This window comes from Dyadobacter endophyticus (assembly GCF_014641595.1).
In the GTDB taxonomy this organism is placed as follows: Bacteria; Bacteroidota; Bacteroidia; order Cytophagales; family Spirosomataceae; genus Dyadobacter; species Dyadobacter endophyticus.
Map to the genome: position 1 here is coordinate 1,268,774 of NZ_BMIA01000001.1, position 115,343 is coordinate 1,384,116.

Annotated in this window: 87 protein-coding genes and 2 pseudogenes (2 of these 89 running past the window's edge); 52 read left to right on the forward strand and 37 right to left on the reverse strand. The window is 50.0% G+C overall.

What is annotated here, in order from left to right:
- Together IEY24_RS05215 and IEY24_RS05220 are read right to left on the reverse strand one after the other, a co-directional pair.
- Positions 1 to 311, reverse strand: the start of a protein-coding gene (locus tag IEY24_RS05215; RefSeq protein WP_188929346.1) for a methyltransferase. The gene continues 730 nt to the left of window position 1, outside the view; only the first 311 of its 1,041 coding nucleotides appear in the window; it begins with the start codon at positions 309 to 311; the stop codon falls past the left edge of the window.
- Positions 312 to 556: 245 nt separating this feature from the next.
- A complete protein-coding gene (locus IEY24_RS05220) occupies positions 557 to 1,342 on the reverse strand; it encodes a hypothetical protein (RefSeq protein WP_188929348.1) in 786 nt (261 codons plus the stop codon).
- 210 nt (positions 1,343 to 1,552) lie between these two features.
- Between IEY24_RS05220 and IEY24_RS05225 the strand changes: the two genes are divergently transcribed.
- Positions 1,553 to 5,398 (forward strand): caspase family protein, encoded by a 3,846-nt coding sequence (locus IEY24_RS05225; protein ID WP_188929356.1) that lies wholly within the window; start codon positions 1,553 to 1,555, stop codon positions 5,396 to 5,398.
- On the opposite strand, the gene IEY24_RS05230 is transcribed toward IEY24_RS05225, so the two are convergent.
- Positions 5,399 to 9,451 carry a caspase family protein gene (locus IEY24_RS05230; protein ID WP_188929358.1) on the reverse strand — a complete coding sequence of 1,351 codons (4,053 nt, stop codon included), beginning with the start codon at positions 9,449 to 9,451 and terminating at the stop codon, positions 5,399 to 5,401.
- A 258-nt stretch (positions 9,452 to 9,709) separates the two neighbouring features.
- On the opposite strand from IEY24_RS05230, the gene IEY24_RS05235 reads away from it, so the two are divergent.
- Entirely contained in the window at positions 9,710 to 12,889 is a 3,180-nt protein-coding gene (locus IEY24_RS05235) for a DUF7379 domain-containing protein (protein WP_188929360.1), read from the forward strand.
- Here the strand turns inward: IEY24_RS05235 and IEY24_RS05240 are convergent.
- Positions 12,841 to 15,801: an nSTAND1 domain-containing NTPase gene (locus IEY24_RS05240; protein ID WP_188929362.1), complete on the reverse strand. Its 2,961-nt coding sequence runs from the start codon at positions 15,799 to 15,801 to the stop codon at positions 12,841 to 12,843. The two genes, IEY24_RS05235 and IEY24_RS05240, sit on opposite strands and share 49 nt — an antisense overlap.
- Positions 15,802 to 15,807: 6 nt before the next feature.
- Positions 15,808 to 17,640: a CHAT domain-containing protein gene (locus tag IEY24_RS05245; RefSeq protein ID WP_188929363.1), complete on the reverse strand. Its 1,833-nt coding sequence runs from the start codon at positions 17,638 to 17,640 to the stop codon at positions 15,808 to 15,810.
- Between the two features lie 159 nt (positions 17,641 to 17,799).
- Between IEY24_RS05245 and IEY24_RS05250 the strand changes: the two genes are divergently transcribed.
- Positions 17,800 to 18,492 carry a DUF1345 domain-containing protein gene (locus IEY24_RS05250; protein WP_188929365.1) on the forward strand — a complete coding sequence of 231 codons (693 nt, stop codon included), beginning with the start codon at positions 17,800 to 17,802 and terminating at the stop codon, positions 18,490 to 18,492.
- 77 nt (positions 18,493 to 18,569) lie between these two features.
- Here IEY24_RS05250 and IEY24_RS05255 read toward each other — a convergent pair whose 3' ends face one another.
- Positions 18,570 to 19,208, reverse strand: coding sequence for an NAD(P)H-binding protein (locus IEY24_RS05255; RefSeq protein WP_188929367.1), 639 nt, complete (start codon positions 19,206 to 19,208; stop codon positions 18,570 to 18,572).
- A gap of 250 nt (positions 19,209 to 19,458) precedes the next feature.
- Between IEY24_RS05255 and IEY24_RS05260 the strand changes: the two genes are divergently transcribed.
- The 13 genes from IEY24_RS05260 to IEY24_RS05320 all read left to right on the forward strand — a co-directional run bounded on the left by IEY24_RS05260 (position 19,459) and on the right by IEY24_RS05320 (position 40,784).
- The gene (locus IEY24_RS05260) at positions 19,459 to 20,055 is read left to right on the forward strand and encodes an RNA polymerase sigma factor (protein WP_188929369.1); all 597 of its coding nucleotides are present in this window, start codon (positions 19,459 to 19,461) and stop codon (positions 20,053 to 20,055) included.
- 146 nt (positions 20,056 to 20,201) lie between these two features.
- On the forward strand, positions 20,202 to 21,392 hold the full coding sequence (locus tag IEY24_RS05265) for a FecR domain-containing protein (protein WP_188929371.1): 1,191 nt from the start codon (positions 20,202 to 20,204) through the stop codon (positions 21,390 to 21,392).
- A gap of 155 nt (positions 21,393 to 21,547) precedes the next feature.
- Entirely contained in the window at positions 21,548 to 24,901 is a 3,354-nt protein-coding gene (locus IEY24_RS05270; RefSeq protein WP_229221409.1) for a TonB-dependent receptor, read from the forward strand.
- 18 nt (positions 24,902 to 24,919) lie between these two features.
- On the forward strand, positions 24,920 to 26,530 hold the full coding sequence (locus IEY24_RS05275) for a RagB/SusD family nutrient uptake outer membrane protein (RefSeq protein ID WP_188929373.1): 1,611 nt from the start codon (positions 24,920 to 24,922) through the stop codon (positions 26,528 to 26,530).
- A 49-nt stretch (positions 26,531 to 26,579) separates the two neighbouring features.
- Entirely contained in the window at positions 26,580 to 28,835 is a 2,256-nt protein-coding gene (locus IEY24_RS05280; protein ID WP_188929375.1) for an alpha-N-acetylglucosaminidase, read from the forward strand.
- A gap of 121 nt (positions 28,836 to 28,956) precedes the next feature.
- A complete protein-coding gene (locus IEY24_RS05285; protein WP_188929377.1) occupies positions 28,957 to 32,007 on the forward strand; it encodes a glycosyl hydrolase family 95 catalytic domain-containing protein in 3,051 nt (1,016 codons plus the stop codon).
- A gap of 262 nt (positions 32,008 to 32,269) precedes the next feature.
- Positions 32,270 to 32,872, forward strand: coding sequence for an RNA polymerase sigma factor (locus tag IEY24_RS05290; protein WP_188929379.1), 603 nt, complete (start codon positions 32,270 to 32,272; stop codon positions 32,870 to 32,872).
- A gap of 150 nt (positions 32,873 to 33,022) precedes the next feature.
- Positions 33,023 to 34,063 (forward strand): FecR family protein, encoded by a 1,041-nt coding sequence (locus IEY24_RS05295; RefSeq protein ID WP_188929381.1) that lies wholly within the window; start codon positions 33,023 to 33,025, stop codon positions 34,061 to 34,063.
- Between the two features lie 189 nt (positions 34,064 to 34,252).
- On the forward strand, positions 34,253 to 37,582 hold the full coding sequence (locus IEY24_RS05300; protein WP_188929383.1) for a TonB-dependent receptor: 3,330 nt from the start codon (positions 34,253 to 34,255) through the stop codon (positions 37,580 to 37,582).
- A 35-nt stretch (positions 37,583 to 37,617) separates the two neighbouring features.
- A complete protein-coding gene (locus IEY24_RS05305; RefSeq protein ID WP_188929385.1) occupies positions 37,618 to 39,108 on the forward strand; it encodes a RagB/SusD family nutrient uptake outer membrane protein in 1,491 nt (496 codons plus the stop codon).
- Between the two features lie 105 nt (positions 39,109 to 39,213).
- Positions 39,214 to 39,366 carry a hypothetical protein gene (locus tag IEY24_RS05310; protein ID WP_188929387.1) on the forward strand — a complete coding sequence of 51 codons (153 nt, stop codon included), beginning with the start codon at positions 39,214 to 39,216 and terminating at the stop codon, positions 39,364 to 39,366.
- A 100-nt stretch (positions 39,367 to 39,466) separates the two neighbouring features.
- Complete coding sequence (locus IEY24_RS05315; protein WP_188929389.1) at positions 39,467 to 40,159, forward strand: hypothetical protein; 693 nt, start codon at positions 39,467 to 39,469, stop codon at positions 40,157 to 40,159.
- A 34-nt stretch (positions 40,160 to 40,193) separates the two neighbouring features.
- Complete coding sequence (locus IEY24_RS05320; protein WP_188929391.1) at positions 40,194 to 40,784, forward strand: DUF4136 domain-containing protein; 591 nt, start codon at positions 40,194 to 40,196, stop codon at positions 40,782 to 40,784.
- Positions 40,785 to 40,873: 89 nt separating this feature from the next.
- Here the strand turns inward: IEY24_RS05320 and IEY24_RS05325 are convergent, their stop codons facing one another.
- The gene (locus IEY24_RS05325; RefSeq protein WP_229221411.1) at positions 40,874 to 42,019 is read right to left on the reverse strand and encodes a dipeptidase; all 1,146 of its coding nucleotides are present in this window, start codon (positions 42,017 to 42,019) and stop codon (positions 40,874 to 40,876) included.
- A gap of 234 nt (positions 42,020 to 42,253) precedes the next feature.
- Complete coding sequence (locus tag IEY24_RS05330; protein WP_229221413.1) at positions 42,254 to 43,597, reverse strand: hypothetical protein; 1,344 nt, start codon at positions 43,595 to 43,597, stop codon at positions 42,254 to 42,256.
- Positions 43,598 to 43,746: 149 nt separating this feature from the next.
- On the opposite strand from IEY24_RS05330, the gene IEY24_RS05335 reads away from it, so the two are divergent.
- The 21 genes from IEY24_RS05335 (at position 43,747) to IEY24_RS05435 (ending at position 69,467) form a co-directional block, all read left to right on the forward strand.
- On the forward strand, positions 43,747 to 43,968 hold the full coding sequence (locus IEY24_RS05335; RefSeq protein WP_188929395.1) for a VOC family protein: 222 nt from the start codon (positions 43,747 to 43,749) through the stop codon (positions 43,966 to 43,968).
- A 160-nt stretch (positions 43,969 to 44,128) separates the two neighbouring features.
- Positions 44,129 to 44,515 carry a CBS domain-containing protein gene (locus IEY24_RS05340; RefSeq protein ID WP_308420563.1) on the forward strand — a complete coding sequence of 129 codons (387 nt, stop codon included), beginning with the start codon at positions 44,129 to 44,131 and terminating at the stop codon, positions 44,513 to 44,515.
- Between the two features lie 95 nt (positions 44,516 to 44,610).
- Positions 44,611 to 45,060 carry an NADH-quinone oxidoreductase subunit A gene (locus IEY24_RS05345; RefSeq protein ID WP_188929401.1) on the forward strand — a complete coding sequence of 150 codons (450 nt, stop codon included), beginning with the start codon at positions 44,611 to 44,613 and terminating at the stop codon, positions 45,058 to 45,060.
- Entirely contained in the window at positions 45,041 to 45,679 is a 639-nt protein-coding gene (gene nuoB / locus IEY24_RS05350; protein ID WP_188929403.1) for an NADH-quinone oxidoreductase subunit NuoB, read from the forward strand. The genes IEY24_RS05345 and nuoB overlap by 20 nt, the downstream gene beginning before the upstream one ends.
- A gap of 1 nt (position 45,680) precedes the next feature.
- Positions 45,681 to 47,438 (forward strand): NADH-quinone oxidoreductase subunit C/D, encoded by a 1,758-nt coding sequence (gene nuoC, locus IEY24_RS05355; protein ID WP_188929405.1) that lies wholly within the window; start codon positions 45,681 to 45,683, stop codon positions 47,436 to 47,438.
- Positions 47,439 to 47,456: 18 nt separating this feature from the next.
- On the forward strand, positions 47,457 to 47,936 hold the full coding sequence (nuoE, locus tag IEY24_RS05360) for an NADH-quinone oxidoreductase subunit NuoE (RefSeq protein ID WP_188929407.1): 480 nt from the start codon (positions 47,457 to 47,459) through the stop codon (positions 47,934 to 47,936).
- 4 nt (positions 47,937 to 47,940) lie between these two features.
- On the forward strand, positions 47,941 to 49,209 hold the full coding sequence (gene nuoF, locus IEY24_RS05365; RefSeq protein WP_188929409.1) for an NADH-quinone oxidoreductase subunit NuoF: 1,269 nt from the start codon (positions 47,941 to 47,943) through the stop codon (positions 49,207 to 49,209).
- Between the two features lie 6 nt (positions 49,210 to 49,215).
- A complete protein-coding gene (gene nuoG / locus IEY24_RS05370) occupies positions 49,216 to 51,912 on the forward strand; it encodes an NADH-quinone oxidoreductase subunit NuoG (RefSeq protein ID WP_188929411.1) in 2,697 nt (898 codons plus the stop codon).
- Positions 51,909 to 52,862, forward strand: a complete 954-nt coding sequence (gene nuoH / locus IEY24_RS05375) for an NADH-quinone oxidoreductase subunit NuoH (RefSeq protein ID WP_188929413.1) — start codon at positions 51,909 to 51,911, stop codon at positions 52,860 to 52,862. Before nuoG ends, nuoH begins: the two co-directional genes overlap by 4 nt.
- A gap of 19 nt (positions 52,863 to 52,881) precedes the next feature.
- Complete coding sequence (gene nuoI, locus IEY24_RS05380) at positions 52,882 to 53,397, forward strand: NADH-quinone oxidoreductase subunit NuoI (protein ID WP_188929415.1); 516 nt, start codon at positions 52,882 to 52,884, stop codon at positions 53,395 to 53,397.
- Between the two features lie 3 nt (positions 53,398 to 53,400).
- A complete protein-coding gene (gene nuoJ, locus IEY24_RS05385) occupies positions 53,401 to 53,961 on the forward strand; it encodes an NADH-quinone oxidoreductase subunit J (protein ID WP_188929417.1) in 561 nt (186 codons plus the stop codon).
- Complete coding sequence (nuoK, locus tag IEY24_RS05390; RefSeq protein ID WP_188929419.1) at positions 53,958 to 54,269, forward strand: NADH-quinone oxidoreductase subunit NuoK; 312 nt, start codon at positions 53,958 to 53,960, stop codon at positions 54,267 to 54,269. Before nuoJ ends, nuoK begins: the two co-directional genes overlap by 4 nt.
- A 21-nt stretch (positions 54,270 to 54,290) precedes the next feature.
- On the forward strand, positions 54,291 to 56,180 hold the full coding sequence (gene nuoL / locus IEY24_RS05395; RefSeq protein ID WP_188929421.1) for an NADH-quinone oxidoreductase subunit L: 1,890 nt from the start codon (positions 54,291 to 54,293) through the stop codon (positions 56,178 to 56,180).
- Positions 56,177 to 57,685: an NADH-quinone oxidoreductase subunit M gene (gene nuoM, locus IEY24_RS05400; protein WP_188929423.1), complete on the forward strand. Its 1,509-nt coding sequence runs from the start codon at positions 56,177 to 56,179 to the stop codon at positions 57,683 to 57,685. Before nuoL ends, nuoM begins: the two co-directional genes overlap by 4 nt.
- Positions 57,675 to 59,111 carry an NADH-quinone oxidoreductase subunit N gene (locus IEY24_RS05405; RefSeq protein WP_188929425.1) on the forward strand — a complete coding sequence of 479 codons (1,437 nt, stop codon included), beginning with the start codon at positions 57,675 to 57,677 and terminating at the stop codon, positions 59,109 to 59,111. Before nuoM ends, IEY24_RS05405 begins: the two co-directional genes overlap by 11 nt.
- Positions 59,112 to 59,350: 239 nt before the next feature.
- Positions 59,351 to 59,914, forward strand: coding sequence for an RNA polymerase sigma factor (locus tag IEY24_RS05410; protein ID WP_188929426.1), 564 nt, complete (start codon positions 59,351 to 59,353; stop codon positions 59,912 to 59,914).
- 106 nt (positions 59,915 to 60,020) lie between these two features.
- Positions 60,021 to 61,190 (forward strand): FecR family protein, encoded by a 1,170-nt coding sequence (locus IEY24_RS05415; RefSeq protein ID WP_188929428.1) that lies wholly within the window; start codon positions 60,021 to 60,023, stop codon positions 61,188 to 61,190.
- A 124-nt stretch (positions 61,191 to 61,314) separates the two neighbouring features.
- Positions 61,315 to 64,845, forward strand: a complete 3,531-nt coding sequence (locus IEY24_RS05420) for a TonB-dependent receptor (protein ID WP_188929430.1) — start codon at positions 61,315 to 61,317, stop codon at positions 64,843 to 64,845.
- A 21-nt stretch (positions 64,846 to 64,866) separates the two neighbouring features.
- The gene (locus IEY24_RS05425; RefSeq protein WP_188929432.1) at positions 64,867 to 66,570 is read left to right on the forward strand and encodes a RagB/SusD family nutrient uptake outer membrane protein; all 1,704 of its coding nucleotides are present in this window, start codon (positions 64,867 to 64,869) and stop codon (positions 66,568 to 66,570) included.
- A 123-nt stretch (positions 66,571 to 66,693) separates the two neighbouring features.
- Complete coding sequence (locus IEY24_RS05430; RefSeq protein ID WP_188929434.1) at positions 66,694 to 67,152, forward strand: (2Fe-2S)-binding protein; 459 nt, start codon at positions 66,694 to 66,696, stop codon at positions 67,150 to 67,152.
- Positions 67,153 to 67,175: 23 nt separating this feature from the next.
- A complete protein-coding gene (locus tag IEY24_RS05435) occupies positions 67,176 to 69,467 on the forward strand; it encodes a xanthine dehydrogenase family protein molybdopterin-binding subunit (protein ID WP_188929436.1) in 2,292 nt (763 codons plus the stop codon).
- Between the two features lie 85 nt (positions 69,468 to 69,552).
- Here IEY24_RS05435 and IEY24_RS05440 read toward each other — a convergent pair whose 3' ends face one another.
- The 10 genes from IEY24_RS05440 to IEY24_RS05485 form a co-directional block, all read right to left on the reverse strand.
- The gene (locus IEY24_RS05440) at positions 69,553 to 70,212 is read right to left on the reverse strand and encodes a hypothetical protein (protein ID WP_188929438.1); all 660 of its coding nucleotides are present in this window, start codon (positions 70,210 to 70,212) and stop codon (positions 69,553 to 69,555) included.
- A 95-nt stretch (positions 70,213 to 70,307) separates the two neighbouring features.
- Positions 70,308 to 71,081, reverse strand: a complete 774-nt coding sequence (locus IEY24_RS05445) for an NYN domain-containing protein (protein ID WP_188929440.1) — start codon at positions 71,079 to 71,081, stop codon at positions 70,308 to 70,310.
- Between the two features lie 77 nt (positions 71,082 to 71,158).
- On the reverse strand, positions 71,159 to 72,115 hold the full coding sequence (locus IEY24_RS05450; protein ID WP_188929442.1) for a hypothetical protein: 957 nt from the start codon (positions 72,113 to 72,115) through the stop codon (positions 71,159 to 71,161).
- A gap of 25 nt (positions 72,116 to 72,140) precedes the next feature.
- Entirely contained in the window at positions 72,141 to 73,565 is a 1,425-nt protein-coding gene (locus tag IEY24_RS05455) for an MBOAT family O-acyltransferase (RefSeq protein ID WP_188929444.1), read from the reverse strand.
- A gap of 5 nt (positions 73,566 to 73,570) precedes the next feature.
- Positions 73,571 to 74,764 (reverse strand): cytochrome P450, encoded by a 1,194-nt coding sequence (locus IEY24_RS05460; protein WP_229221416.1) that lies wholly within the window; start codon positions 74,762 to 74,764, stop codon positions 73,571 to 73,573.
- 36 nt (positions 74,765 to 74,800) lie between these two features.
- Positions 74,801 to 75,049 carry an acyl carrier protein gene (locus tag IEY24_RS05465; RefSeq protein WP_188929448.1) on the reverse strand — a complete coding sequence of 83 codons (249 nt, stop codon included), beginning with the start codon at positions 75,047 to 75,049 and terminating at the stop codon, positions 74,801 to 74,803.
- Between the two features lie 163 nt (positions 75,050 to 75,212).
- Complete coding sequence (locus IEY24_RS05470; RefSeq protein ID WP_188929450.1) at positions 75,213 to 75,584, reverse strand: hypothetical protein; 372 nt, start codon at positions 75,582 to 75,584, stop codon at positions 75,213 to 75,215.
- A 129-nt stretch (positions 75,585 to 75,713) separates the two neighbouring features.
- Complete coding sequence (locus IEY24_RS05475) at positions 75,714 to 77,099, reverse strand: RNA polymerase sigma factor (RefSeq protein ID WP_188929452.1); 1,386 nt, start codon at positions 77,097 to 77,099, stop codon at positions 75,714 to 75,716.
- Between the two features lie 150 nt (positions 77,100 to 77,249).
- Complete coding sequence (locus IEY24_RS05480; RefSeq protein ID WP_188929454.1) at positions 77,250 to 77,825, reverse strand: hypothetical protein; 576 nt, start codon at positions 77,823 to 77,825, stop codon at positions 77,250 to 77,252.
- 176 nt (positions 77,826 to 78,001) lie between these two features.
- Entirely contained in the window at positions 78,002 to 78,193 is a 192-nt protein-coding gene (locus tag IEY24_RS05485) for a hypothetical protein (RefSeq protein WP_229221419.1), read from the reverse strand.
- Between the two features lie 138 nt (positions 78,194 to 78,331).
- On the opposite strand from IEY24_RS05485, the gene IEY24_RS05490 reads away from it, so the two are divergent.
- Positions 78,332 to 79,585, forward strand: coding sequence for a M14 family zinc carboxypeptidase (locus IEY24_RS05490; protein ID WP_229221429.1), 1,254 nt, complete (start codon positions 78,332 to 78,334; stop codon positions 79,583 to 79,585).
- An 86-nt stretch (positions 79,586 to 79,671) separates the two neighbouring features.
- On the opposite strand, the gene IEY24_RS05495 is transcribed toward IEY24_RS05490, so the two are convergent.
- The 4 genes from IEY24_RS05495 to IEY24_RS05510 all read right to left on the reverse strand — a co-directional run bounded on the left by IEY24_RS05495 (position 79,672) and on the right by IEY24_RS05510 (position 85,024).
- The gene (locus tag IEY24_RS05495) at positions 79,672 to 80,499 is read right to left on the reverse strand and encodes an SDR family NAD(P)-dependent oxidoreductase (protein WP_188929458.1); all 828 of its coding nucleotides are present in this window, start codon (positions 80,497 to 80,499) and stop codon (positions 79,672 to 79,674) included.
- A 254-nt stretch (positions 80,500 to 80,753) separates the two neighbouring features.
- Complete coding sequence (locus tag IEY24_RS05500) at positions 80,754 to 81,344, reverse strand: glycosyltransferase family protein (protein ID WP_188929461.1); 591 nt, start codon at positions 81,342 to 81,344, stop codon at positions 80,754 to 80,756.
- 389 nt (positions 81,345 to 81,733) lie between these two features.
- Positions 81,734 to 83,176 (reverse strand): purple acid phosphatase family protein, encoded by a 1,443-nt coding sequence (locus IEY24_RS05505; protein WP_229221431.1) that lies wholly within the window; start codon positions 83,174 to 83,176, stop codon positions 81,734 to 81,736.
- A gap of 6 nt (positions 83,177 to 83,182) precedes the next feature.
- Positions 83,183 to 85,024, reverse strand: coding sequence for a cytochrome-c peroxidase (locus IEY24_RS05510; protein WP_188929463.1), 1,842 nt, complete (start codon positions 85,022 to 85,024; stop codon positions 83,183 to 83,185).
- Positions 85,025 to 85,333: 309 nt separating this feature from the next.
- Between IEY24_RS05510 and IEY24_RS05515 the strand changes: the two genes are divergently transcribed.
- Positions 85,334 to 85,888, forward strand: coding sequence for a dihydrofolate reductase family protein (locus IEY24_RS05515; RefSeq protein ID WP_188929465.1), 555 nt, complete (start codon positions 85,334 to 85,336; stop codon positions 85,886 to 85,888).
- A gap of 246 nt (positions 85,889 to 86,134) precedes the next feature.
- On the opposite strand, the gene IEY24_RS05520 is transcribed toward IEY24_RS05515, so the two are convergent.
- From IEY24_RS05520 to IEY24_RS05545, 6 genes and pseudogenes are all read right to left on the reverse strand, one after another.
- Positions 86,135 to 87,049 carry a metallophosphoesterase family protein gene (locus IEY24_RS05520; protein ID WP_229221446.1) on the reverse strand — a complete coding sequence of 305 codons (915 nt, stop codon included), beginning with the start codon at positions 87,047 to 87,049 and terminating at the stop codon, positions 86,135 to 86,137.
- Complete coding sequence (locus tag IEY24_RS05525) at positions 87,040 to 88,830, reverse strand: RagB/SusD family nutrient uptake outer membrane protein (RefSeq protein WP_188929469.1); 1,791 nt, start codon at positions 88,828 to 88,830, stop codon at positions 87,040 to 87,042. Before IEY24_RS05525 ends, IEY24_RS05520 begins: the two co-directional genes overlap by 10 nt.
- A gap of 20 nt (positions 88,831 to 88,850) precedes the next feature.
- Complete coding sequence (locus IEY24_RS05530; protein ID WP_229221448.1) at positions 88,851 to 92,225, reverse strand: TonB-dependent receptor; 3,375 nt, start codon at positions 92,223 to 92,225, stop codon at positions 88,851 to 88,853.
- A gap of 228 nt (positions 92,226 to 92,453) precedes the next feature.
- Positions 92,454 to 93,593 (reverse strand): FecR family protein, encoded by a 1,140-nt coding sequence (locus IEY24_RS05535; protein ID WP_188929471.1) that lies wholly within the window; start codon positions 93,591 to 93,593, stop codon positions 92,454 to 92,456.
- 83 nt (positions 93,594 to 93,676) lie between these two features.
- Positions 93,677 to 94,234, reverse strand: coding sequence for an RNA polymerase sigma-70 factor (locus IEY24_RS05540; protein WP_188929473.1), 558 nt, complete (start codon positions 94,232 to 94,234; stop codon positions 93,677 to 93,679).
- Positions 94,235 to 94,488: 254 nt separating this feature from the next.
- Positions 94,489 to 96,235 (reverse strand): annotated as a pseudogene (locus tag IEY24_RS05545) (xanthine dehydrogenase family protein molybdopterin-binding subunit); the annotation flags it as partial.
- A 295-nt stretch (positions 96,236 to 96,530) separates the two neighbouring features.
- Between IEY24_RS05545 and IEY24_RS05550 the strand changes: the two are divergent.
- Positions 96,531 to 97,820, forward strand: a complete 1,290-nt coding sequence (locus IEY24_RS05550) for an epoxide hydrolase family protein (protein ID WP_188929475.1) — start codon at positions 96,531 to 96,533, stop codon at positions 97,818 to 97,820.
- 167 nt (positions 97,821 to 97,987) lie between these two features.
- Positions 97,988 to 99,037, forward strand: a complete 1,050-nt coding sequence (locus tag IEY24_RS05555) for an alpha/beta fold hydrolase (RefSeq protein WP_188929477.1) — start codon at positions 97,988 to 97,990, stop codon at positions 99,035 to 99,037.
- Positions 99,038 to 99,075: 38 nt separating this feature from the next.
- Here the strand turns inward: IEY24_RS05555 and IEY24_RS05560 are convergent, their stop codons facing one another.
- From IEY24_RS05560 to IEY24_RS05570, 3 genes are all read right to left on the reverse strand, one after another.
- Positions 99,076 to 100,041 carry a nucleotide-diphospho-sugar transferase gene (locus IEY24_RS05560; RefSeq protein ID WP_229221450.1) on the reverse strand — a complete coding sequence of 322 codons (966 nt, stop codon included), beginning with the start codon at positions 100,039 to 100,041 and terminating at the stop codon, positions 99,076 to 99,078.
- A gap of 44 nt (positions 100,042 to 100,085) precedes the next feature.
- Positions 100,086 to 100,745, reverse strand: a complete 660-nt coding sequence (locus IEY24_RS05565) for an FkbM family methyltransferase (protein WP_188929479.1) — start codon at positions 100,743 to 100,745, stop codon at positions 100,086 to 100,088.
- A 302-nt stretch (positions 100,746 to 101,047) separates the two neighbouring features.
- Positions 101,048 to 102,328: a flippase gene (locus IEY24_RS05570; protein WP_229221452.1), complete on the reverse strand. Its 1,281-nt coding sequence runs from the start codon at positions 102,326 to 102,328 to the stop codon at positions 101,048 to 101,050.
- Between the two features lie 357 nt (positions 102,329 to 102,685).
- Here IEY24_RS05570 and IEY24_RS05575 point away from each other — a divergent pair, with 357 nt between their 5' ends.
- Complete coding sequence (locus tag IEY24_RS05575; RefSeq protein WP_188929483.1) at positions 102,686 to 103,729, forward strand: methyltransferase; 1,044 nt, start codon at positions 102,686 to 102,688, stop codon at positions 103,727 to 103,729.
- A 46-nt stretch (positions 103,730 to 103,775) separates the two neighbouring features.
- A complete protein-coding gene (locus tag IEY24_RS05580) occupies positions 103,776 to 104,783 on the forward strand; it encodes a PI-PLC domain-containing protein (protein WP_188929485.1) in 1,008 nt (335 codons plus the stop codon).
- A 41-nt stretch (positions 104,784 to 104,824) separates the two neighbouring features.
- On the opposite strand, the gene IEY24_RS05585 is transcribed toward IEY24_RS05580, so the two are convergent.
- From IEY24_RS05585 to IEY24_RS33005, 3 genes are all read right to left on the reverse strand, one after another.
- Positions 104,825 to 105,886, reverse strand: coding sequence for a carboxymuconolactone decarboxylase family protein (locus tag IEY24_RS05585; RefSeq protein ID WP_188929490.1), 1,062 nt, complete (start codon positions 105,884 to 105,886; stop codon positions 104,825 to 104,827).
- A gap of 220 nt (positions 105,887 to 106,106) precedes the next feature.
- Complete coding sequence (locus IEY24_RS05590; protein ID WP_188929491.1) at positions 106,107 to 106,649, reverse strand: dihydrofolate reductase family protein; 543 nt, start codon at positions 106,647 to 106,649, stop codon at positions 106,107 to 106,109.
- A gap of 63 nt (positions 106,650 to 106,712) precedes the next feature.
- Positions 106,713 to 107,495 (reverse strand): helix-turn-helix domain-containing protein, encoded by a 783-nt coding sequence (locus IEY24_RS33005; RefSeq protein WP_188929492.1) that lies wholly within the window; start codon positions 107,493 to 107,495, stop codon positions 106,713 to 106,715.
- 202 nt (positions 107,496 to 107,697) lie between these two features.
- On the opposite strand from IEY24_RS33005, the gene IEY24_RS05600 reads away from it, so the two are divergent.
- On the forward strand, positions 107,698 to 108,249 hold the full coding sequence (locus IEY24_RS05600) for an alpha/beta fold hydrolase (RefSeq protein WP_188929493.1): 552 nt from the start codon (positions 107,698 to 107,700) through the stop codon (positions 108,247 to 108,249).
- Between the two features lie 21 nt (positions 108,250 to 108,270).
- Here the strand turns inward: IEY24_RS05600 and IEY24_RS05605 are convergent.
- A pseudogene (locus IEY24_RS05605) lies at positions 108,271 to 108,639 on the reverse strand (helix-turn-helix domain-containing protein); the annotation flags it as partial.
- A 162-nt stretch (positions 108,640 to 108,801) separates the two neighbouring features.
- Positions 108,802 to 109,206 (reverse strand): winged helix-turn-helix transcriptional regulator, encoded by a 405-nt coding sequence (locus IEY24_RS05610; RefSeq protein WP_188929494.1) that lies wholly within the window; start codon positions 109,204 to 109,206, stop codon positions 108,802 to 108,804.
- A gap of 59 nt (positions 109,207 to 109,265) precedes the next feature.
- Between IEY24_RS05610 and IEY24_RS05615 the strand changes: the two genes are divergently transcribed.
- Both IEY24_RS05615 and IEY24_RS05620 read left to right on the forward strand, forming a co-directional pair.
- Positions 109,266 to 109,427 (forward strand): hypothetical protein, encoded by a 162-nt coding sequence (locus IEY24_RS05615; protein WP_188929496.1) that lies wholly within the window; start codon positions 109,266 to 109,268, stop codon positions 109,425 to 109,427.
- On the forward strand, positions 109,424 to 109,861 hold the full coding sequence (locus IEY24_RS05620; protein WP_188929498.1) for a nuclear transport factor 2 family protein: 438 nt from the start codon (positions 109,424 to 109,426) through the stop codon (positions 109,859 to 109,861). Before IEY24_RS05615 ends, IEY24_RS05620 begins: the two co-directional genes overlap by 4 nt.
- A 60-nt stretch (positions 109,862 to 109,921) precedes the next feature.
- Here IEY24_RS05620 and IEY24_RS05625 read toward each other — a convergent pair whose 3' ends face one another.
- The gene (locus IEY24_RS05625; RefSeq protein WP_188929500.1) at positions 109,922 to 111,505 is read right to left on the reverse strand and encodes a Na+/H+ antiporter; all 1,584 of its coding nucleotides are present in this window, start codon (positions 111,503 to 111,505) and stop codon (positions 109,922 to 109,924) included.
- 179 nt (positions 111,506 to 111,684) lie between these two features.
- Between IEY24_RS05625 and IEY24_RS05630 the strand changes: the two genes are divergently transcribed.
- From IEY24_RS05630 to IEY24_RS05655, 6 genes are all read left to right on the forward strand, one after another.
- Positions 111,685 to 112,395 (forward strand): ATP-binding protein, encoded by a 711-nt coding sequence (locus IEY24_RS05630; protein ID WP_188929501.1) that lies wholly within the window; start codon positions 111,685 to 111,687, stop codon positions 112,393 to 112,395.
- A gap of 77 nt (positions 112,396 to 112,472) precedes the next feature.
- Positions 112,473 to 113,033 (forward strand): helix-turn-helix domain-containing protein, encoded by a 561-nt coding sequence (locus tag IEY24_RS05635; protein WP_188929503.1) that lies wholly within the window; start codon positions 112,473 to 112,475, stop codon positions 113,031 to 113,033.
- A gap of 156 nt (positions 113,034 to 113,189) precedes the next feature.
- A complete protein-coding gene (locus tag IEY24_RS05640; RefSeq protein ID WP_188929505.1) occupies positions 113,190 to 113,765 on the forward strand; it encodes a porin family protein in 576 nt (191 codons plus the stop codon).
- Between the two features lie 73 nt (positions 113,766 to 113,838).
- Positions 113,839 to 114,183 carry a cupin domain-containing protein gene (locus IEY24_RS05645; protein ID WP_188929507.1) on the forward strand — a complete coding sequence of 115 codons (345 nt, stop codon included), beginning with the start codon at positions 113,839 to 113,841 and terminating at the stop codon, positions 114,181 to 114,183.
- 226 nt (positions 114,184 to 114,409) lie between these two features.
- Positions 114,410 to 115,087 (forward strand): BON domain-containing protein, encoded by a 678-nt coding sequence (locus IEY24_RS05650; RefSeq protein ID WP_188929509.1) that lies wholly within the window; start codon positions 114,410 to 114,412, stop codon positions 115,085 to 115,087.
- A gap of 47 nt (positions 115,088 to 115,134) precedes the next feature.
- A protein-coding gene (locus IEY24_RS05655; protein WP_188929511.1) for a hypothetical protein crosses the window boundary here: on the forward strand, positions 115,135 to 115,343 show its 5' end (the start). The gene runs 259 nt beyond the window's last position; the window shows 209 of its 468 coding nt (coding positions 1-209); its start codon is at positions 115,135 to 115,137; the stop codon falls past the right edge of the window.

Here is a 115,343-nt window from a genome sequence, read left to right on the forward strand (position 1 = left end):
CCCATGTAGGAAGGCTTGTGTTTGTCGAGGAATATTCCGGTTTCGGGCGTATTGGAATACCTGGCTGTTTCGAGGAAACCTTCACGATTGAGAAAACCCAGGGCTACCAACGCATCCAGAAAATCATAAACACCCCGGTCGTGCAATTTTAATGCGGCCTGGATCTCCTTGCCCGACAGGGACTTGCCGGAAAGTACGGTGAAAACGTTCAGTTTGACGGCGCTCAGAAGCGTTTTTGAAGCAAAAAAAGCCAGCGCGGTCTCCATAATGCGCGATGGGGTAATCTGATGCGTTTCAGGTGCTGTGTTCATGATAGAGCAGGGTTTGATTTATTTAATAAAAATATGAAATAAATCAAGAATTCGCCTATTGCAACGCATCTGAATTTTCAGCCGCCCGGATTGGCCTTTTCGTAACTCGTCCTGGCCTTTTGATAAGCATCATCCGGGACTTTTTTGCACTAAATTGCAATCCCATGCAGCCATTAGTGCAACACACAGATTTCGCAGGTGTTGCACTAATGCGGGGCATACAGTCCGCGCGGTTATATTAGCATTTAACTAAGATCGATACCTGCGATAAAATCAGTCGCCTTCAATCCAAGTTTCGCCTGGACCGCGTCGCGGATGGTAGCGTACACGGCTTCGTCCAGCGTCCCGACCCGTGAGCAGAATTCCAGGGTGGTTTTGGATTTGGATGATTTGAAGAAAAGGATCTGCTTGATCGTATCCGAGGATGTGATCAGAAAGGTGCCCAGTTGGAGCGCAACCGTGTTGTTCACTTCCTTAGCGATACCGATCTGGAATGCCCCTTTTGTCGCAGTATGGGTATTTTTCTCGAAAGCGATGAATTTCCCGCTGGTATCGCTCAGGCCTTTTATGGCGTCCAAAGTCTTGGTCACGAGCGGTACGAGCGCCGAGCCGCCGACAGCGGCTGCAACCAGATCGATAATGGCTTTGTCGACCTCGATGGTGGTGCCCTCCGACGTAAACGGTGTGAAACTCGCCGATTGCATCGCCCAGCCAATGTTACTGAGCACATTGATGAATTCCCCATACCACTCTTTGATCTGGTCTTCGTCCGGGAATTTCTTGTTGGCTGCCAGCTGGGCCAGTAATACGGAGTGCAGGACATCCTGCCGGCGCTGGTCCGATACCTCCGATACAAACGACACCAGACTCTTGTCGTTCATGAACGATTGTTCTACATCGGTTTGCGTCTCGATTTCGGTAGTCGTGAGATCTCTTGAGAGTATTTCGCGCTCACTTTCACTAATGAACGATTCTCTGGAGTTTTGCAGGGTCAGTCCTTTGATGTACTTCTTTGGGTCGATGTCTTCCATTTTTTGTGATAGTGTTTAGAGTTTTGTAGTATTTACGGCGCTGAGGAACAGTTGGAAAGATAGGATTATTTCTACGAAACCATTGAATAAATCATGAGGAAATTGTTTCGTAATGCCTCTTGTTTTTGGTAAATCGTCTTCATCTTGAAGCGCGCTCCGGCTGTGCTCGCAGATCGTCCCTGCTTTTCTCAACCTTATTCCTCTTTTCCCATGCGTTACGATACACTCGCTGCCGATGAGGCGGCCTTTAAAAGCCGAACTGATTATACGTTTACGCCATTTACGGTTCCCGTGGCGGGAGAAGACCTTTCGTTACGCGGCGTGTTTTGCAAGCCTAAGAACCGTTCGGGGTATTTCAATACGCCGGAGCCGCCGCATGGCAAGCAACGGATCGTGCTCCATTTTACAGCCGGCAATCTCAGCGGCGGTATCAACACGCTCACTACGCAAAACTTCCGGGTTTCAGTACCGTTTGTCATCGCCCGCGATGGTACTGTCTATCAATTGTTTCCCTCGAAGGACTGGTCGGGGCACATTGGTGCGGGTATCGGCAATGCAGGTACGGGCAATGCGCAGGACAAAGTCACCATTGCGATCGAGATCATCAACTATGGTTACCTGATCGAGCGTGGAGCGAATCTTGAAACCATTTATTCCCGGCCAAAAGAGAATCCCGGCCGTGTTGACCTGTACTGCCCGCTTACCCAGACCGAGGCATATCAGAAGTTGAGCCAGCCATTTCGCGAGCAGAAATACTACGCTTCCTACACGCAGCAACAATATGAGAGTCTGATCATATTACTGCGTTTTTTAACCAAAAAATATAACATTCCGCGTCAGTTTCTCAATGAGTCGGTGCGGTACCAGGGCACGCAGGATGTACTGTCGTTCAAAGGCATTGTTTCCCATGTCAATTACCGTACGGGTGGCAAGTGGGACCTCGGGCCTGCTTTTGACTGGCAGCAGGTCATCGCGGGTGTACAAGCGCAGGCATACCAGCCCGCGAGCGCGACGCGTGATGCAATTGTCGCGGAGGAAGAGGGGCTGATTACCAATGAAACCGCGCTTGACACGCAATGGGCTGAGCCGCGGGGTGTAGAAGTGGCCCCGCCGGAGGATTTCGAATCCCATTTCAACGATGACGAAGGCGCCGCGATCAAGCCGAATTTATTTGCATTGGTGGTTGGGATTGACGCCTACGAGGATCAGGTTGTACTGAACCAGAAAGTGGCCTTCCCAAAGCTCCGGGGCTGTGTGGCCGACGCGACGAAAGTCCGGCGCTACCTAGAAAACGACGGAACGTTCGACCGGAAGCATATTCAGTTTTTAACCAACCAGCGAGCAACCAAAACGGCCATCGTCCAGGCATTTCAGGAGTTGGGAAAAGCTGGGAAAGACGACGTGATCGTCTTTTATTACTCCGGGCATGGTACCCAGGAACTGGCCGATGCGGCGGTCTGGACATCCGAACAGGACGGGAAACTCGAATGCCTTGTGAGCTATTACGACGAAGACCATGATAACGAATACCTGATATCTGACAAAGAACTGCGGTATCTGATCAGGGAGGTTTCTAAAAACGGCGCGCATATTACCGTGATTTCGGATTGCTGCCATTCGGGGGATAATACCCGCAATGCCGGGCTGATCAAATCGACTTACGGGGAGGTTATCGAGCGTCGGATACCTTATGTTTTCCCGCAGCGGACGTGGGAAAAATTCATTTTCAGCACCACACTTTCTCCGGGTGATTTTGCAGGAAAGCACATCGATGCGGTACTTCCGCCAGCCAGGCACGTTAGTCTGTCGGCGTGCGAATCCGACGAATCGGCGGTGGAAGTAAGCGGGGAGGGTGTTTTTACCAAATACCTGCTCAAATCGCTTGAAGCATCAGGAGGGCAGCTTTCGTATGCGGCATTGCATGGCCGCGTGAAGCAAATGCTCAACAATGCCTTCGAGCAGACGCCCGTCATGTATATTCCGCCCGCATTCCACCAGCAGCTTGCATTGACCAATGTATTCAACAAGCCTGGCGGAGCCGGAAACGCCACTTATGCCGACGTGATACGCGACGGCGCGGGTAACTGGGTGCTGCAACGCGGCGCCGTTCACGGGATCGGACGGGAGACCAACGGCATTACCGTGCGGGACGACGAGAAAACATTTGAAGCAAAAGTGCGGTCGGTAGGGGCCGATACGACTATTCTGGCATTCGATAATGCGGTAGAGTCGGAGCTTGATACTTCCAAGGTTTACCAGGGGTATGTAGAGGGGCTGATGAGCCAGCAACTTAAAATTCACCTCAATAATGTTGATAATATTTTGACAGATAGTCTTTTGCTTGCAGAAAAACTTATGTCGGAAATCCCGTCGCAAGCCCGGCTGGAAGCCAAAGAAGCGGAGGCGGATTACACGTTGTCGTTCCGGAACGGACGCGCCGTACTGACCAAACCTTTTGATACTTTTCGCCCGGTCGTAGAACAGATAGAGCTGGATTCGGAGGCATTTGCTTCTGAATTGGTGAAAGATCTCAAACATATTTCGAACTGGCATTTCCTGAAAAACCTGCGCAACGATGCGGCAGTGGGCACGCCGCTACGAATAGAGGTGAGCGATGCCGATGGCCAGCCGATCCAGGCTGACAATGGCGAGGTAAAACTGCATTATCAGCAGATTGATGGCGAATGGAAGGGAAGTATCCGGATCAAAATCACCAATACCAGCACCCGCAAGCTGTATTGCTGCTGCGTATTTCTGGATGCCGGCTTCGGTGCGTCGCTGGGCTTGTTGGATCCCATCGTTACCCCGTTGGACCCGGGCGCTTCCAAGGAGCTTAGCTACAATGGCCAGACCACCATTCCGATTTCGCTGGATACTTATGTTCAATTGTATAATTGGCCTAAAAATGCTGAATACCTGCAATTTATCATCAGTGCCGAAGACCTGTCGAACATCGAGGAACTAGCGCTTGAAAGCCTGCCTGCCCCTTTCACGGTAAGCAAAAAAGGCTCGACCCGCGGTATCGGCCCCAGTAACAAGGAGACTGATAAAAGTGTGGCGGTGAGTTGGTCGACGCAGCTGCTGACGTTGGAATACATAAACCCTGAATACAATATTGTCGCCGAAAGCGACCTCGCTGCTATGCTGGAAGATGAAAATCTGGCCGAGTATGCATTGGGTAATTATTTCGAAGTAAAAACAAGACTGGATTTGCAGCCGGAATATCAGCTGAAACCCGATGTGCAGCTGCGCAAACGCGATGCCCACCTGGATGAAAAAGGGTTTATCCGCGACGGGCTGCTGGATGTGGCCAATAAAACGGCGCGCCTGATACGCAATTCGAAATACCGCATTATGCGTCTGCGCTTTCCGAGGGCACCTAAAATTGTATCCGAAGGAGATTCATGGTTTCAGCATCCACTGGTGGTCGATACGATCGATCACTTGTCGAAAGTGTATCCGATCTTCTGTGTGGCGGCAGCTGGCGATACGCTGGCTAACTACGACCGCGAAGGGGAATGGCTGGAAGCGGTCGAAGACAAAAGCCCCCGTTTTTTCCTTCTGAGCGGAGGTGGAAACGATGTGCTGGGTGAACAGTTCCGCAGCCATATCAAGGCCGGGCCGCACAATACGGGCCTTCCGCCACAGGATTATCTCGAACCGTCGCTGAGCGCGGAGCTGGACAATCTGCAAGTCATATATCGGAAGATGTTCAACGAGTTGTTTGCATTACGTCCTGATATTCACGCGCTTTGCCACGGCTACGATTACATTACCCCGCTGGACAAGACCGACAAGGGCTGGCTGGGCCGGTATATGATCGAAAAAGGAATGACAAGCCAAACGGACCGCAAAGCAGTGATTAGCTACATTCTGAATGAATTCAACGACCGCCTGCGAGCAGTGGCAGCCGAGTTCCCGAATGTACATTATATTAACGCACGGGGACTCGTGGCCGACGACCAGTGGTACGACGAAATTCATCCTAACAAGCATGGTTTTCAGGCTGTGGCGGGGAGCTTTCTGAATGTGATTAATGGTTTGGTAGAAAACTAATCAACCGTTTTTGGCACTTTTCCAGGCCGCCTCATCCTCGTCGCTGAAAATGGCCCCGTAACTTCTCAGGTTTTTCCTGACGGCTTCGGAGAAATTCGAGGCCGGGTCTGCGTTCCGGAAATCGCAGCCTTGTACGAGCAGGCCCGAGACGTTGACAAACGAAAGAACGGGCTTGGCGGCAGCGTCTTTCACAGTAATCTCGGCATACCTGCATTTGATATTGAAAGGCTTGGCCGCCGACGTTATAAGCAGTTGCATATCCAAATGCAGCTGCTTTTTTTTCGCTTCGTCGTCTACGATTTCCAGGCAATCGCCCGTTGCTACCGACCAAATGCGGAAGTGATGCCCGAAATCTCGGGAGAAAATCTGAGTGCCGTCAGCGTTGTAAACGGCATCCTCGACACCATAGCCGTGGCCCCTGTAAATGCGGATGCATTCGCCGGTTTCAGCGAGCCACTCGCGGATCGTCAGATCGTCGGATGTAGAGATTATTTTGGAGCCATCAGGGCTATACCGTGCCCGGTGCAGCCATTTTTCGTGCCCTCGGAATGCCTGCAACGCAATGCCCGATTCAATGTGTATTTCGCTGAAAGTGCGGTCATAGTTTACCGTGAGTAATTTTTTAGAGTCCGGGCTGATCACGCATTTATTTACCACCCAGTCGGATTGCCCGCTGATCGCGTAGAGCTGGGTACCGGTTTCGAGACTCCATTCGCGGATCGACTTGTCGTCGGACGCCGAAACGGCCCTGGGTTTGTCGGGCGAGTAGCTGGCAAAGTTGACTTTATCGGTATGTCCCGAGTAGGTACGGCTTTCAAGGCCTGTTTTGACCGACCATTCCCGCATGGTTTTGTCTTTCGAGGTCGAGAGAATTCTTTCGCCGTCGGCGCTGTAAACGGCGCTATAAACCTGATCGGAATGGCCGTTGAAAGTCCTGAACGGCAGTTCGCTATCCTCCGACCACTCGATCATCGTGCCGTCGTCGGAAGCAGACAGGACGGTTGCTTGATCGGGACTGTAACAAACACTGTTCATTTTTTGGGTATGGGCGCTCAATATCCTGAGGCATTCTCCTGTTTTTACAGACCATTCCCGCACGGTCGTGTCGGCGGAGGCGGAGAGGAACTTATCCCCTTTTGAATTGTAATAAACCGACGACACGTTTTTGGTGTGGCCGGTGTAGATCTTCATGCATTCTTGGGTTGCAGTGCTCCATTCGCGGATCATTTTGTCGTCCGCGCAGGTGAGAATACGGGTGCCGTCGGGCGCGTATACCGCGTCGTTTACCTTGGCATGCGCGTGTTCGTAGCTGGCGAGTTCCATGCCCGTGGATACTGACCATTCCCTGACGAAGGTGTCGTTCGATGCCGACACAACCTTCTGGCCATCGTGGCTGTACCGCGCGGAAAGAACCTTATCGGTATGGCCCGAGAATGTCTGCAAAAGTTTTCCTGTGGCGGTGAGCCATTCTTTAATGGTACAATCGTCCGAGGCTGTCAGGAGCTTTTTTCCGTCGGCGCTGTAATGCACCTGGTTAATCTGCCCATAATGTCCTTTGAAGATGAACCCGTCGCCATCCAGCAAACTGCCTTCGAACCGCGCCGGAAGGTAGGCGCTGCCTTTGTGACGCGTCAACGGGAGCCCGTTGAACTGGATTTGGCGTAAGTCGAGATTAGTGAGATCGGCACCGGCCAGCGTCTGGCGTATATCCAGCCAGATTGTTATTACATTCCGAATAACAAACGCGCGTTCGGTCTCCGCTGCTTTGATTCCGGAATTGTTCCGGCACAAATCCATCAAACGCGATAGCAGGTTCTCTCTTTCCACCAGTTCGAGCCGGCTTTTGGCTGCATTCCAGGTCGGTACCGCCCGATGTTCCCCTTCGATTTCTCCCAGCAGGCGCCGCAGGTAAACCGGGATATAATTCCTGAAAAACACATCCGGTAGCGTACGCTGCACCATCGCGATCGCCGTCATGTTACGTATATGGCATACCGCAAAAAAATCCCTGAAATTCTGGTGTAAAAACCGGAGATCGTCCCCTTCCATGACCAGCACGCGGAGGCGCTCGACCAGAAACTGTTTTACTTTCCCCGCACGCTGCTCTTTATCATCGAGCTCGGTGAGTATGCCCAGGCCCAGTTCTTTCCGTTTTCCGTCGAAGTCGGGATATATTTCGGTAAGCTCTTCTTCATCCAGTTCATCGAATGCCTCGTCGAGCAATGTTTTGAAGTTAAACACGGGGTCGGCGAGTTTGCGGATCGTAATGGCATATTTGCCCTTATCCTCCATTTTGTAAGCAATGTAAGGGACGAGTACGCGAAGCAGGAAAGTCTGGTAGCGGATCTCGTTTTCATCGTTGGCATCGGTAAGCTGGGCGAGCTGGGCTTCGTTGAAATTCCAGAGGAGCTCACCGTATGTAGTCACTTTTTTGAAATGGAAGCGATCGTCGTCCTTGAACCGCAATGCGATGTTATTCGCCCCTGAATACAGCGTCAGCATCATCGGATTGGCAAAGAGCCCCAGCAAATCCTTGTTCGACGGTATTTCCTGGCCTTTTTCTTTGAGATAAGCCATGACGGTTTCCTGTGTAAGCGGCAGGATTTGCATTAATGCTGCGCTCTCGCTGGAAAGGTCCAGTTTTTCGATCTGCTTGTTCCGGGATGAGATCACCATTTGCGTACCGTCAGCCCTGGCCGCAAGGTCATTCAGGGTGGCCATCAGACGTCCTTTCGGAACGGTTACTTCGTTGAGGCCATCCAACAGCAGGATGAGTGAGGGCTTACCCTCACGGGGCGTTGCGAGAACTTTCCAGAGCGCATTGACAGTCTCCGCTGGCGGCTCGGGTATATTCAGCAGGCTTTTACAAATGAACCTGACAACAAAGTCGTTACGCTCGGCTTCGGACGACGAGTTGTATTCATTTAGTGGAATAAAAACGGGAACGGGACCATTTTCTTCAAAAAGCAGATCCCGCCACAGCAAAAGCAGCGACACCGTTTTACCCATGCCGCCGTCCCCCACAAGCAGTGCCTGCGATTTTTTATTTTTCCACAATGCCTCGACTGCCAGTTCGAGCGAGGCAACCTGGGTATCGGTTTTGACCTGCACATCGAGGTAGTTCCCCATATTAATCTCCGAAACCAGGATGCTTTCGATATTCAGGTATTTATAACGGCCTTTTTGAAGTCGCTCAAATTGAGCTTTGGAACCCGCGCGCAGCGTTTCTTGCAGGTTCGCGGGGTCGAAAGGAGCGGACGGCTGCGATATGCTGGTGGTGCGATGGAAGAAAAATTCTCCCAGCTTGTATTTCTGGCTGACGAGGCTTTTGCAAAGTGGTTCAATGCTAAATCCTTTATCGCGTACCTGCTTGGTAACCTGCGCACCCAGCCAGTTGATGGAAACGCTGGCATCCGCATTTGCGTGAAGAATGTCGATCAGTGCGTCGGCAAACGGGCTCTTGTCCGGTACCGCGCCGTTGCGCCCGGCCGTGAGCACCCATCGGGAGGGCACTTCCTCCGCCTCGGCCGACTGGCTTTGCTGCGTAACGTCGATTTCCATCGTAGCAAAAGCTTCCGAGAAGCACGCGTCGACGATCAGGACAATGTGATGAGCTCTGATATTGGAAAGGATTCTGATGACTTCACTGACGGAAATGAGCTTTTTCAAATCGCTGGGCCTTTCCGAAAGTACCGGCGCATCGGAAGGTACCCAATAGCCTTCCTTGTTTTTATCGAAATGGCCGTGTCCCGAGAAGTAGATGATCAGGTTTTCGTCGGGCCTGACGCGAAGCTCACCGTTCTCGTCCTTGTCGGCCAGGTAGCAAATTTCATCGAAAACGATATCGGTTTTAGCATTTTCGTCGAAAAGCGGCTGGATAATGAAGTTTTCATCCGAAAAACCATAGGAATCTTTGAGTACCGCAAAAAATCGCTGGCAGTCGGATACCGGATATTGGAGCGGCGTCCAGTTGTCGTACTTATCGATCGCGACGAAAAACAGCCGGTTCCGTCTTGTTTTATTCTGTCGAGGGGTAACTGTCCCGATGCCCATGATGTGATTTCGCTGACTAAACTTTCAATTTCGGTATTTTTCCCGGGTGTTCGGGGTGGGTATCAAAGAAATTATTAACCGGACTTATGCAAGCCGGGCGGTCTTTGATGTGCCGTTTTTCCGTTCAATAACAAAGCATTTCGGGTGTTGATTTTAATGCATTGAGCAGGTAATTTCAGGCGATATGTGCCTTATGTTGCCCAGCTGCAGCGCATTCGTCCAGGGCGGCCGTTCTCTCAAACCCAACCTTTTTACCATATGAAAATCTTCGCATTGCTGATTGGCATCAATGAGTATAGTCCGTCCTCGGTTCCGGCAATCAGGGCGCTGAACGGTTGTTTGAATGACGTCTCCGATTTCGGGGATTTTTTAAAGGAGAATTATGGTGATCTGATCCCCGAAGAGCAGCAAATACTTGTACTCGCTAACGCAAAAGCGACGCGGACAAATGTGATCGATGGGTTCCGAAAGCACCTTGCCCAGGCCGGGCCTGATGACATTGCGTTAGTATATTATTCGGGACACGGATCGACCGGCATCACCGCCCGCGAGTTCCAGGCCGCCACTTCCGATCGCCAGGAACAGACCTGGGTTTTGCATGATAGCCGGGAGCCTGGTAAATATGATCTGGCAGACAAGGAAATAGCACTTCTGCTGGAAGAAGTGAGTGCTGGCGGCTCGCGGATCGTGGTCATTGCCGATTCCTGCCACTCCGGGTCGGTCACAAGAGAGCTTGAACAGTTTCTGCAAATGCAGCCCCGTTTCGAGAAGGGTACCTCTGATATCCGCCCGCTTGAAAGCTACCTGGATGGGGCATATCTGCAACGGCCCAACCTCCATATTCCCTCGTCCGACCACCTGCTGCTCGCTGCTTGCGACCGCGTGGAGCGTGCATGGGAGAATAACGGGCACGGGCAGTTTACGCAGTCGCTGATCTCTGTGCTTGGCAAAAGCGGCGGGCAGATCACCTATGCTGACCTTTTCGTTCAGGTGAGGGCTTTCATTCGGAATGCATTGAAAAACCAGACACCGCAAATGGAATCGATCGGTGTTTTCAATATTAGCCAGGGCTTTCTTGGGAGAAAAGTAGAAACCGGGCGGCTCACCCGGTACCGCGTATATATGAAAGCGGGCAAGTGGACGATCGACCTCGGGGCGGGGATGGGCATCGAGCAGCGGGTAGGAGAGCCCTTCAAAATTAAAATATACGACTCGGTAGCGGATGGGCAACCCATCGGGACTGCCGTGCTCGATGTGATGAATGTGACGGAAAGCACTTTGCAGACGGGGGTATTATCCCTCGATGCAAACAATGTGTATTGGGGTGAGCCGGAATCCCTGCGCCTTCAGCCATTCTTCGTACATGGCGATAGCGTGGCGGCGCAGGTAATGCAGGAAACACTGGCGAACGCCTCCGAATCGGGTATTGTGCTGACCGATGTTGATGCTGCCGCCTTATTTGAACTAAAAATAGAAAGTGGCAATATTGTGGTTTACCACACGGGAAGCGATTTGAGGATACAGACGGTGGAGGGAGCCGGCAAATTTTCGGCAGCGCACGTCCTGAATGTGCTGCAAACGCTCGCCCGCTGGCAACGCCTGCTCGAATTGCAAAACGCGCGATCTGCCATTCTACCTCAGCAGATTACATTCAATGTGGAGGTTGCCCACGGCTCATCCACCAGTATATTTTCAGACAAAATGATCACGCTCGACCACGACGGCGAGGACATTCCGTTTAAAGTCAATTTCACTAACGGTACTGCCCGCACGTTGTACGTTTGCCTCTTATACCTTTCGCCGGACTACGGCGTAACAGTCATTTTCAACGATTCGCAGCCGGTGAACTCCAATACTTCCGTTGTGCTCACAAGCGACGTTTTTACCCTGAATAGCGAAGAGGAAATAGACACCCTGAAACTGATTGTTTCGACAGAAGCCATTGATAGTAGTTTGTTTGTCCAGGAACCGCTGCAAATAGGTGCTACCGTTACGCCATCGGGCAGCCGTGGGCTGGGGCAGTCGAAGGGGATCGGCGGTGGAAAATCCGATTGGATCACAAAGGCCATCAGCATCAGGCTCGTTAAAAAAGCGGAAGAGCAACTGGGGGCCCAGCCGGTGGCCATCGGTAGGGGCATTACGGTTCAGCCGCACCCGTCGTTTCGCGGGAAGCTCGGCTGGGCGCCGCTCATTTCCAGAACAAGGAGTGTCGACAAGCCAGTTATCAATGAGGCTTATGCAGTGGGCAACCCGTGGTTCCAGATCGTCAACTTCGATGAAGGCACGAGGGGAGAGGACCGCAGCATTGCAGAGGTGGTTGAGATCAGCGATGTCGCAGCCCTGAAAGAAAATCCGCTGATTATCGATATCAGGCCTGAAAATGAGGGCGAACTGGTATTACCGTTCTTTTTCGACGGTGAAGATTTTTTGCCGATGGGCAACGTGGCGATTACGGAACCCGGATTAATGCAGATCAGCATCGATACCATCCCTGAGGAAGCTGGGGAGAAAACGAGAAGCCTCGGCGGGGCCTTCCGGATGGTATTCCTGAAATTTGCGGGTAAACTGGGCATTAAAACGGATCCTAACCAGTTGCGCTGGGTGGACTATACCAACGGCGCGTCCCGCGAAAGCTCGGGACTCGAAGGAAAAGTGATTCAGGCAAAATCGATATTACTGCTTGTGCACGGCATTATTGGGGATACGGAAGACATGGCTAAGACGTTCAAAATAGCGATCGATGGCGGTTACGACCTCGTAATGACCTACGACTATGAAAACCTGAACACGCCGATTGAAGAAATCGCAGCGATCCTGAAAGGCAAGCTGGCCGGCCTTGGGTTTCAGGAAAATGACGGAAAGGAGCTGGTCCTCGTAGCGCATTCAATGGGCGGGCTGGTATCCCGGTATATGATAGAAGAACTGGGTGGCGACAAGTTCGTCGACAAGCTGATCATGGCAGGTACGCCTAATGGCGGCAGCAAGTTTGGTCAGATTCCGGATTATGTCAGCTGGACGTCTGTCGCCCTTGCGCTGGGTACTAAGTTGTTTCCTCCGCAGGTAGGCGCAGTGACGGGTTTCTTGTCCTCCGTGCTAAAAGTGGGAAATAAGGGGGTGCTGCACACCTTGGCTCAAATGGACGCCGGCAGCGATTTCATCAAAAAATTAACCCACAAAAATGCCGCGCCGATTCCCTATTTTATCATCGGCGGGGACCTGGATGCCTATCTCCGTGCCAGCGGCGGCCTTCCATTGATGGAAAAGGTGGTAACGCAAATAGGAACCTGGATTTATAAAAACACGATCAACGACATTGCGGTGAGCACGGACAGCATCTTTCTTGCGAAGACGGCCGCCGTACCCCAAAAAGTGTCGTGCCACCATCTCAACTATTTTGTCATCGATGAATCCGTCGATGCGCTGGCAAAACTATTGTAACCGTCCGTCGTGGCGGCGGGTAGATCGATGGCGTTGAGCATTCTGATGATCGACGCCACCTCATCTTTAAGCGAGTCGGGGATCATCTTCTTTTTGGTAAATGTTTGAAGATCAGCGATCATCGCGTCACGGTTGTAGACTGCGCTTTCAGCATAGGTGCAATTTTTCTCGCTGAAATTCTTGCTACCGGCATATTCCCGGTAGTAGCTGCGGGCTTTTGCAATGTTACCCGATAGCAGGTGAGCATGTGCCAGGTTCACGTAAATATAATCGAGGCGTGACTTGGGCGTGATAGCCACGGACGTGCCTTTTTGAGCATATTCGATCGATTTTTTGAAGTTCCGGTCGAACAAGCGGTACCAGGACGCATTGTTGTAGACGATCGACAGGTAGTGGTTCAGGCAGGTATCACCCGGAAGCTTTTCGCGCATATCTTCGAGGAACAGAATATGGTCTTCGCTCGCATAGCGTTTCGATTGTGTGCGGACAAAAGAAAAAAGCGCGTTCCGCTCGTCCTCTCTCATTTTCTGGATTTTGGTTTCCAGTTCAATACGAGCGTTCCAAAACACTTCGTTCAGGCGCCTGTTGCCGTCCGCACTTATTTTCCTGGACAATGCCGTCCAGAGGCCATAGTTGTACTGCCCCTCCACCTGCCTTACCAAAGCACTCAGCACGCCTTTCAGGTGGACAAGAGATCCGGAGTTCTCCGAGGAAAAGAAATTGCTCGATAGTCTGTGAATCGATGTAAGGTATTCGTTTTCCAGGTACGTCCACAGGTCTTCTTTGGCAGAAATGCTCGAATTTCTTTTCAGATATTCCAGGTCTTCCGTATCCAGCGGCAGAAGGAAGCGCACCTTTGTTTCGGGAAGCAGGCGGGTACTCGGTTCGACTTTTCTGTTACCGGTCCAGAATAGCCGCGCTATTCCCATGCGGGTGTCCGAAATGGCAATCACAGAGTCATGCGGGAACCGCCTCAGCGAATTGTATTTAAATTCATTGTCGACATCATAGAGTGTTTGCGTACTGTCGCTCAAAATTCCTTCCGATGTTAACCGGAACGATTCCCCGACCCTTGTAGTGTCGATTGCCCTTTTCATGAGCAGCATTTTCCCGCTGTTGTAAGAGATCCTGACCAGCGTGGTATCATGGCTGTTAATTGCGACAGTAATCCCATGGTTGGCGCGGTCCCTGATCCAGCCGTGTTTGATGAGATTGTACCTGTTTTCAAGCGTCCCTAAACGCTCGTTATACAAGCTTACAGTGTTAGGTCCTGCGATAATCAAAAGCTTTTTCTCACTGCCAACGTGCGCAAAAGCCATATCCGTGATCGGTTCTACATTAAATATGGATGCGAAATACAAGTTTTCATGTTCGGGATACCTTTTAATTTCATCGAACATACCATCCCCGAATAGCCCCGACAACATGCTTTTCTCTTCAAATTGTTTGTAGAGAATGTATTGCTGCGTTTTCGACCTGGCAAGATTAATGAGCAGCCGGTAGCGCGTGCTGGTTTCCGAGCTCCATATGGTCAGGAAGGTGAGTATAGTTAAAAGAAATAGGGCACCTGCGCCGTAACTCAGGCCGTATATCGTGGTGAGCCGTCGTTTGCTGTCCGCAACGAATTTCCATTCTTCTTTTGTTGGCTGTTTGCTCAGTGCTACATTTTCCCTGATGTCCTTGGTGGATCGCTTGATATCCCTCAGATCGTTCCGGTCGAGGTAAGATCTTAAAAACCATATTTTGTTGGACTGCTCATATTTCAGGTAGGCAGTTTTAATGGTCTTGATCGTCCGGGCGATGTGCGAATTTTCGAGGTTGAACTTGTCGTAAATGATTTGGGCCAGACTGTCATGCGCGATCTCATAAATACTGTCCGCGCTGTTCCCTCCATATTTGTCCAGCCTGAGAATGTTTTTACTGGCCAGCGATTTCACGATAGCCGTGGCGACATCCAACGGGGCGGCTTGCGAAATCACGTCCTCGATTTTTTGCGGACGTTTTGTACCCTCGTCACTGACGAAACAATAGAGCACATCTCTCACAGTATTATAATTGACCGACCCGTACACCGCCGATACTTCCGAGATTGTTTTCTCTATCCGCTCTTCCAGGAATTGTCTGAGCACGTTCCGGATATTTCCCACCTCGGTCAACAGGCCTATTTTGAAACTCTTACGGGGACCCGGCGCCTGATGCCAGAGCCGGTCGAGGTAGATCTGAAGATGCGGCAGCTCAATCAGGCTATCACCGATTTTAAGGTTCCTGACGATCGCATCGACGGTGGCCTCATCGGTTTCTATTTCGAAGTAATCACATGTTTTCCGGATAACATTTTTAATATCGTTGTCGGTCATTCGCTCGATCAGCACGCGTTTGTCGAAGATTTCCGGCACGATGCTCTCATACTTTTGCAGCTGGGCAATGTACCGCTCGCGCATGATGAAAATCACTTTGCATGGAATATCCCTCGCATCGAGTATTCTCCTGAGGTCGCTGAAAAACGTTTCCTGCTCTTCGGTATTCCCTAAAATGAATATTTCTTCGAACTGATCGAAGATGAGGTACACGGGTTTGAAAAAATCCAGGTAGAGGGATCTGAGGCAGTCCAGAATATCGGAGTCGAGCGGGAAGTCTTCTTTGTTTTTGTGGTTGATCTCCTTCCGCAGCGAAATATTGATATTGTCGTACCGCCGGACGAATATTTCCAGCCAGTCGGTTTTTTCGAAACAGTTCGCAAGGCCGCATTTGATGATACTGGATTTCCCCGTTCCCAGCGGACCGTTCACGAGTACGATATTGGACTCGTGGATGTAGTTATATATGATCCTGATCTCGTCCTCTCTTTCAAAAAACGCGCTGCGTTCATTCTTCTCAAATGAGTCCAGCAGCTTGAATGGCGAAGTTGTCATGATCTGTCAGGATTTGAAATAGGAAATGAAAACTTCTACGCTCTCGAGAATCTCCGGACCGATGGTTTCCAGCTCTTCCTGCGATATCTTTAAGTCCGTTTTGGTCCTTAAAAAATTGGGTAAGGCAGGAATTTGCAGCCTGTCTTTCTTTTCATTGATATTCTTGATGAAATTATAGGTGCATGTGGCGGCAGTAGCGCTTTTATCATAATTATAGAAGAAATAGATTTTGGAAAGCTTTTCGCTGATCAATGCATTCATGTCGATCACAAACGGGTACAAATTGAATGCGGAAAGACTTTTGTTCTCGATCTTGTAAATAACGACCGAGTTGGAATCTGTGAAGTTTTCGAAATCTTCCATCTTGTCGGTAAAGCCCACGAGCACATAATCAAGTTTGACCATTTTGTGCTGGTAAACTGCCGGCTGGTTCTTCTTTTTGTTGATATAGATATTTTTGATAGTCGCAAACTTGTACCTCGCGCAGAACCCCAACTCCTTAAATATGATACAAAGGCTGGCTTCCGCTTTCTGGCAATCCTGCTGGATGTCACGGTCGTCGAGCTCGTCCAGTGCGGCAAGGTCCTTGTATTTGCCTTTAATACCCGTAATATTCAGGTAGGCGCCAAAGAATTCGCTCTCCCGCTCGTCCATGAGATCGGCCAGATGGGACATTTCGTTGACAAACAGAGGTACTTCGTGGGCTTTTAGTTTGTCGTGGATGATGCGTATCAGCGGAATCACGTCGTAGGCCTGCCTGTCGCGATGATCGAGCAGGAAGAAAGCACTGACTCGTTCTTTCAGATGATCTTCCAAAACGGGCACCTTGCCCTGTACCAGCGCTTCCCAGAGTTGGGAAAACATGATGAACAACAAAAGATCGGCCATCACAGAGTAGGTATTGATCAAAAACCGCAGGCGTTCACTGGCGAGAGGCTCGTCTTCGGTGACAAGTAGCTTTCGTACCTGTTCGGCAATGGGAGAGGGCAGGCTGTTGATAATCGCATTTTTGACCTCCCTGACGTCAAATTTCCGCGGGTCCCATTGTTCCCCGTATTTTTTTTCAAGGTCCTCGAACATGGGAAGCTCGTCGCTGAACGTCATCAGGACATTGTAAAGGGCGGCAAGAATGGCATCCTCGGAGGTATTAAACTTCGAGTCGATCTGGCTCTTAATATGAAGCTCGTAAAAGCTCTTGTCAGATAACCGGTGATCGGCTGCGCCCTGTTGATTTTTGTGGAGGTAGAGCCCCCACACCGGACCGGTATTGGGCGCTTTGATGAGCCGGGCAATACCACGGTCAGGATCTTCTGTGGTCGTTAATGCCGCATTGTTTTTGGCTGTAACCACCTCGGTAGCCAGCTTGAAGGCCTCGTCGATGGAATGCCCGCTGGCCAGTTTCTGGTAAAAATCCTCGGCGAAGCGCGTGGCGGTATCGTCGCCGATGTCGACGCTCGTGGCAATTACCGCGCGAACGCCGGCGTCGAGCAACTGGACAACCTGTTCACGCGTCGAGCAGCCATTCAGAAAAACAAGTTTCAAATTCTTTTGCAGCCGGATCGATTGCAGCAGACCTGCGCCATAAACCGTCGCGTCTTCCATCAGCAGCTGACTGCCGCTGGCATGCCCTGCGTAATGAATGATCTCCACCTGGGGCTGATACAAAAGCAGGCGGTCCCGCAGTTTCTTGCTGGTACGGGAGTCAGTGTCGAGCAAAAGGTGGCCTTTGCCCTGCCTTTCGCGCAGCGCGTCCGAAATGGCTTCTTTTTCCTTTTCAAGTTGTGACAGGTAGGCATCGCCGGAATTGGAGAATGCACAAAGTATAACAGGGGGTCGCATTGATCGGGAAGGATTTTGGCTCGTTAGGGTACAGAATTATCAAGGTAAAAAGGAATACCAAAGTAGTTCTACTTTTTCTAGGAAATGTTATTAAGCGGCTTTTGTTTGATTAGACGGCAATATGCTATCTTGCCTTTTAAAAATGTGTCCCCAGACCCTATGCAAGCTATCAGATTTATTAACCGACTGGATGCCCATCACAAGCTGGGTATTTCGCTGATTTTCGGCACGCTGGCGACAATTATGACCGGTTCTGTTGTGGAAAAGCCGATCAATTGGATGATCGGTTGGCTCGTGTACAGCGCGGCGCATCTGGGGTTGGCCTGGGTAACCATACTCAGCTCGCATCCCTCGGAAGTTCGGCAGGAGGTGGACGGGCAGGATTCGAACCGTATCCTGATTTACCTTTTTGTCGTTGCTGCCTCGTTTGTGAGTCTTTTTGCGATCCTGTTCCTGCTGCACGATGCTGGAAAGACGGCCTCGTGGTCGGAGCTGACCGTTCATTTTATTCTTTCCTTTTCCTGCATCGTATGCTCGTGGATTCTCGTACATACCGTCTTCACGCTGCGCTATGCCCATCTTTACTACCGATCGACGGAAGGCGGCCGTAATGCCGGGAAGCAACAACACCGGGGACTTGAATTCCCCGATGACGCCGAACCCGACTTCCTTGATTTTACCTATTTTTCCTTTGTCATAGGAATGACCTTTCAGGTTTCGGACGTAACTATTTCTTCCCGGGAGCTCAGAAGACTTGCGCTGGTCCATTCGTTGTTGTCTTTCGCATTCAATACGCTTCTTGTCGCTCTTACCATCAATGTTGTATCAGGGCTGATACAAAGTAAATCCTGATTTCTGTGCACGATCCTCCCCGGCTTCATCCAGAAAGGCTGAAACAGCGCATTTGGAATAGCCCCGGTAGTGTCGCATCAGAGCTCCCAAATTTTAGCTGATTCGACAAAGTGCAGTCCCTCTGGGAAAATCTGGGGAGCTTTGGCCATTTTTTCGGCTAATATCGAGGTCGGCAGCGGCCGGAGCTTGCGCATAAGCCCCATCGAATTGAAGAAATTCAATGCCCGTGCCGAAAGTCGTTCGCCGAGCCTGTCGGTGTTCTTCCGTACCAAAAGTCCGGGCCGGAAAATAATATATTGGTCGAACGCCAGGCTGGCCAGGTGCTCTTCGAGCTGCCCCTTCATTCTCGAATAAAATACCCTGCTGGTCGCCGAAGCACCATAGGATGACAAGAGGACCAATCTGGAAACACCGTTCTTTTTAGCGATCGCCGCGAACCTGGCCGGAATCTCATAATCGATCTGGTATTGCGCTTCCTTTGAGCCGGCTGTTTTGAGCGTTGTGCCCAGGCAGGAAAACCAGACATCTCCGGTGATCTGACCTGATATCTCTTCCAGCTTGTCGTAATCGGTGAGGATCTCGGCTAATTTGTGATGAGTAACCCCACTGGGACGACGTACAAAAGTCACAACTTCTGTATAGGCCGGATCGCTCAGCAGCAGACCCACGAGATCCTTTCCGGTAGCTCCTGTGGCTCCAATGACCAGTGCTTTCATAAATTCATTTGCTTTTTATTTGTAAAGTAATGCATGCTATTACGGGCTGGCTGTCGGTCCGCGGCCACCCATTTGTTGGTTGTTCTAAACGTGATGGGAGGGATCGTCTGACTAATATAACCAAAAGACGCTGGAACCGGTAATTTCAGGATTCGTGGATGGGAAGCCATATTTTTTATTATTATTGTTGAAAAAATTAAAATAAGATATTGTCCATCGGTCACTTTTGTAATATTTATTCGGCACGTTAGTGGAAGGGCCTGGTTTTGATACTGAAAAAGAGCTTTTATTGTCTGCGTCGCAGGGCAGTGAGGCTGCTTTTGTTGCACTGTTCCACCGGTATAAGCACAAGCTATACGGCTATTCACTCCGGCTTACCAATTCCGAAATGCTTGCAGAGGACGTCGTGCAGGATGTTTTCATGAAACTTTGGGTTGATCATTCCTCGCTTGCTTCGATAGACAGTTTCGGAACCTACCTGTTCAGGATGTCCAAAAACCACATATTGAATCACTTTAAACGGACGGCCCGGGAAATGCTGATCGTCTCGGAGATCTTCCGCGAGAGCGGCGAAGGTGCAAACAATGCGCAGGACAGCCTGGCGGCGCGTGAAGTGGAGCAGGTGCTCAAATTGGTGGTGGAAGCATTACCCCCCCAGCAGAAAGCGGTATACAAGCTGAGCCGCGAGGAGGGCAAAAGCCACGATGAGATCGCCGATTTGCTCAAAATATCCCCTAATACCGTCAAAAACCACATCGTACAGGCCCTGGCCACCATCCGTACGCACCTCCGCCGCCACGCCGACTCGCTGCTGGCTGTGACGGTCCTGCTCCATTTGAAAAAATAATTTAAAAATTTTCAAGACGGACTAGTCCCTGCCTCCGCGCCGATTGTCTTTCATTTGGTATTTGTCGAAAAGTATTGGCTGTTACGCTGGTATGAATCGCAGAATGCCAAATTAAATCAGGTCATCGGTAGGTTTAAGCGTATTTTATGTACGACGAACGCATAGAAATTTTAATAGGCAAATGGATGGATGGAACGCTGGCCGCTTCCGAAAAGAGCGAGCTGGCGGAATGGGTGCGGCTTAACCCGGACGACGAGCGCATTGCCGCGATATTAGAGGACGCCTGGCAACGTTTTGAACCCGGGCAGCCTATGCCCGAAGCGGCATCCGAGCGCATTCTTGCCAATATTTTCCCATCCCGGGAAACAGTATTCGCCGACGTCGACGAGGCAGAATCCACCAGAAGTATTTCCTGGCTGTGGCCCAAATTGGCCGCCGCCGCATTGCTCATCGGTTTTGGGTTGTATTGGTGGTCGGGCTACCAGGCGAAAGTGGAAGTGGCTGGCGACAAGGGGCTCAAAATCCAGCTGGCAGACATTCCGCCCGGCGGCAATAAGGCAGTGCTGACATTGGGCGACGGGTCAACGGTGGTGCTCGACAGCGCCGGCAATGGTTTGCTGGCCAGTCAGGGAGGCAGCAGCGTGACGCAGTCTGAGAAAGGGGAGCTGGTTTACAGCGAAGGTGCTGCCGGGGCCGAACCTGTTTACAATATGGTTACCACTCCCAAGGGCGGTCAATACCACATTGTTTTATCCGACGGCACGGGCGTCTGGCTGAATGCAGCATCGAGCCTGCGGTTTCCGGCCGCATTTACCGGCAAGCAACGGAATGTGGAGATTACCGGTGAAGGGTATTTTGAAGTGGCCCACGACGCCCAGAAACCCTTTGTCGTGAAAGTGAACGAGGCGCAGATCACTGTACTCGGTACGCATTTCAACGTGATGGCCTATGCGGATGAAAAGGTAATGCGTACCACACTGCTTGAAGGCGCCGTGAAAGTGGCGCGCGGGGAACACACTGCAACCCTGGCCCCCGGCCAGCAGGCGAGGATGAGCGCCGCATCCGGCGCAATGCGGGTAATGGATGATGTGGATACGGAGAAGGAGCTTTCCTGGAAGAACGGCTACTTTCAGTTCGAAAACGAAAGCCTGGAAAGCGTAATGCGGCAGGTAGCCCGGTGGTATGATGTAGAAGTGAAATATGAGGGCAACAGCAGCGGAGAGAATTTCTCCGGGAGGCTTCCCCGCAATTCGAACGTTTCAAAACTCCTGAAAATACTGGCGCTCAGCGGCGTGAAGTTCAGGATCGAAGATAAAACCATTATCGTAACCCCGTAAAACCCACTGAGCCTATGATGAGATAGCGACCTGCAATGCCTTGCCGGGACGCTCTGAAGAAAGAACGGGAACGTTGCAACCGCTCCCGCCCTGAAAAGAGCCCGGCATTTTTAAACAATTGTCCTACTGTTTAGTACCAACTCTCGAACAAAAGTATGAACCACAACTCTTTTATCCAAAAAGGGTGGGGGGGAGCGTATGCTTTCGGCAAACATCCCCGTTCCCCGCTCGCCAGGGTCATTTTGGTTATGAAACTGATCTTTATTTTCACCCTCGCTTTTTGCATGCAGGTAAGCGCAAGCTCCTACTCGCAGAAGATCACCATTATCGCAAAGAATGCACGCCTGGAAAAAGTACTGAAAGAAATTGAGAAGCAAAGCGGGTATTCGTTCTGGTATAAGACCGAGCTCATTCAACGGTCGGAGAAGGTGACGATCGCCATGCGCGAAAGCAGTCTGGAAGACGTGCTGGCCAGGTGCTTCGTAAACCAGCCGCTGGAATATGCGATCGTAGACAAGACCGTGGTTTTACAGGCCAAAAAGCTGCCGACGCCGGCTTTGCCTGCAAAGATCCTTGAACTGATTAAGGGGCAGGTGCTGGGGTCGGACGGCAAGCCGCTGATCGGCGTGACTGTGATGGTAAAGGCTTCCAAAATGGGTACCACTACCGATATGGACGGCAATTTTGCTATTAATGCAGGTACCGACGACGTGCTGGTATTTTCCTACATCGGCTTTTCAACCAAGGAAGTGGCCGTCGGAAAGCAAACCAGCCTGACCGTCACGCTGACGGAGAGCAACACAACGCTCGGTGAGGTGGCGGTGATCGGGTATGGTACGCAGTCGCGCAAGACGCTGACTTCCGCAGTAAGCACGGTCAAATCTGAGGAATTGAATAAAGGGGCCATTACCGACGTGGGCCAATTGCTGCAAGGCAAGGTGGCCGGCCTGAACATCACAGCCAGTGGCGACCCCAATAAGCCTGCGGCGGTGGTGTTGCGGGGGGCTTCGACGATCAATAGCTCGCAGGGGCCTTTTTATGTCATCGATAATGTGCCAGGAGCCGATATTGCCACCATCGCACCGGACGATATCGCGTCCATCGATGTACTTAAGGATGCGGCGGCTACGGCTATTTACGGCAACCGGGCAGCGAACGGTGTGATTATGGTCACTACCAAACGCGGCAAAAAAGGCGACCTGAAAATTTCTTATAATGGTTTTGTGGGTATTGAAAAAGTATCCAATAAACTGGAAATGATGAGCGGTGCGCAGCTGCGTTCCTTTTTGGATAAAAACGGCGTTGGTCTTTCTCCCAAGGACGATCTAGGGGCGGATACCGACTGGCAGTCGGCCATTCAGAAGAAAACGGCGGTGTCTACGAACCATAACCTGTCGTTCAGCGGCGGTACCGAGAAAAGCACGTATAGCGCAAGCCTGAACTATGTAGATAAGCAGGGAATTCTGCTCAACAGCGGTTTGCAGCGCGTGATTGCCCGCCTGGCGGTAGAGCAATATGCGTTCAAGGACAAGCTGAAACTGGGTTTGACCGTAACCAATTCGAACAGTACCGCGAAAGATATTCCCTTCCGCAACACCGTGCTACTGCAATCGGCGGTGTATCTGCCCGTTTCGCCTGTCCGGAATGCGGATGGAAGCTACTTCGAAAACCCGGAACACACTGATTACTACAATCCGGTGGCCATGATCAACAATAGCGAGTCGAAGACGAAAACCAACAACCTGACCGGAAGCTTTACTTCGCAGCTTAAACTGCCTTTCGGGCTGACTTATGATCTCAATTTTTCCTACCTGAACACGACTTCGCTGACCGGCAACTATTATAACAGCTATTTTACAAGCCATTACAATAATATGTATGATAACCCCGAGCCAGGCCTCGGTTACCATACCCAGCAGTCGTTCGGGACGAACGGGCAAGCCAATAGAAGTTCCTACCGCAATTCCAGCAAGATCCTCGAAACCTTCCTGACCTGGAACCACGATTTCGGCGACCACAATATCAATGCCGTGGTGGGCTACTCGTGGCAGGATTACATTATTGGCGAGGGCTTTCAGGTAACGACCAGCAACCTGCCCGTGGACAACATCGGATACAATAACCTTGCGCTGAGCAATCCGTATGGGATTTCCGGGTTTCAGATCGGTTTCGGGCCGGACGGCATTTACCAGCAGACACGTTTGATTTCGGATTTTGCCCGTTTCAACTACAATTATAAAAACAAATACCTCGTACAAGGGTCCGTACGGCGTGATGGCAGTTCGGTGTTTGGGGCTAACAACCAATGGGGGTACTTCCCGTCGGCTGGTGTGGCCTGGCGCATTACCGAAGAGAACTTTATGAGCGCGCAGAAGCTTTTCACAGAACTGAAACTCCGCGCCAGCTACGGCGTTACGGGTAATGCCACCGGTTTCGGCGCCTACACGACGCAGTTCCTATCGGGTAGCCTCGGCACTTATTATTACCAGGGCTCGCTTACGGCGGCGCTCGGGCCTACCCAGGCTGCCAACCCCGACCTGAAATGGGAGAAAACGGCTACCAGCAACCTCGGTATCGACTTTGCCGTGCTCGGTGGCAAGATCAGCGGAACTTTGGAATTGTATAATAAGAATACCACGGGAATGATCTATTCCTATAATGTGGACCCGATCCTGGTGCCTACGGGCAAGATCACGACCAATGGCGGGAGTATCAACAACAAGGGGATCGAGCTGAACGTGAATGCAAGCGTTGTAAGCAAGCATAATTTCACCTGGAACACCGGCCTGAATCTGGCACACAACAAGAACACCGTGACCAGCCTTTCCAACCCGCTGTTCGCAGGTGGCGACTCGGTGCTGCTCGCTTATCCGGAAGGCTTGGGACAATCCAGCCATTCACTCGAAATTCTGAAAGCGGGCAAGCCCTTGGGACAGTTTTTCTCGCTGCAATATGCCGGTAAGAATGCGACCGGGCTCTCGCAATATGTGGGCGGGGATGGCAACCTGACGACCACGCCGGTGATTGGTGTAGACTACAAATACCTCGGCAACGCCCAACCCAAACTGCTGGCAGGGTGGAGCAACAATTTCCGCTACCGGAATTTTGACCTCAATATTTTCCTGCGCGGCGCATTCGGCAACAAAATCTTTAACGCGACCCGCGCGGACTTATTCCGTCCCAATACTGCGCAATACACCAACATTCTATCGGAGGTGGCTGGGGAGTCGATGACCGACCTGAACTCGTATTTGTACTCCTCACGGTTCGTGGAAAGCGGCAGTTACCTGCGGTTCGACAACGCAACGCTTGCCTATAACTTCAAGAAACTGGGGCCGTCGCTTAAAAACCTGCGTGTATATACTTCCGTTAATAACCTTTTCGTGATCACGAAGTACAAGGGCGTGGATCCTGAGATCAATCAGGGCGGCATTGCACCGGGTGTCGATTATAATAATTTCTATCCCAAAACCAGGACATTCCTGCTGGGCGTGAACGTATCATTCTGATTTCAAAACCGAGTTATCATGAAAAGCGCATATATCAAATCCTTTTTCTCACTGATGGTCCTGGGGTCATTGTTTTCCTGCCATGACCTGGACGTACCAGTAACTTCCGAGCTTACCCCGGATGTGTTCCCAACCTCGGACGCGCAGTTTGTCAGCGCAGCCGGGCCTGCCTATGTGGCGTTGCGGGGCAATATATCTGTTGAGTTCTTCCACTTGCAAACCCTGACCACCGACGAAGCTATTTTCCCTGCGAAAGGGGGCAACTGGTACAATGGCGCGGAGTTCAAAGACCTGCATTACCACTCCTGGACCAAAGACCACAGCACCGTAACCGGTAACTGGACCTGGCTGAGCACTATCATCGGTACCGTCAACCAGTCGCTATCCATTCTCAGCAAGAACATGCCCGAGGGGGCACCGAAAAACCAGATGCTCGCTGAGCTTAAAATGGTGCGCGCGCTGGCCTATTTCTGGATGATGGACAGCTTTGGCAATATTCCCATTATCACCGAGTACGGCGATTACAGCGCCCATCCCAATGTGCCGCGTGCGGAAGTGTTCCAATTCCTGGAAGGTGAAATTAAAGCTGCATTGCCCGACCTGAGTGCCACGGTGGATGTGACTACTTACGGGCGTCCGACCAAATATCTGGCCAATGCATTGCTGGCCAAAATGTACCTGAATGCGGAGGTATACACAGGTACCAACCGTTACAACGACTGTATTGCTGCTTGTGACGAAATCATCAATTCGGGAAAATTCGCATTGGAACCGGCAGCGACCTATTTGCAGATGTTCTATCCTAATAATGGTCCGCAAATGAAGGAATTCATCTTCGCGATCCCGTTCGATGCCACGGCTGCGAATAGCTTTCCCTTCCGCGCTACCAACCTGCACTCGCGATATGATATTCCGAGAGGGCTCGTTGCGAAGTACAAAATGCCGTTCACCCCCGACGCTGCCGTGTCGACGCTCCCCGAATTTTACAAGCATTTCAACGACGCGAACGATATCCGTAACAAGGAGTGGCTCACCGGGCTGCAATTTTATGCCGACGGTTCGCCTGTTACCGTCACCACGACGAAAAAGGGGTACGACCAGTTCTACACAGGTGCCGATCCATCGGCTCCCTATACTTACCAGATCAACATTACGCCGGAGGTCAAACTGCGCCAGGATGTGCCCTCGTTTGATGTCGGAAATGATGAAATCGCCTGGAACATGGGTTACCGAAACATCAAGTTCCATCCCGACGCGAGTTCGCTGAACCGCAACCAGAACAACGACGTGCCGATATTCCGCCTAGCCGACGCGATCCTGATGAAAGCAGAAGCAATCCAGCGCGGAGGCAGCGCCACTGGCGGTGCGACGGCGTTGACCCTGGTAAATTCCGTCCGCACAGCGCGCCAGGCTGCCGCATTCACCAGTCTGACGCTGGAAAACATTTACGAGGAACGCATTCGGGAATTTGCTTCGGAAATGTGGCACCGTAACGACATGATCCGCTATGGCAAGTTTGAAGGCAAATGGGGCTTTAAAACGGATTCGGACGTCAATAAGCGAATTTTTCCCATTCCTAATGCTGCATTGCTGCTGAACCGGGCGTTGGTTCAAAATCCAGGCTATTGATCACTCCCTGTCCCCGCGCCGTCCGGCGTGGGGACTTTTTACCTTTAATATGGCTACTCATTCAAAAGCACCGCTCCGCTTTCGCAGGTTGAAAGCGGCTATTTTGTTTTGTCTGCTCCTGTCGCTGACGGCAACCGCCATTCAGGCGCAAACCATTATTAGCTCCGGAAAATCGCTGATTTCACGGGTCATTCCTTCACATGCCGTGCATTTCGAAGTGCAGGAATTGACCTCGTCTTCGGGAAAAGACGAATTTGAAATCGAAAGTATCAATGGGAAAATCATCCTCCGTGGTACCAGCGGTGTGGCCGTGGCTTCTGCCTTGTACCACTATCTGACCGAATATGCCCATTGCCAGATCACCTGGAATGGCAGCAACCTTGCATTGCCTGAAAACCTGCCCACGGTCCCGGCCAGGATACACAAAGCAACCGTGTACCAATACCGTTACAACCTCAATTATTGCACCTTTAATTACAGTATGAGCTGGTGGGATTGGGAGCGTTGGCAGAAGGAGATCGACTGGATGGCCCTGCATGGCATCAATATGCCCCTGGCTATTACCGGCGAAGAGTATACCTGGTTGCAAGTGTATCGCGACATGGGCTTCACGGACGACGATCTCAAAGATTTTTTCAGCGGCCCGGCCTATTTCGGGTGGTTCTGGATGGGTAATCTCGACGGCTGGGGCGGCCCGCTGCCGCTCAGCTGGATGGAAAGCCACAAAACCTTGCAGCAGCAGATCGTACGCCGCGAGCGTGAGCTGGGCATGAAGCCTGTGCTGCCCGCGTTCACCGGACATGTGCCCGCGGCTTTCCGCAAGAAATATCCCAATGCCCAACTGAAAGCTACCAACTGGAACAACGGGTTTGGCGATACCTACATCCTCGATTCGCAGGATCCGCTTTTTGCCGAACTGGGCAAGCGTTTTCTGGATAAACAAAAGGAGCTTTACGGTACCGATCACCTGTATTCGGCCGACACATTTAATGAAAATGAGCCACCTACCGACGACCCGGCCTATCTGTCGAAGCTTAGCGAGCGGATTTACGAGGGCATGCGACAGGGCGATCCGGAAGCTGTGTGGGTAATGCAAGGCTGGCTGTTTTACAGCGACCGCAAGTTCTGGAAAGCTCCGCAGATCGAAGCATTGCTGAACGCCGTGCCCGACGACAGGATGATTCTGCTGGACCTTGCCGCCGAGATCGAGCCGGTATGGAAGCGCACGGGCGCATTTTATGGAAAGCCCTGGATTTGGAATATGCTCAACAACTTCGGGGGTAATGTAAACCTTTTTGGTCGGCTCGACGGCGTCGCACAAGGCCCGGCGGCCGCCTGGAACGACCCGGCCAAAAAGCGCATGGAAGGAATCGGACTTACCATGGAGGCTATCGAGCAAAATCCGGTGATCTATGAGCTGACCATGGACCATACCTGGCGCACGACGCCCATCGAGCTCGACGAATGGCTCCCGCGTTACGCGCGCAACCGCTACGGGAAGGCCGACCCCGATCTGGAAAAGGCCTGGCAAGTGCTCAGACGCACGGCTTACAACGGCAAAGACATCCGCGATGGCGCCGAATCGATCGTTACAGGCCGCCCCACACTAGATTCGTCGACGGTGTGGACGCGTACCCGGCTGAACTACGCCCCGCAGGAACTGCTGCCCGCCTGGGACCTGTTCATGAATGCCGCACGCCAAGGCCCCGTTACGGACGGGTTCCTATACGACCTTACAGACATCTCGCGGCAGGTACTGGCAAACTATGCATTGGTTCTACAAAAAAGATGGGTAACCGCATACCGTGGGGGCGACCGGGCTGCATTTGCAAAACACAGCCGGGCATTCCTCGGACTGATCTCCGATATGGACGAACTGCTGGCGACTCAAAAAGATTTTATGCTCGGGCCATGGATCGCCTCAGCCCGGAAATGGGGCACCAACGACGCCGAAAAGGCCCTGTATGAGCAAAATGCCCGCGACCTGATCACACTCTGGGGCGACGCGAAGAGCCCGCTGCATGAATACTCCAACCGCCAGTGGAGTGGTCTGCTGAATGATTTTTACAAGGTACGGTGGGAAAAGTTCTTTGCTATGGTGAGCGGGGCGATGGACAAAGGCAGGGAACCCGATTTTAAAGGTTTCGAAGAATCGATCGCACAATGGGAATGGGAGTGGGTAAAAACGCAGAAGGACTTCCCGATCATCCCGAAGGGCAAAAGCGGCGATGTAGCCCTCAAAATGTATAGCAAATATAGCCGGCAAATCAAGGATAGTTACAGTGGGCGCTTGGAGGGAAATTAGCTTTGGCAAACCTTCGGAGGTTTACCTTACTGATAAGAAAGCTTACTACTTGGCTGATATACGAGAGTCCCTTTACGTAAATCTGTATTTCTTTGCATTGTCTAATTTTTTTAAACTATCTATGAAAGTCTTTAAAAGTATTGTGATCGGAATTTTCCTGATTGTCTGTTGTTGCAATGCCCTCCATGCGCAGCACAATCACTCCGAAGGAGTAATGTTTTCCGCAGAGAGCGGAATTTGGCAGGCAAGGCACTCGCCGGAATTGGACCTGACCGATGAGATTACTTTGGAAGCGACCGTGTATCTGCCTGCAAAACAGCATGAGGGTGCCCGGATTATCGATAAGTTTCAATCCAACAACGGATCCGGCGGTTTTGTCCTTGGAATTGGCAAGGACAACAAGCTGTGGATGGTAGCCGGCCAGGAACATCTTTCAAGCCAGCATAGCATTCCGCTTAATCAGTGGGTCAGGCTGGTCGGCACGTTCAGCAAATCGAAGGGCCAGTTTAAACTCTATCTGAATGAAAATGAAGCAGCGGCTTCAACCAGGACGCCTCTTTTGCCGATGACGCGTACCAATTTTCCCTTGCGGATCGGGTCCGATTCCGATGGGAGAAACAATTTCGCGGGCAGGATTCGGCAGGTCGCGGTATATGGGCAATACCTTAGCAAACAGCAAGTGCTTGCCAGCAGAAGGCCAACTCAGCCGATTCTGGAATGGCGTTTTGACGCTGAAAGCCAGAGTGAATATGCAAGCGCGATGCGTGGAGGACAAAAACTTGTGAAGTTGCGGAAAGTTACGGGTGTCGAGCGGTTCGGTGATACCTCCGATATACTCTGGTACCGTAATCCGGCAAATCAGTGGGAAACGGCGTTACCCATCGGCAACGGAAGGCTGGGCGCGATGATCTTTGGCGGCCCGGACAGGGAACGCCTCCAATTGAACGATATTACCGTTTGGTCAGGGAGCCCTCAGCCCGATGCGGACAGACCGGATGCTTACAAGCATTTGCCGGAGGTAAGGAAGGCTATCCGTGACCAAAATTATATGCTGGCAGAGAAACTGACCGATGCGTACATGACCTCTCCGGCGCCCTACACTGCTTCCTACCAGACTTTGGGTGATCTGTCGCTGCAATTCGAACTGCCCAAAGGCGCGGCTACGCAATACAAAAGGTGGCTCGATATCGGCAGAGCTATTTCGGGCGTATCCTTTAAGATTGGAGAGACACTTTTCAGCAGGGAAACATTCAGCAGCGCAGCCGATCAGGCAATTGTCAGTTTAATAAAAAGCTCCGTAAAAGGTGGTGTCTCTTTTACATTGGACCTCACGCGACTGGAAAATTCGGTTACAGTAGCACAAGGTTCAAATATGCTCGTCATGAAAGGCAACACGGGCAAAACGTTGGATTACGAGGTACAGATCAAGGTGGCGCTGACCGGCGGATCGGTGAAGGCGACCGGTAATGAACTGGCGATCAAAGATGCCGACCAGGTTATGCTGTATCTGACAGCCGGAACTTCCTATACACTGGATCCTGCCAAAGCGTACAGAGGCGAAGACCCGCATGCCCGCGTATCGCGGCAAATGGCGGTTGTTTCCGGCAAGTCGTATCAGGAACTGCTGGGACGTCACATCGCCGATTATCAGCAATATTTCAACAGGGTGAGGCTCGATTTGGGTAATTCGGATGCCGCCGCCCTCCCGACCGACGAGCGACTCATGCAATACGGCGACGGCAAAAAAGACCCGTCGTTTGCGTCGCTTTTCTACCATTATGGACGGTACCTTCTGATTTCTTCCAGTCGCCCCGACAATCTGTTGCCGTCCAATTCGCAGGGAATCTGGGGCGACGGGCTATCGCTTCCCTGGCTGTGCGATTATAAATCCAACATTAACTACCAGATGAATTACTGGCCGGCAGAGCAGTCGAATCTTTCGGAACTACATTTGCCGATGCTCCGGCAGACGCAAAGCCTGCAAGCAGCTGGTGCCAAAACGGCGAAAACCTATTTTGGCCCTGAAACACCGGGCTGGTATTATGGCTATACCACAAACGGCTGGGGCTGGACCAGTCCCGGTGCCTGGCTTCCCTGGGGCGTTTTTGCGGGAGGCAGCGGGTGGGCATGCCAGCATCTTTGGGAGCACTATGCCTTTACAAGGGATAAGCAGTACCTTCAAAGCATCTATCCAACCCTGAAAGGTGCCGCCGAATTTTACCTGGCGACCATGATCGAGGACGAAAACGGCAACCTGATCACCTCCCCATCCACGTCTCCGGAAAATACTTTCAAAACCGATGACGGTCAGAAAGGAAGCGTTTCGGAAGGGAATACGATGGAGCGATCCATTATCTGGGATTTGTTTGATAATATCGCTCATGCAACGCAAGTGCTGGGCGCCGATGCTGATTTTGGCACAAAGGTGGCTGCGGCAAGGGATAAAATCCGAAAGCTTCAGATCGGCCGAAACGGTCAGTTAATGGAGTGGGGCAAGGACTGGGATATGAATTCGGATGATCCCGAGCACAGGCACGTTTCCCATTTGTTCGCATTGCACCCTGGCCATCAGATTACCGCACTAGGGACGCCGGAACTCGCGACGGCGGCAAAGAAATCTCTGCAACTTCGTGGAAACGACGGAACCGGCTGGTCGATCGCATGGAAAGAAAACTTTTGGGCGCGCTTAAGGGATGGAAACCAGGTGCACACGCTACTATCCAACCAGCTCAGATACACCGGGCAAACCAGGACTATCATGGCAGGGGCTGGCGGTACATACCCCAACCTGTTCGATGCGCACCCGCCGTTTCAGATCGACGGGAACTTCGGGGCCGTATCGGGGATGACGGAAACGCTTTTGCAGAGTATGGAAACCTACGCTCCCGACAAGTATATCATCGATTTGCTACCCGCACTGCCATCCCAATGGGCGGCGGGGTCGGTCCGGGGACTCAGGGCCCGAGGAGGTTTTGAAATAGGGATCCAATGGGCGGATGGCCTGCCTGCCAGGGTGGCTGTCGAATCGTTGAACGGGGAGAAATGCGTGGTACGCTCTGCGGTTGCACTGGCCGTAGAAGGTGCCCAGCTTAGTTCAAAACCGGATAAGAACGGATTTCTATTAGAGTTTGACACCGAAAAAGGAGGGGTGTACCAGCTGATTAAAAAATAGCGGGCTTAGGTAAGCGTTTGCAGGCCTCTCGCGAACGCTTACATAAGCTACTTGCCTGGGTGCTGCGGCAAATTCACCAAATTTCACTGAGATTTGGGCAAAATTGTATTAGTCTTCTAAAATAAATATTATTCCTTTGTATTGTTTAATATTAGGCTGATGTGCCGAATCCGGTTTTTGAAGAAACCTCGCGCTCGGACATTTTCATAGGATTAAATTGCATGCAGTAAACCCGGTTCGCGATTAAAATTTGGCATGAGCTATGTCAGTGACCTCTTTGATAAGTGATGATGAATTGGTGAGAAACCTCGCGATGGGAGAGGATTGGGCATTTTCGGAGATCTACCGCAGATACTGGAAGAAGATGTTCCGGCAAGCTTTTTCAAAAACCGGATCCGACGATGCCGCCAAGGAGATCGTTCAGGATATATTTCTGGATTTGTGGCAGCGCAAGGGAAGTGCGCAAATTCTGGAATTGGAGCGATATCTTTTTAAAGCCGTCAAGTTTCAGGTACTGGACTTCTATGATAAACAGATCGTCGGTAAACGGCACCGTGAAGCGCTCTGGGCGAAATTCGGGGAGGAAGTGACCGACTCGGTCGAAGATCAGCTGGCCTTTGAAGAGCTCAATGGAAGAATCCTGGAATGCATTAATGGTTTTTCGGAAAAAACGCGCGAGATTTTTACACTCAACCGCCTGGAAGGCAGGACGGTAATAGAAATAGCCCGGCTGCTGAATTTGCCAGAAAGGACCGTCGAATACCACATCACCGTTGGCCTGCGCCATCTACGCGGGCATCTTAAAGAATATATCATCGTCTTTTTTGCCCTTGCCACTTCTCTGATGATCAGGAAAGGCTTGTGAACCTAAATCCTGTCATTGGATTAAAGGAAGATTTTTTACGACTTTCTTTAATATTAATATAAACTTTCAAATATATTTTTACACCATTTGCGGTGCGGAGGGCTTTTCCCTACTGGGTATATGACAGTCGGATATTAAGCCTTGCCTGCAATGAAAAAGAAGCCCAGGAAGTTTTTACATCTTTTACGAAAATACCAGAAAGAGCAAACCACTCCCGAGCAAACCAGGATGATGGATATCTGGTATGACTCCATCGATTACGATCAGAAGCAGAGTGCGCTGGATGCGGATCCGGGCATTGAGCACGAAATTTGGGACCGGATCGGACAAAAACGTCTGGACCAGCCGGAGGCCGGAAGGCGTCGCCTGCTTTGGCGGCCGGCCTACCTGTTCAGGGGTGCTGCCGCGGCGGTAATTTTGCTGCTCGCTACATTTTTGATTTATAACAATCGTTCTGCCGACAAACCTGTGATCGCAGGGATTGCCGCCGAGGCTATCGCGCATTTAAATACAGTTACCAACGACCGCGATACATCCCTGACCATCGCCCTTTCGGACGGAAGCAAATGCCGGTTGGCCGCCGGTTCCTCGCTTTTTTATCCATCTGCTTTCGAAGACACCAGCAGGGTCGTGTATCTGAAAGGTGAGGGGTATTTTGAAGTGGAAAAAGATGCCGGAAGGCCATTCCTGGTGTATTCCGACAATATCGTAACGCGGGTGGTAGGCACGAGTTTTACGGTCAAAAAGCTCAAAGGAACAAGCAATATCGAAGTGGCGGTATATTCAGGGAAAGTCATTGTTGAGAAAACGAAGAAGCAAGTGGGGGAGGCCTCCGGCAAGTCGGTGCTGCTGACCCCGAACAAAAAAGTGACGTATCTGTCTCATGATGATAGTCTTGTGCCAGGCTTGATGGACGAACCGGCCCTGCTGCCCGATTACAGCAATGTGGATCTCACCGAAACATTCACGTTCAGGGAAGTGGCGGTTTCGGATATACTTGCATTGTTTGAAAAGGCTTACGGCGTCACATTCGTCGTAAGCTCGCCGGAAGTAAAAAATTGTATCGTCACGGCCGATATGTCGCAGGACGCCGGTTTGACTTCGAAACTCGAAATCCTATGCGCGGCAATTAACGCAGATTTCGAGGTCAGGGACAACCATATTGTAATCTCGGGCCCGGGATGCCGATGATAGCTGAAATAAGTTCAACCTAAATCACAAATATGAGACAATAACTATCAGACCCACCACCATCAAAAAGGCCGGAAAATGTTGGAGCATTTACCGGCCGTAAGTCCAGCTGTGCTCTTGAGCGATTGACAGTCAAGCAAGAGCCTGGTCTTTTTGTCAAACCTTCTTAAGTTTTAACGGTACAAAAAAATGAAAAAAGTATCTGGAATCATAGATCCTTTGTGGACTATTATGAAATTAACCGCCTTACAGCTCTTCCTGGCATTTCTGGCCGCGGCCGCGAGTTTCGCCCGCGAAGGCCGGGCGCAGGAGCTTTTGTATAAAAAAGTAAGTATTCAGGCTGAGCACAAGCCGATTAAGGAAATATTGACGACGCTCGAAGCAAAGGCAAACGTGAAGTTCGTATATAGCTTACAGTTACTTCCCGTCAACCGGCGCATTTCGATCGACGTCGAGAACAAGACGCTTGCCGAGACGCTGGACAAGATGTTTTCTCCCGACAACATTACGTATCAGACCATCAACAAGAAAATTGTGCTCAAACTTCTGCCGGCCGGCTCTTCGCTGGTCACCGATCCCCCCGGCGAGGATGCCTTTTCGGGCACCGGGCAAGTGGATGAAAAGCTGATCACGGGCAAGGTACTGGACGATAAAAATGCGGCATTGCCTGGCGTTAATATTGCCATTAAGGGAACCACGACGGGCACGATAACCGATGCCGACGGAAAATTTTCGCTGAAAGTGGCCGACGAAAATGCCGTGCTGGTGTTTTCTTATGTAGGCTATGTGAGTAAACAGGTCCAGCTACAACCCGGCCAGACAACGCTGGATGTTTTGCTGATCACCGATGAAAAGGCACTTTCCGAGGTTGTCGTGATTGGGTACGGTACTGCCAAAAAGAAGGACGTGACGGGCGCGGTTTCTACCATTTCGGCGCAGGCCTACAAGGACCAGCCCGTGGTTAATGCCTCGGCAGCCCTGCAGGGGAGAGTGCCGGGTGTTACCGTAGTAAACAATTCGGGGGCACCGGGCGGCGGGGTGAAAATCCGGGTAAGGGGTGCCAACTCGATCAATGCGAGCAATGATCCGCTGTATGTTGTGGACGGTGTAGCGCTTAGCAGCATCGGTATCCAGGAGCTGAATGTGAACGACATTGAATCGATGGATATCCTAAAAGATGCTTCTGCGACAGCCGTTTATGGGTCAAGAGGCGCGAATGGTGTGATCATCATTACCACAAAAAGTGGCAAGTCGGGCCCACCAAAAATAGAATACAATGGCTTTGCCAGCTTCAACAGGCCGATGAAATTATACAAGCTCATGGACGCAACCACCTATGCCAATGTGGCCAACGTGGTAGTTCCGGGCAGTTTTCCGGACCCCAATTCATATGCCGGCAAATCGACCGACTGGCAAGGGCTGATTTTCGATAATTCGGTAACACAGAGCCATCAACTGTCGGCCACCGGCGGTAGCGAAAGCACTAAGTATTATGTTTCAGGATTTTACATTGATCAACAGGGTTTGCTGATCAACAGCGGCCAGAAAAGGTTTGGTTTGCGTACCAATTTGAATTTCAAAATCAGCAGAAAGCTGAGCTTTGGCGTAAACCTGTACGCGGGCAGAATCAATTCATTGAACAATAACGATATAGGTTCCAAAGGAAACCCGGTTACATCCGCACTGACCTGGGCTCCCACTGAGCAGGTGTACGACAGCCCCGGAGTTTACAATCGCTTAGGGGTGTCACCCATCTGGGCAAACCCCTACATGACCATTAAAGAAAGACTGGGACAGAACTTTGCCAACGTGGGCGTATTTAATGGCATGCTGAAATATAATATCACCGACTGGCTTACGCTGAACATCAATGCCGGCCTTGATATGCGGACGTCGAGGGGCGCTTACCTGAACAATCAATGGGTGGGCTCCTCGATGGGTTCGGGGCAGAACTACGGAGAAAGCTATACGTTCCAGAACAACAATGTGCTTAACTTCCACAAGACATTTGGTAAGCACGACATCACGGCAACCGCGCTGATGGAATCCACTTCCAATACAAACAACGGGTTCGGTGCATCCGGTTCGGGGCTGGCCTCCACTTCCAACGGCTATAACAACCTTGGATTGAATGCCGCCCAGTCTATTTCCTCTTCTTATTTAAACTGGGCTTTGCTGTCCTATATGGGAAGGGTTGCGTACGATTATAACGACAAGTACCTGGTAACGGCCACTATCCGACGCGACGGCTCCTCCAAATTCCAGGGAAGTAATAAATGGAGCAATTTCCCGTCGTTCAGTGTCGGATGGAAGCTAAACAATGAACAGTTCATACAAAACCTGAACCTGTTCTCGCATCTTAAATTAAGGGCTGGATGGGGAGTAACCGGAAATCAGGCCATAGCGCCATATAGCACGCTCGGTTTGTTGAATCCCGCCATTTACTCTTATGGTACCGGCACTGTTTACCAGGGTTATACTTTGGGGAACCCGGCCAACCCGAACGTGAAATGGGAGACATCCGCGCAAACCAACGTCGGTTTGGAAATGGGCTTCTTCGGCGACAGGTTGAATATCACTGCCGAGTACTATAATAAAAACACAAAGGACTTGCTGCTGTTCAGCCGGGTGCCCGTGTACGACGGGGGCGGGAGCTTTTTACAAAATATTGGAAAGGTAAGAAACAAAGGTTTCGAATTGTTGGTAGAGGGCACACCAATATCGGGAAACGGCTTGACCTGGAATACCTCGGTAAACCTGTCGGTTAACAGAAACAAGGTGATCAGTATGGGGCAGGACAGCATGGTTGTCCGTAATGTCATCGGAGGCGGGTTGATCAGTAATAACATACAGGTAACCAAAGTGGGCCAGCCCTTGGGTGCTTTCTACCTGATTCCCTGGGCAGGCGTTCATCAGCAGGCCGACGGAGCCCTTGGTGCCCAGCCCGGAGACTATAAATATGTGGATGTAAGCGGAAACAACTCCATTGGGTTCGAGGACCGGGTTATTTCAGGCAGCGCGACCCCGACCTTGCAATGGGGCTTCAACAACAGTTTTAAGTATAAAGGATTTGAACTGAATGTTTTCGTACAGGGATCGCATGGGAATAAGATTTTCAATGCCACCTATGCGGGCACAGCTGTTCCGACAAGCGATGTCAAGTTTATTACCCTGGCCGACGCCGCCAACTACTGGACGCCTTCCAACCCAAGTTCCGAATGGGCAAACCCCGGCAGCAAAAACAAAGCCTGGGTAGAATCGACCCAGTTTTTGCAGAATGGAGGCTATGTGCGCCTGAAAAACGTGAGCATTTCGTATCAGCTTCCAGCCACTTTGCTGAAAGGTGTTTCGGCGAAGGTATACGCCAGCATTCAGAACTTCTATACGCTGACCAAGTATAAAGGCTACGATCCTGAGGCTACTTCTACCGAGTCGAACAGCGATGCCGACGCAGGTATTGACTTGGGAGCCTATCCTTCGCCGAAGACATTCACGGTAGGATTGCGTCTTGGCTTTTAATTGAGAAATCACCTTAAGATCGAAAATATTCTGAGATGAAAAAGATACTTATTTCACTAGGCGTTATTGTTTCGCTGGTTGCAACGTCGTGCAGCGACGACTTTCTGGCGGAAGATCCGAAAGGCAGTATTACTCCTGCCACTTTCTATAAAACCGGCAGCGACCTGAAAATGGCTTCCGCAGCCCTTGCCTTGCAGTTCAACGGAGCATTCAATCAAATGGCGGGCAACTACTATGGTGCCGATGATATTACTTCCAAAAGAGCTGGCAATAAAATTGACTTTTCGGATTTTGATACTTTCCGTGCGAATTCCTCGAATGGCAGGCTGACAAACTGGTGGCAGTACTTTTACGCTACGATTAAATCGGCCAATTCCATTATCCAGAATTACGAAAAAGCCAGCGAAGCTACCGACGCAGAAAAGAACAACACGGGAGGGCATGCCTACTTTATGAGGGCCATGGCTTATTTCTACCTGACCAGGAGCTGGGGGGAAGTGCCGATGCCAACCGAACCAACGATTGACAACGACAGGCCCAACGCCAAAGTACAGGACATCTATAACCTCGTTGTGGCCGATTTGTTGAAGGCCGAATCCATGCTGCCCGATCAATGGGACGGTGAAAGAAAGCAAAACGGCGTCAACATATTGCCCACAAGAGGCTCTGCAAAGGCACTTCTGGCCAATGTTTACCTGACTATGGCAGGTTGGCCCCTCAAACAAAACGACAAGTACGCACTCGCAGCGGCTAAGGCCAAAGAAGTGATCGACGGGAGTGCAACGTGGGGGTATAAACTGATGGCAAACTATGCCGATATATGGAAGATCGGTAACAAGTATAATGAAGAAGCTGTGTTTGCCTGCTATTTTAATAACGATATCCCTCAGTGGAGTTGGGAAAACGGGAATATGATCGGGCCCTTGCCTTTGGCCCCCGACTATGAAGAGGGTGGATGGGAAGATGGTTTCGGAGAAATCAGCTTTTACAACCGCTTCCCGGCAGGCCCCAGGAAGGATGCGACCTATCAGAAGGATTATTTCCTCAAAAATGATCCGAAGAAAGTTCTTACCTGGCAGCAAACTCTGCAAAAACACCCTTATTTCCTCAAATATCGCGACGACAACAGCTACAACTGGGCAACGCACAGCACGAACGACTGGTGGGGAAGCGCTACCACTTTTATTATCCGCTACCCCGAAGTATTGCTCACCTACGCAGAGGCGAAAGCGATGTCTTCGTCTGCCGACGCGACCGCGTATGACGCGATCAACCAGGTACGAAAGAGAGCGGGGCTTCCCGACCTGCAAAAAGGGTTGGGCGCAACCGCCTTCCGTGATAGCGTTGTGGCCGAAAGAGGATGGGAATTTGCAGTCGAAGCGGGTATTCGCTGGTTTGACCTGATGCGTACCGAAACTTTGGGTAAGGCCAATGCATTGCGCGACCCCGCCGAAGTGCCGCTGGTAAATAAGCCGGATGATGCGAGTCATGCTTATTACTGGAATCCGCTTCCCATTACCAAATAGTGCTTATCTGAGCAGTATTTTAAAACACGCCGGACACATTGCCGGACAAGGGTTTAGCATCGCTTCAAGGGCTGGCAAGTAATTTTGGCCAGCCCTTGAAGCATTTTGACAAACTACATCAGGATCGCATTCAAGAACCTTCCCGACCAAAAAGTATCGGGCTTTATCCATATCGGCGGACTGGCCGTGGGGACGACTCCGGGCCAGTCCGCTGAACGACAGCCCTGCCCGCTTCAACGATACTTTGCCTCTTTCTAACGATCATTTATTGTCCCTCGTGAAGGCAGCTTCTACTTTCGTTTGACTTTGATTTCAGGAGAAATCGAAGCTTAGACGAAACTTAACCAAAGCTGAAATCATGAAAACAGGCATCATCTTTTCTACAACCCTAGCGGCCCTGGGTATTGGCATCCTGCAAACCGGATGCGAAAGCAAGAAAAAGGCCGAAGCACAATACCACGCAGATTCTCTCCAAAGCGATAAGATTGCCTACGACACCGTTTACAAATCGGAAGAGATCGCCGAGCCAGTTCTGGCCGCATCGGAGAAGCATTTTAACACCGCCGTAAAGTACCTGGACGAGAAGGACTATCCAAAAGCCTCAGCCGAAATCAGTGAAGGTATTTCGGCCATTCGAAAGGAGGGAGCCCAGGACAAGGGAGCGCTGAAAGCCGAGTTCACCCAATCTGTCAATCATTTGCAGCAACTACAAAAGCAGGCAGAAAAGGGCAAGCTTACTTCGGCAGACCTCAAAAAAGGCTTCTGGCCCGCCGAGATGATGGTTACTCATTACAAGATAGAAGAATGGGAAAACATCCCCGAATTTGAAGTCAAATCCAACGACCATCTTAGGGCTGTGCTGGATGGCCTTGAAAGGAAAACGGCTGATACCGAGGCCTCTGCTAAACAGGAAGGCAAGCGGTTGATCGACGAGACCCGGACGCTGCTCAAAAAAACGGAACGCGGCGCCGATGCCGACGCGAAAAAAGCCCAGGCAGATTTAAAACAGCAGACCGCAAAGCTGAAAGCTTACATCCGGAAAAACATTTGACCATTAACATCATCCATATAAAGCCTCTAATCCCATGAAAACAAGCATCAATGCGCTCATGTTTGCCGCCCTACTTTCACTGGCAGGCTGTGCTTCGGTTAAGGTAGATCAGGTCGATTCGGCGCACCTGGCTGCCTATAAGAAATACGCCTGGGTAAAACCGGATGTAAAAACTTCGCAACTACCGTCTCTGTCCGGTTCCATTACCGAGGAGAACATCCGGACTGCGGTAAAAACTGAGTTTGCCAGGAAAGGGATCATCGAAGACGATCAAAACCCGGATCTGCTTTTGATGTATCACATTTATACTTCTGAGAAAACAGAGAATGTTCCCAATGCGCCAGTGTATCCCTACTACGGTTTTGGGTTTGGTCCGCGCGCCTACTACTTCCACGGACAGCTGATCCCAATAGCCTACTCGGGTTACTATAACCCCTGGAACACGGGTTATCACCAGGAACATTATACCGACGGAACGCTGATCATCGATGTAATTGATGCCAAAAACAACGAGCTGCTTTGGCGCGGATCCATGGAGAATCCTGTTAACGATGCCGCGGGCCTCAGCAAACAGTTTTCGAAAGAAGCAAGGGAAATCCTTGGGAAATACCCTGATGCGAAGTAAAAACTTCACTATTGAATGATGTAAACCCGGCAGGCTTGTCGGGTTTACATCATTCCGCTACCGACTGAAATGAGCTATATTGCAGGGTATTATTTCCCCTCCGTTACCTGCCTGATCACCCGCAGCCAGTTCAAGCCAAGGATCTTTTTGATTCGCTGGTCGGTGTACCCCAGCTTTTGTAATGCAATGGTTATCTGCGGGTAATCGCTGATGTCTTTGATCTCGCGCGGCAGTTCAGGGCCACCGTCCAGATCGGAACCCAGGGCAATGTGATCCTCCCCAACCAGTCTTACGCCATAGTCGATCACTTTCGCCAGTTGGTCAACGTGCATCCAATATTCGTCGGGGATGGTGCCATTGTAGGTAAATGGCAGCTCGCGTGCAAACTCCTTGTCCACTTCTTTGATCGTCTGCGTGGTAACCTGGGAGGTAAGAATCCGCGGTGTTTTCGGCTGGGGATCGGGTTGTACCCTGATCGGATTGTTAGCCTTTTGCCACGCCCAGTATTTCGGGTTGTTGAAGAGGCTGCCGAAATGAACCCCGATCACGCCCCCTTTTGCGGCAATGGCTTTTGCAGCTTCGTCGGAAATGCAGCGGGGATGGTCTACTATTTTGTAGAACCCGCCGTGACTGTAAATGACCGGGTGGCGGCTCGCCGCCACCGACTGGATTATGGCGTCATTCGATGCATGCGCGACATTGATCACCATCCCGAGATCGTTCATTTCTTTGACCACCGCCTTTCCGTGATCGTTAATGCCGCCCCAGGTATAGACGTCGTTACAGGCATCAATAAATGCGTTGGTGGTGCTGTGCGCGGTCAGCTGCATGGAGCGCAGGCCAAGCTTGTAAAGGGCACGCAGCAGGTCAAGGTCGCCATGAAGGTCATATCCTCCTTCCAGGTCGAGGAAAGCCGCCATTTTGCCTTTTTTGTTGATTCGTTCAATGTCGGAAGCCGTGAGCGCCAGCTCGATCATCGCATGGTTCTTTTTGATCTGATCCAATGCAAGGTTCACCACACGGAAAGTGTTTTTGGTCTCGAACCTTCCGGGATAGTAGTTTTCAGGCGTATAAACCGAAAAGAACATCGCATCCAGCCCGCCTTCCTTCGCCCTGGGCAGATCGACGGTCCCATCCGGATAGCGCTGGCCGATATCGGTTTTTAACACCAATTCACGGCTCATCACATGCGTATGCCCATCCATGACGAATGCGTTGCGGTGTAGGTCGGGCATGGGTTTTGGCGAAGCCAAGGGCATATTACTCCCTGCAAATGGAGCGGATAACATTGATTTTATTGGAAAAACACTTCCGGTTGCCGGCAGCAGTGCCAGGCTTTTAATAGCGTCTCTGCGTTTCATCGATCAATTAGTTCACTGATTTATTTATCGACCGGCGATCCAGTCGGCGACCCATTCATTTATCGCCCGGCGACCCGGTCAATCATCGCCCGGCGACCCGGTCCAAATTCATTCCGCAAACCCCCTCATGTAAGGCACATTCGGCGGCCGCTCTCCCTTGTTAAATTGCGCGGCCCGCGTGGATCGGTAAGTCATGTTCATGAAAGGAGTTTCAATCCGGCGTCCGACAGGGGAGTAGACCCCGTTCAGCCAGTTGGATTCCATATTGAATGCCGTAATCCCTGTCGATAAAAGTAGTCGCTCCGCATTGAATGGTTCTTTTTTGGTGACCATCGTCTCGACGATCCAGTGTGGCTGGGAGTTGGAGGCGTGGTATTGGGAAAAAGGCCCCGGCCATTCGAGCATCGAAATGATCGTCGGCTCTTTACGCGCTTCAATCTCTGCGGCGTAAGTCCAGCCGACATCCCTGGCATTGTATATGGCTGCTTTCGTGCCGTCGTTGTATTCGACGATGCAGACATTAGCTCTTTCGAGCTCCTGAAAATGTCCGGGTTTGAGATTCAAACTCGCGCGAACAGATTCAAGGAGCTTTGCCGCCCATGGATTTTTTTCGGTCCATTTCCAGGTTTCCGGTCCGCGTATGCACTGTACCGATTTTACGCCCGTCTCGCCACCTTTCCGACGTTCTACAAAGGCCTGCAACACATCGACGCAATGGAAAAGTGCGCCCTCGTCCGGCGCGCCGCCCAGCATGACCGACGCTTTGATGGGCGTATCGATATCAATTTCAATGTCGGGCTTTCGGTAATGTACAGGGATAGAAGATCCGCCGGTCAAAGGAAAGTTTAGCTCGCGGGACTTGTCGAACATCCATTTGGCTTCATCCCAGCTGTAAGAGAGGTGCTTGTCGTTAAAGACTGGTACCGATCGCTTACTTTGCTCGAAAACCCTGATCACCTTTTCGTACATCCACCAGCGTGGCAGCATCCATTGTCCTTTGAGGTTGGTAGGATAGTCGCCGTGTTCGCCGACGATTACCACGCCATCCACCGCAAGTTCCTTCCCACCTAATGTAACTGCTTCACCGACGGTTTTGAAGATCGGAATGTTTTTGGATTTGCAAACTTTCTGGCCCAGCAAGCTTGTCTCCAACTGATGGATGTAGACTGAAACGATGTCGATCCGGGAAGGCGTGTGAGCCCCCTGCCACCAGTAGCCGTCCATCAGCTTGGCGATGATCCAGTCGGCGTGCGATCTGGTGGCACCCCAGTATGTGACGAGGCAAGCGATACGAGGCCTTTGCTGGGCCTCCCTGGGTGTAGCCCCGGCGGAAATGCCGCTTATGGCCGTCAAACCGGCCATACCGGCTAATCCGAGCATTTCACGCCTGCTCAGGAGTAGAGGCGAGGCTTCCGCCCTTAGCGCAGGTTCGGTTGGTTTCTTGATCATCATATTAAAGTTGCGGTGTTTAGGAAATATCTTAAAGAGCCGAAAAACCGCTCCCAATACCCTAAAAGCGCAAAAAAATAGAGTGCTGGCCGATAGTGCTCCCGCTATTAGGGGCGTAGTTCGATACAACCCAACCAAGCGGGGCAGTCTGTTTGATCAGGACGACGGCGGTGATACATTTGCAAAAAAGTTCGCAGGAGACAACTGGCGGCAATCCGCTGGTGGTTTTGTACACCAAAGAGCTGAAAGGTGTGAAGGATAAAGTCATCGCGGCCGGAGGAACCATAACCGTCGATATTTTCTCCTTCCCCGGCGGCAGAAGATTTCATTTTTCCGATCCGGACGGCAATGTGCTGGCAGTCCGGGGTGAATAGGGTCATTCAAGAAAAAATATAAAAAAAAGCTTGAATATTAGCTTTTCATTGAATTGGTAAATATATTTATGTTAACCAAAATTTATAGCTGATCTGCTAAGACAATGAGCTAATTATGGGGAAAGTCAGAAATATTCTAGAAACAAAGAAAACAGGACCAGTGTCTATTCGGCCGGACAACACTGTTTTCGAAGCTTTGGAACTGATGGCTGAAAAAAACATCGGCGCGTTGCTGGTAATGGAGCGGCAGCAAGTCGTTGGAATCTTCACAGAAAGGGATTATGCACGGAAAGTTATCCTGAGAGGTAAGGCCTCTAAAGATTTATTGGTGGGGGAAATCATGACAAGTAACCCCCTGACGGTATCCTCGGATACATCTATTGAAGACTGCATGGCTTGCATGACCGACAAATTTATCAGGCATCTTCCTGTTATCGACGACGAAAGGCTCACGGGCATCATTTCCATTGGAGACGTGGTAAAGTACATCATCGAAGATCAGGAGTACATTATAGGTAACCTGAAACATTACATCACGGGCATTTAAGCATTTTCTTCATTTCCATCATCTTACCATTTTTTCACGCCAATCTGAGAGAATACAGTTCCGTTACTGTTCCCGTTTTCTAAATTGGATTGCTTATGGATCGTTTAAATGCGTCTGGCACGCCAGGATGGCCGTTTTGGCTATATACTTTACTGGTTTTTGCTTTATTGACACTGATTATTTCGCTTTCTTACTTTCTCGGTCAACGTCACCGCACAGCGGCGTCCGAACAGCCCTACGAATCGGGAATACTCGAAACGGGCTCGGCAAGGCTGCGGTTTTCTGCGCAGTTCTATCTGATCGCGATGATGTTTGTCATTTTTGATATCGAGGTGGTATTTATCGTGCTGTGGGCTCTGGCATTCCGTGAACTCGGGTGGCCAGGGTACCTCGGCATTTGTGTTTTTATAGGGTTGCTGTTTGCCGTGCTGATCTACGAATGGAGTATCGGCGCGTTGAACTTCGGACCCGACGGAAAGAAGATCCTCAAAGCTTACCGTAAACTGCCCAAAGGGCAAGCATACCATGAACTGGTGGCTAAGTAAACCATCCGATCCCACGGCAGCAACGCAGGGAACAGGATCATTCGAAGAAGCTGTGGGGCAGAGCGTGATGCTCACGACCGTTCAGGATCTGCTTGCGTGGGGACGACGGAACTCGATGTGGCCGTTCCATTTCGGCCTCTCTTGCTGTTTTGTAGAAATGGCGACCAGCATCACGAGCAAATATGATGTGGCAAGATTTGGCGCCGAAGTAATCCGCGGAACGCCCCGCGAAGCCGATGTGATGGTGATCGCAGGGACTGTTTTCGTGAAAATGGCACCGATCATCAAAAGGCTTCACGAGCAGATGATGGAGCCCAAATGGGTCATTTCAATGGGCTCGTGCTCCAATTCCGGGGGGATGTACGATATCTACAGTGTTGTTCAGGGGGTAGATAAATTTCTTCCCGTGGATGTATATGTACCGGGCTGCCCGCCGCGGCCGGACGCGTTTATGCAAGGGCTCATGCTGCTATCCGAATCGGTAGGGAAGGAGCAGAGACCGTTGAGCTGGGCAATTGGCCCCCAGGGTGTTATCAGGCCGGAAAAGCCTGTAATGCGGGTGGAGAAGCGAGAGGAGAGAAAGAAGATCGTTGATTTTCGTACGCCTGACACTGTTTGACATGGATGAAATAGATTCCGGTCTCGAAGGTGAGCTGAGGGCCGCATTGGGCGAATCAGCATTTAAAATACAAATTAATACAGACGGAGTAACCACGCTGCTCGTGAAGAAAGAGCAGGTAGTGGCATTGCTGACGCACCTGAAAACGAGGGTGCCCCGTCCTTACGAGATGCTCTTTGACCTCAGTGCCATTGATGAGCGCAGCAGGACAAAGGCAGCACTGAATGGGGCTGTAACACCGGATTTTACGGTGGTGTACCATTTGCTTTCGTTCGGGCGCAACAGGTTCATCCGCATTAAAGTAGCATTGCATGGAGAGTATCCATCCATTCCATCCATTTGTTCCCTTTGGAAAAATGCAAACTGGTATGAAAGGGAGGTCTTCGATATGTTCGGAATCCGGTTTGAAGGCCATCCGCACCTGAGACGTATATTGATGCCGTTAACTTGGACCGGCCATCCTTTAAGAAAAGAGCACCCCGCCCGTGCGACCGAAATGGGCCCCTTCCGGCTTTGGGAAGAAAAACAGGACCGCGAGCAGGAGGCATTGCAATTCAACCCGGAAGAATGGGGATTGAAAAGACATAGCGCCGATGCCGATTTTATGTTCCTCAACCTCGGGCCGCAGCACCCGGGTACGCACGGCGTGCTCCGTATTATCTTGCAGCTTGACGGCGAAGACATCGTCGATGCAGTACCAGACATCGGTTTCCATCATCGTGGGGCCGAAAAAATGGGCGAACGACAGTCCTGGCACACGTACATCCCTTACACCGACCGGGTCGATTACCTGGGCGGTGTGATGAACAACCTGGCTTATCTGTTGGCGGTGGAAAAGCTAGCGGGGATCCGGGTACCGGCACGCGTGGAGGTGATACGGGTGATGTTATGCGAGCTTTTCCGCATTGCCAGTCATTTGGTATGGTACGGTACTTTTGCCCAGGATCTGGGTCAGCTCTCGCCGGTATTCTATATGTTCACCGACCGGGAAAAGATATTTGATATCATCGAAGCCATTTGCGGGGCCAGGATGCACCCCAACTGGTTCCGTATCGGCGGCGTAGCCCAGGATTTACCTGCCGGCTGGGACAAGCTGGTGCGTGATTTTGTAAATTATTTCCCCAAACGGCTCCGGGAATACGACCAGATGGTGATCCGCAACAGCATTTTTCAGGCGCGGACAGTAGGCATTGGCATATACACACTCGAAGAAGCGATTGAATGGGGCGTCACAGGTCCGGGACTGCGAGCTTGCGGTTTTGAATGGGATTTCAGGAAGAAACAGCCCTATTCGGGCTACGAAAACTTTGATTTCGAAATTCCGGTCATGCAAAACGGCGATTGTTTCGACCGGGCTTTGATACGCGTCGAAGAAATGCGCCAGAGCCTGCGCATTATCGAACAATGCCTGAACAATATGCCGGAGGGACCTTACAAATCGGACCACCCGCTTACGACGCCACCCATCAAGAAAAATACAATGCAGGACATCGAGACGCTCATTACCCATTTCCTCAACGTAAGCTGGGGCCCGGTGATTCCTGCCGGTGAGGCCATGAGTTGTATAGAAGCCACAAAGGGCGCGAATAGTTATTACCTGACCAGCGACGGGAGCACGTCGGCATACCGGGTGAGGATCCGGACCCCGTCATTCCCGCACATGCAAATGCTTCCGTATATCAGTAAGGGTTACACGGTGGCCGACTTGCTGTCCATTCTCGGCAGTATCGATTATGTTTTGGCTGATATAGACCGATAATCAACAAACAATTTTGTCATGATCGCCCAGGAGACACTCACACCCGAAGAAATGGAGGAGATTGACCACGAGATCGCACTGGTGCCTGTGCGGCGGGCGGCGGCTATCGAAGCCCTGAAAATCGTGCAGCAGCACCGGGGATGGATCTCCGACGACAGCCTGCATGCGATAGCCGGTTACCTTGAAATGTCGCCGGAGGAACTCGATAGCGTAGCTACATTTTATAACCTCGTTTTCCGAAAACCGGTTGGAAGAAATGTTATTCTCTTATGTGACAGCATTAGCTGCTATGTAATGGGGTATGAAAAGATATACGGGCAGCTCCGGGAACGGTTAGGCATCAGCTTCGGGCAAACAACGTCCGACGGGCGGTTTACGCTCCTGCCCAATGCCTGTCTGGGCACCTGTGACCACGCCCCGGCGCTGATGATCAACAACGAACTGTTTCGCGACGTGACGGCGAACGACCTGGACGAAATACTGGACAGATACCACTGACGATATGGAAACGCCTCTTACCCAACATATCAGCTTCGACCGCCCCTGCTACAATCTCCGCGATTACGAAAAAAACGGAGGGTATCAGGCGTTGCGGAAAGCGCTCTCGCTGTCGCCCGAAAACATCACGAACATCGTGCAGGCATCGGATCTGAAAGGCAGGGGAGGGGCGGGCTTTAACACGGGTATGAAATGGAGCTTCGTTCCGATGAACGGGCATCACCCGGTGAAATACCTGATTGCGAATGCCGACGAAATGGAGCCGGGTACATTCAAAGACCGTATGCTGATGGAGGGTAACCCGCATCAGCTGATCGAGGGCATGATTATCTCGGCATTCGCCATTCAGGCCAACATATCTTACATCTTTCTGCGGTGGGCTTATAAAAAAGCCGGCCGGCTGCTTAAACACGCCATGGATGAGGCCTATGCGGCGGGTTATCTGGGCAAAAATATTCTTGGCACGGGTTATAATCTGGAAATGTACCTGCACACCGGCGTGGGGCGCTACATCTGCGGCGAAGAAACTGCGTTGCTCAATGCATTGGAAGGAAAGCGGGCCACGCCCAGAGCCAAACCTCCCTTTCCCCAGGTGAGCGGATTGTTTGGTAAGCCCACCATTGTCAACAATGTCGAAACGCTTTGCAATATCCCGCACATTATCAATAACGGACCCGAGTGGTTCAAAAGCCTGGGAAAAGGGAATGATGCCGGAACGAAGATTTACGGGGTCAGCGGAAGGGTCAGAAAGCCGGGTCTCTGGGAGCTGCCGATGGGCGTTTCCATGCGGGAACTGATCGAGGACTGCGCCGGGGGAATGGCCAATGGATACGCTTTCAGGGGCGCATTGCCCGGAGGCGCTTCCACCGACTTTCTGGTGCAGGAACATATGGACATCAAACTCGACTACAAGTCCGTTGCCGCTGCCGGAAGCAGACTGGGCACCGGTACGATGATCGTCCTCGACGACCATACCTGCCCTGTCGGATTTGTCCATAATCTCGAACATTTCTTTGCCCAGGAATCGTGCGGATGGTGTACGCCTTGCCGCGAGGGGCTGCCTTGGACGGAGAAAATACTGCTTTCCATGGAGCGCGGCGAAGGCCGGCCGGAAGACTTGCAGTTGCTTGAAATGCATACGCGGTATTTAGGACCGGGTAACACGTTCTGCGCGCTCGCGCCCGGTGCAATGGAGCCGCTGCAAAGCGCACTGAAATATTTCAGAGAGGATTTTGAAAAGCACATCGATCAAAAAAAATGCCCCTGGCGGTAAATTATCATGGTACGCATTTATATCGACCAGAAGCCTTATGACGTAAAGCCGGGTAAAAACCTGCTCGAAACGTGCCTCGCGCTGGGGCTCGATCTGCCTTACTTTTGCTGGCACCCGGCAATGGGATCGGTAGGATCGTGCCGCCAATGCGCTGTCAAACTTTTCAAGGACGAAAATGACGCGACAGGCCGCCTCGTGATGGCGTGCATGGAAGGCGTACGGGATAATATATACCTGTCTTTGACCGATGCCACCGCACACGATTTCCGTTCGCAGAATATCGAATGGCTGATGAGCAACCACCCGCACGACTGCGCGGTGTGCGACGAGGGCGGTTCCTGCCATTTACAGGACATGACCGTCATGACGGGCCACGCTTACCGCCGTTTCAGGTTTCCGAAAAGAACTTATCAAAACCAGTATCTGGGGCCGTTCCTCCACCATGAGATGAACCGCTGTATCCAGTGCTACCGTTGCGTAAGGTTTTACAAGGATTATGCGGGGGGAAAAGACCTGGATGTGTTCGCGGCCCACAACCATGTGTATTTCGGAAGGGAAAAGGATGGTATTCTTGAAAACGAATTCAGCGGAAACCTGGCCGAGGTTTGTCCGACCGGCGTCTTTACGGATAAAAGCCTGAGGGAGCATTATACCCGGAAATGGGATATGACAATGGCCCCTTCGGTTTGCCAGCATTGCAGTTTGGGCTGTAACATCATCGCGGGCGAACGGTATGGGGAGCTCCGTCAAATCACCAACCGGTTCAATGGCGCCGTAAATGGCTATTTTATCTGCGACCGGGGTCGGTATGGCTACGAGTTTGTGAATGATCCGGGCAGGGTGAGACAGCCTGTCGTTCGCGCGGAAAATAATGAGAAAAACCTGTTCGAGAGTCTCAATGCGATCCTGGTAGAAGGCAGGATGATTGGCGTTGGCTCCCCCAGGGCCACGTTAGAGGCCAATTTCGCTTTGCGCCGTCTGGTCGGGGAAGAGCAGTTTTACCAGGGCATCCCCGAAAACGAAGCGCGGATGCTCAACAAGATACTTGCGATACAACATAGTGGGCACGTTTATACGCCATCGTTAAAGGAAACAGAACATGCCGATGTGATTCTGGTGTTGGGCGAAGACCCGACCAATTCGGCACCGCGGCTTGCACTGGCATTACGGCAGGCGGTGCGCACCAAACCTTTGGAAAACATCTCGGGCTCCAACATCCCGCTCTGGCATGATGCCGCCGTCCGGGAACTGGTCCAGGATGATAAGGGAGAACTTTTTATGGCCTATCCGGTGCATACCAAGCTCGACGAACTTGCATCCGGTTCGCTTCATGCAGCCCCGGAAGATATTGCACGTTTCGGCTTTGCAATTGCCCACTACATTGATACAAATACCCCCCGGCCGGAAGGCATGGATGCGCAAACATTGGAATCGGCCAGGCATATGGCGGGATTTTTGCAAAAAGCGGAGAGACCTCTCATTGTGTCGGGTATGACGCTTTTCGATGTAGACATTATCCAGGCGGCTTATCAGATCGGCCGGGCGCTGGAAACAGCTCAGAGGAAAGCCGGGCTATGTTTTGTAGTTCCCGAATGCAATTCCACAGGGCTGGCCATGATGCAGGCCCCCTCGCTGACCGCGGCGATGAAAGCTGCGGAAACCGGTAATTTCGCTACCGCTGTGATTTTGGAAAATGATCTGTACCGCCATGGAGAGCGGTTGGAGGTCGATCAGTTTTTAAGCACATTTAAAAATATTATCGTACTGGATCACCTCGCACACGACACTGTCCGCAAAGCGACCGTGTTGCTGCCTGCCGCCACTTTCGCTGAGGGAGAGGGGACACTCGTTAACAATGAGGGGCGTGCACAGCGCTTTTTTCAGGTTTTTATGCCCAAAAACGAAAATATCCGGGAAAGCTGGCGGTGGCTCGATGAGTTCAGGCAATTTCAGAACGGCGCGATGCCCAACGAGTTACGGGAGCTGGACAACCTGCTCGAAGAGTTGGTTGCTGCGATGCCCCAATTCAAAGGAATCGAGCGCGCCGCGCCACCATCCGATTTCCGGATCAACGGCCAACGTATCCCCCGGGAACCGCACAGGTTCAGTGGCCGTACCGCCATATTGGCCAATGTGGCTGTGAGTGAACCCAAGCCACCCGAAGACGTGGATTCACCGCTTTCTTTTACCATGGAAGGTTACCGGGGCATGCCGCCTGCGCCTCTGATCCCGTTCTATTGGTCGCCCGGATGGAATTCCGGCCAGTCGGTTCACAAATACCAGACAGAAACCGGCGGATCGCTGCGCGGCGGGGATCCGGGCGTGCGCTTATCGGGCGAGGGCTTGCATTTTGAAAATGGTTTTCAGGAACATGTTCCGCCCGCATTCGAACGACAGCCGGATGAAATGACACTGGTGCCCTTACCGCACATTTACGGTTCCGATGAGCTCAGCGTGCGCTCTCCGTCGGTGGAAAGCCGCATTCCGCATCCTTACATTGCCATGAACAGCCTGGATGCGGAACGCATGCAAACGATGGAGGGCGATGTGTTACAAGTACAGATAGGTGGGGAGCTCTACGAGCTTACGGTTGTCCGGAAAGACGAAATACCGGAAGGACTGGCAGGGCTACCGTATAACCTGCCCTCGACATCGGGCATCGCATGGCCTGCGAAAGGCGTCCTAACCAAAGCATTGTTATGAATGAGATCCTGAAATATACCTTGATGATCGTCATCATCCTGTTTACGCTGACAACGATCGCCGCCTGGCTGATCTGGCTGGAACGTCGTATGCTGGCGCTATGGCAGGATCGCTACGGTCCCAACCGGGCCGGGCCTTTCGGCTTGTTCATCGTCGTGGCCGACACGATCAAGCTGTTTTTTAAGGAAGACTGGATACCGCCGTTTGCCGAGAAGGCTGTTTTCGTTTTTGCGCCCGCGATCGTGGCGGCGGCTGTATTGCTGAGTTTTGTGGTGGTGCCTTTCGCTCCGGACATATTGGTGGCTGATCTGGACATAGGATTGTTATTTTTCCTAGCCATGTCGTCCCTCGGTGTATATAGTATCGTATTGGGCGGATGGGCTTCCAACAACAAGTATTCACTGCTGGGTGCACTGCGCGGCGCTTCCCAGATGATCAGCTACGAAGTTTTTATGGGACTTTCTCTGATGGGTGTGGTGATGCTTTCGGGCTCATTCCGGCTGACGGATATTGTAATGGCACAAAAGGATCTCTGGTTTGTGGTGACGCAGCCCGTTGCTTTTGTACTTTTTCTGACAGCCGGAATAGCCGAAACGCACAGGTTACCTTTCGACATTCCCGAAGCGGAAAGCGAGTTGGTAGCAGGCTTCCACTCCGAGTATTCGGGCATGAAGTTCGGTATGTTCTTTATTGGGGAATATCTCGGGATCATCCTGATCTCCGCGATGGTGGTGACCATTTTCTTTGGAGGATGGCTGGGGCCATTTTTGCCTCCTGTCGTTTGGTTTACACTCAAAACGTTTGTTTTTATTGTGTTCTTCATTCTGTTGCGCGCTTCGCTTCCACGCCCACGGTACGATCAGCTGATGGAATATGGCTGGAAAATCATCCTGCCCATAGCCCTGCTCAACCTGCTCGTCACCGGTGCTTTTACCTTATTGAAAAACTAACCATTAACCCGACGCGCCCATGATCAGCTTACTCAGATCGATTGGCCTCACTTTCCTGCATATGTTCAGGAAACGGGAGACTATCCAATACCCCGAAGAAAAAATAGTGCTTCACCCGCGCTGGCGGGGGCGGATCGTGCTCACGCGTGACCCCGACGGGGGTGAGCGCTGCGTTGGCTGTTACCTCTGCGCCGCTGCCTGCCCGGTCGACTGCATTTCGCTGCAAGCGACGGAGGACGAGAATGGAAGAAGGTATCCCGCTTTTTTCAGGATCAATTTTTCAAGATGCATTTTCTGCGGGTACTGTGAGGAAGCATGCCCTACGTACGCTATCCAGCTCACCCCCGATTTTGAAATGGGTGAATACAACCGCCAGAATCTGGTGTATGAAAAAGAGGACCTTTTGATCGACAGCCAGGGGAAATACCCTGGTTATAACTATTACAAAGTGGCAGGGCTGGCCGCCGGTGTGAAGGGAAAAGGAGAAGGTGAGAACGAAGAGCCGCCCGTGGACATACGCAGTTTAATCCCGTAAACTATGGAAATCGCCTTTTACATTGCCGGTGCTGTCGCTATTGTGGCCACTTTAATGGTGATCACGCGGCATAATCCCGTTCATGCACTGCTGTATCTGAATGTATCGCTGCTGGCGCATGCTATGCTTTTTTACTTGCTGGGCGCATCGTTTGCGGCATTGCTGGAAATCATCATTTACGCGGGGGCGATCATGGTGCTTTTCATTTTTGTGGTCATGCTGCTGAACCTGGGGAAAGAGACGGCCGAGCAGGAACGTAAATGGCTGAAATTGAAAGTCTGGGCAGGGCCTACGATGCTGGCTGCGATCCTGTTTGCCGAATTTCTGGCATTGGTGCTTTCATCGCGGCAAAGTACGTACAGTCCGGCTGTCGTAAGCCCCCGCGAAGTGGCTGTTTCATTGTTCCGGGAATACCTGATCGGCGTTGAGCTGGCGGCTATGTTGCTGATGGCCGCAGTGGTGGGTGCTGCACACATCGGTCGCCACAAAAAGCTGGTATTACATCGGTTTTTAAAGGAAGAAAAAGAGAGGGAAGAAGAGAAACAAGAAGAAATGGTGCTATGAAAACATCTGTTTCCGCAGAAGTAGTGGTACTGCTGGCCGGTCTCCTGTTCGCATTGGGGATCGTCGGGGTGATCATTCGTAAGAATATCGTTTTCATGCTGTTGTCGGTCGAGATCATGCTCAATGCATCCGGTCTGGCATTTGTGGCCGCTGGCTCCCGGTGGGGGCAGCCGGACGGCCAGGTGATGTTTGTTTTCATCCTGGCCATGGCCGCCGCGGAGGTTTCGATCGGTCTGGCACTGATCCTGCAAATCTATCACCAGCACAAATCCCTGGATATAGATAATCTGAAAGAAATGAATGGGTAACAACCCGCAAACTGAATGCTCATGGACAAGTATCTGTGGCTCATACCCGCCCTGCCGCTCGGCGGATTCTTCATACTCGCATTGATAGGGAAAAACATGTCCAGGACATGGGTGGCGACTGTCGGAGCGGGGAGCATCTGCCTGTCCGCGCTGGTCACATTCGTGGTAGGCGGCGCATTTTTATCGGGTATGCCCGAAAACACGGTATACACACAGACTTTATGGACGTGGTTTGAGGTGGGTGAATTTAGCGCAAAGATTACCCTCTCGCTCGATGTTCTTTCACTGGTTTTTGTTTTTGTAATCACATTCATCGGCGCGCTGATCCATATTTATTCTACGGCTTTCATGGAGGCTGACAGAGATTATGCACGCTTTTTCGCCAGCATGAACCTGTTTGTGTTCTCCATGCTGGTACTGGTGCTGGCCGACAATCTCTTGCTGATGTACCTGGGTTGGGAAGGAGTGGGGCTGTGCAGCTACCTGCTCATCGGCTTCTGGTACGAACAACCCACTAACGGTAATGCTGCCCGCAAAGCGTTCACCGTCACCCGGATTGGCGATGCGGCCATGGCGATTGGGCTGTTTATGGTATTTCAACAGGCTGGTACTTTGGTTGTTTCCGACATCGGGGCTAATGCGTCCGTGATCTGGCAGCCCAACAGCGCGACCGTTACCATTACCGCCCTGCTGCTGCTGGCCGGGGGACTCGGTAAATCGGCCCAGTTGCCGTTACAGACCTGGCTACCGGATGCGATGGCGGGGCCTTCTCCGGTGAGCGCGCTCATCCACGCGGCTACAATGGTAACCGCAGGCGTGTACCTGGTGGCGCGTATGCATACGATCTTCGCCCTTTCCGAAACCGCCCGCCTCGTGGTCGCGATTATAGGAGCTGCAACCCTGCTGCTCGCAGGATTGACGGCCCTTACCCAGTACGACATCAAACGGGTGCTGGCCTACTCGACGATCAGCCAGATCGGCTATATGTTCCTCGCGCTGGGCGTAGGTGCCTGGACGGCAGCCGTGTTCCATTTTATGATCCATGCCTTTTTTAAAGCATTGCTCTTCCTGGCCGCAGGTGCGATCATCGAATCGCTTCACCACGAGCATAATATGTTTAAAATGGGAGGGTTAAAAGACAAAATGCCTGTCGTGTTCTGGACCTTCCTCGCAGGGGCGATATCCTTGGCCGCAGTACCGCTCATCAGTGCAGGGTTTTACAGTAAGGATCAGATCCTTTGGTATTCCTGGTCGGCAGATGGCGGTAGTCCGGTGCTTTGGGCCGTGGCGCTGGCGGGCGCATTAATCACTGCCACATACACCACGCGCATGATGATCCTGACATTCTGGGGCGAGTCGCATACGCACATCGGGCACCTGCCGGGCAAGCGCATGACCGTGCCACTGGTAGTGCTCGCCGTTTTCTCGGTTTTCGCCGGGTTTATTGAGCTACCCCATAATTTCGGACATTTTACGCTCTTCTCAGATTTTTTGCATCCCGTTTTACCCGAAACAGCCATGCAGGAAAATATCCCTTCCGAGTGGCTGTTTCAGCTTTTGGCGGCACTGGCCACCCTGGGCGGCATATTCTTGGGATACTATTACTACTACCAGCAACCGGCACGGATCGCAAGCCTTCGCCAGAATGGCCTGCTGGTGAGGCTTTACCGCTTCTGGTTTTCCGGCTGGGCTTTCGACGCGCTGTATGATCGGATGCTGGTGAGGCCATTCGTCTTCATTGCCAGGATCAATAAATCCGACATTACCGATAAGCTTTATACCGGCATAAGCGGTATGACCGGGGAAATGTACAAGCTGCTTTCAAGAACGCAATCCGGGTCGCTCCGGTGGTATATTATGGGGCTGGTCGTTGGTGCAATTCTCATCCTGGGTATTCAGATAATGCTATGATGCTCGTTCTTTTGATCACGGTTTTAATGGCAGGCGCTGTGGTGGCAGTCCTCGCCGGAGAGTGGAACAGGAACTTCCCACGATGGATCGCACTGGTGGCCTGCGTCATCGGGCTGCTGTTGGTTATTACGCTGTGGGCTGGTACCGGCCATTCGGTTGCAGACAGTCAATGGCTTATGGATTACCGTAAAGAATGGATTCCCTCTTTTGGCATTACCTTTCACCTGGCCGTCGACGGGCTGAGTTTGCTTTTGCTGGCGTTGACATTTTTCCTGGGTGTTCTGGCCGTACTGTGCTCCTGGGACGAAATCCGCGAGCGAACCGGTTTTTACTATTTCAATCTACTCTGGATCCTGGCTGGTGTCGCCGGGGTTTTTATGGCAATGGACCTATTCCTGTTCTACTTCTTTTGGGAGGTAATGCTCATTCCGATGTACTTTCTGATCGGGATATGGGGAAGCGAAAACAGGGTATATGCGGCATATAAGTTCTTTATTTTTACGCAAGCGAGCGGCTTGCTAATGTTCCTGGCCATATTGGGCCTGTATTTCATCCACGGACGCGACACAGGCACGTACACATTCGGCTATTTTGAACTGGTTAATACTGTAATCCCTTTTAAAACTGCTTTCTGGCTGATGTCGGGCTTCATGATCGCATTTGCCGTCAAACTGCCCGTGTTCCCATTTCACACCTGGCTGCCCGATGCGCACGGGGAAGCGCCTACTGCCGGAAGTCTCATTCTGGCAGGATTGCTCTTAAAAACCGGTGCATATGGTATGCTGAGGTTTGTGGTACCGCTGTTTCCGGAGGCAGTGAAGGAGATGGCTGTTCCGGCCATGGTGCTGGGGGTGGTGGGGGTTATTTATGGCGCAGTGATGGCCTATTCACAAACCGACCTGAAAAGGCTGGTCGCATTTACGAGCGTCAGCCATATGGGTTTTGTGATAACGGGGATTTTTGCATTAAATGAATTGGCCCTGCAAGGGGTCGTAATGCAGCTTGTTACCCACGCCCTGAGTACCGGCGCATTGTTTTTGATGGCGGGTATGATCAAGGAACGGCTGCATACCCGCGATATCGAACAAATGGGCGGACTTTGGAGCCCCATGCCCCGGATGGGTTCGGTCGGACTGGTGTTTGCCATGGCGTCGCTGGGATTACCGGGCTTGGGAAACTTCGTGGCCGAATTCCTCATCCTGCTCGGTGTTTTTCAAGCCCAGGCGTGGATCACCGTAGCCGCTGCATCGGGACTGATATTCTCGGCGGTCTACTCCCTGCGCATTGTTGGGAAGATATTTCTGGGCCCGCGGAAGACCATGGAAACTGTCCCCGATTTTTCTCCCAGGGAAATGCTGATCATGGCTGCGCTCACGGTCTCTGTCGTTTGGCTGGGTTTATTTCCACAGCCGGTGATCGATACCGCCAAGCCCGCTATTACGGAGCTTGTCCGGTTTATGGATGTTCAAAATACGGCCTCACACGATCAGTCCTATGTCAAATAATGATTTTAACTCGCTGATGCCGCTCATGGTGCTGGCAGGCGCCTCCGTCCTGGTGATGTTGCTGATCGTGGCGCGGTTGAGCCATCGGATTATTCAGCTCGCGAGCCTGTTACTATTTGTCATCGCATTCGCTTCGTTGCTGAATATCCGTGAAATGTTGCCTTACCAGGTTGGTTCCCTGTTTATGGTCGATAGCTTTGGTGCTTTCATGATCGGGCTGATCATCTTTTCCGGATTGGTGGTCAATGTGTTTTCCTACATTTATTTTCAGGAAAAAGAAGAAGGGCCCAGGGAGTATTATGTGCTGCTTTTCCTGTGTACGCTGGGTGCATGTGTGCTGGCGGTGAGCAACCATTTCGTATCGGCTTTTCTGGGCCTCGAAATCCTTACCGTAGGCCTGTATGCACTCATTGCCTACCTTCGGAAGCGTAACCATAGCATCGAAGCTGGTATCAAATACCTTGTTCTGGCAGCGTTTTCGTCCGCTTTCCTGCTTTTTGGAATGGCCCTGGTGTATTTGCAAACGGGTACCATGTCGTTTGCCGGAATGGCGCACGTGGTAGCAACTGCCAATGTGCAGCCGTTCCTGCTCATCGGGCTGGGTTTTATGCTCGTCGGGCTGGGTTTTAAACTGGCCGTAGTCCCTTTTCATATGTGGACGGCCGATGTGTACCAGGGCGCACCCGTGCCGGTTACGGCATTTATCGCCACCGCCTCGAAGGGTGGGGTAGTGGCCGCATTGCTACGTTTTTTCGTGGCCATCGATGGTTTCCGTTCCGAACAATTACAGATGGTGATGATCGCGATCGCCATTGCTTCAATGATCGTCGGCAACTTGCTGGCATTGAGGCAAAAAAATATCAAGCGGCTTCTTGCCTATTCTTCCATTGCACACCTGGGGTATTTGCTGGTGGCATTTATACCGGGAAGCGCCGTCGTGCCGCAGGCGGTCAGCTTTTATCTGCTTACTTATTTCACTACTACCTTTGCTGCATTCGGGGTGATTACGATCCTTTCACGTGCGGAATCCGATGCTGAGGAGCTGGAACATTACAAAGCATTGTTCTGGAAGCATCCCGCATTGGCAGGCATATTAAGTGTAGCCATGTTTTCACTGGCAGGTATACCGCTCACGGCGGGCTTCACCGGTAAGTTTTATGTGTTGACCACCGGCATCGGACAGGGATTCTGGTTACTGGCTGTTGTGCTCGTGCTGAGCAGCGTAGTCGGCCTTTATTATTACTTGCGCGTGATCACGACGATGTTCGCCGGAACACGTGATTTGCTGCCCGAACCGCCCGCAAGGTATCCCGTCTTTCTGGGGATTAGCATGGTGGTCCTTTCCGTGCTCACTTTTGCCTTGATCTGGCTGGGGATCTACCCCGACGCCGTGATCGGCGTCGTTCAGGGACTTCAGTTGAAGTGACCTTTTAATATGCCCTTACCGTGAAATTCACGCCCACGCCTTTCGCGGAAAGGATGCATACCCGTAGTGTATCAGGTACTTTTTTGCCCGAATTCAGGGTCGGAGGGAATTGAGTTAGTCTTATGGGTAAATCGAGTCGCGTAAGCCGATTTTCTGAGCTGATCTTGGCAGACATTGGTTTTGTGGATTAATTGTTATGTTTGTTGTTGATAAAATGATATTGCTACCCTGCCAGTGATATGTCTGTAACCCAATATTCCGACCATGAATTGCTCTGCCTGATGCGATCTGGACAGGAAAATGGGTTTACGGAGATCTACAACCGATACTGGAAAACACTGTTGGTTACAGCAGCAAACAAGACCGGCGACCTGGATGAAGCGGAGGAGATTGTGCAGGATATTTTCGTGTCGTTGTGGAAAAGAAAAGAGGAGCTGGAATTGACCTCCTCGCTTAAAAATTACCTGGCCGTTTCGGTTAAATACAGGGTCATCAAGTCCCTGGCGAAACGGAATCTGAAAAGCCGGTTAGGCGATGGATACACTTATTACGACGTGATCGACGACTCGACACAAGAATGGCTGGATTTTGAAGAATTGCAACACCGGTTGGGAGAATTAGTAGCAGCACTGCCCGAAAAATGCAGACTGGTGTATCAGCTAAGCAGGGAGTCGGGATATTCCCAAAAACAGATCGCAGAAGAGCTCGGCATTGCAGAGAAGACCGTGGAAGCCCACCTCGGAAAAGCCCTCAAAACGCTGCGTGCAGGTCTGAATCAGTTTCTCTTCACGTTCCTTTTATAGCGCGCAACTTGTTTAGTTTAATTTTTTAAAAAAATAATACATTTTTTTGCTGTGCGACTAAGGGATTGCCCGGTTGAAAGGAACTTATAGAAAAAGCCTTTTAACCATGTCCCTGAAACCACCTGACGCACGATATCTGCATTTGGCCGAAAAATGGCTGGCCGGCACGATCACCCCCGAGGAAAAGCAGGAATTTGCGGACTGGTACAACCACGGCCAGAACGAGCATGTGCTTGTGCCCGAATCACATGCTATCGGCGAGCAGGAGCACCGCGACCAGCTACTGGCCAATATCCGTGCAGAGATTTCGAGAACAAATCAACCAAAAAGATTCTGGCTGTTCCGGCCGTCTGTTGCGGCTGCATTTGCGTTGCTGTTCCTTGCGGCAGGGACTTATTTTTTTATTCCAAACAAAAAACCTTCGCCCCAAACACCCCTAGCAACAACTACCGACATCGCTCCCGGTGGCGATAAGGCGACGCTTACACTCGACGACGGTTCCGTCCTTAAACTGGATGAACTGGCCGACGGGGCGCTTCAACAGGAAAGCCATTTTAGCATTAGGAAAAAAGACGGCGAGCTGATTTACGAGGCGAGGGAAGGTGCCAAAAGCGATGCTCTCAGCTATAATACCATCACCACACCGCGTGGAGGGCAGTTCAGGGTGATATTGCCTGACGGCAGCAAGGTATGGCTCAATGCCTCATCATCGCTGAGGTACCCTACGGGCTTCGATGGGGACGAGCGGCTCGTCTCACTTTCCGGCGAGGGCTATTTTGAGGTTGCCAAAGCCCGCGAAAACGGTAAGCCGGTGCCATTCCGCATTAATGTCAACGACCGCGAAATAGTGGAAGTACTGGGCACGCATTTTAATATCATGGCTTATTCGGAAGAAAAAGCGATCAAAACCACTTTGCTGGAAGGAAGCGTGCGCGTGACCAGGCCCGGGACACGAAATAGCAGCCTGCTGAGACCCGGGCAGCAATGCCTGTATGAGAGGAATAAGGGCTTTGTGGTACGGGACGACGTTGACGCCGGGGAATCTATTTCCTGGAAAAATGGCATTATCTCGTTCAAAGACGCCGATATCGAAACGATTATGCGGCAGATCGCGCGGTGGTACGATGTGCGGGTCGAATATCAGGGCGAAATGCCGCATCGCCTGTTTACCGGTGGTATTTCCCGGAAGTCCAACCTTTCGGGTGTATTAAAAGTGCTGGAATTGAACAATGTCCATTTTGAAGTTAAAAACAAGGTCATTGTAGTAAGCCCCTGAAAAGAAAACCGGAAGTGCGACCAACACTCCCGGCGGTTACCATCCCGAAGGAAGGTAGTTCAGGGCCAACGGCAAAGAATCTTCTCACAGATTGTTTTTCATTTAACCCAAACAAAGCAAAAGTATGAATTTTTGTACTTACGGCATTTCTGTTGCCCAAAAATCAAGTCGGCTTTCGGGGAATCGTCCCTGGAAACTGCCGACGCTGGTCCGGCTCGACCCGATCATTAAAAAACGAATCGTCATGCGGATTAAAATTGCAGTCTTTCTGATCACTTGCGCGTGCATCCACGTATTCGCGGAGGGGAATGCCCAGACGGTCACCCTGTCGAAAAAGAATGCATCTCTGGAAAAGGTTTTCAAGGAAATCAAAAGCCAGACGGGCTACATTTTCTGGTACGAGAGCGATCTGCTGGATGCATCCAAAAAAGTAAGTATTTCGGTTCGTAATGCATCGATTCCCCAGGCGCTGGATCTTTTGCTTCGAAACGAGTCGCTGCAATATACGATCATAGATAAAATGATCGTGATCCGAAAGAAGGAGCCGCCTAAGCCCGAACATGGAATGGCCCCCATGATCCGCAGGGAGCAGGTGCCGGACTTTTCGAATGGGTTTGCACATAAAGGGAATATCATCAGCGCGGCTGGCAAAATCGGCGATTACCGCCTGCCCGATATTCGTGTACAGGGCAGGGTTACCGATGAAAAAGGCGATGCGCTGCCCGGCGTGAGCGTTTTGTTGAAAGATACCCAGCGGGGAACTACCACCGACGAGAGCGGGCATTTCCAGCTGGAAGTACCCGACGGCAAGGCTGTGCTGGTATTCTCGTTTGTGGGTTACCTGCCGCAGGAAATGCAGGTTGGGAACCGTTCAAAGCTGGATATTGCCCTGAAAGTGGATACGAAAGCGCTGGAAGAGGTGGTCGTGGTAGGTTATGGTACGCAAAGGAAATCGGATATCACGGGAGCCATTGCGTCGGTGAACGAGCAATCGCTCCGAGACGTGCCGGTAACCAATCTTTCGGAAGCATTGCAGGGCCGGGCAGCCGGGATCGACATTCAGAAAAACGGCGGGAACAGCAAGCCCGGATCGCCGCCAGTGATCCGGATCAGGGGTAACCGCTCGCTGGGCGCCGGCAACGACCCGTTGTTTGTGGTCGATGGGTTACCTTTCAATGGGAGCATCAACGACCTCAATCCCGACGACGTGGTGTCGGTAGAGGTCCTTAAGGACGCTTCATCGACCGCTATTTACGGCTCGCGGGGTGCCAATGGCGTAATACTGGTCACAACCAAACGCGGGAAGGATGGCGGAATGCAGGTTTCGTACAGCGGCTATGTAGGGGTTACCAGAAACCTCGGCAAGTTTCACATTATGAATGGCCCGCAGTTTCGCGACCTCAAAAAATGGTCCCGGATCAACGGTTCGGCGCCGGGTACCTACTCCGGACTGGACGATCCCAAGTTTATGACCGATGGTACCTTTGACCCGCAGGAGGTGGAATCAATTAATACAAACAGGAGCACCGACTGGCAGGACCTTATCTATAAAACCGGCATTATGACCAACCACCAGATCAGTGTTTCGGGCGGGACCGGTAAAACCCAGTATGCATTCTCCGGAGGATATTTTAAAGAGACCGGCATTTACCCCGGTCAGGGATTTGACCGCTATGCCGCCAAGCTGAGTATCGATCAGCAACTGGCACGCTTCATCAAAGTCGGGCTGAGTTCGATCAATACCTTTACCCGCATTGAGGGGGAGAATGCCAATCCGATGGGGCAGGTGCTTCGCGCAAGTCCGCTTACCACGCCTTACGACGCCAATGGAAACTTGTGGGGCTTTGTGCCGGGAAGTGCGAACCAGGTCTGGAACCCGCTCGCCAATTTCATCGACGGGGCCGCCGCTGAGAACCGCCGTCGCCTCGGCACTTTTACGACCGTCTATGCCGATGTAAGCCTGGCGAAGGGCCTCAGGTACCGGTTCAACGCCGGTGCGGAGGTGCGCTCGGATGTGTACGGAAATTTTTACGCCAGCGCCACTTCCAATAACCTGGGGGGCTTGTCGACCTCCCGGAATAGCACCGGCTTTCGCACGGATTACACGCTCGAAAACATGGTTATTTACGATAAAACCATTGCAGGCCGCCATAAGCTGAACTTTACAGGCTTATATAGCTTGCAGGAGTCGCAGAACCAGACCAACGAGTTCAATAACAACACAATCCTGGCCGATGTGCTGGAAAACACCAATCCGCTACTGGGCGCAAACCTGACGGGCACGGGTAACTATGAGAAATGGGCGATCATTTCGTACATGGGCCGGTTGAACTATGGTTTCAGCGACAAATACCTCGTCACACTCACCATGCGTTCGGACGGTTCGTCACGCCTAGCCCCCGGCAACAAATTTCACGTGTTCCCATCCGCAGCGGTGGCCTGGAACCTGACCGAAGAGGCATTCATGAAATCTATGACCGACATTACCTCCCTCAAACTGCGGGCAAGCTATGGTACGGTGGGCAACCAGGGGATCAGCCCGTATTCGACGCTCGGTAAGCTGACGCCTTTGGTTTACAACTACGGTTCTACAAACGTTACAGGCGCTTATCCGACCAATACCCCGAACCCTTCGCTGGAATGGGAGTACACGAGCTCTTTTAATGTGGGGGTTGATTTTGGGTTACGCAACAACCGGATCAGCGGTTCGGTGGAGTATTATCAGCAGAAAACCAATAACCTGCTTTTGCCGCAAAACCTGCCGCCTACGACGGGCATACCTAACTCCATTTTAACCAATGTAGGCAAGACCGAAAACCAGGGGCTGGAAATCCAGTTGAGCCTGATCAACATTCCCGGTAACGGCAGGGACAAATTCAGCTGGACCACGGATCTGAACCTTTTTCTCAACCGCGGCAAAATTGTGCAGCTGGCCAACAATGTGACGCGCGACATTAACAACAACTGGTTTGTCGGCCGGCCTGTCGGGACTATTTTTGATTACAAAAAGATCGGGATCTGGCAAAATACCGCTGCTGATACCGCAGCGGCCAAAAAGCTGGGCCTCTCGGTAACCGGCACCGGTTCGGTGATAGGGACGATCAAGGTTGAAAACACCAACGGCGACGAGGTGATCAATGCCAATGACCGCGTGATTCTGGGATCGCAGCAGGCGAAATGGCAGGGAGGGTTTACCAACCGTGTGGCTTTTAAAGGGTTCGATTTTACCATCGTCGGATTTGCCAGGGTAGGCGGGCTGCTGATCAGCAGAATGCATAACAGCGGCTTTGCCAATACGTTCCAGGGTAATTACAACAACCTGGTGGTAGACTACTGGACACCGACGAACGGCCAGAATTACTATCCGAAACCGAACTCCGCTGCGACCAACACGCCGTTCAATTCGACAATGGGGTATTTCAATGCAAGTTTCCTGAAAATCAGAAGCCTTAGTCTGGGTTATAATTTGCCGCAGGGGCTTTTGAAGCGTGTGAATTGTAAATCCGTCAGGTTATATGCGACCGCCAACGATGCTTTCATCCTTTTTTCGCCCTACCGTAACAAGTACAACGGCATTGATCCCGAGGGTGGTTCTATCAATGTTGATACACCAGCTACCTACTCGCTATTGTTTGGTTTGAATGTAACTTTTTGAAATACTGATATTTACTGATATATGAAAAAGATATTATCCATAGCGGCGGTCTGTCTGATGGGACTGCTGCCATCCTGTGACGACAGGTTGATCGAAGAGCCCAAGTCTATTCTCACACCGGCATTTTTTAGCACTGCACAGGGTTTCAGGTCGGGGCTGGATGCCGCGTATGCAGGCACGCGCATGTTCTGGGGCAACCAGGATTTGTTTACGATCACCGTCATCGGTACGGATGAATTCTTCACCGGGCAGGACGGCAACAACAATATCAACAAGTACAACAGCAACTATTTGCCAAACAATGGGCAGGTAACCAACACCTGGACAAACTGCTACACTTTTATCAATACCTGCAATGGCCTGGTCGACAATGCCGCGAAAATTACCGGGATCGATGAGACGGAGAAGAAGAAAATGGTAGCCGAGGCCAAATTCCTGCGGGCCAATTTTTACTTCATTCTCGTTCAATTCTGGGGGGATGTGACCCTAAACAAAAATTTTCAGTCATTGCCCAGCACGTCAGCCACCCGCCAGCCTATGGCTGAGGTTTACGACTTCATTATCGAGGATTTGAATGAAGCCGTAAAAACGCTTCCCGCGAGTCCGGTTGCGGGCGGGGTAATGCCGGGCAAAGCTACGGCTGCTGCGGCAAAGCATGTTTTGGCCAAGGTGTATCTCACACGTGCGGGCTCGGCCGCAGCCAAAGCGGACGATTACAAGAATGCCTATACCATCGCTTCGGATCTCATCAACAACAGTGCTTCCCTGGGCCTGGGCCTTTTGCAGGATTTCGGGCAAGTGCATGCCGAGGGAAATGAAGGCAGCAAAGAGGTGTTGTGGACGGTTCAACATACATCCAATCTGGCGTACAATGGTCCTAACAACAGCGGAGGCGCGGATAATGTGCTGAACCACATGTGGGTGCCGCAATATGAAAACCAGCCGGGGATGAAGCGCGATGTCAGATATGGCAGACCGTATATTCGCTGCGTGCCAACGCGCTGGCTTACCGATACCGCTTTTGCGGATCGTACCAACGACACCCGTTATGGCAAAACCTTCCAGACTGTCTGGTATTCCAACAATGCTTCTTCCATTTCCCGCTGGCCTGCAACGCTGCCCCCCGGCGCGCCGGCCAATGCACAACCTGGTGGTTTGAAGTTCAGCGTGGGCGACACGGCCATTTATATGCCTGGTAAGGACGTTTCTAATGCGGCCGTCGCGGCAGCGCCTTACCTGCTGATCCCGCCGAGGAACTACACGATCCGCTTGTCGCCGGCGATGTTCAAGTATTTCGATACCAAACGTGCCGATTTGAATTACCCGTCGATCCGGCCGGTGATTGTATACCGGCTGGCCGAAACGTACCTGATCGCCGCCGAGGCGTTGCTGATGGATGGCCAGGCTGCTGCGGCGCTACCGTATGTCAACGCAGTTCGCCAGCGGGCTTCGTTCCCGACCGGCAATGCGGAGGCGATGAAGGTGAAAGCCTCTGATCTGACATTGGACTTTCTGCTCGACGAGCGTTCCCGTGAGTTATGCGGCGAAAACATGCGCTGGTGGGACCTGGTCAGGACTGGTAAGTTGGTTGACCGGGTCAAAAAACATAACCTGGAAAGCGCGCCTAACATCCAATCTCCCAAACACCTTCTCCGGCCGATCCCTCAGAACCAGATCGATGCCGTCGTAACTGGTGAGCCTTACCCTCAAAACACCGGCTGGTAGCCAACGATGCAGGTTTGAAATTCTTCATTTTTGGTTTGATTAGTGTTAACTTCATACACCACGCTCGCCCTACCTTCGTGCGGCAGATAATGCATCTGAATGAGAGAGAAAACCGCTTAAATTATGGCAGAATATTCAATTTGGGTAAATGGGAAACAGCACGCCGTCAACGTCCCCGAAGACATGCCGCTACTATGGATACTTCGCGATGTTATTGGTCTGAAGGGTACCAAGTTTGGCTGCGGCATGGCTCAGTGCGGGGCGTGTACCGTGCATATGAACGATGTTGCGATCCGCTCTTGCAGTTTTCCGGTTTCCGCGGTGGGCGAAAATAAAATTACAACCATTGAAGGCCTTTCCGAGCATGGCGATCATCCGCTGCAACTGGCCTGGCAAAAACATTTGGTACCGCAATGCGGCTATTGCCAAACCGGTCAGATCATGAATGCGGCTGCATTGCTGAAAGCGACCCCACGTCCTTCCGAGCAGGAAGTAGAGCAGGCGATGGAAGGGAACTTGTGCCGTTGTGGTACCTATAACCGTATCAAAGCGGCTATTCTCAGCGTTTCTGCCGAATCGTAACCCAACCTTTTAAACGCAAATCGATGAAGTATTTAGGTTTTCCGAAAGAGAAAAATGAGGTAGTTGCTTCGGAGGTCTTCAAGGCGACGAGAAGGGATTTTTTGAAAACTGGCGGCGCCCTCGCCGGTGGGTTTGTTTTGGGCATCAGCCTGTTCGGTTGCGATGCAAAAGGCAAGAAAACAGCTGCTTTTGCTCCCAATGTCTATTTACAGATTACTCCTTCCAACGAAGTGTCCATCATCGCCCACCGTTCTGAAATGGGCCAGGGCATCCGGACGTCGTTGCCTTTGGTCATTGCCGACGAGCTGGGCGCAGATTGGAGCAAAGTCCGGATCGTTCAGGCGGAAGGCGATGAGAAAAAGTATGGCAACCAGAATACCGACGGTTCATTTTCGATACGGATGTTCTATAAGCCGATGCGTGAAGCTGGTGCCATCGCCCGGCTGATGCTATTACAGGCTGCGGCCGCCAAGTGGAAGGTGCCGATCGAAGAATGTGATACAACGAATGGCCAGGTGGTTCACAAAACCTCTGATAAAAAGCTCAGTTTCGGAGATTTGGCGGAGGAAGCCAGCCAGTTACCCATTCCTGCTGCGAAAGACATTAAGCTCAAAAGCCGCGATAAGTTTACGCTGATCGGAAAGGAAACACCGATCGTGGACTTGCCCGCCATTGTGAACGGGCAGGCCGTATTTGGTATTGATGCCACAATGGAAGGAATGAAAGTCGCTGTCATCAGGCGTTGCCCGGTGGTGGGCGGGACGGTGAAGTCTTATACCGATGAGAAGGCGAGGAGTGTACCGGGAGTGCTTAAAGTAGTTCAGATCAAAGGTGCGGGCTTGCCAGCTACCCTGAACAAGCCTTTGGCCGGTGTGGCGGTAATCGCAGAAAACACGTGGGCGGCGATCAAAGGGCGCGATTCACTTGAAGTAGAGTGGGATCTCGGCCCGAATGCTTCTTATGATTCAGCCGAACAGATCAAACAGCTGGTTCAGGAAGTTTCCCGGGAACAGGGAACACCGCGGCGGAACCGGGGCGATTTCAATTCGGCAAAGGCGAATGCCAAAAAGGTCATCGAGCGGACGTACATCGCCCCGCATCTGGCACATGCGACCATGGAGCCTCCGTGCGCGTTGGCAGTTTTCAAAGATGGCGCTTGCGAAATATGGGCGTGCACGCAAAACCCGCAGGGAGCGCGGGATGTGGTCGCCGAAGTATTGGGTATTCCGGTTGATAAAGTGAAGATTAATGTGACGCTGCTTGGCGGAGGATTTGGCCGTAAATCAAAGCCCGACTTCATCGTGGAAGCAGCCATGCTGGCCAAAGAAACGGGCTATCCGGTGAAAGTCCAGTGGACGAGGGAGGATGATATCCACCACGACTACTTCCATTCGTTGAGCGTCCAGCGCATTGTAGCCACCATCGACAAGGACAATAAGTTGTCGGGCTGGAACCAGCACATTGCATATCCTTCTATTTCAGCCACTTCCGATACGTCGGTGTTGCAGCCCGATGACGGCGAAATGATGCTCGGCGCTGTGGATCTTCCCTATAATATTCCGGCCATCCGGATCGAGACACACGACGCGAAAACGCATCTTCGGGTGGGCTGGCTGAGATCTGTGAGGAACATTCCGCAGGTTTTTGCGAGCGCCACCATGCTCGATGAGGTAGCGGAAGCGAGGGGCATGGATCCGGTCGCCCATGCGCTCGAACTGCTGGGTGCGGATAGGAGCATCACCTTCAACGAGGAAATCGTCAAAGGCACTTACCCGAATTATGGCGAAGACATTGCAGCCTATCCGTGGGAAACGGGCCGAATGAAAGCGGTCATTGAGCGGGTGGCGAAAGAAGCGGGCTGGGGCCGTAAACTTCCGAAAGGTTCGGGCCTTGGCTTTGCTGCGCACAAAAGCTTTCTGACCTATGTGGCCTGCGTGGTCGAGGTAAAGGTGGACGCTACCGGCAAGGTTACCATTCCCGGTGTGCATTACGCAGTGGATTGCGGCACGGCGGTTAATGTCGACCGTATTAAATCCCAGTTCGAAGGGGGTGCACAGTTTGCGGCAAGTCTCGCACTAAAAAGCGCGATCACATTCAAAAACGGGCGGGTGGAGCAAAACAATTTTGATGGTTATCAGATTATTCGAATGACCGAATGTCCCAAAGAAATTCACGTGCATATTATGGACAGTGAAGCCAAGCCAACGGGCGTCGGCGAGCCCCCGGTACCGCCCTTTACCCCGGCATTATGCAACGCAATTTACGCGGCTACCGGCAAGCGGATTTACAACCTTCCCATCGATCTGCGGAGCTGAGGGGCGTTTATCATAGCCACTTAATTGAAAGACCAACTGAATTCCGGCCGGGAAAAGTTGGTCTTTCAGCAACACATCAACGGGATTACCGGGACTTTGCATTTTCGCTTTTTATTAATGCTATTACCTCTTCAAAGCTCATATCTTTGGCTTCACCTTCTATATTATTGTTTTTCATTAATTCCGAAACCTTTTTCCTCGTTAGAAGATTGCCACGGCTTCCCTCTTTTCTCGGAGAATCAGCGGGTTCAATTGACTTGGTATCAATAAATACGATGTATCTCTTACTATCAGTACTGTCTTTTAGAGCCTTGTTCCAGGTAATGGAACTGTTAGCGAGTAACCCTAAGGCTCCCCCACCGTACGGGTTTACAGAACCGGCTTTTACCCTGTTGAAGGTACTCTTGTCTAAGAGTGAAAGGCAGTAACGGCCTACAACATCCAGTTTAATAAAAATACCATTTAGAAAATCATCGGAATAGATCATGTTGAAATAATAACTTTCGCCTCGCTTTATCGCCCAGGTCGATCCAGCTCCTTTTATCCTTTTCTTTGTCTGAATATCGAGGATTTTTTTCGTAATAAAATAAGCATCTCCGGAAGAGCGAACCTCCAAAAGGGCTTCCGTTTTATTATCGGACAGGAAATCCATTGTGGTCGGAAAAACAGACACAACTTCGGCCTCATTTTGCGCCCAGGCGCTTGTAGACAAACAGAAAAAAACAAAAAGGTATACGTTTCTCATTTTATATAATATTCTTTTCGAAAATATAGGCAAACTCATTAAATCATAAAGTATTTAATTAAGCATTTACCAAAGTTAAATGTAGCAAAATAATGTCATTTCAACCTCACCAGCGGGTGGTTCAAACCATTGACATCATTTTTAACGATTTTATACTTCGCCAGGCTCTTAAATAGTTGGGTCAATGTTTTAAACCCGTAGGTGCGGGCGTCGAAACTGGGGTCAATTTTCCGGAGCGAGGTGCCTATTTTGGAAATGAATGCCTCTTCCTCCTCATTGGCCGATATTTCGAATGCCTTGTCGATAATGTTCATATCGATCTTTGGGTACCTGTGTTTGGTCTCCTGCTTTTTCGGCTCTTTCTTAACGATTTCTTTCGGGGTGATATCCACCTTCTGAGGCTCGGGTTCCTCTGTATTCGTATCCAGTTCCACCACGAGGTTTTCGCTGAATGTGAAGATCTCGCAGGAATTTACAAATGCGATGGGTGTATTTTTTCGCCCGATACCCATTACGAAAAGTCCTTCTTCCCTGATTCTCTTGGCGAGTCCCGTGTAATCGCTGTCGCTGGACACAATGCAAAAGCCTTCGACGCTTTTACTGTGCAGAATATCCATGGCATCAATAATGAGCGAACTGTCGGTCGAGTTTTTGCCGGTCGTATACGAAAACTTCTGGATCGGGCTGATCGAATGCTGATTGACAATTTCCTTCCAGCTGTTCATATGAGGCGTAGTCCAGTCGCCATATATGCGCCGGATAGTTGCTTTTCCATATTTGGAAACTTCTTCTAAAGTCTCCTTCATCAATTTGGCCTGCGCATTGTCCCCGTCGATCAATACAGCGATGTTGAATTTGGTTTCACTCATAGGTTTGAATCGTTTTCGAATTCTAACTTACAGAATATATTCCATCAGGCCGCGATGCCGTCACTGTTTTCAACCGGTTAATGCGTGACCTTTCGCTGCATAAAACGCGTGTAGATAGCCGCTCCCTGCCGGTTCAGATGATGCGCATCGAACAGGTTTTCGGGTTTGAAAAGTGCATCGAACAAGTTATGCTCCGGCAAGGGGATCAGGTTTTCCACCGGCAGAAAAGGTGTAACCTGTGATAGTACCAGGTATTCGTCCCGGATAATGTTATTGGGAAAATAGAAGATGACTTTTTTTTCAAGCAGCCTGGCCCGTGCAATCAGTTTAATGAGTTGGGAAACATAAAAAGTATTTCGCACGGAAGGCGGGCGTATGGCCAGCATTTGAGCTGTGACACTTTTGTTCGCGATGATCCGGTCGCTGGTCTTCGACAGTGCCGATGCAACGTATTGGTGCCCGTTGGCGAGCAGGTTGGCATTGCCCTCGATCGGATCATCCTCCGGATTTAACGCTTTTTTGACGGATGCGATTTGCGGAGCAATGGAGACCATTTGAAACAGTGTCGTGTTGAGGCCATCCAGGAAGCTGCCGACTTTGTCATGAAAGTCGATACTCGGGCAATCAGCGAGCACATTGGCCCGGAAAACGGCATCCTGAATAACCTGTTGCGGCTGCAATGCCACGGTGCTGTAATCGAGTGCGCTCAGTTCAATATAGATGGTTTTGACGGCCGGACTGTCGGAGAGGATTTCATTCGCTATTTGAATGGAGCTGTAAGGCGAAAGGCTGAATATGCCAAAATTATAACTACGGGTTTTCTGTCCGTTCAGAGAGTCGAATAGCGCCGGATCGATTCCGTAAAGGGTACGGCTGGTACCGATGAAAACGACATTCGGGTTGAAGGTGTTGTAAAGCTTTTTCCGTGCGGCAATGTCGCGGCGAGGGTCTGTATAATATTGCGCGACGATCAGCGCCACGATCATTTTGAAGGCAATGATCAGCAGCAGCCACTTTGTAATTTTAATGATCATAATGCCGACATTAGCTAACGATGGGTCAGAACTGGATGTAATAGAAATTGGCTACCGATGGTCTTCCGAATATCAGCACCAGCTGGACAAGCAGCAGCATGGACAATGTTTGATAAAATGTGTCTTTTTTTAGCAGGTACGAAGCAATATCTTCTTTCTCGCCCATTTTGTAGTTAAAAAAATCCATGACGAGGAACAATGCAATCGTCAGCAAAAGGCTTGATGTAAGTAATGATCCCGCACCGGATTTAAACCCGAACATGCTGCTATACAGCCGGATACCGCTGCCTAATTCCGCCGCACGGAACCATCCCATGATCAGGGTGCCGGTGAGAAGTCTTACCGCCACTCGCCAGACATAATGTACCTGCGAGCCGGTCGAAAGTCCTAGCCTGGCGAGACCCGCGCTGGCGTAGAGCTTCGACCAGAAATGTTTCGTGCGCATTTCAAAATTGATGTAGGCCCATTGCAGCGTTCCCCAGATCACAAACGACCAGCTAGGCCCGTGCCAGAGCCCAGTAATGACGAAGGTTACCAGCCGGTTGAATTCGAGGCGCTTCTGGTTTGTAACGCCTTTGCTGATGTTGAAAAAGATGTAGTCGCGGAACCAGGATGTGACTGTGATATTCCAGGCGCTCCATGATTCTGTGCGCGACGGGGCGAAATAGTACCTGTTTGAAAAGTTTTTAGTCAACCTGATCCCGAACAACCGCGCCGAGCCGGTAGCGATGTCGGTGTAGCCCGAAAAATCGCAATATAGCTGAATAGAAAACAGCAGAATGGCCAGCGTAACGGAGATGCCTGTATACGATTCGGGACGATCGAAAACAGGGCTGGTAATGTCGGCAAACCGGGCTGCGAGGACTATCTTTTTAAATAAACCCCAGACAATGAAGTAAATACCCGCTTTGATATTTTCCCGTTCATAAGGTTTGGGGCCACGAAGCTGGGGCACGAGCTGGCGCGTGCGTTCCAGCGGGCCCGCGAGCAGGGTGGGGAAAAAACCGAGATAGATCATCAGGTAGCCTAGGTGATTTTCCGGCTTGATATACCGGCGATACACATCGTAGAGGTATCCGATGATCAGAAATGTGTAGTAGGAAATACCAATAGGGGCGATCCAGTTGAGCGCCACCAGCGACATGGAGTTGTGGACAGGGACCAGATATTTGAAAAACAAAAGCGGCGACAGGCAAATCGCGATGGAGAGCGACAGTAAAGCTTTCCGATGTCTTTTGGAATATCCCTGATTACTTAATGCTTTGCCGGCCACATAGCAGATCAGTACAAGAACTACCCATACAGCCAGGTACTTTCCACTCCAACTCAGGTTGAACAATGCGCTTGTGATCAGCAGAAAGACCCACTTTTTTGCTTCCGGTACTTTGTAATACGCTGCAACAGTGGGGAGTAGTAAAACTAAATATGTGAAATCCGTGAATTTGACCATGCACCTTATTTTAAAAGCACAGGCAAACTCTTATAACCTCGGAAAAAAATCTTGGAATCCCATTGAGGGGCTTTTGAAGGGTGCAAACGGATGTCGGGGAACGTGGCCATGAAGCGAGGAAGAAATTTTTGCAATTCGAACCTGGATAGCCGGGCGCCCAGGCAATGATGCATGCCAAAGCCGAAACCGATATGGGGATTAGGCTTCCGGGCAGGCATAAACGTGTCGGGGTTTTGAAATATGGCGGGGTCCCTGTTCGCAGAGGCCAGGCCCAGTAGCATTGTTTTGCCCTTTTGAAGTTGTAATCCTTCGAATTCCATATCGTTTGCGATCTGCCGCGGGATCCAGTTCACCGGGCTGACAAACCGGATCAGCTCTTCGACGGCGATGGCGCATTCGTTATGTGCATTCCAGTTGATCACCTTGTCGCGGTTCGCGATCAGCGCCGCAATGCTTTTGGTAAGCAGCAGGGTAGTGGTTTCCGTTGCCGCATTGACCAGAAATTCCCAGGTGCCGATCAGTTGCGGGGCCTTGCTACTGCCCATGATTTCCCTCATTTCAAGCAGTAGGCTCTTGGTTGCCTCGTTCTCGTGGCGCGTAAACGTGTCAGAAATGTAGCCATGAAAACGTTGCGACATCGACGCGCATTCCAGTAGCTCCGTGACCGACAGTGTTTTTTCAAAAATGAATGTGATCACGTAGGAAAACTTCTGGATGAAATCATAATCCGATTTTTCCAGATTGATAATTTTGCTGATGATCAGGAAGCTGAACTGCCGTGCCATTTCCACAAGATCCGTTTCTTCCTGTCCGTCCAATCCGGCAATGATCTCCTGTATCGCGTCGAGTGTAATCTTCTCGTAGTTGGCCTGGTAGAATTTCTGATTGACGAAACGCCGATGTTCCGCGTGTTTTTCACCATTCATGAAAAGCAACCAATACCTCAGGCTTTCGCCGAATTCCAGCAAGCCGGGGTCATTATTCGACAAGGCAGATACGATTTTGAATCGCTCGGTGAAATCAAAGTTCTTGAAGTTGTCCGAGTCGGACAGTATCTTTTTCACATTTGCATAATCCATTGCCACCAGATCACCGAACATATTGAAATGCAAAGGATCCGATTTGCGCACATCGGCGATCAGCTCAGAATAATTTTGATTGACATCGGATTTGGATGACCAGATCGACGTTGCAGACATGAGAGGGGTTTGCATAATTACGACGGAAATGGCCTGCTATACTTCCTGATTCTCTGCAATCCACTGGCTGGTAGCGGCGATGGTACGCATTTCCCAAAAAATAGAAGGGCTTAGTTCCATTCCGAGGTGTTCTTCCAGCTCGGTTGTAATGTTGACAAGGATGAGGGAGTCTAACCGAAAATGGACAATGTCTGCGTCAAGCGCCACTTCGGAAGGATCTATTCCGGCGTGTTTAGAAATATTGGCGGCGATCCAATCAGAAATTTCAGTAAAGGTCTTAGGCATGAAGGCGTTGGGTAGGGATACGAATTTAATTCGCGAATGTAGTATCAAAGTATGTTCAAAAAAAGGCCGGACGCCGATAATGTAACTTGAAGCAAATAAAATGTTAGTCTCCGGCAAAAAACCGGCGTCCGGTGGCATTAATGCCTTTCCATGGATGGAAAGGTTACTTTTTGGGTTCCCTGATTGCCTTGATCGGGAAATCTCCGTACTGGGACGACACGACGCCGGTAAGTGTGTCGCCTTTCTGTGCGAAGCTGTATTTAAAAACGCCCGCCTGGCTTTCGATTGTGAAGACCACTTTTTCCTGATCCACAGTTAGTTCTTTCATCTCCTGCTTTTCAGTGTCCCCGACGTATCCGACCGTTTTATTTTCCTTTTGTTCAAACGTGAAAAACCCAGACTCATACTCAGGCGGAACGTCGCTGATCAGGTATTTCCAGGTACCGATAATGTCCCCTTGCAAGACTGCGCTTTTCGCCGCAATCGAAACAAAGCCAATTGCGATAATTAATAGGAGATAGTACTTTCCTTTCATTTTAAATCAGAAGTTTAAAGTGTGAAACCCTCGATATGCGGTCTAAAATAAGCAGAAATCCGGGTTTTGTTCAAAAAAATTAGCGTAAAAGCTTATTAATGGGGATGCACGGGGGCATCCCCGCGTTTTCTATTCGGCCAGCGTGATTTCAAGAACCCCTAATTTTCCGTTTTCACCGTATTTTCTGGCCCCGTCGGAGTCGTTCAGACTGACCAGATTGTATTTCTTTTCTTGGAGCCTGATAGTCTCGTTTTGCTTCATCGCTACACCGTCGACAACCAGGTAATGTACTTTATCCAAAAAAGTGAATTTACCACTGCCGGCAAACTTATTTCTGTTGACATCCACTTTAACATGATCTCCCAAAAAATATAACTTACCGTCCTTCCCCGACCACAATAATTGAGATGCATAGAATGAGCCTGATGTCAAGTCGGCATTTTGTTTGACAACGAGCCCGACGCTTTCAGGTTTTGCTACCAGTTCATAGCCGACCGTTAGCGGATGGTTTTTAAATACAACCGGTAGATCTGTCGTCAAATTAGCCGTGTCCAAAGCCAGACTTGCCACTATTAACCCTCCCAAAGTGCTTAGATTTTTCATTGGTTCTGAATGTTTAGTTTTTTCAACTATGACGGGATTATCAGAAATGGTGGCAGCTTTTGAAGCAGAAAACAAAAGGCGGTCGGGGAGTCGGTCATGCGCTGAATCGGTTGTCGGGCGTTTTATAACGACAATATTTCGGCTATTGGCTTGGTCAGATACATTGGAACCGCCTGCCAGAAATACGGCGGTAGCTATGGTCATCAGTCCGGTCTTCATATATGCCCCGTACGAAATACCCGAAGGTTTAAAACCAGGAACCCCGGAGTTGGTATTGGCAATTGATAACCTCCTTTGAGGCCGGATGGCAAGGTTACGCAACTTTCCGGCAACCAGATGATCGACATGGCGGAACGGGTAGGAAAACATTAACCAGGCGAATGCTCTTTTCCGCTCCTTATCCTTTCTGAGTTTATCTTTGAGAAGCTCCCGGATCTTTTTCCGGGCACGCGCCAGATGGGATTTCGAGGTACCTTCGCTGATGCCGAGTCTCGTAGCGATTTGAGCGTGCGTAAAGTTATCGACAACATAAAGATTAAATACAAGCCTGTGATGTTCTGGTAATTGGCCTATCACCTCCAATAGCTCCGCTTCCGAAAAGCCGCGTTGGTCGTTGGCGGGGTTTTCTTCCTGAAGTTCATTGGCAATGGTATGGTAAGCATGAGCTTCCTCCCATTTTTCTTGCCTTTTTTGTTCCCTCAGGTATTGCAGGGCCACATTGACGACGATCCGCCTCAGCCACGCCTCGAAAGGGCCCTTGTTTTCAAAACTGGAAACTTTATCGATCGCAACCAGAAAAGCGTCATGCGCCAGGTCCTCGGCAGTTTGGCGGTTTTGCGTATACCGACAGCAAACACCGATCATTTTGGCAATATTCTGTCGGTAAGTCGTTTCCCAAAAACTGTCTGACATGTTGTACATGATTGAAATGTGCTTTCAATGATGCATTTTTCTCAAATGGTTGCAGTTAAGATAAACAATTTTAACCGGCCATATACTTTGCAGTACGCTTTCGGAGGAACCGGGGATGACTCGTCGCTCTGGTTTGAGCCGCCATTAAATTTACTTTTTAGACATTTGATGAAATTCATTCGGTGGCAGCATGACCCGCCCATGTGAATCCTTTGTCGGCTCAGAAATTGAATATAGCAAGAGTAATTCTGCTAGTGCGTTTCGGCTAAGCTTCTGCTGTCCCACGCAGGACTCCGAGCTTCCCGGGTCAATGAACGGGAAAATGAACCAGCACTTGTCTGATGCCCGGGATTTTTCGGGCAATCGCCACTTTCCCTCTGTCGCGCGAATGTTCGTCTTGATGGCCGCAACCAGTTCTTCATTTAAGCTTCCCTTCGCATAAATACTGTCGACGGTGCCCAAGCCATTTACCCGAAAATAGAAGAGCGATAGTTTTAAATAGCATCCGTGATCGCCGTAATCATACGCTGCATTTCGGCTAAGGTATCTGCTCAGCGATACATTTCCACCCCAGGCAGCAGCTTCGGCATTGAGGCCCATTTGAAAGGAAGGTTGCCAGGTTTGTGCGATACCAGGGCTCTTTACCAGAACTAAAAATAACAAAAGCCGGACCTTCGTCGCTTTGTGAATGAGATGGGTGATTTTATTCAACCGAATTACTTTCATGATAGTAATTTAGTAAGAATTTCACCTTTTGTTACTGCAAATCGACAACTAATAATCTTAAAGCAGTTTGGCTATGCGATGTATATATTTTTTTCCCTGATATTATCATAGGCTCGAATTTTCCTTGATTGATCCCCAAAGACGGATTGTGCCGAAGGATTTGCGAGGATCAGAGCTCAATCAGAGCCTGTTGGCTTTTCAAATTCCTGGTCTAGTTCTTCGAGGGTGCCGCAGACAAAATATTTGCGTCCGTCTTTTAACATAATCAGGCTGAACCTGAAATCGGCGTCGGGGACAATCTCCTGGACTTCGTTGCGGTTAATGCGGACTGTCTCAGCCTCATCCTCTTTCAATTGGAATACACTCATTGGCATTGTCATGTTCATTTTGGTTAGGAAACGATCTGTATTAAAACCCGTGCCACTGTGGTGCCAATTCCGTTGTTGCGTTTGTGTTGGCCTCCGATTCCACTCAGGGCGACATCGAGCAACCTTAACCCAACTTTTATGAAATCGAAAACATTACTACCGGCAATATGCGCCGGGTTACTGGCCGCTCACATGACTTTCGCGTCCGGAATCGAGCCTGGAAATGCAGGCATCGCGGCAGACAGCATTGTTACGCCAAAGATTTTCATCAACACCGGCTTCGAAAATGCGTCGCCGATGAACTGGAGTATCGATTCGGCCGGCAGGGTAATAGGCGCTATGGTTTATGACCACGAACGTTTTTCGCCGAACCGCGCGGTGAACCACTATCATTTCAGGGTAGAGGCAGCAGAGGGAACGGAAGTGACATTGATCCTCGAAAACTTTGATAACATATGGAACGGCCGGCTGGCCAGCGATCTTTCGGAAAAGTCGCGGTATGTGGTTTCTTTTGATAATAAAAAATGGGAGAGCCATCCGGTAATCCCGCTGCCGGGACGTCGCGTGTTTATCAAATTCAAAATGGAAGCGCCTTTCGCGTACATCGCCAGCGTGGAGCCTTACCGGATCAGCGATCTGGATAGAATGCTGGCGAAGGTGAAGCAAAGCAAGAATGCTAGTGTGACTACCATCGGTAAAACTTCGGAAGGCCGCTCTCTGGAAATCGTCCGGATAGGTAACGAAAACGCGCCGAAGCGGCTTTTCCTGCGCGCGCGCGCCCATGCATTCGAGGCGGGTGGGAACTGGACGGTCGAGGGGCTGGTGCAGAAACTGCTCAGCAACGACCAGGAGGCCAAACGTTACCTGAAAACCTATTGCGTGTATATTCTGCCCATGGCCAACAAAGACGGCGTAGCACGTGGCAAGACGCGTTTCAACGCGAATGGCTACGACCTGAACCGCAAGTGGGATAAGCCTGCTGATTCGCTTGTCGCCCCCGAGAACTATTACCTGGAACAATGGCTGCACCGGATGATCAAGGCCAATAAGAGGCCTGATCTGGCCCTCGACATCCACAACGACGCCGGTGGCTACCTGCATGTGAGCCGGCCGGATGGCGACATCAGTGCCTACCTGTCGAGCATGGAAAAGCTGGAAATGCTTTTGCGGAAACACACCTGGTTCACCGCAGGCTCCACCAAACCGACTTTCCGCAATCCGGGCACACTGGGAGAAGGCTTTATGGAACGCTTCGGCATCCATGCCGCCGTGTATGAGCTGAATTACGAATGGATTGCCGGATTAAATAAAGCGCCGCTGGCAGAGGATTGGATTTCGCTTGGGAAAAACCTGGGGGAGGTTTTCTATAATTATTTCAATGAGGGAAGGTAGCGCTGTTTGAGATAGGGGCATTGCCCGGGGAGTGCTTCGGCGGCGTTTCCCGGGCAATAGTCTTTGAAATGGGCCTCCTGCCGGCGTTATTCACGAAAAGGCGGAATGTAGGACTTGTCCTGGGTTGTCTTGTAATTCAATGCGGCAGTTGTACCTCCGGTCACGTCGATCACCGTTCCGGTAATTAAAGCTGCAAGGTCGCTGGCTGCAAATACGGCAACGTTCGCGATATCATTCATACCGGGGAGCCTTTTCAACATCGTGTCATTTGCAAGGCTGCCCAATACCTGTTCGGCCACCTGTTTATCCAGGCTTGCAAGCGCATCCACAAATACACGCGAATCGGGGGAGCCTCCTGAGCGGATCGTCACTGCACGAACGCCGTGGGGACCGAGTTCGGAGGCCAGAGTCGTTGTAAAACTTTCGATCGCACAGCATGCAGTGCCAAATCCACCCGTGCCCGGATAGCCGATTCCACCGGGAGTGGCTGTTAAAGAAAGGATTACGCCACTTTTTTGGGCGCTCATAATCCTTCCGGCGGCGGTGCTGGTAATGAAATGAGACTGCATGGCTATTTGTATCGGCCGGATAAAATCCTCCAATTTCATCTCAATGAGCGGAATGTCCTGCGTGTCTTTCAGTGCTATTGCATTAAAAGAGATATCGACAGAGCCGGTGCGCCTGGAAATCGACGAAAGGTGATCGCTGACGGCTTGCTGGTCCAGGGCATCCACCTGATCCACCTGAGCGCTACCGCCGGCTTTCCGGATAGCCTCGGCGGTCGCCTCCACGGGTTGCAGACGAATGCCGGAGAGAAAAACATTGGCACCGGCAACCGAAAATGCTTTGGCCACAGCGGCCCCAAGAGAGCCTCCGGCCCCATAAATTACAGCAGTCTTATTTGTTAGCAGCATGGCAGTAATACATTTGTGACAATGCAAACTTACCGTGTTATGATCAATGATATAGGGGGTGCAGCCGACATTGTGGAGGGGCAACCAGGCCAAACAGGAAATGGGGGTAATCCGAAATAGAAACCAAACGCGAAGATTTGAAAGCGGTTATCAACGAGTGGATTGAGTTAATCGAAAAGAATTGAAGTGTCGTAGCGCTCGAACTTTATCGGCGATTTTTCTCCGATCCTCATAATCGTTCGATGATTGATCTCTCAGCTGTACTTTTTAAATGCTGGCCTACCAGCTCCTGTGCAGCTAGTAGGGCCATCGCCGACGGAATGTGCAGCACCCTTTCGTGACGGCCGGCGAGTCCCTCTAAGTTCCTGATCAAAACGTTCATCGATGACACCGTAGAAACCTAGCTTTATCCCGGCAATGGAAGCCTGGTCTTGCGGCTCTGTCAGCAGTTTACGGGCTGCCAGGAAATGTGCTTTATCAATACTGCTCGGGAAGGGGTGAATGTTGTGGTGGCGTGCTTTCTTGGCTTCGCACAGGCTTGCCCCGCCTGTGAAAACGATGTCGGCCATTTCGAGAAGCCGCTGCTCATATTGCCTGATCCGGGGAGGCGCGAAGTTAAATGCGGATAATTCGTCCATACAGTCATACACTATCATCGCGGGTGTAAACGGTTCCGAAAACTGTAAGGCCATTGGCGTGTAATACCAAAAGATAAAATTGCTGCAATCGCGTTGTTCGAAGAATGCATCAAGGATTTTCCTGACCATCGCCAGGGTATCTTCCGGAGTACTGCCGACTGGCAAATGCGGCACGCATACCCACAGCCCCCCGTGTTTTTCCTCCATTTGGAGATACGGTTCATCAGAACAGTCGAAGAGTGGTTCTTCGAGAAAATAAACATTGGTTATTCCGGCAAATCGGGTCATCAGATGCTGCGGACGCTGGAAAACGAAGTCCCATCTTAGGTGGGAAAAGCAAAGTAGGTCTTTTTGTAAACTGATGGTCATGTTGTTGATGTGGTTCAAATGAAAGGATCGAGTCGATCAGTAATAATTATGCCAGCAATTTTTCTGTTGGCACAGGTTATTACTTGTGGGCGGATTTGGCAGTCAACAAAACCAAAATCTCCCGACACTGACATCTGTCCCCGGTAATGTGCTCGTCCAGACATTGACCGTTCCCTACTGCTATCCAGAACCGATAGGAGAGCGCCGGGCCAAACAATAAGGAACTGCTACTTTGGAAGCAATTTGTCCTGTTTCAGGATTTTTTCATCGTTTTTGCTGACATCCTTCATCATGGTAAAGTGGTCACCGATTTTCCCGTCCGAGCAAATCCATTTCAGGTCCAGTCTGTTGCCTTCTACTTCCAGCATGACGGCGCCGCCCACTTCATTGTTGGAATAGTACATCGCATTGTGCGGATAGTTTTCCTTATGTCCCCCCAGTGCGCCGGCAGATCCGCTCACGACGTACACAGTGCCGTTGGTGTTGGTTTTGCTTTTCAAATACGGCGCGGAGTTCTTGCTGCCATCGTACAAGGCCGTCGATGTGCTGAGCTCATGTTTTTTGGAATCAAAATCAGCCTCTTTTCCATAATATCCCTTGATCAGCTTCGTGCGTTCATATACGTGGCTGTGTCCGCAAAGAATAAGATCTACACCTTCGTCTTCAAGTATTTTTATGAAATTCTCCCGGATTTTCACCAGCAGTGATTCTTTGTCCGAGTCGTGCGAACCCATTGTGTAGGGAGGGTGGTGCCAGTACGCCACTATCCATTTTTTGTTCTTATTGGCTGCCAGGTCTTTTCTGACCCATTCGGCCTGTTCGCCTAATTGATCGAAAATGTGAGTCTTCTTTTTATCGGGGCCATAGGAATCCAGGGCAAGAAAGTGGACGTTACCGAGATCGTAAGAATAGTATGATTCCGTGTTGGAGGCCACGCCGCCCGCTTCGCCGTTAGTCGGGAGTGAGAAGTTCTGGTAGTAGGCAATTTTGTTTTGGTCGTTGGCCGGTGAGGAATTAAAATCATGGTAATCATGATTTCCGGGCACGGGATACAGCGGATATTTTTTCAGCAGGTTGTCTTTGTAGAGGTTAAAAAACTTTGCCTGATATTCAGCATCGGTTCCGTCCGAATACGCATTGTCACCCATTAAAATCCACGCATTCAGGTATTTGTCGCCGAGGTAATTGATAACCTGGTCCCTGACCGCCCGCTGGTTGATGGAGTTATTTCCGCAATCTCCGAAACCTGCAATGCGTATCGGCTGTTCACTTCCCGTTTCAGGGAAGGTATAAAAGTAGTTGTCCTCATCGCCCTGCAAGGTGGTGTCGGCGAGGTTGCCCACGGTATAATAGTACCTTGTGGATGGTTGCAGGCCTTTTAAAGTTATAACATGCTCATTTACCAGCGTAGAATCGTCGGTTTGCATGTTCAGATTATCGCTGGTCAGGCCGTACTTTACCCGGCTGCGGTCGTACACGTTGGTTCTCCAACGCACCGTCATACTGGTCGGTGTCGCCATTTGGAGGTAAGGCCCCCTGAGCAGGTCGGCCTGGATGCCCATCGCAGGCCCCTTTTTCTTAGGTGCCGGTTTGTTGGCGGTTTGGGTTTCCTGGGCAATGGATAGCAATGGAAGGAATAAAGTGAAAAGTAGAATTACAACTGTTTTCATGTTTGATTAATTTGAAAGAGAATGGTATTCAGGGTTGGAATCGGTCAGAGATTCGAGGAACAGAACAATATCCTGGCTCTCTTTTTCGGATAAGTTCAATGGTTGGGCAGATAATGTTTGTTCTTCCACCGGCAGCGCTAGCCCCCTGCCGCCGCCTTTGTTGTAAAACTCGACCACAGTTGCCAAAGATTTGAAGGCACCGTTGTGCATATATGGGGCTGTTTTCGCTGCATTTCGTACCGTTGGGGTTTTGAAGGCTCCCTTATAATACGGTATTTTGTAGAGATCGTACCGTCCTAAATCCGGATCGAGTACAGGGTTGATGAAATCATCGGTGGTTGTAACGCCCAAAATCTCAACTTCCGACAAGTTGAAGAGGGGAGGAAGCAGGGAGTTGAAAAACGGAGGAAAATGGCAGGTACCACACTGCGCTTTGCCCATGAAAAGATTAAAGCCATTTATCTGCCGGTCCGTCAATGCAGTTTGCAGGCCATCAATATACTGGTCGAAAGGCGAATCCATCGGGCTCAGCCGATTAACGAAAGCCCCCAGCGCCGCTGACACTGCCTCAATACCCAGATCTTGCACATTCCTGCCGGGGAACGAAGCGTTGAAGAGCGCTTTGTATTCCTTTTTTTGCAGCACATTCTTACGCAGTGATTCTTTACTTCCATTCATTTCCAATGGATTGAATACGACAGTGTGGATTTGAGCGCCGAGATTCGCAGCTCGCCCCTCCCAAAATTGCGTGTGCTGCCGGCCTGCATATAAAAGGGTGGGGGTATTCCTTTTGAGAACCGAATCGCGGACCAGTGAAGCACTTTTTTTCTGTAAATCGGCAAAGTAGTTCCGGGGTTGGTGGCAGGTGGCGCAGCTCGTTGAGTTATTTCCCGAAAGCGACTTGTCGAAGAACAACCTCCTGCCCAAATCCGCCAGTGCCTTATTCTGCATTGAATCCGTTCCATTAGCGCCCCAGCTTTTCAGTGCATCCCTGCTGTAAATATGCGGTGCCTGATAGTTCAGATATTGTGTAGTATTGGTGGTTAAGCCCAGCCCGGCAATGAATTCGTTCAATTCTTGCTGCATGGGTAATGCAAACCGGGTGAGATATTCCATTCTGTTGAATGAATCAAAGTCCTGGTGGGCGTCGAGGTAGTGAATGGATGTGATCAGTAAAGAATCAAGTCGTTTGCTTTGTTGCGTATTAGCCTTGAAATAAACTTCGAGGACAGTCTGCAATGCTTCCGTGGCGTCGCTGGTCTCTGCAATACCGGTTTTGAGCAATGGCGCATCGTAACCTGAAATGTACAATGCAGCTATTCGGATCAACTCCAACCGAACGCTTTCCAGAATGCGGGCGTCATCGATTTCAAGGCTGTAAAGCAATGAACGGATATCGCGGGCCGAAGTAAGCATTGCCTCGGACTGTACCAGCAGCGAACTTTTGTTAGCCGGTAGATCCTCGCCAAAAAGCAGCGTTTCGATCTGCTGCAAACCCATTGGCTCTACCAGTTCCAACGTCGGCTCCTCCACTTCGAATTTTGGGGCAGCATTGTAGAATCGTGTTTCACTGTGAAAAAAATAGGCGGTGAAAAAGGAGATCCGCTTGTAGCTGCGCCTGCACGCGACCAACGCATGACGCGCCCGGGCGACCGTCGCAGGCTCGGCACTCAGCCCTTCGATAGCCGAGTACAATTTTTCATTAGCCTCCACAAAATCATTAACCCCCTGCCTGAAAAATGCCAGCGTATGGGTAACTCCGTTGGATGAATCGACTGAAATACGCAGGGTCGAGGCAGAGAAGACAAGGCTGATTATCGCGAGGGTCAGGACTAATGATCTATTCATGAGTAAATGATGAGGTAAGCAGCGGCGCGGCCACGAGGCTGTCACCCCTGTTTCAAAACGCACATCTCCTTTTGCACCGGCACCCAAAAATAGTGATCAATCGGACGTGTTATCATAAAAAAAACGGACAGCGACGTTTTTTACTTGCTCCGAGGTTAACCTGGTGCAAGGTGTTTCGGTGGTCAAAAACAATGGGTATGCAGCTTGTCTTAAATCCCCCCTGTATTTGTTCAGAATGGCTTCACAACATGGTACTGCGTTGCGCTATTTTTGTGCCGGTTCGAAGTATATTCATTAAATACTAATGGTATGAGAAAGGTAATAGCAGCAATCAATATGACACTTGACGGGGTTTGCGATCATACGTCTGTCAATCCGGATGAGGAAATCCACGAGCATTACCGTGAACTGCTGAAAAGCGGGGACGTTGCCTTGTACGGAAGGATAACCTATCAGCTGATGGAATATTGGAAAAACGTTGTTGAAAATCCGACCGGCGACAAGGCAATGGATGACTTTGCAATAGCCATAGACCGCATTCCAAAAGTCGTCTTTTCCCGCACGCTGACAAATGTCGATTGGGAAAGTGCAAGGGTTGCAACGAGGGACCTGAAAGAAGAAGTGCTGGCGCTCAAAGAAAAACCCGGCCATGATATTTTAGTGGGCAGCCGGAGTTTGATCATCGCATTAATAAATCTTGGCCTTCTCGATGAGTTCCAGCTAATGGTTCATCCCGTCATCGCCGGGCACGGTTTACTATTGTTCGACAAGATCAATGAGAGGACGCTTTTAAAGCTCATGAAGACGAAAACCTTCGATTCCGGCGCGGTATTACATTATTATGAAGTTGGAAAGAAACAGTGAAACCGATATCTCCCGAATTGAAAACAACGCTGGTCATATCAGACTTTCGACTTTGATAAATTTGAAACTGAGCGTGACGGTGGGAGATCGCGCAAGACTTGACGAAACGGATTCGCAAAGAGCGGATTGCGCAATTTGTGGGAAATCGATAAGAGACCAAACAAGGGAAGATGGATTGCTCCGTCTTCCCTTGTTTTACCGATGTTACTAACGTTTCGGATAGGCTTTCGATACGGCGGCTACATCTTAGTACGTGTGAGTGAAATACTCGTTTTCCACGCTTCCGTCTTCGTATAATTTCAGGATGGCATATCCCGGAGGTGTTTCCTGGTAGTAAGTCGGTCGGGCAGATTTTGCGTCGCCTTTGCCCCACCAAAAACCGCTCATGGCGCCGTTGCAATAATATTCGACACCGTTGTACCAGGCCCTGTCAAGCAAATGCTGATGACCGCTCAGACATACTTTCACTTTATCCTTGTGTTGATAAAACAGCTGCCTCAACGCCACGTGGTCCTTGTGCTGGCCACCTTCCCAGGAACCGGTGACGGTCAGGATAGGGTAATGCGACATGAGTAGCACATAGGTACCCGACGGGGTATTTTCTAATTCTTTTTTCAGCCATTCCATTTGTTCCTGGTCTAGGGAAATGCCCTTGTTATTTCCATCGAGGATGATGAAATGCCAGTTTTCTTTGGTAAAACTGTAATACCGGTTCGGCATTCCCGCCCGCTCCACCACGTACGGAACCCCGTACATTTTATCGTCTTTTGACGGGGCCGCCCACCAGGTATCATGGTTGCCGACGCAACTATGGACCTCATAACCTTTAAGCTGTTCCACGCAATCGTCCCATGCCTTCCACTGCTCCAATACCCGCTCTTTGGTGATATCGTTGTAATCCGCGGCATGTATCATGTCACCTCCGTTCAGGAAAAAGTCAACTTTCTTGCTTTTGATCTCTTCAAGGCACTTTTTGAATCGTTGCGGAATATTTTCTTCCGGCCGGATATGCACGTCCGTGATATGTGCGACGGTTAACGCCGGCTTTTTCCGCGCATTTGGCTTCTTTTCACCATTGGAAAGTTGGTCTCCCGCTGCGATGGCAGAAATGCCAAAAGGTATATTACTTAAAAAATTTCGCCTCTTCATTTTCATTCCCATCCTGTGGACTGTTTTAAGTTTTTATTAAGAATCGTTTGCTCTAGGGGAATCGGAAAGTAATAGTATTTCGATTCGATGAAGTTTCTTGGTTGCTGCTTGTCCCGACCAAACATGATGTGGCCGGAAGTAGCCTGAGAGAGATAGAAGCTACCGTCCGAAAGGTAGTATTTGACAATTTTAGCCCTCACATCGGCAGGCAGTCCCGCCAGGGGAGCTTCTTCCCCGACTGCTTTAAGGATGGCAATGTCTTCGACGCCGTCGCCGGTGACGTCCAGAGCTCCGAGCGAGGGCACATAAATACCCCGGGAGTCCTGGCCAAGCAGCGCGCCGCTCTTCCAGCGATAAAGATCATCGAAACGCAGTCCTTCACAGGCCATTTCGGTCCGCCGCTCGCGACGTATTTCCAGTATCACCCCTTTGCCTGCGCCCATTACCCCGGGGTAGCGGCCGGCCAAATAGGGATCGGGAGATGTATTTGCCGCTGATAGATTTAGGTCAGGCATCTTGACACGACGTCTCAGAAGATTGATTGTCTTGTCCAGATCACTTTGTGTAATGGTGCCCAGCTCTGCCTTTGCCTCTGCATTAACCAATAGTACTTCGGCATAACGAAAAATGGGTAAATCCGTATAGTTCAAACCCCAGCCTCCTCTTAACGCCGGGTCGCGGGGATAGAATTTGAGTTGAAGATAACCTCCGAAACTAGGCTTGATCACATAAGGCGTGTTGGTAGTCGGCACGTTGGAGAATCCGGGGGGCATGATCGTTTCTGCCATCCGCGGATCGCGGTTTCGGAAAACTTCTGTGAACGTTTTTTTGTCGTATCCAGCCTGTGAAGTAAATGCTGTGCCGTCGCTCATCAGAAATTCATTGGCTAGACTTCCGCTTAGCGCCCATTGCCAATCCAGCACCACGTGGGTGTTGTTGGCAACGCCTTCCTCCTTGCTGTTTTTCTGAAAAAATATGACCTCTTTATTTGCTGACAGGTTATTGCTTGAAAACAAAGTACGAAAGTCAACAGCGCCATTTCCGGTGTTATGAATCTCAAAGCCACCCTCATCCATGATTTTCTGAGAAGCGGTTACGGCCCTTTCGAGAAAGCGGGATGCAGTGCCTTTTAAACCCAGCTCGTCGTGATAAGCCCTGTAAGTACCTTCATGCAGGGCTACTCTCGACAGGAGTGCAAGCGCTGCCCACCGGGTAATCATCGTCTTATTGGTACGTGCTGGTAAAACATTGGCGGCTGCAAATTCAAGGTCATTCATGAGAGAGTCGACAACCACAACCCTAGGGTCCTTTGCCTTGTAGAGCATTTCCTCGTCGTCGGTTCCCATTACGTGCGAGTACCAGGGTACATCGCCGTAGCGTTTCACCATCCGGTAGTAGAATAGCGCCCGGAAAAAGCGGGCAACGCCTATGTAGTGGTTGATCACCGAGGCGTCCCCGGTGGTCTTTGAGGTGTTGTCGAGCATGTAATTGATACGGCGTAGCTCGCCCCAAGTGTTCCAGCCGCCGACGTTTCCAGGCGTAATGCCGCCGCGTATAAGGTTGTCCGTTTCATTTCCACCCGTATTGATGGAGATATTATCGGAATACAGGTCCTCCCAGCTGGCGCCCAAATTTCCATAAAAGCCGTTGGTGTAGGTTTCAAGGTCGGCGGGGGTATTGAAGAAATCTTCTTTGGTAATAGCCGTTTGCGGGTTTCTCTGAAGAAAATCATCGTCACAGGACGGCAACAGGAAAACGCCCGTTAAGATTATGGCATATTGGATTACTTTCATTTCAGTAAGGAATTTCAGTGTTAGAAATTAAAATTTAACCCGCAGGAATAGGTGCGCTGGAAAGGGTAGGCCGCATTTCCAAATGATTCGGGATCCAGGCTGACTTTGAGGTGGGATATTTCAAAAATGTTTTCTACGCTAATGTAAAAACGGACTTTATCCAGTTTTGCCTTCCTGAGAAGCGTTTGCGGCAGGCTGTATCCGAGCGTGAGGTTTTTCAGGCGGGCGTAGGCAGCATTTTGCATATAGCGCTTGTTCGGTATCCCCAGTTGCTCCATATTGTCCTCGGCAGCATAGGCACGCAGAGCGGGAAAATAGGCGCCGGGGTTTTCGGGTGTCCAGTGATCCATGTTCTGTACGGTCACATTGGTCCACGGCTGAGAATACACACCCCAGAAATAGATATTGGAGCCGCCGGGATACCAGTCGCGCTTGCCGATTCCCTGCACAAACGCGCGGATGTCAAATCCTTTCCAGCCTCCCGACAGATCGATTCCGTAGGACAGGCGTGGACTGGTGTTACCAATTTTGTACAAGTCGCCGGGATTATCGACAGTGCTGTTGCCTTTGTCGACGACCCCGTCGTTGTTACGGTCTTTAAATTTGGGATCCCCCACAAAAAACTGATAAGATTGATCGTCGGTCCCCATTGCCCTTTGGTCGGGATGGTTTTTCAACTCTTCCTCATTCTGAAAAAAGCCTTCGATTTCCGCTCCCCAGATTTCACCGATCTGCTGGCCAACATAATAATTGCTGAGCAATCTGGTGGGGTTGTCAAACCGGGTGATTTTGGTACGGTTGTCGGCAAGCGATAAGTTCACATTGTAAAAAAACGGAGATCCGGCAAGTTGGCCCTTATCCCGCCAGTTTAGCCGGAGTTCCCATCCGTCGGTTTTAAGGTCACCGGCATTGACGCGCGGCACTCCGGTACCGAAAACGGCGGGAAGCGTCTTTCCGGCAATGAGCATATCCCTTGTGTAACGGGTATATTTATCGAAATTGAATTCGAGCCTATTGCTGAAAAAGGCCACATCGACGCCCGCGTTAAGGGTGGAAATTGTCTCCCAGCTGAAATTATCGGATACCGCACCAGGCGCATTTACGGTCGTGGGACGTCCGGTTCCCAGTACCTGCCCTGCCTGTGAGCTGGTCATGGTAGGGATATAGTCGTAATTTCCTACCGCACTCTGGTTCCCCAAGGAGCCGTATGAGCCTCTTATTTTAAACAAATCCAGCTTTAAGGCATTTCTTACAGGGGTGAAAAACCGCTCTTCCGATATCACCCATCCCGCGGAAGCCGACGGAAAGAAACCCCATCTTCTGTTTTCGGGGAACCGGGATGTACCATCATACCTTCCGTTCAATTCCAGCAGGTAGCGGTTTTTGTAATTGTAGGCCAATCTGTAAAATAGCCCCCGAAGCGCGTAATCACCGATATTCTCTGATACCTGCATGGTGCCCGTGCTCAATCCTATCGATGGAAGTGCATTGGCAATAAGGTTGTTGCGTCGCGCGGTGTAGGTTTTTGCAATCCTGTATTCCTGGTTATAACCAACAAGCCCCTGAATGAAATGACTTCCGATATTTTTATGAAAATCGGTATAGAGGTTGTATACCGTATAATTGGTATTGGTGCTGCTATTCTGTGCCCAGGTGGTAGTGCTGCCGGCAAACGCCACCGGGTTGTTGGGTCCTGTTTTGTATCCTATCGGGATGTCAAATGAGTTTGTAAAAGATGCTCCGCGCCTGAATGTGGCTTCGCCTTTCACATCCCACACGTCTTTGATCAATGCGGCATTAAAAGAAAAAGTAGTCTGAAAATCATTGGTTTTGGTTTCAGCCCTACCGCCTTCCGCTAACCTCCCCAATAAACCGGCGCCTGCGGAGGTCCAGCTTCCATCAGGATTTTTAGGAACGTCCAGCGAGCTGGTCCTGTTTACATTCCAGAAGAAATCACCATTGATAAATACCGGCGTATCATAGTTGCTTCCCGTCAAAAGGGTGTTGTTAGAGAATGTAAGCCATTTGGTTGCGTTCAAATCTACTTTTCCGCGTGCATTATAGCGGTGATAGACGTCGTTCCCGTAGCGTAGCATCCCATCCTGCCGGTAATAGTCACCTGAAAAATAGTAGCTTACCTTATCTGATTTTTTTGATAAGCTTAAATTGGTATTATAGGTAGGCGCATTGCTCAGATACGCCTCTTTCATCCAGTCGGTGGCGCCATAATAAGCCCAATTGGCCGGATTGGTGGGATTGGGAATCACGGCTGGCAATGAGGGATTGGCCGACCGCTCTTTCGCATACTCGCGTACTGCATCCGGGAACAGGTTGTAAAGAGGTACTGCCGCATCGTGTTTGTATTGCATCACGAGGTATGGATCGGTTACCAGTTCCGGCAATTTCCCTACCGTTCTGATCGCCATATTGGCATTGAGGGTAACGTTCATTTTGTTGCCTTTGGCTGTCTTGGTGGTAATAAGCACCACCCCAAAAGCGGCACGGGCACCGTAAATGGCTGCCGCGGCGGCATCTTTTAAAACCGACACTATCTCAATGTCGTTGGGATTGAACGATGCGATTTCGCTCATCGTGAATGGCACATTGTCGACCAGTATTAACGGCTCGCCACCATTGATGCTGGTAAAACCACGGATGTTGAAACTGGCGGCGGTAGTAGCCCGCCCGTTACTTAGCGCGATATTCAGGTTTGGAATCAACCCCTGCAATCCCGCGCCAAGACTTGTAAGCGGCCGGCTTTCCAGCTGCTGCGCTGTAACAGCGTCCACGGCACCGGTAAGATTTGCCTTTTTCTGAACACCGAACCCAACCACGACAACCTCATTCAGGTTTTTGTCCCCGGGAACCAGGCTAATCCGCAGCTGGCCGGCGGCAGGCGCCTTTACTTCCTGGGTTATGTAACCGATGAAAGAGATGACGAGGATTGAATTTTCGGTAACCTCAATAGCAAACCTGCCGTCCTCGTCGCTCGTTGTACCCGAGTTGCTGCCTTTTACACGGATATTAGCTCCTGGTAGTGGCTCTCCCGTCTCATTCCTGATTTCTCCTTTCAATAGATCGGGCAAGCTGGCCGGGCTGAGAGAGCTGATCACCACCAGGTTGTTGTTGAGGACTTTATAGTAAAGTGAGCTGTTTTTCAACGCGTTGTCCAATACATGCTGAATAGATTGATTTTCAACTTCGACATCTACTCTGGCATTTTTCGGCAGCTTCGTGTCCTCGTACAAAAAACGGTAATCGGTCTGCCTTTGAAGCATGGAAAACAGCTGCTTCAATTCTATATTTTTAGCTTTAATGCTAACCTTGTTCTGTCCGTAGCCTATTGCAGAGACTTGCAAACACACTACAATCGACAGTATTGCAGTTAAATTCATGACAATGAGCAGTTTGCGAAATTTGGCATGGTTATCCCATAACGATTGGGGCACAATCATTTTTTTCATAATTTTACAGTCCTTAAAGTTTAATAAATGATACAGACGTCCGCTCAAAGAAGTATTGTATCGTTTTTTGAAATGATTAAGCATTGAAAGAGATGTTAGCGCATCTCTTTTTTTGTGCAAAAGGGCGGGTCAGCGTTTAGCCATAGGGTAGGGTTTAGGTTATTTAATGATTATGGTCCTTCCATTCTGTTCAAAATGGAAAGGAATGATCAGCTGCAATGCCCGGAGCGCTTCCTCTATCCCTTCATTGTTGAAAACGCCGGAGAATTTTCTTTGCCTCAGTTCCTGGTCATTAATCTGAATATCAACATTGTACCATTTTTCCATTTTGTCGATCACCTCCGTAAAAGGTTCATTGTCGAACACGAGTACATTGCTCACCCATGATACTTCCGGTATCACGTTCGCCAGCGAGCTTTCTTTTAAAGCTGAGATCCGGTAATGGGCTTTGGTTTTCGGAATATGCTCTTTTACGCGTTCTGCGGCAACGGGGTGTAACGCAGGATCTGTTTCAGCATCGCCGAGGTCTATCGTGATCTTTTCATTCGGCTTCAACTGTATTTTGTGGTCGGGTCGGGCGAGCTCGGTAAGCTCCACCGATCCTCGGATCAGGGAAGTCTCAACTTGATCGCTTTTAGGGTAACTCCTAACATTAAACGCAGTGCCCTTGACGAGAATGTTTACACCCCTGGCGTGCACGGTCAGCGGCACGTTGGCGTTGTGGGCCACATCAAAGAAAGCTTCTCCGGTGAGGGTAATTTCTCTTTTATATTTCCCGAAATCATTGTTGTAGGTCAGCCGACTTTCACCGTTGAGCCATACGCAGGTGCCATCCGGCAGTATTTTTTTCAGGCGTTTGCCGCGTACCGTTTGCAACACCAGGTTTTGCGGCTTTATTTCCGGGGAGACGACTGCCTGATCCTGTTTTCTGCTCCATCCGGTATAGTAAATTGCAGAAGTGGCTACGAGCAGGATGCTGGCCGCAATGGATAGCCACCTTCCGTGTTTGGTATATTTGAAAGCGAAGGGCTTACGAGGGCGTGGTGCGTGCAAATTTTCCCAATTTCCTTCGGGCAACTCGTCTTCCAGCTTTTGCCGGAGATTTTGCCAGGCTTTGTGCTTGTCACCCGCGTCTGTTCTGACAGGTTGGGAGCGTTGAAAATAGAAACTGTATAGCTCGACCTTATGGGCCAGTTCGGGGTCATTTTTCAAGTGACCATCCAATAATGTAATTTCTTCCTGGGTGGCCTCTCCGGCGAGCTTTCGCGCAATCAGTTTCCAGATTTGATCGTTTGTCATTGGTGTTAGTTCAGATAGGGCCTCTGAACTAAGGATCCAAAAACGGAGAGGATCACCTAAGCGTCGGGAGATTTTTTTAAAATTTATTGATTCAGCAGAAAACCAATGGACTCGGTGATTTTTTTTGTCGCGATAGCCATTTGAGCGTCAATCGTTTTGACTGAAATATCCAAGATTTGGGCAATCTCTTTGTATTTAAGGCCGTCCTCGCGAACCATCTTAAAAATAACCTTGCATTTGGGAGGCAAGCTTTCAATCGCGCGCTCAATCTGCCTGACAGTTTCGTCAGAGATCAGTAGTTCTTCGGGAGATGGCGTGCTGGTTACTTCATGATCAATCACTAAATCGTCCCAGCTGGTATCATACCTGCGGTTGTCGCGAGCGACTGTTTTGAGTGAAAGGTTTTTTGTTGACACATACAGGTAGACCTGCACATTATTGACTTCCGGTAACCGGCCGCGGTTACGCCATAGGTTGACAAAAGTATCGAGTACAACTTCCTCGGCAGTCTCCTTGTTTTTGAGAATCGCATATGCACATGCAAGCAAAAAGTCATAGAGATGAAAAAACAGATTCCGGAAGGCTGATTGGTCGTCAAACAGGGCGATTCGTTCAGTCCAATATCGAAGCTGTTCCTTCATCGGAGACGGGTTTAGTATATATTAACGATAGACTGGGTTTGTATCCGTTGCTTGGCATGTTTTGCGGAATTATCGTAGTATACAGCTGTTTATTACGGTATTTTCCCGTTGCACTAATCGTTTGTGATGTCTTCCTATGAGCTAGATATTGTCCTGTAAATATATATTTAACTTTTAAATTTTAAAAAAGCGTGTCTATAAAGTAATGATTTTTTAAAAACTGCCTCTACGTGGATTTCCCAGTCTGAGCTGTATCAAATCACCTTATCCATTTCCGGTTGAAAAGGTTGATTATAAAACCGCCTGCCTTTGTTTTTATAAAGCGCATTGGCCACTGCGCCAAACACGGGTGGGAACGGAGGCTCGCCCAGGCCGGTCGGATCTATGTCGTTTTGCACAAAGTGGACTTCTATCTTTTTCGGAGCTTCGTTATGCCGAATAATGCGGTAACTGTTAAAATTGCTTTGCTGCGGGGTGCCGTCCTTGTGGGTTAAAGCACCGTAAAACGCATTGCCAATCCCATCTACTACCGCTCCTTGAACCATATTTGTTGCGGCATCCGGGTTTACGACGATACCACAGTCCATCGCGCTAAACACGCGCTCTACATACGGTTGGTCGTTCCGGGTCACCATGTCCACCACATGGGCCGCGTAGGAATTGTGGCAGAAGTAAGCGGCCACACCCCGGTTGTATTTCTCATTACCCGGCTTGCCCCAGTTGGATTTGTCACGAACCAGTTTCAGCACGCCGGCGTACCGGTCGGCGTCGTACTCGTTGTTTTTGCCTACCGGATTTTCTTTGGCCCTTTTCAAAAGCGCTAACCTGAACTCAATCGGGTCTTTGCCCATAGCTTCGGCCACTTCATCCAGAAATGATTGCTCAGCGGCGGCGTTGAAATTCGAACGAGGTGCCCTGAAAGCGCCTATTGTGATATTGGACGCGATCTGCCAGCCTTCGGCCAGGTAGTTATCTACTGCTCCGGCTGGGAAACGGTTGGCATGCACCGGATGCTCAGGGATACCGCCTCCTTTGACGTGGAAGGCAATCAGGTTTTTGTCCGCATCCAGGGCCGCCCGATAAGTGGCCGTGTACATCGGCCGGTAAATGCCGTAGGTCATATCGTCCTCACGGGTGTACATAAGTTTCACCGGCGCTTTCACCTTTCTGGAAATCAGGGCTGCTTCGGAGAGGTAATGTCCGTAGGCCCTGCGACCAAAGCCGCCGCCCATGCGGGTCATTTGTATTTCAATTTTTTCGGGAGGAAGGTTCAAGATCTTTGCGAGCGTAGGCTCGATCCACCCGGGCGCTTGCAATGGCCCCACCAGGAGTGCTTTTTCCTCGGTAACATGGGCGAAGAAATTCATCGGTTCCATGCAGTTGTGGGCAAGAAATGGCGCATTGTAGGTGCGCTCGATTACTTGTGCCGCATTCTTGAAAGCCGTTTCAGGGTCACCGTCTTTTCTCAACTGCTGGGCAGGCTTTTTGGCATACTCCTGCATCTGCTCCATTTGCTTGCTTGTGCTTTCAAGCGCCCCCGGAACGACGACCTCACGTTTGCCGCTTCTGCCTGCCATGGTGTCTTTGATCTCACCTGCTGGTTCCCAGTTGGTGATCAGCTTTTTGCGGGCATTCATGACCTCCCAGGTGCTATTACCCACCACTACCAGCAGTTCATTGAATGTGCGGGTGTCGAACCCGCCCTGCTCAAAGCCCTCTTCGTATAATTTCAGGCTGAAAACGTCTTTAATGCCCGGCATTTTGAGCGTTTCCGCGGCATCAAAGGATTTTAGTTTCATTCCAAATGCCGGCGGGTGCTGGATCATCGCGATCAGCATGCCATCCACCCGGTAGTCCAGTCCAAAAACCGGCTTCCCGGTGACGATCTTTTGCCCTTCTACATTTTTTTGATGTTCTGACAATGGTAAAATCTTTGGGTGCTTTCAGTTGCAGGTCTTTCGGTACAGGCAGGGTGGCCGCTTTGGTGGCCATGTCGCCATATTATTCGGTTGTCGAATTCATCGTATTCAGCACGCCGCCATGCCGATAGGCAATGCGAGAGGGAAAAGTTAAGTTACGAAGTTTCCCTTTTTGCTTAGAACAGATTGTATACAAATTCATGATTCTTCTACCAATATTCCTGATTTGCCAGCCCCGACTATTGACGAGTCTTTTTTACCGCCGGATATGCCTGGTTCGGAAGCAACATTGTCCACTTTACTTATTTGCTGATGGGTCGGCAAATAGGCCTCCGATACTTTTGAGCCAAGAATTAAAAAACTCAAACAGTAGGACAATGAAAACGCAAATAACCGCCCTTATGGGTAAAACATTGATTGGCGCACTGCTATTTTCCGGTGCACCTGTATTTGCACAAAAAACGCCGGGCGACGGGGCGTCCGCCTCGATACGGCCCTACCATGTTAAGGTTTCCGAAGAAGCCGTGGCAGATCTCCGAAAACGTGTATTGAATACGCGCTGGGCTGAAAAAGAAACGGTGACGGACCGCTCCCAGGGTGTGCAATTGGCCAAAATGAAAGAACTGGTTGAATATTGGGGTAACGGTTACGACTGGCGAAAAGCAGAAGCCAGGCTCAACGCCTTGCCTCAGTTCATCACCAATATCGACGGAATCGACATTCAGTTTATCCATGTACGATCGAAAAATCCGAAGGCACTACCAATGGTCATCACCCACGGATGGCCCGGTTCGGTCTTTGAGCTTTTGAAAATTATTGAACCACTTACAAACCCGGAGGCTTACGGCGGCAAGGCGGAAGATGCCTTTGACGTTGTGATTCCCTCCATGCCGGGCTACGGCTTCTCCGGCAAACCGACCGGTACAGGATGGGGTGCCGACCGCATCGGCCGGGCCTGGGATGTTTTGATGAAGCGATTAGGTTATAAAACGTATGTTTCGAGCGGTGGCGACTGGGGATCGGTAGTAGCCGACCGAATGGCCGCACAAAAACCCGAGGGTTTGTTAGGTATTCACGTAAATATGCCGGCGACCGTTCCGCCCGACATAGCCAAACTGCTCGCGAGCGGCAGTCCCGCTCCGGCAGGTTTGTCTGCCAAAGAAAAGGCTGCTTACAACTCATTAAATCATTTATATACGAGAGGTGGTGGTTATGCGGGCATTATGGTAACCCGTCCGCAGACGATCGGATACAGCTTATCCGACTCACCGGTTGGCCTCGCCGCTTTCTTCTACGACAAGTTTGCGGACTGGACGTTCAGCGGAGGCAGCCCTGAAAAATCGCTTACCAAAGATGAAATGCTGGATGACATATCGCTATACTGGCTCACCAACACGGCCACATCGGGAGCACAATTGTATTGGGAGAATAATGCCAACAATTTCAACGCAGTAGACATCTCCATTCCTGCTGCCATTACCGTGTTCCCGGGCGAAATATACCAGGCTCCCAAAAGCTGGGCCGAAAAAAGCTACCATAAGCTTATTTACTTTCACGAGGTAACCAAGGGCGGTCACTTTGCACAGTGGGAAGAGCCGCAACTGTTTGCCGAGGAATTGCGGGCTGCCTTCAAATCATTGAGACAAGATAAGATTGTTGGCAAGTAACGATTGACACGTAAACCGCGAGGGCAGGTCCGGTTCGAAATACCACCTGCCCGAATCAGCCCTTTATTCGTCCATTTCAATCCGTTTCCACAGTCATTTAAAGATCCGGGACATTAGTTTTAAGCCATTGAAACGAACTATTTTTAAAGATTTTAAACAAAATACAAATGAAAACGCACCTGAATTTCAAACGCAACATAATCGGAAGTTTGGCCTTCGTATTGACTGGATTGTCGTTTTTTGGCGCATCGCCGGTAACCGCGAAGTCCGGTAAGCACGCGACAGTCATCGCCGGACAAACAAATCCGGCCGGTAGTCCATTTGATCGTATCAAACACATTGAAGCCGGTGTGCTCAATGTGGGTTATGTAGAAGCCGGTCCGGCCGATGGGAAGCCTGTGCTCCTTATTCATGGCTGGCCTTATGACATTTACAGCTATAAGGAAGTGTCGGAAATATTGGCGGCGAAGGGCTTCCGGGTACTGATACCCTACCTGCGTGGTTATGGCAGCACGGAATTTCTTTCATCGGAAACGCCGCGTAACGGGCAGCAAGCAGCCCTGGCGGTGGATATGATCGCGTTTATGGATGCCTTGAAAATTAAGAATGCGATTGTGGGAGGTTTTGACTGGGGTGCGCGCACGGCAGACATCATGGCGGCGCTATGGCCGGAGCGGGTCCAGGGACTTGTATCGGTGAGCGGCTATCTGATCGGCAGCCAGCAAGGTAACAAGGCACCTTTGAGTCCAAAAGCGGAGTTACTATGGTGGTACCAATACTATTTCGCCACCGAGCGTGGGGCGGCAGGTTATCAGGCGAATACAGCCGAATTTAACAAATTGATCTGGCAGACAGCTTCACCAACCTGGCATTTCAGTGAGGAAACTTACAACCATTCAGCCGACTCATTCAAAAATCCGGATCATGTAAAAATAGTCGTAGACAACTATCGTTGGCGACTGGGCCTGACCAAAGGCGAGGCCAAATACGATCAACTGGAAACGAAGCTGGCGACAATGCCCGACATTACAGTGCCATCTATAACACTTGAAGGCGATGCAAACGGTGCACCGCACCCGGATCCGAGCACCTACGCGGTCCGATTCAAAGGGAAATATATCCACCGCACCATCACGGGTGGAATAGGCCATAACCTACCCCAGGAAGCGCCCAAAGCATTTGCAGACGCGATTTTGGAGGTGGCTGGTTGGATTTGAAAAAGGGTGTTGGCTGGAAAACAGGCCGGACCGGCCGGCTAGGGGATAAGGTTCTTGAGCTTCTGTATTCCAGCTTTTCGGACACCTAAGGCACGCAGTCCAAGTTTGATTGCGTGCTTCACTTTGGATTTTAGAATTGTAAGCGTATCCTCTTCTTCCAATTTTAGTATACAATAATCCGCATCTAAAATTGGGACAAAGAATTTGGGGTGCACAATATCAGTGAAGGTTTCCAACGGGATGTTGGCGAACTTGTTATTTTTATCCCTCGTGTGCGTTGCGCGCGGGTCAAAACCAATGTTGCTGATCAAATTGACATTCGGGCATATACAAAGGCTGTTATTCCAGAAATTCATGAACAGGTACTGGAAATCCCAGGTATTGATGCCCCCGGTCTCAACCAAAGTCAAGACTTTGGTTAGGCGATCGGTGATCTTTTTTTTGGAATAAATATATTTGAAAAGGTCTTGCTGCACAAAACTGTCCTTCATAGTAAGATTTTCATCGTAATTTTTCCAGACCCGCCGCCAGGAAGCCCAGCCCCATATGTGCGTATACTTGGAAAAGTAGTAAGTGGCATCGCCGAACTTGTCGTTGAGTGTCATTCGTGTTCCTGCGATATGGGCTACGCGGGTGTCATCTCTGTATTTTTCAAGCAGTGTATCACAGAATCTGAAAAAGTCTTCACCGGGCAAACAGTCGTCTTCCAGGACGATTCCTTCGGGTTCATTTTCGAAAAACCACTTAATGGCTCCGCTCATCCCCAACTTGCAACCCAAATTCTCGGACCGATATAAATATTGTACTTCACAATCCCAATCCACATTGATCACTCCTCTGGTTTCCCGGCACAGGGCGTCTTCTCCCTCGCGATCGGCTCTTGGCCCGTCCGCAGCTATATAAAGTTTGCTTGGCTTAAATTCTCTTATCTTCTCAAATACAAGCTGGGTTGTGTCGGGCCGATTAAAAATGGTAAACAAAACGGGGGAGATAGTCTTGTACATGGCTGATAATTCATCAGTTAATATTTAATGGCGCCTGGAAGCGGTCATCTGCCGCATTTAAAAATCAGGCTTGTCAGGGTTTTTCCCACAAGTTTGTAGTCGTGCGCGAAGAGCAACGCACAAACAGCCGAACTTTTTAAGTTGTTGTAATCCAGATCCAGATCTTCGGCGACAATCATAGTTGGCCGAAATCTTTCCCAGTTATTACTTTCCAATACCTCAGTGTCCAGCCCCTCAACATCAACAGTCAAAAAGTCAATGGTCTTACCCGCAGGAAGATGTGCTTCCAAAACCTGTTCCAAGCGACGCACAGGTATGTTCTTTTCACCAATAATCTTATAGGCTGTCTGCTGATCACGTTCTTGGGAGAGAACCTTGGAGAAGCTGTTTAAGGCTGGTTCATCGAACATGTAGTAGGTTAGGGAGTCTTCCTGGCCGGCGATACCCATTTCAAGGTTGATGTCGCCCGGGCGTAGCCGGTCAAACAACTTCTTCGTTCCGGGCATTGGGTCGATGTTGATCCCGCGCCAACCTCTACGGTAGAATAAATAAGTATTCGAGAATCTGAATGGATGGTGGGCACCAACATCCACAAATAGACCTTGGGAAACACTTTGCAGGTATGACATCAGTATGATGTCTTCCCCGTGCTGCGCATAAGAACTCCTTTTTGAAAAAAAAGGAAGGTAATCACGGAAGGACATAAACGCTTTTAGGTTGCTTATCGAAAATAGTCAACAAATTGGTAATTTTTGAGCCAATGGTTGGTCCGGTTGTATAAACGGCACACGCCTTTAAAATCGATTAACCAGGCTTGTAAAGGTATTCTTTTGTCCTGAAATAACAAATACAGGGCAAACCATCTTTCCGAGTGCCGATCGCCGTCAATGCCACTGTATACATTCGGTCTCCTGCCGGAACCAGGACGCAGGCGGCCATAGTTTGGGCTGTATAAAGAAATGAGAAAAGCGAAGATCGATTGCTAACCGGCATTAAGTGTAGGCGTTTATCGCTGCCATTTAAAAGCCAGTATCATCTTGATAGATCTGACTTGATGCATAAACAGTTTTCTTGTTGCCGGGAACAAGAAATTTGAGAAAATGGCCGAAACGTAATAAGAAACCAGCGTAGCAGTAGCTGCACCAAGCGCACCCATTTTAGGGATTAGGAGAAGGTTTAATAAGACATTCAACAGTAAACCAATGCCAGTTTTGTAGACATTGTATTGTTGAAGATTTTCGATTACTAAATACTGCCCTGCCGCCACGCCAAGAAACATTGGCACAAGGGCCCAGATGTGAACAATCAAAATTGCAGATGCGCCGCTATATTGTGAACCATATAATATTTCGACGATTTGTGACGAGAAGAAGCTTACCGAAACTGCAATCAATATCGATAGCCTGGCCATCCACACGAAGAAATGGTGGATCTTCTCGATAAAGATTAGATCTGACGCCTCCTTTTTTACCTTTACAAGGGTTGATAGGTAACTTCCAGAAACGGCAATTGGAATAAAAACGAAAATGTCTGTTACCTTAACCGCAGAACTAAAAAGGCCTAGCTCAACTTTACCCGCAAGGCTGCCAATCATCAATTGATCGACCCTCATGTAAAGTATAACGGCAATATTGGAGATCATGAATGGCCATCCTGCCCTGAGAAGCTCACCAGCCCTGCTTTTACTGAATGACCATCTGAGGATGCTTTGTTTTCGCTGATAATTGAAAACCAGGAACAAGTATGAGAACACAGTTTCGATACCAACCGCTGCCGCGAACCACAAAAGCGACTTTTGTGAATAAAGAAAATACACCTTTATCGCAGCCCCGACAAAATATCCCAGGTTTTTCGAAACAACCGTCAATTTGCTTTGTAGACGGGACTGAAAGTCCAGGTCGATGACATCCAATGGCGCTATCAGAAAACTTGGCGACAGCAAGGCTAAAATATAGTAGGAGTTGACAGGAGAGTCAAGAAGATAAAGATAGAGTGCAGCCGCAATTAGCCCCAGCGGTATCAGGATCAAACGAGTGATGAATGCCGTCCCAAGAATTTCATTCCGCTTATCAGGACTGGAGACTATTTCTTTCACCAGAAATCCGTCCATGCCTAAATTTGCGATAGCAACGAGGATACTGATAATTGCCAGCGAATAATTTAGCTCCCCCCATTGAGACGGTCCCAAATACCTGGCTACCCAAATTCCAACGACCATCCCAATCAGCAGTCGACTTGCTTTGTCGAACGAAAGCCATAAAATATTGAGCAGAACCGGACTGTGCATCCTCGCTCTGATTTTATCTACGTATACTGTGAACGGCATTGAACGGAATGATTTGATAACCCGGGAAAGGCGGAATAATGGTAAATGACAAGGTCAAATATAGATAAACAATGCAGAGTCTGCCAAATCCCGCTTTTGAAATCAGCCGGGCACACATTAATCCGGTTGGTTGTTTTAGGAAGAATTTGACCATTCTCCGGGCGGATTCCGGCCACTGGGACAATAGTCCACCTTTTTGAGCGTATAGTCCACCTGCATCCCGGAGGCCGTCGATACGTTTGTAACGTGGTTTTTACGCCATGCCATTCCCTTTTTCACACTGGCTGATTTGCATAACCTAAATATCTCCCGATAGCAATGACAACGAATCACGCTACACAACCTTCCCCCGAAAGCATCCTGCAAATGGGCACGGGCTTTTGGGCATCAAAAGTACTGCTGGCCGCCGTCGAGTTCGACCTGTTTACCCTTCTGGCAGAGCGCAGCCCGCTGACCGCCGGCCAGTTGAAACAAAAGCTGAATCTGCACTGCAGCGACCGGAATATGTACGACTTTTTAGATGCACTCGCCGGGTTTGGCTTTTTAAGCCGCCAGGGTATCCTCGAAACCGCTACCTATGCCAACACTACGGATACCGACCTGTTTCTGGACCTGAAAAAGCCGACCTACGTGGGGGGAATGCTCAAAATGCTTAACGATCGTCTGTATGGCTTCTGGGGAACGTTGGAAGAAGGGTTGAGAACCGGGAAGCCACAAAATGAAGCCAGGCATGGGGGGAATCTGTTTGACAATATATATCAATCACCTGAGCAGCTGGAAAACTTTGTGAATGCAATGAGCAGCATCCAGGTAGGGGCATTTATGGCCTTTGCTGAAAAGTTCGATTTTTCAAAATACAAAACGCTGACCGATGCTGGTGGTTGTAGTGGCTTGCTCTCTATACTGGTTGCCAGACACCAGCCACACATGTCCTGCGTAAACATGGACCTCCCGGGCGTGACCGCCATTGCGGAGAAAACAATCTTGAAAGCGGGTTTAAGCGATCGGGTCAAGGCGGTATCGGGCGACTTTTTCAACGATGCTTTTCCTGCCGCTGATATGGTGGTCATGGGCAACATCCTTCATGACTGGGATGAGGAGCAAAAAATCGGCCTGATGAGGAGCGCGTACGCTGCTCTGCCCGAAGGAGGAGTTTTTGTAGCCATTGAAAATGTCATCGACGAGGATAGAAAGGCCAATGTATTCGGGCTATTGATGAGTTTAAATATGCTGATCGAAACGGGCACCGGATTCGATTATACCATGGCCGACTTCGACCGGTGGGCCCGGCAAGTGGGATTCGGTTCCACATCACTGCTCCACCTGGTCGGCCCGACCAGCGCAGCCATCGCCATGAAGTAAGTTTTGCCAGTTAAAATATTTTATCCACCTACTTAACAATTCAATTATGGCAGATTATCCAGACTGGATGAAGTCGGTTGCTTCAAAGCTGACAAACCTCCCATTAAACCGTATTCCACTTCCCGGCAGCCACGACGCAGGGTCTTATGGTGGTATAACCACGAGGAGCATGACGCAGGGATTGTCGATAGCCGACCAGCTCAAAGCAGGAGTGCGGTATTTTGATTTTCGTTTCAGGATTGACAATGGAGAGTTTTTCTCTCATCACGGCTCAGATGAATCAAGGGATAATCCATATTGTCATTATAAATGGAACGAAGAATATGAGAAGAAGAGAAACTCGATTTTTTATCAGGTCAAAGCATTTTGCAACTTGCACCCGAGCGAGATTGTGATTTTAAATCTTTACGACTTTTCCTCGGTCTGGGGACAGAGTTTTAACTATAAAGATGGTCAGTCGCTGATACATTGCATTAACGATTGCTTTGGATCATTGTTGATTCCACGAAGCGCATCCATTCCCACTTATGGTTCGTGTATTTCTAATAAGCAACAAGTTCTTGTAGTAAATAACGACAAGGGTGACAATGCGCCTGATATCGATGTGACAGATGGAAACCCTGCCGCAGTTGATGGGGATGAAATTCCGGATGCAACGAATGCGGAAAGAAAAAATATCTGGAAAATGTCTGAAAGTTTAAAGGAACGTTTTTCAAATCTGGGTTATGCAACCTGGACCTGGAAAGAGATGGTGGATGGAACTATCGAGGATCAGTATAAATATCTGTTGAAGACGACACCTGATGGCAGGGACTTATCGCGGTTCTGGATTAGCCAGTCGATACTGGGGTATAATAATATGAATTTAGTTGATGACCACAGCCAGAACTTTGCCGGTTCGAATTTAATTAACCCCCTCATCATCGAAGAATACAAAAAATGGTGGAATGGCGAGGGCGGAGCGCAACAACCCAATATTTTGTTACTGGACTTCTCCGGCATACATGGTGATTTCGTCCCGGTATGTCAGGGATTGTTAAATGGTAGCTTTTAATTCAGGGGCAGGCGGGAAGCGCTACGCCTGGGTTGGCTACCTTATTCGCCCAGTTTTTTAAAAATTACAGGCATCATCTGCTCGTCAATGGCATCCATATCCACCAGCTTTAAGGATTTGACCATTTTCAGCGTGCTGGTTTTGTAATGCAGGAAATGGGGCGTCTGTAAATGCGACCGGTATGCAGCCTGGTTGGCGTAGATCTCCAATATTCTGATCTGAGTCGGGGTTTCCTTCTGATACATAGGGTAAATGGCAATGACACCTGGCTCGATTGCTATGGATTCGGACGATTCCTTTTCCAGGATGGTTTTATACGCTTCCAGATGCTCGGGGAGAATTTCGATCTCGGAAATCCTGACCATCATATCGGGCTGGGTAACCGGTGATACCGGTTGGTTCAGGAGCTTCCTCAATGTATTGGCCTGCGCCCTTCCGGCGTTTTTTTCGATCACGTCTGCAAGTTCGGCTAGTTGGCGGTCCGTAATGCCTGTATTCTTGCCCATCCCGATGTGTGCCTGCAACTGCGGCTCCACGCCGGGCATGGCGGCCAAAGCGGAAATGGTTATAAATTCACGCTGGCGATGATTCAAAACATCGCGGCTGAATATATCGGCAAACAAATGCTCTTTCAAAAAAGTATCGATCACCGGGGCAAAAGCATTGGCCCCGGTTTTTGGTCCAATTTCTTCTTTGCCGGTCAATTGCTGTAACGTTCGCTTTCCGGTTTCGAATTTATCCGCTGTGCCCGTTACCGGGCTAGCGTCTTTTCCCTCCACATCATTAATTCCCCTGGTTTTGCGTTCGTCGAGAACGGCCATTAGTGCATGGATGGCATTCAGGCTCCGGGGGAAACCGCAATATGCATAAAGCTGCACTTGCGCTTCCTTGATTTCGTTGACGGTCAGTCCTGCGTCCAACCCCGCGTTCAGGGCGCTTTTGAGTTGCTGCATGTTGCCCGTAGCGGTCAGGGCCGCAATCGCTGCCATGGTGTGCTGGTGTACATTCAACGCGGCAGTACCGCTGGTTTTGTCCTGTGCGTTCATTGTACTGGCCATAACGGTGAAAGCAAAAAGTAGTATCCAAAGTTTATTTTTGCTCATTGTTGTGCTGATTTACTGTTTGTTAGCTTCTATTCACGCTCAAAACCCAAATTTCTGATTAACCCGGTATCTTCAAATCATTTGCAAATTTAGCCGTTACGCTCTTCCCCGCATTTATACAGAATACGGAAGTATTTACCACTTTTACTGATTCGGCGGATGCGGAGATTGTCATGCTGGTGTCCCGGGTCCGGCGTGTACGCATCACACCGGACTTCTATCATTTACTGTCTTTGTCAACACTGTAACGGAGCGACAATAGGCCTGTCGGATAGGACTTGCTATCTATCAGTGTAAGGTGGGTACGGCTGCCCGACTGACCGAACAATGGCTTGCCACCGCCAAGCAATATAGGATGTACCGATAGCCATAACTCGTCGACAAGGCCCTCGTTCATCATAGCCTCGGCAAGGGAAGCTCCGCCGTATAACCAAATGTCTTTACCAGGTTGCTCCTTGATTTTACGCGCTTTATCCATAGCGTCCTCTGCGATGAGGATTGCCCCATTTTTCGCCGATTTTAAAGTTTTAGAAAAAACATATTCTGTCAGTTGAGGCATGCCCGGAATTACTTCCCCGTCGTTGCTTTCTGCAAATTGTTGTGCGATCTCATAACTCTTACGCCCAATAAAGATGGCATCTATTCCCGTGAAGAACTCGTTCAAGCCATAATCCTGGTCGGTAAAGCACCAGTCAAATTCCCCATTTGGCCCCTCAATGTATCCATCTAATGTGATTGCCAGTCCTAAAATCAATTTTCGCATATCGTGATCGTTTTTCAGCAAAACTACATTCCTCCGACTTATCGGAATTGTACGAAATGGACATCAAAACAAAATGTGGCTTGCAGCTACGACCTCGCCGGGGGAATGGCCTGTGTAAACCTTGTAGTCGCGTATAAAATGTGCCTGATCGTAGTACCCGCTTAGGTGTGCGATTTCTGTAAGCGACATATCCGGATAATTTGCCAGATATTGAAGTGAAGAATTGAACCTGCAAACACCCAGGTATTCTTTGGGAGATAAGCCAATACTCTGGTGAAATCTTCTCGACAGCTGACGTTGGCTAAGGCCTGTTTCTTCGGCTAGTTTGCGAACAGCTATTGAGCCCCGGGTAAGCTGTGCCTTGCCGAGGCAATAAGCCACCTGCAAATCCTGTTTTTCCAATGTCAATTGCCGGAGCAAAAAGTCTTGCACGACGGCGCTGCGTCCTTCATCGTTGGGAATGCCCGCTAGTTTATCCTCTAATTCGGAAGTGGCGCCATTCCAAACGTCGAAGAAATTGATAGTGGTATCCTTAAATAAGTGCATCGGCATACGAAAGAATAGATATGCCATTCCGGGGTGAAAGCAGACGGCCAGACAGCCAGATCCTTTACGCATTTGAACGTCCACGGGGCGACTCAGTCGAAAACAAACAATACTGCGCTTATAAAGCTCCTGATCTATGACCGCAATTGGGGTACTGGTATAGTTAAGAAATAATTCCACACAGGTATCCGGCAACACCCGGACTTGACTCCAGTCTGCGCCTCCCTCGCACTCCATGGAACATATTGATTTTACGTAGTTTCGTAACTGCGGCAGAATAATATACGATCGAACGTGCATAAGGCAAAAATATAAAATATAAGTGGTGTCTTTGTCGCAGATGCCCCTCTTAAATGGCCGGGTTTGCCTACACCGGAGGTTACAGGGTTTTCTATTTTTGAGATATGCTTCCTGCGTGCCAATATCAATCCGCTTGCGCACGCCTGCTGGTTATCGCCTAAAAATATGCAACTCAAATAATCTGTTTCAAATTCAAAGTCTCATGGCAAAGCAAATCATATTCTTTCACGGCGGCGGTTCAAAAGAGGATTTTGAAGCCGACAAAAAACTGGTGGAGTCCTTGGAAGCTCACCTGGGACAGTCTTACGATATTCAATACCCATTTTTGCCGGACGAAGGCACTCCGGACCTTGGAAGACGGCGGCAAATTAGTCAAGCCATATCCGAAAGTGGCGACGGCGTAATTTTAGTTGGCCATTCGTTCGGTGCTTCGATGTTACTGGCCTGCCTTTCTGAATTTGAAATAGAGCAAAGAATTGCGGGAGTATTCCTGATTGCGACACCTTTCTGGCAAGGTAGCCAGGACTGGGTGGAAGCATTCAAATTGCGCTCGGATTTCGCAGAGAAGATCGGCAGCAAGACGCCTCTGTTTCTTTACCATTGTCTTGATGACGAGGATGTACCGGTTGAGCAATTGGAGATTTACAAACAACATCTTCCCTGGGCGACTTTCCGCGAAGTTCCGACCGGCGGACATCAGTTTAATGATGATCTGAGTGTTGTAGCAGCTGACATTATTCGGCTTTTTCAATAGCAGTAAAAGCCAGGTGCAGAGAAGATGTTGTTTGAAGAGCCGGCTGAAATGTTGGGGATATTTAAAGCCCAGCTCGAATGCGATTTCGTTAACCGTTTTTTCGCTATTGAATATGCGCTCCTTGGCAGCTTCAATAACCTTCATCTGAATGTATTCCTGAGCAGTCTGGCCGGTCTCTTTCTTGACCAGGTCACCGAAGTATTTAGGCGACAAATTAAGCTCGCTAGCGCAGTACGCCACTGCCGGTAATCCGATGGTCTGCGGTTTATCGGATTTGAAATAGTTGCTCAAAAGATTTTCGAACCTGGCCAGGACCCCCTTGTGTACCGTGTCGCGGGTGATGAACTGACGGTCGTAAAACCGGATGCAATAGTCGAGGAACAATTCGATATATTGGCTGGACTTCTTCCTCGGGCTTGTGAATATTTTTAATTAGTTCGAAATTACCCATTTACCCTTCATCCGAAAAATCGGAATGGCCAAATATGAAACGATTCGCCGCGCTCACGCCATACACCGTCGCAGTGCTGCAAAGTGCATCACTTTTCGTAATTAGTGCCCGGTTGTTGAAGTATTGTCCGCAGAAAACTCTCTTTTAATTTTCTCCCTGTGCTGCTTACCCCAGTCGACGAGGTGTTCAACAACCTTTTCGAGCGTCTGACTATAAGGGGTGAGCTCGTATTCTATCAGCACCGGGTAGCCAACGGAAACCTTTTTTACAAGCAGTCCATTGGATTCCAATTCTTTCAATTCACTCGACAGAACCCGTCCTGATATCCCTGCAATTTGCCGTTGCAGCTCACTGAACCTCTTGTTTCCTCTTGCGATGGAAATGATGATCCGCAATTTCCATTTACCACCAATGGCATACATCGCGTCCCCCACGGCGTTTAAAACAACGTTACATTCTTCGCTGAATGCCTTGTCGGTTGTCTGACCGGTATTTTCCTTTTTCATAGTTAGTACGATTTGTTTACTTGCTAACCTATTAGTAACAAGTAATAAAATGTAAGCAAATGTACTCTATTTTTGCTATCAACAAAGACGAACACAGCGGTATGAGAAAAACAGATTTGGCATTCGGGCAAGCAAGTATTCGGGTTGAAACCAGCAGAAGCAGGCAAGATTTAAGTATTATTCAACAACTATTTTCAACAACTAAAAACAAACAATCATGACTCAGGACATTTTTAGTACCCAGGACGAATTAAGGGATTTAATAGACGCCTACGCTTACTTAGGTGATGAGAAAAAGATCTCCGAACAGATGCGTTTATTTACCGAGGATGCTGTTTATCAGGTTTACATGGGCGATTTTTTGGTCGCAAATGTCAGCGGGACGGCTAATCTGGAAAAGGAATTCAATGGGCACGCGGCCTTGGTGAAAACCTATTTCACGATGAACGGACAGCATACCGTGCATGTTGGGGAGGATACCGCGAGTGGTATTTCTTTTTCTCAGATCAAGATGATCAGAGAGCCGGAGGGCAAAAGAAATATTACAGATTATAGTGTCAGATACGAGGACCAATATGTTCGCCAAAATGGGAAATGGTTCGTAAAGGAACGTATTGGCTACTTTGTCATAATTGAAGAAAGGTTACTGGCATAAGTGCAGCCGGAAGAGGCAACAGCAATGCTGTCGAGTTAGGAGTTTCCGAGCTTCCAGAAACTACTTTTTAAGCCTGGATTCTTCCAGGTCTAAATTATGTTCCATATCTCGTATCACATCTTCATCGTATTTGTTTTCATCACCGATAGTATGCAGGCTGGCTCTCTGCAATGCAACGAGTTCAATCATGATTTTCTTTTTTAGCTCTTTGGCCGGGTCGTGGTCATCCTGCGCGGGATCTGCAAAGGCGATTGTTCTTTGAAGTTGCTCCATAATGCGTTTGACCGATCCGTAGTTCCGGATTTCGGAATGGTAATGTTGTTTCATGTAGTCGGCAGACCGCCTCGCCAGGTGCAGCCGTATCATTTCCATCTGTTGGTCAACGGACAAGTCCTCCTCGGCTTCGGGTACCCGGAAAAGCCGCAGGACCATTGGTAAGGTTAATCCCTGGAAAACGAGTGTGACCAGTATTACAATGAAGGTAATGAACAATATCAGGTTACGATGCGGAAAAGCGCTGCCCTGCTGCGTATTCAGCGGGATTGTCAGCGCTGCCGCAAGTGACACCACCCCGCGCATGCCAGCCCAACCCATCACAAAAGTGAGTCTCCATCCCGGGCTGCTTTCTCTATCTCTTACATTCCGGCTCAGCATGCGCGGGAGGAAGGTTGCCAGGTATACCAGAATAATCCTAATCACAATGGCGGTAAGGCTAATAAGAAGTCCATAACCAATCGCTTCCCTCAATGAATAAGTGTCCAGACCGTCCACGATCGCCGGCAGCGCCAGGCCGATCAGAATAAACACAAAAGCATTAAGCAGAAAAACCAGCATGAGCCAGATTTCCCGGTTTTGGAGCCTTGTCTGATAGTTTAGGAAATCCTTTGCGTGGAAAGACAGGTAGAGGCCGCCGCTTACCACGGCCAGTACACCCGACCAATGAAACTTTTCGGCAATGACGTACATCAGATAGGGGGCCATCAGGATAATCGGTGAGGTAATGCGCGATGATCTTGCCCAATAGCGAAGTACTAGATATATCAGGTGACCAACAACAAGGCCAACGGCCGTTCCCATAAATGCCAGCACTGCAAAATCGACGACCGCCTCTTTGGGCGTGAAATGGCCTGTCAAAACCGCAATAGTAGCAAAGCGGAAGACTGTTAATGATGCGGCGTCATTGACCAGGCTTTCGCCTTCCAGAATTGTAATTCCGCGCCGGGGCATCTTGAGGCCTTTTAGAACGGAGCTGGTTGCAACCGCATCAGGTGGCGAAATGATACCGCCGAGCAAATAGCCCAGGGCCAGTGTAAAACCGGGAATGATGGCCACCGATAAGTAGGCAATAACCAGGGATGTTGAAAAAACAAGTCCGAAACCCATCGAGAAAATTGACTCTTTTCGCGCCCAGAAATCCTTCCACGACGTCGTCCATGCCGCTTCAAAAAGCAGCGGCGGCAGAAATATCAGGAAAATAATATCCGGGTCTAAACTGATGTTGGGGACAGCTGGAATCAGGGAAATGACCAACCCTCCCAGTACCAGCAGGATCGGGTAAGAAACTTTCAATCGTTCGCTCCAAAGATATAGTAAGGCTATAAAGAAGAATAGGATCAGTACGAGTAGCAGATTTTGATGGACCATCTTTAAAGGTACACATACATATCAACAGGCTCATTGCAGGTAAATCAGAAAAGCCGAAAACCGTCAGGAAATCATAGACGAGAGCGGCACCTGTGATATATGTAAATGTAAAAACGGCATATGTAACGTCTTACGACGCAGTTGTGTGAGCTTTGTAGCTAAATATTAAGCTCTCTGTCATGAACAATCCCGAAACTTTACCGGATGGCGATGTAATTTCTGACTTTGCCCTTACGCTGGTTCATGAAATTCGCAATCCATTGACCAACATTGATTTGTCACTGCAGGTGCTCTCTCAGGAAATAACCGATGAGAGTCTTCGGGTATATCTTGACATTATCAAAAGAAGCTCGGACCGTATCGGGAAAATATTGAAGAATCTTCTCAGTCATCAGAAACTAAATGAAAACTCCGGTGCCGACCATTCCTTACATACCATACTGGACGAGGTGATCTTGCTGGCCACTGACCGCATTGTGCTTAAAAAGGTCAAGGTTACCAGGGATTATGATTCGAAGGACTGTGTGGTGGCGATTAACGCGCAAAAAATAAAAATCGCCCTGACAAATATCGTGGTCAATGCCATTGAAGCCATGGATCCACGGCAAGGTGAGTTGAAGCTGGTTACCAGGTCGACAGACGCCACGCACCTGATCCGCATTGAAGACAATGGATGCGGGATCAATGACGCGGGGATGAAAAATCTGTTTAAAAGAGGTTTCTCGGATAAACCGGGTGGTATCGGAATCGGCCTGTTCTCGACCTTAAAAATTTTGAAATCCAGTAATGTGGGGATAGATGTGCAGTCTCAGGCAGGCTCCGGAACATGCTTTATCCTGACTTTCAACAAGAGCACAACGCCCGACAAGTTGATCCCAATGTCGCTGTAAATCCCGCAAAATCAGCTATATTGTAAGAAATCGGCTTTGGATTTTATGGCCGGTACAATTAATGAGCTTGTTCTATCATGATATTGTATATCAAATACATGGTCAGCCTGCGGTGCAAAATGATGGTGCAGCAAGAACTGAAAAACCTCGGCTTACATTACGTGGTTGTGGAACTGGGTAGTGTCGAGATTCTTGAAGATATTTCTATCGAGCAGCGTGAAGCGCTTAAAAGGAATTTGCTCAAATCCGGCCTCGAACTACTGGACGACAAAAGGAGCATTTTGATTGAGAAGATCAAAAATGTCATCGTGGAGATGGTACATTACCAGGATGAACTTCCCAAAACCAATTATTCGGATTACATCGCAGAAAAACTGGGGTATGACTATACCTACCTTTCCAACATGTTTTCAGAGGTGAAGGGAATCAATATCCAGCAATTTATCATCCATCACAAGATAGAAAAAGTTAAAGAGCTGTTGCTTTATGAGGACTTGAACCTCACAGAGATCTCTTACAAAATGCATTACAGTAGCGTAGCGCACCTGTCCAATCAGTTTAAAAAGGTCACAGGCCTTTCTCCCACCTACTATAAAAAACTTCGAAAAAAGCGCGACAGTAACCTGGAAAATATATGAGGTCGGTTGCTCTTCCTTGAAAACGTATTGATTTTCTGTTCGTGATAATCAGTGATCAATGTAACTATTCAGTCCGGTTGTGTAACAATTACGACCCCACCGGTGCCGACCTTTGCATAGGTTGATTCAAACATAAAAACCCTCCGGGGCTGAGCAATGAAAAAGTTATCAATAACATTTATACTGTGCGCAATGACGATCACGTCGTTCGCACAAACTTTCGGTTTCGGGCCAAAGGCTGGCGTGAACGTCAGTAACTATCAGGGTGGTAACATCCAGACCGAAGCGAAGCTCGGATATCATTTTGGCGGTATGCTTAATTTTGGGTTTGGAAATGTCTTTTCTATCCAACCTGAGGTGCTTTTCTCCACCCTGGGTGCTAAGGTCGAGAGCGGCGGGAGCAAAACGGACTTCAAGATCAATTATCTGACGGTTCCGGTCATGCTGAAATTCAGAACCAGAAGTGGTTTTTACCTGGAGGCAGGGCCTCAGGCAGGCTTCCGGTTATCTGAAAGTGTTCCAGACCAGACCATAGATCATTTCGCTAAAAATCTGGATATATCTTTGGGCGCGGGTTTGGGCTATCAGTCCAATATCGGGCTTGGGATCGGGTTCCGATACGTAGCAGGTCTATCAAAAGTGGGTGACTTCTCTTCACAGGAAATCAATCCTGACTTCAAAAACAGCGTTATCCAGGGCAGCTTATTCTGGCTGATTCCTATTGTCAAATAATAGCATGTTTATGCATATGCGTTAAGGAAACGTAAAATAGCTTCACGCATGAAATCAGGAAAACACAGCGGATATGAATAAGGACAATGAGGAGATACAAAAAGCGAAAGCCCATATTATCGTGGAGATCATCGAGTACGTACCCAATGCAGTTCTGAGCAGGACTATCATCAAAAAAACGACAGGTAATGTCACCGTTTCGGCTTTTGATGCCGGAGAGGAAATTGCCGAGAAATCTTCCGCCTTTGATACCTATATTCAAATTATCGATGGTTCGGCCGAAATTGTCATCGATGGCAAAAAGCACCAACTTGGGCTAGGTCAAGGAATTATCATTCCCGCGCATCAGAGGAATTCCTTTTGCGCCAAAGAGCCTTTCAAAATGATTTCGACAGTTATAAAAAGCGGGTACGAATGATCGGGCCTTGCCAAACAAACTGACCAATAAAGCCGAAAAAGTATCACTTGGGTTCATGCTGATCGCGACAGCAGGTCTTGGGGGCATGTGGGTGACAGCTACTTTCACACATCGTATATATGTACGCGTTAGAGCGGCGGGACCCGTTACCGGCAAAGCAGTGAGTTGAGGCAGGCCGTAAAAATCGGGCCTGGTAAAGATTCAAAATTACACTTAATCGAATAAAATGAAAACTAATGATGATTTGCAACGGGACGTTCAGGATGCAATAAAATGGGAACCACTATTGCGGGAAGCAGAGATAGGCGTCACTGCCAAAGACGGTGTGATAACCCTTTCAGGCACTGTGGATAGCTATGGCAAAAAATCAGATGCGGAAGAGGTGGCCAGGCGCGTGCAAGGCGTTAAAGTGGTGACCGAGCTGATAAATATTAAACCGCGTGATGAAACGATTGTCCGCGATGATGCTGAGCTGAGCAATGAAATATTGAATGCCTGTCAATCGACTCTGGAAATACCATCGGATCGCATCACAGTGAAGGTAGAAAATGGCTGGATAACCCTGTGCGGTGATCTGCGATGGAGCTATCAGCGTGATGCGGCGGAACGGCTGATCCGGGAACTTTCGGGAGTAAAGGGCATATCCAATAACATCACCATTAAATCTGAGCCGTCGCCTGATATGGACAAGGCGGCCATCGAAGGCGCGTTTGCACGCAACAGCGCCATAACAGAAGAAGATATTCACGTTAAAGTCGTTAAAAATAAGGCCATTCTGACAGGTACGGTCAATTCCTGCTATGAAAAAGATGAGGCTGCGCGGCAGGCCTGGAAATCGCCCGGGGTCGAGATAGTTTATAATGAGTTAATAGTAGAACATTATCCCGTTACTGTGGATAGATAATAGTCTGTTCTTAGCGGGAAAACATCCATTTCAAACGAGATAAAATCATGAATATCAACAAAATAATAGCTTCTCTGAGCTTAATCCTGCTCGCTTTTCCCTTAACCGCCCAAGTCGTCTCAAAAGATTCTCTTTCAAACCTGAAAGAACAGAGGCAAATGCTGGAAATAGGCAAAAGGTTAAACGAAAACAAGATAGAGCTGGCCAAGCTTGAAAACGAGCGGGACGGAAAAGTAGCGGCGGTATCGCAAACATC

Excerpts from the sequence above, each read along its gene's own strand:
- IEY24_RS05495 (WP_188929458.1), bottom strand. The coding sequence starts at position 80,499 with ATGCTGCTAACAAATAAGACTGCTGTAATTTATGGGGCCGGAGGCTCT.
- IEY24_RS05630 (WP_188929501.1), top strand. The coding sequence starts at position 111,685 with ATGAACAATCCCGAAACTTTACCGGATGGCGATGTAATTTCTGACTTT.
- IEY24_RS05480 (WP_188929454.1), bottom strand. The coding sequence starts at position 77,825 with ATGAAAGTAATTCGGTTGAATAAAATCACCCATCTCATTCACAAAGCG.
- IEY24_RS05625 (WP_188929500.1), bottom strand. The coding sequence starts at position 111,505 with ATGGTCCATCAAAATCTGCTACTCGTACTGATCCTATTCTTCTTTATA.
- IEY24_RS05430 (WP_188929434.1), top strand. The coding sequence starts at position 66,694 with ATGGCAGAATATTCAATTTGGGTAAATGGGAAACAGCACGCCGTCAAC.
- IEY24_RS05345 (WP_188929401.1), top strand. The coding sequence starts at position 44,611 with ATGGATCGTTTAAATGCGTCTGGCACGCCAGGATGGCCGTTTTGGCTA.
- nuoH (WP_188929413.1), top strand. The coding sequence starts at position 51,909 with ATGAATGAGATCCTGAAATATACCTTGATGATCGTCATCATCCTGTTT.
- IEY24_RS05510 (WP_188929463.1), bottom strand. The coding sequence starts at position 85,024 with ATGAATAGATCATTAGTCCTGACCCTCGCGATAATCAGCCTTGTCTTC.
- IEY24_RS05420 (WP_188929430.1), top strand. The coding sequence starts at position 61,315 with ATGAATTTTTGTACTTACGGCATTTCTGTTGCCCAAAAATCAAGTCGG.
- nuoL (WP_188929421.1), top strand. The coding sequence starts at position 54,291 with ATGGACAAGTATCTGTGGCTCATACCCGCCCTGCCGCTCGGCGGATTC.
- IEY24_RS05540 (WP_188929473.1), bottom strand. The coding sequence starts at position 94,234 with ATGAAGGAACAGCTTCGATATTGGACTGAACGAATCGCCCTGTTTGAC.
- IEY24_RS05275 (WP_188929373.1), top strand. The coding sequence starts at position 24,920 with ATGAAAAGCGCATATATCAAATCCTTTTTCTCACTGATGGTCCTGGGG.
- IEY24_RS05225 (WP_188929356.1), top strand. The coding sequence starts at position 1,553 with ATGCGTTACGATACACTCGCTGCCGATGAGGCGGCCTTTAAAAGCCGA.
- IEY24_RS05515 (WP_188929465.1), top strand. The coding sequence starts at position 85,334 with ATGAGAAAGGTAATAGCAGCAATCAATATGACACTTGACGGGGTTTGC.
- IEY24_RS05520 (WP_229221446.1), bottom strand. The coding sequence starts at position 87,049 with ATGGGAATGAAAATGAAGAGGCGAAATTTTTTAAGTAATATACCTTTT.
- IEY24_RS05250 (WP_188929365.1), top strand. The coding sequence starts at position 17,800 with ATGCAAGCTATCAGATTTATTAACCGACTGGATGCCCATCACAAGCTG.
- nuoC (WP_188929405.1), top strand. The coding sequence starts at position 45,681 with ATGGATGAAATAGATTCCGGTCTCGAAGGTGAGCTGAGGGCCGCATTG.
- IEY24_RS05585 (WP_188929490.1), bottom strand. The coding sequence starts at position 105,886 with ATGAGCAAAAATAAACTTTGGATACTACTTTTTGCTTTCACCGTTATG.
- IEY24_RS05255 (WP_188929367.1), bottom strand. The coding sequence starts at position 19,208 with ATGAAAGCACTGGTCATTGGAGCCACAGGAGCTACCGGAAAGGATCTC.
- IEY24_RS05555 (WP_188929477.1), top strand. The coding sequence starts at position 97,988 with ATGAAAACGCACCTGAATTTCAAACGCAACATAATCGGAAGTTTGGCC.
- IEY24_RS05230 (WP_188929358.1), bottom strand. The coding sequence starts at position 9,451 with ATGGGCATCGGGACAGTTACCCCTCGACAGAATAAAACAAGACGGAAC.
- IEY24_RS33005 (WP_188929492.1), bottom strand. The coding sequence starts at position 107,495 with ATGCACGTTCGATCGTATATTATTCTGCCGCAGTTACGAAACTACGTA.
- IEY24_RS05580 (WP_188929485.1), top strand. The coding sequence starts at position 103,776 with ATGGCAGATTATCCAGACTGGATGAAGTCGGTTGCTTCAAAGCTGACA.
- IEY24_RS05635 (WP_188929503.1), top strand. The coding sequence starts at position 112,473 with ATGATATTGTATATCAAATACATGGTCAGCCTGCGGTGCAAAATGATG.
- nuoM (WP_188929423.1), top strand. The coding sequence starts at position 56,177 with ATGATGCTCGTTCTTTTGATCACGGTTTTAATGGCAGGCGCTGTGGTG.
- IEY24_RS05560 (WP_229221450.1), bottom strand. The coding sequence starts at position 100,041 with ATGTACAAGACTATCTCCCCCGTTTTGTTTACCATTTTTAATCGGCCC.
- IEY24_RS05565 (WP_188929479.1), bottom strand. The coding sequence starts at position 100,745 with ATGTCCTTCCGTGATTACCTTCCTTTTTTTTCAAAAAGGAGTTCTTAT.
- IEY24_RS05485 (WP_229221419.1), bottom strand. The coding sequence starts at position 78,193 with ATGAGTGTATTCCAATTGAAAGAGGATGAGGCTGAGACAGTCCGCATT.
- IEY24_RS05285 (WP_188929377.1), top strand. The coding sequence starts at position 28,957 with ATGAAAGTCTTTAAAAGTATTGTGATCGGAATTTTCCTGATTGTCTGT.
- IEY24_RS05280 (WP_188929375.1), top strand. The coding sequence starts at position 26,580 with ATGGCTACTCATTCAAAAGCACCGCTCCGCTTTCGCAGGTTGAAAGCG.
- IEY24_RS05265 (WP_188929371.1), top strand. The coding sequence starts at position 20,202 with ATGTACGACGAACGCATAGAAATTTTAATAGGCAAATGGATGGATGGA.
- IEY24_RS05425 (WP_188929432.1), top strand. The coding sequence starts at position 64,867 with ATGAAAAAGATATTATCCATAGCGGCGGTCTGTCTGATGGGACTGCTG.
- IEY24_RS05535 (WP_188929471.1), bottom strand. The coding sequence starts at position 93,593 with ATGACAAACGATCAAATCTGGAAACTGATTGCGCGAAAGCTCGCCGGA.
- IEY24_RS05305 (WP_188929385.1), top strand. The coding sequence starts at position 37,618 with ATGAAAAAGATACTTATTTCACTAGGCGTTATTGTTTCGCTGGTTGCA.
- IEY24_RS05245 (WP_188929363.1), bottom strand. The coding sequence starts at position 17,640 with ATGCGACCCCCTGTTATACTTTGTGCATTCTCCAATTCCGGCGATGCC.
- IEY24_RS05415 (WP_188929428.1), top strand. The coding sequence starts at position 60,021 with ATGTCCCTGAAACCACCTGACGCACGATATCTGCATTTGGCCGAAAAA.
- IEY24_RS05550 (WP_188929475.1), top strand. The coding sequence starts at position 96,531 with ATGAAAACGCAAATAACCGCCCTTATGGGTAAAACATTGATTGGCGCA.
- IEY24_RS05610 (WP_188929494.1), bottom strand. The coding sequence starts at position 109,206 with ATGAAAAAGGAAAATACCGGTCAGACAACCGACAAGGCATTCAGCGAA.
- IEY24_RS05295 (WP_188929381.1), top strand. The coding sequence starts at position 33,023 with ATGAAAAAGAAGCCCAGGAAGTTTTTACATCTTTTACGAAAATACCAG.
- IEY24_RS05410 (WP_188929426.1), top strand. The coding sequence starts at position 59,351 with ATGTCTGTAACCCAATATTCCGACCATGAATTGCTCTGCCTGATGCGA.
- IEY24_RS05405 (WP_188929425.1), top strand. The coding sequence starts at position 57,675 with ATGTCAAATAATGATTTTAACTCGCTGATGCCGCTCATGGTGCTGGCA.
- IEY24_RS05490 (WP_229221429.1), top strand. The coding sequence starts at position 78,332 with ATGAAATCGAAAACATTACTACCGGCAATATGCGCCGGGTTACTGGCC.
- IEY24_RS05435 (WP_188929436.1), top strand. The coding sequence starts at position 67,176 with ATGAAGTATTTAGGTTTTCCGAAAGAGAAAAATGAGGTAGTTGCTTCG.
- nuoE (WP_188929407.1), top strand. The coding sequence starts at position 47,457 with ATGATCGCCCAGGAGACACTCACACCCGAAGAAATGGAGGAGATTGAC.
- IEY24_RS05290 (WP_188929379.1), top strand. The coding sequence starts at position 32,270 with ATGTCAGTGACCTCTTTGATAAGTGATGATGAATTGGTGAGAAACCTC.
- nuoK (WP_188929419.1), top strand. The coding sequence starts at position 53,958 with ATGAAAACATCTGTTTCCGCAGAAGTAGTGGTACTGCTGGCCGGTCTC.
- IEY24_RS05600 (WP_188929493.1), top strand. The coding sequence starts at position 107,698 with ATGGCAAAGCAAATCATATTCTTTCACGGCGGCGGTTCAAAAGAGGAT.
- IEY24_RS05575 (WP_188929483.1), top strand. The coding sequence starts at position 102,686 with ATGACAACGAATCACGCTACACAACCTTCCCCCGAAAGCATCCTGCAA.
- IEY24_RS05270 (WP_229221409.1), top strand. The coding sequence starts at position 21,548 with ATGAACCACAACTCTTTTATCCAAAAAGGGTGGGGGGGAGCGTATGCT.
- IEY24_RS05235 (WP_188929360.1), top strand. The coding sequence starts at position 9,710 with ATGAAAATCTTCGCATTGCTGATTGGCATCAATGAGTATAGTCCGTCC.
- IEY24_RS05440 (WP_188929438.1), bottom strand. The coding sequence starts at position 70,212 with ATGAGAAACGTATACCTTTTTGTTTTTTTCTGTTTGTCTACAAGCGCC.
- IEY24_RS05620 (WP_188929498.1), top strand. The coding sequence starts at position 109,424 with ATGACTCAGGACATTTTTAGTACCCAGGACGAATTAAGGGATTTAATA.
- nuoJ (WP_188929417.1), top strand. The coding sequence starts at position 53,401 with ATGGAAATCGCCTTTTACATTGCCGGTGCTGTCGCTATTGTGGCCACT.
- IEY24_RS05645 (WP_188929507.1), top strand. The coding sequence starts at position 113,839 with ATGAATAAGGACAATGAGGAGATACAAAAAGCGAAAGCCCATATTATC.
- IEY24_RS05530 (WP_229221448.1), bottom strand. The coding sequence starts at position 92,225 with ATGAATTTAACTGCAATACTGTCGATTGTAGTGTGTTTGCAAGTCTCT.
- IEY24_RS05500 (WP_188929461.1), bottom strand. The coding sequence starts at position 81,344 with ATGGAGGAAAAACACGGGGGGCTGTGGGTATGCGTGCCGCATTTGCCA.
- IEY24_RS05570 (WP_229221452.1), bottom strand. The coding sequence starts at position 102,328 with ATGCACAGTCCGGTTCTGCTCAATATTTTATGGCTTTCGTTCGACAAA.
- IEY24_RS05325 (WP_229221411.1), bottom strand. The coding sequence starts at position 42,019 with ATGCCCGACCTACACCGCAACGCATTCGTCATGGATGGGCATACGCAT.
- IEY24_RS05650 (WP_188929509.1), top strand. The coding sequence starts at position 114,410 with ATGAAAACTAATGATGATTTGCAACGGGACGTTCAGGATGCAATAAAA.
- IEY24_RS05470 (WP_188929450.1), bottom strand. The coding sequence starts at position 75,584 with ATGAAAGGAAAGTACTATCTCCTATTAATTATCGCAATTGGCTTTGTT.
- IEY24_RS05525 (WP_188929469.1), bottom strand. The coding sequence starts at position 88,830 with ATGAAAGTAATCCAATATGCCATAATCTTAACGGGCGTTTTCCTGTTG.
- IEY24_RS05505 (WP_229221431.1), bottom strand. The coding sequence starts at position 83,176 with ATGAAAACAGTTGTAATTCTACTTTTCACTTTATTCCTTCCATTGCTA.
- IEY24_RS05615 (WP_188929496.1), top strand. The coding sequence starts at position 109,266 with ATGTACTCTATTTTTGCTATCAACAAAGACGAACACAGCGGTATGAGA.
- nuoB (WP_188929403.1), top strand. The coding sequence starts at position 45,041 with ATGAACTGGTGGCTAAGTAAACCATCCGATCCCACGGCAGCAACGCAG.
- IEY24_RS05220 (WP_188929348.1), bottom strand. The coding sequence starts at position 1,342 with ATGGAAGACATCGACCCAAAGAAGTACATCAAAGGACTGACCCTGCAA.
- IEY24_RS05330 (WP_229221413.1), bottom strand. The coding sequence starts at position 43,597 with ATGATGATCAAGAAACCAACCGAACCTGCGCTAAGGGCGGAAGCCTCG.
- IEY24_RS05300 (WP_188929383.1), top strand. The coding sequence starts at position 34,253 with ATGAAAAAAGTATCTGGAATCATAGATCCTTTGTGGACTATTATGAAA.
- IEY24_RS05445 (WP_188929440.1), bottom strand. The coding sequence starts at position 71,081 with ATGAGTGAAACCAAATTCAACATCGCTGTATTGATCGACGGGGACAAT.
- IEY24_RS05465 (WP_188929448.1), bottom strand. The coding sequence starts at position 75,049 with ATGCCTAAGACCTTTACTGAAATTTCTGATTGGATCGCCGCCAATATT.
- nuoI (WP_188929415.1), top strand. The coding sequence starts at position 52,882 with ATGATCAGCTTACTCAGATCGATTGGCCTCACTTTCCTGCATATGTTC.
- IEY24_RS05450 (WP_188929442.1), bottom strand. The coding sequence starts at position 72,115 with ATGATCATTAAAATTACAAAGTGGCTGCTGCTGATCATTGCCTTCAAA.
- IEY24_RS05460 (WP_229221416.1), bottom strand. The coding sequence starts at position 74,764 with ATGTCTGCAACGTCGATCTGGTCATCCAAATCCGATGTCAATCAAAAT.
- IEY24_RS05590 (WP_188929491.1), bottom strand. The coding sequence starts at position 106,649 with ATGCGAAAATTGATTTTAGGACTGGCAATCACATTAGATGGATACATT.
- nuoG (WP_188929411.1), top strand. The coding sequence starts at position 49,216 with ATGGTACGCATTTATATCGACCAGAAGCCTTATGACGTAAAGCCGGGT.
- nuoF (WP_188929409.1), top strand. The coding sequence starts at position 47,941 with ATGGAAACGCCTCTTACCCAACATATCAGCTTCGACCGCCCCTGCTAC.
- IEY24_RS05240 (WP_188929362.1), bottom strand. The coding sequence starts at position 15,801 with ATGACAACTTCGCCATTCAAGCTGCTGGACTCATTTGAGAAGAATGAA.
- IEY24_RS05640 (WP_188929505.1), top strand. The coding sequence starts at position 113,190 with ATGAAAAAGTTATCAATAACATTTATACTGTGCGCAATGACGATCACG.
- IEY24_RS05320 (WP_188929391.1), top strand. The coding sequence starts at position 40,194 with ATGAAAACAAGCATCAATGCGCTCATGTTTGCCGCCCTACTTTCACTG.
- IEY24_RS05475 (WP_188929452.1), bottom strand. The coding sequence starts at position 77,099 with ATGTCAGACAGTTTTTGGGAAACGACTTACCGACAGAATATTGCCAAA.
- IEY24_RS05455 (WP_188929444.1), bottom strand. The coding sequence starts at position 73,565 with ATGGTCAAATTCACGGATTTCACATATTTAGTTTTACTACTCCCCACT.
- IEY24_RS05315 (WP_188929389.1), top strand. The coding sequence starts at position 39,467 with ATGAAAACAGGCATCATCTTTTCTACAACCCTAGCGGCCCTGGGTATT.